The 115343-nt window shown below is 64.0% G+C and carries 99 protein-coding genes and 1 tRNA gene (2 of these 100 cut by a window edge); 44 read left to right on the top strand and 56 right to left on the bottom strand.

Going from position 1 to position 115343, the window contains the following annotated elements:
• From folD to FKM97_RS18820, 7 genes are all read right to left on the bottom strand, one after another.
• Positions 1–267, bottom strand: the beginning of a protein-coding gene (gene folD, locus FKM97_RS18850; RefSeq protein WP_144293971.1) for a bifunctional methylenetetrahydrofolate dehydrogenase/methenyltetrahydrofolate cyclohydrolase FolD. It extends 636 nt beyond the left edge of the window; only the first 267 of its 903 coding nucleotides appear in the window; the start codon lies at positions 265–267; its stop codon lies off the left edge, out of view.
• 165 nt (positions 268–432) lie between these two features.
• On the bottom strand, positions 433–2112 hold the full coding sequence (locus tag FKM97_RS18845) for a formate--tetrahydrofolate ligase (protein WP_144293970.1): 1680 nt from the start codon (positions 2110–2112) through the stop codon (positions 433–435).
• Between the two features lie 138 nt (positions 2113–2250).
• Positions 2251–2460: a hypothetical protein gene (locus FKM97_RS18840; protein WP_144293969.1), complete on the bottom strand. Its 210-nt coding sequence runs from the start codon at positions 2458–2460 to the stop codon at positions 2251–2253.
• A 5-nt stretch (positions 2461–2465) separates the two neighbouring features.
• Positions 2466–3362 carry a formylmethanofuran dehydrogenase subunit C gene (locus tag FKM97_RS18835; RefSeq protein WP_144293968.1) on the bottom strand — a complete coding sequence of 299 codons (897 nt, stop codon included), beginning with the start codon at positions 3360–3362 and terminating at the stop codon, positions 2466–2468.
• Positions 3359–4267, bottom strand: coding sequence for a formylmethanofuran--tetrahydromethanopterin N-formyltransferase (gene fhcD, locus FKM97_RS18830; protein WP_144293967.1), 909 nt, complete (start codon positions 4265–4267; stop codon positions 3359–3361). Before fhcD ends, FKM97_RS18835 begins: the two co-directional genes overlap by 4 nt.
• Complete coding sequence (locus FKM97_RS18825) at positions 4249–5886, bottom strand: formylmethanofuran dehydrogenase subunit A (RefSeq protein ID WP_144293966.1); 1638 nt, start codon at positions 5884–5886, stop codon at positions 4249–4251. The genes fhcD and FKM97_RS18825 overlap by 19 nt, the downstream gene beginning before the upstream one ends.
• Positions 5883–6959, bottom strand: coding sequence for a molybdopterin-binding domain-containing protein (locus tag FKM97_RS18820; protein ID WP_144293965.1), 1077 nt, complete (start codon positions 6957–6959; stop codon positions 5883–5885). The genes FKM97_RS18825 and FKM97_RS18820 overlap by 4 nt, the downstream gene beginning before the upstream one ends.
• A 180-nt stretch (positions 6960–7139) precedes the next feature.
• On the opposite strand from FKM97_RS18820, the gene FKM97_RS18815 reads away from it, so the two are divergent.
• On the top strand, positions 7140–8051 hold the full coding sequence (locus FKM97_RS18815; RefSeq protein ID WP_144293964.1) for a bifunctional 5,10-methylenetetrahydrofolate dehydrogenase/5,10-methenyltetrahydrofolate cyclohydrolase: 912 nt from the start codon (positions 7140–7142) through the stop codon (positions 8049–8051).
• 7 nt (positions 8052–8058) lie between these two features.
• Here the strand turns inward: FKM97_RS18815 and FKM97_RS18810 are convergent, their stop codons facing one another.
• The 9 genes from FKM97_RS18810 to FKM97_RS18770 form a co-directional block, all read right to left on the bottom strand.
• A complete protein-coding gene (locus tag FKM97_RS18810) occupies positions 8059–8481 on the bottom strand; it encodes a DUF3574 domain-containing protein (RefSeq protein ID WP_170241002.1) in 423 nt (140 codons plus the stop codon).
• Between the two features lie 99 nt (positions 8482–8580).
• Positions 8581–9741, bottom strand: coding sequence for an acetyl-CoA acetyltransferase (locus FKM97_RS18805; protein WP_144293962.1), 1161 nt, complete (start codon positions 9739–9741; stop codon positions 8581–8583).
• Positions 9742–9768: 27 nt separating this feature from the next.
• Entirely contained in the window at positions 9769–10569 is an 801-nt protein-coding gene (locus FKM97_RS18800; RefSeq protein WP_144293961.1) for an SDR family NAD(P)-dependent oxidoreductase, read from the bottom strand.
• 120 nt (positions 10570–10689) lie between these two features.
• On the bottom strand, positions 10690–12399 hold the full coding sequence (locus tag FKM97_RS18795) for a DEAD/DEAH box helicase (protein ID WP_144293960.1): 1710 nt from the start codon (positions 12397–12399) through the stop codon (positions 10690–10692).
• A gap of 195 nt (positions 12400–12594) precedes the next feature.
• Entirely contained in the window at positions 12595–13290 is a 696-nt protein-coding gene (locus tag FKM97_RS18790; protein ID WP_170241001.1) for a DUF1007 family protein, read from the bottom strand.
• A gap of 54 nt (positions 13291–13344) precedes the next feature.
• Complete coding sequence (locus FKM97_RS18785) at positions 13345–14529, bottom strand: glycosyltransferase family protein (protein WP_144293958.1); 1185 nt, start codon at positions 14527–14529, stop codon at positions 13345–13347.
• A 52-nt stretch (positions 14530–14581) separates the two neighbouring features.
• Positions 14582–15070 (bottom strand): DUF992 domain-containing protein, encoded by a 489-nt coding sequence (locus tag FKM97_RS18780; RefSeq protein WP_246105158.1) that lies wholly within the window; start codon positions 15068–15070, stop codon positions 14582–14584.
• Positions 15071–15245: 175 nt separating this feature from the next.
• A complete protein-coding gene (locus tag FKM97_RS26380) occupies positions 15246–16100 on the bottom strand; it encodes a metallophosphoesterase family protein (protein WP_170241000.1) in 855 nt (284 codons plus the stop codon).
• A gap of 121 nt (positions 16101–16221) precedes the next feature.
• Positions 16222–16989, bottom strand: coding sequence for a gamma-glutamyl-gamma-aminobutyrate hydrolase family protein (locus FKM97_RS18770; RefSeq protein WP_246105157.1), 768 nt, complete (start codon positions 16987–16989; stop codon positions 16222–16224).
• Positions 16990–17116: 127 nt separating this feature from the next.
• Here FKM97_RS18770 and FKM97_RS18765 point away from each other — a divergent pair, with 127 nt between their 5' ends.
• The 7 genes from FKM97_RS18765 to FKM97_RS18735 all read left to right on the top strand — a co-directional run bounded on the left by FKM97_RS18765 (position 17117) and on the right by FKM97_RS18735 (position 24742).
• Positions 17117–17908: a glucose 1-dehydrogenase gene (locus FKM97_RS18765; RefSeq protein WP_144293957.1), complete on the top strand. Its 792-nt coding sequence runs from the start codon at positions 17117–17119 to the stop codon at positions 17906–17908.
• Positions 17909–17925: 17 nt separating this feature from the next.
• A complete protein-coding gene (locus tag FKM97_RS18760; RefSeq protein ID WP_144294031.1) occupies positions 17926–19131 on the top strand; it encodes an acyl-CoA dehydrogenase family protein in 1206 nt (401 codons plus the stop codon).
• A 48-nt stretch (positions 19132–19179) separates the two neighbouring features.
• A complete protein-coding gene (locus FKM97_RS18755) occupies positions 19180–19914 on the top strand; it encodes a cytochrome c biogenesis CcdA family protein (protein ID WP_144293956.1) in 735 nt (244 codons plus the stop codon).
• Positions 19915–20040: 126 nt separating this feature from the next.
• Complete coding sequence (locus FKM97_RS18750; RefSeq protein WP_144293955.1) at positions 20041–20883, top strand: D-amino-acid transaminase; 843 nt, start codon at positions 20041–20043, stop codon at positions 20881–20883.
• A gap of 70 nt (positions 20884–20953) precedes the next feature.
• Complete coding sequence (locus FKM97_RS18745; RefSeq protein ID WP_170240999.1) at positions 20954–22234, top strand: GNAT family N-acetyltransferase; 1281 nt, start codon at positions 20954–20956, stop codon at positions 22232–22234.
• Positions 22235–22286: 52 nt separating this feature from the next.
• Positions 22287–23402 (top strand): lipid II:glycine glycyltransferase FemX, encoded by a 1116-nt coding sequence (locus FKM97_RS18740; RefSeq protein ID WP_170240998.1) that lies wholly within the window; start codon positions 22287–22289, stop codon positions 23400–23402.
• Positions 23399–24742 (top strand): lipopolysaccharide biosynthesis protein, encoded by a 1344-nt coding sequence (locus FKM97_RS18735; protein ID WP_144293952.1) that lies wholly within the window; start codon positions 23399–23401, stop codon positions 24740–24742. Before FKM97_RS18740 ends, FKM97_RS18735 begins: the two co-directional genes overlap by 4 nt.
• Here the strand turns inward: FKM97_RS18735 and FKM97_RS18730 are convergent.
• On the bottom strand, positions 24739–25620 hold the full coding sequence (locus FKM97_RS18730; protein ID WP_144293951.1) for a MurR/RpiR family transcriptional regulator: 882 nt from the start codon (positions 25618–25620) through the stop codon (positions 24739–24741). The genes FKM97_RS18735 and FKM97_RS18730 overlap by 4 nt on opposite strands.
• Positions 25621–25722: 102 nt before the next feature.
• Here FKM97_RS18730 and FKM97_RS18725 point away from each other — a divergent pair, with 102 nt between their 5' ends.
• Genes FKM97_RS18725 through FKM97_RS18710 form a run of 4 tightly spaced genes read left to right on the top strand, consistent with a single transcriptional unit; the run spans position 25723 to position 30864 of the window.
• Complete coding sequence (locus tag FKM97_RS18725; RefSeq protein ID WP_144293950.1) at positions 25723–26979, top strand: sarcosine oxidase subunit beta family protein; 1257 nt, start codon at positions 25723–25725, stop codon at positions 26977–26979.
• Between the two features lie 15 nt (positions 26980–26994).
• The gene (locus FKM97_RS18720; protein WP_144293949.1) at positions 26995–27285 is read left to right on the top strand and encodes a sarcosine oxidase subunit delta; all 291 of its coding nucleotides are present in this window, start codon (positions 26995–26997) and stop codon (positions 27283–27285) included.
• Positions 27282–30281, top strand: a complete 3000-nt coding sequence (locus tag FKM97_RS18715) for a sarcosine oxidase subunit alpha family protein (protein ID WP_144293948.1) — start codon at positions 27282–27284, stop codon at positions 30279–30281. Before FKM97_RS18720 ends, FKM97_RS18715 begins: the two co-directional genes overlap by 4 nt.
• Positions 30274–30864: a sarcosine oxidase subunit gamma gene (locus FKM97_RS18710; RefSeq protein ID WP_170240997.1), complete on the top strand. Its 591-nt coding sequence runs from the start codon at positions 30274–30276 to the stop codon at positions 30862–30864. Before FKM97_RS18715 ends, FKM97_RS18710 begins: the two co-directional genes overlap by 8 nt.
• On the opposite strand, the gene FKM97_RS18705 is transcribed toward FKM97_RS18710, so the two are convergent.
• From FKM97_RS18705 to FKM97_RS18685, 5 genes are all read right to left on the bottom strand, one after another.
• A complete protein-coding gene (locus tag FKM97_RS18705; RefSeq protein ID WP_144293946.1) occupies positions 30861–32063 on the bottom strand; it encodes a pyridoxal phosphate-dependent aminotransferase in 1203 nt (400 codons plus the stop codon). The genes FKM97_RS18710 and FKM97_RS18705 overlap by 4 nt on opposite strands.
• A gap of 209 nt (positions 32064–32272) precedes the next feature.
• Positions 32273–33337 carry a choline ABC transporter ATP-binding protein gene (gene choV / locus FKM97_RS18700; protein ID WP_144293945.1) on the bottom strand — a complete coding sequence of 355 codons (1065 nt, stop codon included), beginning with the start codon at positions 33335–33337 and terminating at the stop codon, positions 32273–32275.
• Positions 33337–34197, bottom strand: coding sequence for a choline ABC transporter permease subunit (gene choW, locus FKM97_RS18695; RefSeq protein WP_144293944.1), 861 nt, complete (start codon positions 34195–34197; stop codon positions 33337–33339). Before choW ends, choV begins: the two co-directional genes overlap by 1 nt.
• 36 nt (positions 34198–34233) lie before the next feature.
• On the bottom strand, positions 34234–34635 hold the full coding sequence (locus tag FKM97_RS18690) for a GFA family protein (RefSeq protein WP_144293943.1): 402 nt from the start codon (positions 34633–34635) through the stop codon (positions 34234–34236).
• On the bottom strand, positions 34635–35591 hold the full coding sequence (locus tag FKM97_RS18685) for a choline ABC transporter substrate-binding protein (RefSeq protein ID WP_144293942.1): 957 nt from the start codon (positions 35589–35591) through the stop codon (positions 34635–34637). Before FKM97_RS18685 ends, FKM97_RS18690 begins: the two co-directional genes overlap by 1 nt.
• A 209-nt stretch (positions 35592–35800) precedes the next feature.
• Between FKM97_RS18685 and betI the strand changes: the two genes are divergently transcribed.
• From betI to FKM97_RS18670, 3 genes are all read left to right on the top strand, one after another.
• Positions 35801–36409 carry a transcriptional regulator BetI gene (gene betI / locus FKM97_RS18680; protein ID WP_144293941.1) on the top strand — a complete coding sequence of 203 codons (609 nt, stop codon included), beginning with the start codon at positions 35801–35803 and terminating at the stop codon, positions 36407–36409.
• On the top strand, positions 36406–38064 hold the full coding sequence (gene betA / locus FKM97_RS18675; protein WP_144293940.1) for a choline dehydrogenase: 1659 nt from the start codon (positions 36406–36408) through the stop codon (positions 38062–38064). Before betI ends, betA begins: the two co-directional genes overlap by 4 nt.
• Positions 38065–38170: 106 nt before the next feature.
• On the top strand, positions 38171–38488 hold the full coding sequence (locus FKM97_RS18670) for a hypothetical protein (RefSeq protein ID WP_144293939.1): 318 nt from the start codon (positions 38171–38173) through the stop codon (positions 38486–38488).
• A 16-nt stretch (positions 38489–38504) separates the two neighbouring features.
• On the opposite strand, the gene FKM97_RS26375 is transcribed toward FKM97_RS18670, so the two are convergent.
• From FKM97_RS26375 to FKM97_RS18625, 8 genes are all read right to left on the bottom strand, one after another.
• Positions 38505–39140 carry a hypothetical protein gene (locus FKM97_RS26375; RefSeq protein ID WP_170240995.1) on the bottom strand — a complete coding sequence of 212 codons (636 nt, stop codon included), beginning with the start codon at positions 39138–39140 and terminating at the stop codon, positions 38505–38507.
• 514 nt (positions 39141–39654) lie between these two features.
• The gene (locus FKM97_RS18655) at positions 39655–40548 is read right to left on the bottom strand and encodes a MurR/RpiR family transcriptional regulator (RefSeq protein ID WP_144293937.1); all 894 of its coding nucleotides are present in this window, start codon (positions 40546–40548) and stop codon (positions 39655–39657) included.
• Between the two features lie 91 nt (positions 40549–40639).
• Positions 40640–41803, bottom strand: coding sequence for an iron-containing alcohol dehydrogenase (locus FKM97_RS18650; RefSeq protein WP_144293936.1), 1164 nt, complete (start codon positions 41801–41803; stop codon positions 40640–40642).
• Between the two features lie 101 nt (positions 41804–41904).
• Positions 41905–43305 carry an aldehyde dehydrogenase family protein gene (locus FKM97_RS18645; protein WP_144293935.1) on the bottom strand — a complete coding sequence of 467 codons (1401 nt, stop codon included), beginning with the start codon at positions 43303–43305 and terminating at the stop codon, positions 41905–41907.
• Between the two features lie 11 nt (positions 43306–43316).
• A complete protein-coding gene (locus FKM97_RS18640; RefSeq protein ID WP_144293934.1) occupies positions 43317–44687 on the bottom strand; it encodes a glutamine synthetase family protein in 1371 nt (456 codons plus the stop codon).
• Positions 44688–44823: 136 nt separating this feature from the next.
• On the bottom strand, positions 44824–46317 hold the full coding sequence (locus tag FKM97_RS18635; protein ID WP_144293933.1) for an amino acid permease: 1494 nt from the start codon (positions 46315–46317) through the stop codon (positions 44824–44826).
• 53 nt (positions 46318–46370) lie between these two features.
• Positions 46371–47165, bottom strand: a complete 795-nt coding sequence (locus tag FKM97_RS18630; RefSeq protein ID WP_144293932.1) for an N-formylglutamate amidohydrolase — start codon at positions 47163–47165, stop codon at positions 46371–46373.
• 65 nt (positions 47166–47230) lie between these two features.
• Entirely contained in the window at positions 47231–49051 is a 1821-nt protein-coding gene (locus FKM97_RS18625) for a sensor histidine kinase (RefSeq protein ID WP_144293931.1), read from the bottom strand.
• 226 nt (positions 49052–49277) lie between these two features.
• Here FKM97_RS18625 and FKM97_RS18620 point away from each other — a divergent pair, with 226 nt between their 5' ends.
• The gene (locus tag FKM97_RS18620) at positions 49278–49697 is read left to right on the top strand and encodes an NUDIX domain-containing protein (RefSeq protein ID WP_144293930.1); all 420 of its coding nucleotides are present in this window, start codon (positions 49278–49280) and stop codon (positions 49695–49697) included.
• Here the strand turns inward: FKM97_RS18620 and FKM97_RS18615 are convergent, their stop codons facing one another.
• The gene (locus tag FKM97_RS18615) at positions 49698–51854 is read right to left on the bottom strand and encodes a CHASE2 domain-containing protein (RefSeq protein ID WP_170240994.1); all 2157 of its coding nucleotides are present in this window, start codon (positions 51852–51854) and stop codon (positions 49698–49700) included.
• A 215-nt stretch (positions 51855–52069) separates the two neighbouring features.
• On the opposite strand from FKM97_RS18615, the gene FKM97_RS18610 reads away from it, so the two are divergent.
• The 7 genes from FKM97_RS18610 to FKM97_RS18580 all read left to right on the top strand — a co-directional run bounded on the left by FKM97_RS18610 (position 52070) and on the right by FKM97_RS18580 (position 58793).
• Positions 52070–53353: a surface lipoprotein assembly modifier gene (locus FKM97_RS18610; protein WP_170240993.1), complete on the top strand. Its 1284-nt coding sequence runs from the start codon at positions 52070–52072 to the stop codon at positions 53351–53353.
• 13 nt (positions 53354–53366) lie between these two features.
• A complete protein-coding gene (locus tag FKM97_RS18605; protein WP_144293927.1) occupies positions 53367–54512 on the top strand; it encodes a FecR family protein in 1146 nt (381 codons plus the stop codon).
• Between the two features lie 102 nt (positions 54513–54614).
• Positions 54615–55685, top strand: coding sequence for a ferrochelatase (hemH, locus tag FKM97_RS18600; RefSeq protein WP_170241009.1), 1071 nt, complete (start codon positions 54615–54617; stop codon positions 55683–55685).
• 93 nt (positions 55686–55778) lie between these two features.
• Positions 55779–56705, top strand: coding sequence for a DMT family transporter (locus FKM97_RS18595; RefSeq protein WP_205015170.1), 927 nt, complete (start codon positions 55779–55781; stop codon positions 56703–56705).
• Between the two features lie 65 nt (positions 56706–56770).
• A complete protein-coding gene (locus FKM97_RS18590; RefSeq protein ID WP_144293925.1) occupies positions 56771–57781 on the top strand; it encodes an SPFH domain-containing protein in 1011 nt (336 codons plus the stop codon).
• 6 nt (positions 57782–57787) lie between these two features.
• Positions 57788–58243 carry an NfeD family protein gene (locus tag FKM97_RS18585; RefSeq protein WP_144293924.1) on the top strand — a complete coding sequence of 152 codons (456 nt, stop codon included), beginning with the start codon at positions 57788–57790 and terminating at the stop codon, positions 58241–58243.
• Between the two features lie 118 nt (positions 58244–58361).
• On the top strand, positions 58362–58793 hold the full coding sequence (locus FKM97_RS18580) for a hypothetical protein (RefSeq protein WP_144293923.1): 432 nt from the start codon (positions 58362–58364) through the stop codon (positions 58791–58793).
• Between the two features lie 86 nt (positions 58794–58879).
• Here FKM97_RS18580 and FKM97_RS18575 read toward each other — a convergent pair whose 3' ends face one another.
• Positions 58880–59866, bottom strand: coding sequence for a KpsF/GutQ family sugar-phosphate isomerase (locus FKM97_RS18575; RefSeq protein WP_144293922.1), 987 nt, complete (start codon positions 59864–59866; stop codon positions 58880–58882).
• A 177-nt stretch (positions 59867–60043) separates the two neighbouring features.
• Here FKM97_RS18575 and FKM97_RS18570 point away from each other — a divergent pair, with 177 nt between their 5' ends.
• A complete protein-coding gene (locus tag FKM97_RS18570) occupies positions 60044–61315 on the top strand; it encodes an outer membrane beta-barrel protein (RefSeq protein WP_144293921.1) in 1272 nt (423 codons plus the stop codon).
• A 12-nt stretch (positions 61316–61327) separates the two neighbouring features.
• Here the strand turns inward: FKM97_RS18570 and galU are convergent, their stop codons facing one another.
• Positions 61328–62215, bottom strand: a complete 888-nt coding sequence (gene galU / locus FKM97_RS18565) for a UTP--glucose-1-phosphate uridylyltransferase GalU (protein ID WP_144293920.1) — start codon at positions 62213–62215, stop codon at positions 61328–61330.
• A gap of 121 nt (positions 62216–62336) precedes the next feature.
• On the opposite strand from galU, the gene galE reads away from it, so the two are divergent.
• The gene (gene galE, locus FKM97_RS18560; RefSeq protein ID WP_144293919.1) at positions 62337–63329 is read left to right on the top strand and encodes a UDP-glucose 4-epimerase GalE; all 993 of its coding nucleotides are present in this window, start codon (positions 62337–62339) and stop codon (positions 63327–63329) included.
• A 182-nt stretch (positions 63330–63511) separates the two neighbouring features.
• Here galE and FKM97_RS18555 read toward each other — a convergent pair whose 3' ends face one another.
• Together FKM97_RS18555 and FKM97_RS18550 are read right to left on the bottom strand one after the other, a co-directional pair.
• Positions 63512–64534 carry a glycosyltransferase family 4 protein gene (locus FKM97_RS18555; RefSeq protein ID WP_144293918.1) on the bottom strand — a complete coding sequence of 341 codons (1023 nt, stop codon included), beginning with the start codon at positions 64532–64534 and terminating at the stop codon, positions 63512–63514.
• Entirely contained in the window at positions 64491–65312 is an 822-nt protein-coding gene (locus tag FKM97_RS18550; RefSeq protein WP_246105156.1) for a UDP-2,3-diacylglucosamine diphosphatase, read from the bottom strand. The genes FKM97_RS18555 and FKM97_RS18550 overlap by 44 nt, the downstream gene beginning before the upstream one ends.
• A gap of 52 nt (positions 65313–65364) precedes the next feature.
• On the opposite strand from FKM97_RS18550, the gene FKM97_RS18545 reads away from it, so the two are divergent.
• Complete coding sequence (locus FKM97_RS18545) at positions 65365–66990, top strand: phospholipase D-like domain-containing protein (protein ID WP_246105155.1); 1626 nt, start codon at positions 65365–65367, stop codon at positions 66988–66990.
• Here the strand turns inward: FKM97_RS18545 and FKM97_RS18540 are convergent.
• Positions 66966–67943 (bottom strand): lysylphosphatidylglycerol synthase domain-containing protein, encoded by a 978-nt coding sequence (locus FKM97_RS18540; RefSeq protein ID WP_144293917.1) that lies wholly within the window; start codon positions 67941–67943, stop codon positions 66966–66968. The genes FKM97_RS18545 and FKM97_RS18540 overlap by 25 nt on opposite strands.
• 85 nt (positions 67944–68028) lie before the next feature.
• Entirely contained in the window at positions 68029–69126 is a 1098-nt protein-coding gene (locus FKM97_RS18535) for a zinc-binding metallopeptidase family protein (protein WP_144293916.1), read from the bottom strand.
• Between the two features lie 182 nt (positions 69127–69308).
• Here FKM97_RS18535 and FKM97_RS18530 point away from each other — a divergent pair, with 182 nt between their 5' ends.
• On the top strand, positions 69309–70247 hold the full coding sequence (locus FKM97_RS18530) for a transglutaminase family protein (RefSeq protein ID WP_144293915.1): 939 nt from the start codon (positions 69309–69311) through the stop codon (positions 70245–70247).
• A 126-nt stretch (positions 70248–70373) separates the two neighbouring features.
• On the top strand, positions 70374–71180 hold the full coding sequence (locus FKM97_RS18525) for a transglutaminase-like domain-containing protein (protein WP_144293914.1): 807 nt from the start codon (positions 70374–70376) through the stop codon (positions 71178–71180).
• A 55-nt stretch (positions 71181–71235) separates the two neighbouring features.
• Here the strand turns inward: FKM97_RS18525 and hmuQ are convergent, their stop codons facing one another.
• The 4 genes from hmuQ to FKM97_RS18505 are packed head-to-tail and all read right to left on the bottom strand — an operon-like array spanning position 71236 to position 75311.
• Positions 71236–71565: a heme-degrading protein HmuQ gene (gene hmuQ / locus FKM97_RS18520; protein ID WP_144293913.1), complete on the bottom strand. Its 330-nt coding sequence runs from the start codon at positions 71563–71565 to the stop codon at positions 71236–71238.
• 31 nt (positions 71566–71596) lie between these two features.
• A complete protein-coding gene (locus tag FKM97_RS18515) occupies positions 71597–72745 on the bottom strand; it encodes an energy transducer TonB (RefSeq protein WP_144293912.1) in 1149 nt (382 codons plus the stop codon).
• The gene (locus tag FKM97_RS18510; protein WP_144293911.1) at positions 72742–73230 is read right to left on the bottom strand and encodes a hypothetical protein; all 489 of its coding nucleotides are present in this window, start codon (positions 73228–73230) and stop codon (positions 72742–72744) included. Before FKM97_RS18510 ends, FKM97_RS18515 begins: the two co-directional genes overlap by 4 nt.
• An 8-nt stretch (positions 73231–73238) precedes the next feature.
• Positions 73239–75311, bottom strand: coding sequence for a TonB-dependent hemoglobin/transferrin/lactoferrin family receptor (locus FKM97_RS18505; RefSeq protein WP_144293910.1), 2073 nt, complete (start codon positions 75309–75311; stop codon positions 73239–73241).
• Between the two features lie 195 nt (positions 75312–75506).
• Between FKM97_RS18505 and FKM97_RS18500 the strand changes: the two genes are divergently transcribed.
• Genes FKM97_RS18500 through FKM97_RS18485 form a run of 4 tightly spaced genes read left to right on the top strand, consistent with a single transcriptional unit; the run spans position 75507 to position 78584 of the window.
• Positions 75507–75701: a hemin uptake protein HemP gene (locus FKM97_RS18500; RefSeq protein ID WP_144293909.1), complete on the top strand. Its 195-nt coding sequence runs from the start codon at positions 75507–75509 to the stop codon at positions 75699–75701.
• Positions 75702–75733: 32 nt separating this feature from the next.
• The gene (locus FKM97_RS18495) at positions 75734–76678 is read left to right on the top strand and encodes a heme/hemin ABC transporter substrate-binding protein (protein WP_144293908.1); all 945 of its coding nucleotides are present in this window, start codon (positions 75734–75736) and stop codon (positions 76676–76678) included.
• A 24-nt stretch (positions 76679–76702) separates the two neighbouring features.
• Positions 76703–77791 carry a FecCD family ABC transporter permease gene (locus tag FKM97_RS18490; RefSeq protein ID WP_246105154.1) on the top strand — a complete coding sequence of 363 codons (1089 nt, stop codon included), beginning with the start codon at positions 76703–76705 and terminating at the stop codon, positions 77789–77791.
• Position 77792: 1 nt separating this feature from the next.
• A complete protein-coding gene (locus tag FKM97_RS18485) occupies positions 77793–78584 on the top strand; it encodes a heme ABC transporter ATP-binding protein (RefSeq protein ID WP_144293906.1) in 792 nt (263 codons plus the stop codon).
• 30 nt (positions 78585–78614) lie between these two features.
• On the opposite strand, the gene FKM97_RS18480 is transcribed toward FKM97_RS18485, so the two are convergent.
• The 3 genes from FKM97_RS18480 to FKM97_RS18470 form a co-directional block, all read right to left on the bottom strand.
• A complete protein-coding gene (locus FKM97_RS18480; protein ID WP_170240992.1) occupies positions 78615–79139 on the bottom strand; it encodes an RrF2 family transcriptional regulator in 525 nt (174 codons plus the stop codon).
• Between the two features lie 71 nt (positions 79140–79210).
• Positions 79211–79708 carry a class I SAM-dependent methyltransferase gene (locus FKM97_RS18475; protein ID WP_144293904.1) on the bottom strand — a complete coding sequence of 166 codons (498 nt, stop codon included), beginning with the start codon at positions 79706–79708 and terminating at the stop codon, positions 79211–79213.
• A gap of 27 nt (positions 79709–79735) precedes the next feature.
• Entirely contained in the window at positions 79736–80356 is a 621-nt protein-coding gene (locus FKM97_RS18470) for a class I SAM-dependent methyltransferase (protein WP_144293903.1), read from the bottom strand.
• Positions 80357–80481: 125 nt separating this feature from the next.
• On the opposite strand from FKM97_RS18470, the gene FKM97_RS18465 reads away from it, so the two are divergent.
• From FKM97_RS18465 to FKM97_RS18455, 3 genes are all read left to right on the top strand, one after another.
• Positions 80482–81312: an MBL fold metallo-hydrolase gene (locus tag FKM97_RS18465; protein ID WP_144293902.1), complete on the top strand. Its 831-nt coding sequence runs from the start codon at positions 80482–80484 to the stop codon at positions 81310–81312.
• 169 nt (positions 81313–81481) lie between these two features.
• Positions 81482–82705: a lytic murein transglycosylase gene (locus tag FKM97_RS18460; RefSeq protein ID WP_170240991.1), complete on the top strand. Its 1224-nt coding sequence runs from the start codon at positions 81482–81484 to the stop codon at positions 82703–82705.
• Positions 82705–83841: an SGNH/GDSL hydrolase family protein gene (locus FKM97_RS18455; protein WP_144293900.1), complete on the top strand. Its 1137-nt coding sequence runs from the start codon at positions 82705–82707 to the stop codon at positions 83839–83841. The genes FKM97_RS18460 and FKM97_RS18455 overlap by 1 nt, the downstream gene beginning before the upstream one ends.
• 26 nt (positions 83842–83867) lie before the next feature.
• Here FKM97_RS18455 and FKM97_RS18450 read toward each other — a convergent pair whose 3' ends face one another.
• Both FKM97_RS18450 and FKM97_RS18445 read right to left on the bottom strand, forming a co-directional pair.
• Positions 83868–84941: a threonine aldolase family protein gene (locus FKM97_RS18450; protein ID WP_144293899.1), complete on the bottom strand. Its 1074-nt coding sequence runs from the start codon at positions 84939–84941 to the stop codon at positions 83868–83870.
• Complete coding sequence (locus FKM97_RS18445; protein WP_170240990.1) at positions 84938–86896, bottom strand: S9 family peptidase; 1959 nt, start codon at positions 86894–86896, stop codon at positions 84938–84940. Before FKM97_RS18445 ends, FKM97_RS18450 begins: the two co-directional genes overlap by 4 nt.
• Before the next feature lie 550 nt (positions 86897–87446).
• On the opposite strand from FKM97_RS18445, the gene gltB reads away from it, so the two are divergent.
• Entirely contained in the window at positions 87447–92162 is a 4716-nt protein-coding gene (gene gltB, locus FKM97_RS18440; protein ID WP_428977918.1) for a glutamate synthase large subunit, read from the top strand.
• An 8-nt stretch (positions 92163–92170) separates the two neighbouring features.
• Positions 92171–93589, top strand: coding sequence for a glutamate synthase subunit beta (locus FKM97_RS18435; protein ID WP_144293896.1), 1419 nt, complete (start codon positions 92171–92173; stop codon positions 93587–93589).
• 90 nt (positions 93590–93679) lie between these two features.
• Here FKM97_RS18435 and FKM97_RS18430 read toward each other — a convergent pair whose 3' ends face one another.
• Complete coding sequence (locus FKM97_RS18430; RefSeq protein ID WP_246105153.1) at positions 93680–94144, bottom strand: Hsp20 family protein; 465 nt, start codon at positions 94142–94144, stop codon at positions 93680–93682.
• Positions 94145–94373: 229 nt separating this feature from the next.
• Between FKM97_RS18430 and FKM97_RS18425 the strand changes: the two genes are divergently transcribed.
• Positions 94374–95342, top strand: coding sequence for an alpha/beta fold hydrolase (locus FKM97_RS18425; protein ID WP_144293895.1), 969 nt, complete (start codon positions 94374–94376; stop codon positions 95340–95342).
• A gap of 10 nt (positions 95343–95352) precedes the next feature.
• Here FKM97_RS18425 and hisN read toward each other — a convergent pair whose 3' ends face one another.
• Both hisN and FKM97_RS18415 read right to left on the bottom strand, forming a co-directional pair.
• Entirely contained in the window at positions 95353–96150 is a 798-nt protein-coding gene (hisN, locus tag FKM97_RS18420; RefSeq protein WP_144293894.1) for a histidinol-phosphatase, read from the bottom strand.
• Between the two features lie 488 nt (positions 96151–96638).
• On the bottom strand, positions 96639–97541 hold the full coding sequence (locus FKM97_RS18415) for an N-formylglutamate amidohydrolase (protein ID WP_144293893.1): 903 nt from the start codon (positions 97539–97541) through the stop codon (positions 96639–96641).
• A 220-nt stretch (positions 97542–97761) separates the two neighbouring features.
• Between FKM97_RS18415 and cpdR the strand changes: the two genes are divergently transcribed.
• The 6 genes from cpdR to FKM97_RS18385 all read left to right on the top strand — a co-directional run bounded on the left by cpdR (position 97762) and on the right by FKM97_RS18385 (position 109396).
• On the top strand, positions 97762–98121 hold the full coding sequence (gene cpdR, locus FKM97_RS18410; RefSeq protein ID WP_144293892.1) for a cell cycle two-component system response regulator CpdR: 360 nt from the start codon (positions 97762–97764) through the stop codon (positions 98119–98121).
• 226 nt (positions 98122–98347) lie between these two features.
• Complete coding sequence (locus tag FKM97_RS18405; protein ID WP_205015169.1) at positions 98348–98668, top strand: peptidoglycan-binding domain-containing protein; 321 nt, start codon at positions 98348–98350, stop codon at positions 98666–98668.
• 86 nt (positions 98669–98754) lie between these two features.
• Positions 98755–98829 (top strand) — tRNA-Val (locus FKM97_RS18400).
• Between the two features lie 128 nt (positions 98830–98957).
• A complete protein-coding gene (locus FKM97_RS18395; RefSeq protein WP_144293890.1) occupies positions 98958–100073 on the top strand; it encodes an NAD(P)/FAD-dependent oxidoreductase in 1116 nt (371 codons plus the stop codon).
• Positions 100074–100857: 784 nt separating this feature from the next.
• Complete coding sequence (locus FKM97_RS18390) at positions 100858–108681, top strand: autotransporter outer membrane beta-barrel domain-containing protein (protein WP_144293889.1); 7824 nt, start codon at positions 100858–100860, stop codon at positions 108679–108681.
• A gap of 88 nt (positions 108682–108769) precedes the next feature.
• Positions 108770–109396: an invasion associated locus B family protein gene (locus FKM97_RS18385; protein WP_144293888.1), complete on the top strand. Its 627-nt coding sequence runs from the start codon at positions 108770–108772 to the stop codon at positions 109394–109396.
• Between the two features lie 24 nt (positions 109397–109420).
• Here the strand turns inward: FKM97_RS18385 and FKM97_RS18380 are convergent, their stop codons facing one another.
• The 7 genes from FKM97_RS18380 to FKM97_RS18350 all read right to left on the bottom strand — a co-directional run.
• The gene (locus tag FKM97_RS18380; protein ID WP_144293887.1) at positions 109421–109669 is read right to left on the bottom strand and encodes a DUF3072 domain-containing protein; all 249 of its coding nucleotides are present in this window, start codon (positions 109667–109669) and stop codon (positions 109421–109423) included.
• Positions 109670–109763: 94 nt separating this feature from the next.
• Positions 109764–110123 carry a response regulator gene (locus FKM97_RS18375; protein WP_144293886.1) on the bottom strand — a complete coding sequence of 120 codons (360 nt, stop codon included), beginning with the start codon at positions 110121–110123 and terminating at the stop codon, positions 109764–109766.
• 26 nt (positions 110124–110149) lie between these two features.
• Complete coding sequence (locus tag FKM97_RS18370; RefSeq protein WP_144293885.1) at positions 110150–111616, bottom strand: DUF7125 family protein; 1467 nt, start codon at positions 111614–111616, stop codon at positions 110150–110152.
• Entirely contained in the window at positions 111609–112364 is a 756-nt protein-coding gene (locus tag FKM97_RS18365) for a sensor histidine kinase (protein ID WP_170240989.1), read from the bottom strand. Before FKM97_RS18365 ends, FKM97_RS18370 begins: the two co-directional genes overlap by 8 nt.
• A 157-nt stretch (positions 112365–112521) precedes the next feature.
• Positions 112522–113487: an ABC transporter ATP-binding protein gene (locus tag FKM97_RS18360; RefSeq protein WP_144293883.1), complete on the bottom strand. Its 966-nt coding sequence runs from the start codon at positions 113485–113487 to the stop codon at positions 112522–112524.
• Positions 113484–114533 (bottom strand): ABC transporter ATP-binding protein, encoded by a 1050-nt coding sequence (locus tag FKM97_RS18355; protein ID WP_144293882.1) that lies wholly within the window; start codon positions 114531–114533, stop codon positions 113484–113486. The genes FKM97_RS18360 and FKM97_RS18355 overlap by 4 nt, the downstream gene beginning before the upstream one ends.
• Positions 114530–115343: the 3' portion of an ABC transporter permease gene (locus FKM97_RS18350; RefSeq protein WP_144293881.1), read on the bottom strand. Its footprint extends 92 nt past the window's final position; 814 of the gene's 906 nt are visible here — the last part of the coding sequence; its start codon lies beyond the right edge, outside the window; the stop codon is at positions 114530–114532. The genes FKM97_RS18355 and FKM97_RS18350 overlap by 4 nt, the downstream gene beginning before the upstream one ends.

Genomic DNA, 115343 nt, shown 5'->3' with positions numbered 1-115343 from the left:
ATCATTGTTGAGCCCATGGATCAGCGTGAGGAGATCGGCCTCCGACGTCGCGGCATCGAGCCGATGCTCGAAGGAGTTCATCCCCACCTCGACCGTCTGCTTCGCCTTCGAGCGGACATAAACGGCGCTGGCCGGATCCTCCCCAACGAGCACGACGGCGAGTCCCGGCGTGATGCCGTGCAGCGACTTCAGACCCGCGACATGCTCCGCAGTGCGCGCGCGCAGGCGCTCGGCAAAGGCCTTTCCATCGATGAGAACTGCAGACATGGGAGTCTCCGTATTGCCCCTCTCCCCTTGCGGGAGAGGGAGGGGCCCATTGCGGCGGCAATGGGAGGGTGAGGGGAGGCCGCAGGCTCCGAGCTTGGGGCGCCCCCTCACCCGTAGCGCTTGCGCTCCGACCTCTCCCGCAAGGGGAGAGGTGGAGTAAGGCGCTCAAAACAAACCGACGATCTCGCCGGCATCGTTGAGTCCGATCACTTCCGCGGCCGGCTTCTTGGGCAGACCCGGCATGGTCATGATCTCCCCGCAGACGACCACGATGAATTCGGCACCTGCAGACAGCCGCACTTCGCGCACAGGCACCACGTGATTGCTGGGCGCCCCGCGCAGACTCGGATCCGTCGAGAACGAATATTGCGTCTTCGCCATGCAGACCGGGAAGGTGCCGTATCCCGCCTTCTCGAAATCCGCGAACTGCGCGCGCACCGCCTTGTCGGCAATCACATCGTCGGCGCCGTAGATCTCCTTGCAGATGGTCCGCACCTTCTCCCACAGCGGCATCTCGTCGGGATAGAGAGTGCGGAACTGGGCCTGTTCGGCCTCCGCCAACTCGGCGACCTTGCGCGCCAGTGCCTCGATGCCCTCCGAGCCCTTGGCCCAATGTTCGCACAGGATCGCCTCGACACCGAACTCGGCGCAATAGGCCTGGATCGCTTCGATCTCGGCCATCGTGTCGGAACCGAAGCGGTTGATGCCGACCACGGCGGGCACGCCGAACTTGGCGATGTTGCGCAGGTGCCGGCCGAGATTGGCGGCCCCCTTCGTCACCGCCTCGACATTCTCCTTGTTGAGATCCTCCTTGGCGACGCCGCCATGATGCTTCAGCGCCCGCACGGTGGCGACCACGACGGCGGCGGAGGGATGGAGACCGGCCTTGCGGCACTTGATGTCGAAGAACTTCTCCGCCCCAAGGTCCGCGCCGAAACCCGCCTCCGTCACCACGAAATCGGCGAGCTTGAGCGCCGTCTTGGTGGCCACGACCGAGTTGCAGCCATGGGCGATATTCGCGAAGGGTCCGCCATGGATGAAGGCGGGATTGTTCTCCAGCGTCTGCACGAGGTTCGGCTGCATCGCCTGCTGCAGGAGCACGGTCATGGCGCCGGCAGCCTTGATATCCGCGGCCGTGACGGCAGTCTTGTCGCGGCGATAGCCGATGACGATGTTGCCGAGCCGGCGCTCGAGATCATCGAGATCATTCGAGAGGCACAGGATGGCCATGACTTCCGAGGCGACCGTGATGTCGAAGCCGGCCTCACGCGGGAAACCGTTGGAGACGCCGCCGAGCGACGACACGATCTGCCGCAGGGCCCGGTCGTTCATGTCGAGCACGCGGCGGAAGACGACGCGGCGGGTGTCGATATTCTGCTCGTTGCCCCAGTAGATGTGATTGTCGACCATGGCCGCGAGCAGATTATGCGCCGAGGTGATGGCATGGAAATCGCCGGTGAAATGGAGGTTGATGTCCTCCATGGGAATGACCTGGGCATAGCCGCCGCCGGCCGCCCCGCCCTTCATGCCGAAGCAGGGGCCGAGCGAGGGCTCGCGCACGCAGATCGCGGCCTTGCGTCCGATGCGGTTGAGGCCGTCGCCGAGGCCCACGGTGGTCGTCGTCTTGCCTTCCCCTGCCGGCGTCGGGCTGATCGCGGTGACGAGAATCAGATGCCCGTCGGGCCTGTCCTTGAGGGAGGCGATGAAGCGCGCCGAGACCTTCGCCTTGTCGTGCCCGAAGGGGAGCAGTTCCTGAGTGGGGATGCCCAGCTTCGCGCCGATCTCCTGGATCGTCTGAGGGCTCGCAGCTCGCGCAATCTCGATATCGCTTTTGACCTCGGCCATGGAATCCCCTTCCTCTGTGCTGCGCGGTGGAGCCCGCGTTCTCGCATATGTCTGTGACATGTCGAGGGGCAGCCATGCCGCACCCGCGGCGACGTGGCGTCGCCTGGAACCGACAGGGGATGAGAAGCCTCGGAGTGGCTAAAGGGTCTTGCCGTTCGCGCCGGGGATCTCGCAGCGCCATTTCTTGACCTGCCACTGCGGATGCGTGCCGGCCCATCGCGCGATATAGGGCTGTGCCGTCATGGTGCATTGGTTGAGGGAGAACGAGGCCTCGAAGGTGATGTTTTCGTCATGGCAATCGGCGCCCGTCCCGATGGCGCACACGGTCATGACGATGGCAATGAACATGGCTGTCAGCCTTTCTTCCGTGGTTTGGGCCCGATGCCTTGCGGCGGAGCCATCGGTGCCGAAGACACGTCCTTCGTGTCGTGAACGGTGTGAGCCTTGCGCGGCAGGAGCATCTCGCCGCGCCCGAGCATGGCGGTGTCGCCTGCCAGCCGTCGCGTGGACCCTTCCAGGCCGGCGACCGCGAACCCGTCCTGCTCCAGCGACCGCCACAGCAGTCGCAGGAAGACCGGCGCCGCCTCGCCCGTATCCACGAAACTGGGACTGAGCTGCAACGGTTCCCGGCCCAGGATGATGGTCCCGCGCCTCATCAGATAGCCGGGATAGGCGCCGGCCTGGCCGCCGATGATCACGGTGCCGGCGATCATCCGGCTGCCCGCGTAATCGCCGGCATCGCCCTCGATCACCAGCAGGCCGCGACGCATGCGGTCCCCAGCCCGGTCGCCGGCATTTCCCCGGACCTGGATGCTGCCGCCGCGCATGCCGGCCATCTCCCCCGCCAGCGGTCCTCCGGCCCGGTCGCCGGCATGGCCCTTGACCTCGATGCGTCCGGCCTTGAGACCCGAGCCGAGCAGCGGTCCGGCATTGCCGGCCACCACGAGCCGCCCGCCCGCCATCAGCCGCCCCGCCTGCTGGCCCACATCGCCCTCGACCACGATCTCGCCCGCCGCCAGGCCGTGGCCGACCATGTCGAGCCGCTCGTGACCGCCGGCGAAGCGGATCCGCCCGGCCTCGCTCCCGCGCAGCCGAAACATGTCGCCGACCACCACAGGGAGCCTCGTGGTGCCGATGGACAGCCGCTCGATCTCGCGCTGTGAGAGGGCGGCAAGCGTGGCCGGCGTCAACAGCGAAAGGTCGAGCCGCTGCTCGGGCGCGTGCCGCAGGGTGAAGGTGAGCGCGTTCACGCCAGGAGCTCCTTCAGGGGATAGAGGAACTTGCCGAGCTTGCCGCCGTAATTGCCGGCCGTGATGCGGGACGCGCCCCGAACCGGGCCCAGGGAGGCGGCGGCGTGCAACCCGACCCGCATCGCCTCGCGCACGCAAGCATCCTCGAGCCCGTCGATGACGATCTCCGTGACCGAGCCCACCTCGGGCTCCAGCGCGCTGATGGTGATGCCGCGCAAGGTCGGGCAATAGGCATCGTTGGTGGAGGCGACCATGCTCTTGTAGCGGGACCCCACCTTGGACCCGGACCGCACGATGCCGCCGGGGAAGGGCAAGATGGCGCCGCGCACGGTGGCGATGGCATCGACGGCGGCCTGTGCTGCCGCCATGGCCTGATCCCACCCCGACGCGAGGAACAGGAGGTTGCCGCCCCCGACGGCGGCCTTGGTGAGCCCCGTGGTGGCTTCGACCACGAATTCCCCGTCCATCACCGGCACCCGCCAGTAATGCCGACCGGAAAAGCGTTTCGAGATCTGCCAGCCATCGCCGAAATAGCGCAGATTGGCTCCCAGCTTGAGGGTCTCCTCGCCGTCGATGCCGGCATAGCAGGCAGTTCCCGGGCAGGTCAGCACGCATTGCCCGACGCGACCCTCCAGCTGCTTCTGCAATTCGGCCGTGGAGACCGCAAACAGCAGCACCCGGACCCCGGGCCGCCCGTCCGGCGTTTCCGAACGACGCAGAGTCCCATCGATGCCCGCTTCGCAGCCGCAGCCGATGACGGAGGTGGCATAGCCGGTCATGGTGACGGCTGCCTGGCGCGCCCATTTGAGGTTCGGCGCCGTGATCACGATGGCCGTTGCCCGCATCCCGAACGCCTCGGCATAGGTATCGTCAATGGCGACGCCGTTCAGCGAGAGCTTGCGCATGGCACCGTCTCGAAGGGGTTGGCACGGCCGATGGCGGCCTCGGGCACGGAGAAATAACGGGCCGAAAGCCCATAGGTCGCCTGATGGAAGGCCTCCAGCCTGTCCGCCATCTGACGAGGGGCCGGAAGGTCGAGCGTCAGCGCGCGACCGTAAGGTTCGGCAACCACCCGGCCGTCGCGGACGACGAGGGTCCCGGACTTGAACACGAGATCGGCGGCACGGAACATGGCGGCCTTGTCCTTTTGCTCCGTATAGACGGAGATGTCCGCGATGCCGCCCTCTCCGAGATGGCCGCGATCCGTGAGCCCGAGCAGCCGGGCGGGTGCTGCCCGGGTCATGACGGCGATGTCGTTGAGGGTATATTCGCGGGTGATCGACGGCAGCGTCGTGGTCTCCATGGCGGAGGCGGGCAGTCTTGCGATCCACTCCGCCCGCAGGTCCCGGTCCATGAGCAGCGCAAAGATCTCCGGATAGGTGGTGAAGGGCGCGCCATTGGGATGATCGGTGGTGAAGAACACCCGCCACGGATCCTCGATCAGCAGGAAGAGCTCGAGACCGATCGCCCATTGGAGGGCGTTGTGATAGCTCGATGGCTTGTAGAGATAGGGCACGACGCCTCCGCCATCGCCCATCCCGTCCCACAAAGTCCATTTGCGCGGATGAGCCGTGGCCCTCGACTTATATTGCAGGATGACGTCGCAGGAGACGGTCACGGTCTGCCCGAACATGACCTGGCCGATGTCGACCGTGACGGTCTTGCGCGCATTCACGGCCTCGGCGATCCGTCCCGCCGCCGACGAGAACCCGCGGCTGCCCTCGGTTCCATAGGTGTAGAACTGAATATGGGCGAAATGCATCGGCAGGTCGCCGGCGGCCTCCATCGTTGCGAGGGCCACCTCCGCCGCCCCCGGCATGCCGAGATTGTTGCAGTGGACATGCAAGGGATGGGGGATGCCGAGGCGGGCCGTTGCGTCCTGCAGTGCCGTGACGATGGCGCGCGAGGTGAGACCGGTGCCGGGCACCTCGTCGTCGAGCCCGAAGGCGCGGACATTGTCCTTGAACGCGGCGGCACCGCCCGCATTGATGCATTTCACGCCTAAGGACCGGGTCGTCGCCACCATGTGGGCCACATAATCGGCGAGCGCCGCCTTGCCCTGCCGGTCCCGCATGAGCTTCAGCACGAAATCATCATTGCCGAGGACCGTGAGCCCTGCCTTGTCGATGATGGGAATGTCGCTGAGTTCGAGATGGGCGTGCAGGGCATGGCTCGGCACGACGGCCGGCTCAACCACGGTGGTGAACCCCATCTGCGCATAGAGACGGCCGGTGTCCGACGTCGACCACCCCAGCTCCGAAAGCGGCGTGGAGGAGGGGCGGGCAGCATGCGCCTTGTGCTGTTCCGGCAGCATGAGCCGGGCCGTGTTCACATTGCCGCCGGCGATATGCGAATGGATGTCGATCGCCCCCGCCATCACGATCCGGCCGGCGAGGTCATGGGTCTCATGGGCATGGGCGCCGCGCGGCGCGGCGACGATGTGGCCCCCGTCGATCCACACATCGCCGATCTCGTCGCGGGACCGGACCGGGTCGATGATGCGGCCGCCCTTCAATCGGATCATGAGGGGCCTCCCAGCCGATCGAGGAGGGCGGTGAGAATGGCATGCGCCGACGGCTCAGGGCTGGGCCGTGACGCCTCGATGAAAGCCAGGGCCCCGCTGCCGGCACGGAGATCGACGCCGTCATGGTCGATGCCCGGTGTGCCGATATCGATACGAACGGCAGGCGTCTTGCTGAAGAGGGTCCCTGACGGGACCAGGGCAACAGTGGGAATGCGGCTGACCCAGTCCGGGCCCTGTGCGCCATAGGCCTCGACCCACACCGCGGCATCGGCCTCGCCCGATGCGATCAGCCGCTCCGCATCATGTGCCCAGGGATCATGTGCCGGCAGCCCGCTGCCGAAGCTGATCCCCGTGGGAAAGCCGGTGAGCCAGCCGAGGCTCTGCCCGACCCCTGAACCATTCCCGCGCGCGGGAATGGGAATGCCCGAGAAACGGGTCTTTGCATTCAGGTCTTTGACGAGACCGCAGATCATCTCGACCACGGGGCTGGCAAGGCCCGGCGGCCATATGACGACGCCGAAGCGCGCCGCAGTCAGAGCCTCGACCAAGGCGTCCGTCGATGCGGTCGCCTGATCGCCCAGAGAGATCGGGTGTCCGGTATGCCGGGCGCGCAGGGCGGCGACGACGCCCGGCAATGTTTTCTCGCTGGCGGCAAGACGCAGGGGCTCAGGGCCTCGTGAGGCAAGCGCTCCCTCGACGTCCGGTGCGCCCACGGTGATGATCCGGGCGGTCGTGGCGTCGGGCATCAGCTGGTCGATCATCTCGGGCCAGGCCGAGAGCGCTCCGGCACCGATGACCATGAACAGATCGGCACGATGCCGTGCCTCCCCGGGTGAGACGATCATCCAGCCGGTACTGCGCAGCACGTCGAGATTGTTCAGGAGGTCGCCCGAGCCCGCCGGGTCGATGACGCAGGAGAGGCGTCGCGCCAGACTGGCGGCCATGCGCAGACCGGCCGTGTCGGTGCCCAATCCTGTAACGACAGGCAGCTTGGCTCGCTCCAGGAGCGACGCCGCCTGATCCACGGCCTTGGCCAGGCTCACGCGTCGGCCGCCGATGAAGGCTTCGGCCATGAACGATCTTTCGCATCAAGTCTGGCGCCCGATTAGACTTTAGCCGAAGCTCGGCGTCTGTGAAGCCACGAACTGCTGGCGATGGTCGCATCGCAACAAAGTGTCGCTCCATTCCCTTGACGGAATCGATCAGCAGGCGGCACAACTCCAGCCACTTCGATGCGAGGCGACAGGGGCTCCATGACCGACTTTTCCCACAAGCTGCTGGACGGCCGCAAGATCGCGGCTGGGATGCATGATGCGATCGCCAACGACGCCCAGGCGCTGAAGGAGGTCGGCTGGCCGGTGCGTCTCGTCTCCATCGCGGTGGGCGAAAGTGAGCCGGCCGCCCTCTATATCCGCAATCAGGCGCGCGTCGCGGAGAAGCTCGGCATCGCCTTCGAGGATCGTTTCTATCCTGAGACGACGGGGGCCGACGAGCTGACCGGCATCATCCAGGGGCTCAATCTCGATCCGCGCGTGAGCGGCGTGATCATCCAGCGGCCGCTCCCCGCGCACATCCAGGTGCGCACCATGCAGCGTGCGGTGCACCCCTTCAAGGATGTGGAGGGCATGCACCCCTCTTCGATCGGCGACATCGTCTATAACGACCTGGTCATGGGGCCCTGCACGGCCGTGGCCGCGGTGGAGATTCTGAAGACGACGGCGTTGCAGCTCGAAGGCCTCGAAGTTGTGGTGATCGGCCATTCCGACATCGTCGGCAAGCCGATCGCCTTCCTGCTGATGGGGGCAGGGGCGACAGTGTCCGTCTGCCATGCCCTGACGCGGAATCTCGCGGTTCACTCCCGCGCGGCGGATGCCGTCTTCGTGGCGGTGGGCAAGCCGGGTCTCCTCACCGGCAATATGCTGAAGCCGGGAGCGGCGGTGATCGATATCGGCATCAATCAGGTGACCGCGCCCGATGGGAGCGTGAAGGTCGCGGGAGACGCGGATTTCGACTCCTGCGCCGAGGTCGCCGGCTGGATCACGCCAGTTCCTGGCGGGGTTGGTCCGGTGACGGTCGCAACCCTCATGCGCAATGCGGTGAAGGCCGCCAGCCTGCAGCGGTCGGCCTATGAGCGCCATTTCGGCGCCACCGAGATGGTACGCTAGGCTCCGGCTACTTCACGAGCCGGGCTGGGAAATCCACGTGGAACACGGAATCCTGGTTGAAGCGCTTGTTGTATTCGGCCTTGATCGCCTCGATCTTGGCGGCCTCGTCTGCCGTGTTCGGATGGATGAGGATCAAGAGCTTCGTGGTTTCCGAGAACATGATCGGCGCGCCCGTCTTCGGCGTTGAGCGGCCCTGGCCATAGGCGTTGAGTACCGTCAGGCCCTCGGGGAACCGCGGCGTGACCACGTCGAATACGAATTGTGCCCATTCCTGCTCGGACACGCCGGTCCCGTCTGTGGTCCGCAAGCCGAAATAGAGCTGCGTCTGCACGGAACTGGCCTCGGGCCAGCCCATGGTCTGGGCCGATGCGGGACCGAACGACAACAGGGTCGCGACGGCTGCGGCAAGGGCGATGGTGCGGATCGTCATGATGGCTCCCCTAGGGACCTCATCCCCACGGACGAGGTCGGAATGCGATAGCATTCCAACCAAGAGGCGCCAAGGGCTCCGATTGCGCCGGCCGACGCCTTAGCGCAAACGCTCCAGGATCGACACGTAATTGGCGACTGCGGCGCCGCCCATGTTGAAGATGCCGGCCAGCTCCGGATCCTTCACCTGCATGCCGCCGGCCTGGCCCAGCAGCTGCAGCGACGCCATGATATGCATGGACACGCCCGTCGCTCCGATGGGATGACCCTTGGACTTGAGCCCGCCCGACGGATTGACCGGCAGCTTGCCGTCCTTCTGCGTCCAGCCCTCCTTGATCGCCCGAGCGCCCTGGCCGCGCGGCGTCAGGCCCATGGCCTCGTATTCGATCAGCTCGGCGATGGTGAAGCAGTCATGGGTCTCCACGAAGGAGAGATCGGCGAGGCTGGTGCCCGCCTGGGCATGGGCCCGTTCCCAGGCCGCGGTGCAGCCTTCGAAGGCGACGATGTCGCGCTTGGCCATCGGCAGATAGTCCTGCGCATGGCCGACGCCGCGGAAGTGGACGGCCTTCGGCATCTGCGCGGCAGTCTCGTCGTCGGTGAGGATGATGGCCGCGGCGCCGTCGGAGACGAGCGAACAGTCCGTGCGGCGGATCGAGCCCACGACGATGGGGTTCTTTTCGCTGATCGTATTGCAGAAGTCGAAGCCGAAATCCTTGCGCAGCTGGGCGTAGGGGTTCTCGACGCCATTGTGATGGTTCTTGGCGGCGATGCGCGCGGTCGCCTCCGTCTGGTCGCCATAGCGCTGCTGATAGAGATCCTGGATGCGGGCGAAGACGCCGGCAAAGCCTCCCGGCGTATCGGCCTCGGTCTTGCGGTAGGAGGCGTTCAGCAGCGCGTCGCCGATATCGGCGCCGGAGGCGACCGTCATCTTCTCCGCGCCAACAACGAGCACGAAGCGGCTCTTCTTCGCATTGATCTCGTTCAGCGCCTGGTGGACGGCGGCAGAGCCCGTCGCGCAGGCATTCTCGACCCGTGTGGCCGGCTTGAAGCGCAGGCCAGGATCAGCGTCGAGAGCGAAGGCGGCGGGAAAGCTCTGCTTCTCGAAGCCGCCGAAATTGCCCACATAGATCGCATCCACATCAGTGAACTCGATGCCGGCATCCTTGACGGCCTCCTTCGCGATGCGAGGGATCAGGTCCTCGAGCTGCTCGCTTTCGAGCTTGCCGAAAGTGCTGTGTGCCCAACCGACGATGCTGGCCATAACGGATATTCCCTATCTGGATGGTGGTCAGGTGAATTTCGCGGTGATCCCGCCATCGACCACGAGTTCTGTTCCTGTCACATATTTTGCCTCGTCCGAGGCGAGATACAAGGCCGCATAGGCCACATCCCAGGCATCCCCCATATGCCCGGTGGGGCACATGGCGTCGCGCTTGGCCTTGATGACGGCCTGGTCTTCCTGGCTGTCATAGGCGCGCGCGACATCGGCATAGACGAGCGGCGTGTCCATGAGGCCGGGCAGGATGCAGTTTGCCCGCAGGCCGCTGCCCGCATATCGCAGCGCCACCCCCCGCGTGAGCGACAGCATGGCGCCCTTGGTGGCGTAATAGCTGGCGTAATCGATGCCCGTATAGCGGATGGCGGCGATCGACGAGATGTTAATCACCGACCCGCTCTTCCGGGCGAGCATGTGAGGGATGACGTGCTTGCAGGTCAGGAAGACGCTTTTGAGATTGATGGCGTTCGCCCGGTCCCAATCTTCCTCGGAGAGCTCGACCACGCCCCCGAGCCGCACCACGCCGACATTGTTCACGAGGATGTCGATCCGCCCGAAGGCGGCAAGGCAGGCATTCACGGCGCGCTCCACATCATCCGACTTGGAGACGTCGGCGGCGAAGGTGGCGCAGGTGCCGCATTCGTCATCAATGATGGAGCGGGTCTCCTCGGCGGCGGCGGCATTGATGTCGACGGCGAAGACCTGAGCCCCTTCGCGGGCGAAGAGCGTCGACATCGCCTTGCCATTGCCCCAACCGGGCCCGATGGAACCCGCGCCGGTCACCAGGGCGACCTTGCCCAACAGTCTCGACATTCGTCCTCCCCAGCTGATCGTCGAACCCGCGCACTTTAACACGCACTGAGCTGTGCGGGGACCGCCCCCGACGCAAGCGTGCTATGCGCAAGGCGAAGACAAGGCGCTGATGTGGCGATGTCAGCCGGCCTTCTTGGCCACCCGCTTGGCGGCAAACTTCTTGTTGGCACGAACCCGGGGATTGGCGCCATCCCGCGGCTTGTCGAAAGTCTTGCGGGGCTCGCGTGCCCCCGAGGGGGCCTCCGCCATGGGCTCGATGCGCGGCTCGCCCTTCTCAGGCGGTCGCGTGGCGGTCGCGGCAAACCCGTCGGCGGCAGCCGTGGCGATCTCGACGGCGGTCTCATGCTCGAAGATGCGGATGGCGCCGATATCCCGCTTCGTCACGTTGCCGCGTTTGCAGAGCATGGGCAGCAGCCATTTGGGATCGGCATTCTTCGACCGGCCCACGGCGACCCGGAACCATCGGCCGGCCTCTTGCACGAAACCGGTGCTGGCGCGTTGCCGCTTGCCTGGTCCCTCGCCGGGGTCGGTGACCTCCTCCGGCGCGGGCAGCTGCGAGCGATAGAGGCGGATGAAGGCCGACGCCAGCCTCTCCGGCGGATGCTCGGCCAGCAGGGCCTGTCCCAGGGCGATGTCCTCCTCGGCCGGCGGCTCGCGCAGCAGCGGATCCTCCAGCATGCGGGCTTGATCGCGGTCCCTGATGTCCTCGGCGGCGGGCGGGCCTCCCCATTCGGCGGCGATGCGGGCACCGGCGAAGAGACGCTCCGCCTTGTGACGCTGGCTCGTCGGCACGAGCACCACCGAGATGCCCTTGCGTCCCGCGCGCCCGGTCCGTCCCGAGCGGTGCTGAAGACCCTCGGAATCATGCGGCAGCTCGGCATGGATGACGAGGCCCAGACTGGGCAGGTCGATGCCGCGCGCAGCCACGTCGGTCGCGACGCAGACCCGCGCCCGTCCATCGCGCAGCGCCTGGAGCGCCTGGTTGCGCTCGCTCTGCCCCAATTCGCCCGACAGCGCCACGGTCGAGAAGCCGCGCTCCTGCAGGATCGCCTGTAGATGGCGGACGGTTTCGCGGGTATTGCAGAACACGATGGCGCTGCTCACCTCGTGGAACCGCAGCAGGTTGACGACGACGAGCTCCATCTCCTTCGGCGCGATGCGCACCGCCCGATAGTCGATATCGGCATGCCCGCCTTCGGAATTCTTCACCTCGATGCGTAGCGCATCGTTTTGATAGCGCTTGGCGAGTGCGGTGATGGCGCGCGGCAGAGTGGCCGAGAACAGCAGGCTGCGGCGGCTGGACGGTGTGGTCTCGAGGATGAATTCGAGATCCTCGCGAAACCCGAGGTCGAGCATTTCATCGGCCTCGTCGAGAACCAGGGCCTTCAGCGCCGACACGTCCAGCCGTCTGCGCTCCAGATGGTCGCGCAACCGGCCCGGTGTCCCGACCACGATATGCGCACCCTCCGCCAGAGCGCGCTGTTCGCGCCGCGGATCCATTCCGCCGACGCAGGACACGATCTTCGCCTGGGTATAAGAATAGAGCCAGGTAAGCTCGCGATGCACCTGGAGGGCCAATTCCCGCGTTGGCGCCACGATGAGGGCGAGCGGTGCCCCCGCAGGACCGAAAGTCTCCGCGCCCTGCAGCAGGGTCTCGCCGATGGCCAGGCCGAAGGCGACGGTCTTTCCGGACCCGGTCTGCGCCGAGACCAGCAAGTCGCGCCCTTGCGCGTTCGCGGCCAGCACGGCGCTCTGCACCGGTGTTTCGGTGTCATAGTTACGTTCAGATAGTGCCCGGGCAAGAACCGGGCTGGAAGTCGTGAAACCCACGAAACGAACCTTGTTGAAGGCGGCAGCATCGAATGCGCCGCTGCAGGAGCCGATGCCGGACTCCGCGGATTGGCCTCGGACAGATCGAGGAGGAAGCTGTTTCATAGCCGAGCTTGACGCGGAGCGCCACGGGACTTGTGTCGCATTGCGGCAAGGACGCCGCATGGCAGGGGAAACAGGGGGCGTTCGAAGCGATCAGCCGCTCTTTGCAGTCTGGGGAGTGCACTGGATTTGCACCGTCTGTGCAAACAGATTGCCCATCCCCTCATTGGCCTCCTTGTTCCAGAAGTCCTCAGTATACTGAAAATTATCGGCCTCTGCGGCGCTCTTCGTGACCGCCACCTGGCAGGGGGAGGGCAGGGCGCCGATGATCTGGATGGGATCCTTCTCTGCCAAGACGATCGCGATGTAGTAGGAGGGGTCGAACACCGCGAGCTTTGTTTCGCTGATGCGCGGATCGACCGGCGTCGCCAGCGGAACCTGGAAGTAGAAGGTCAACACGCCATTGGAGAATAGATTTCCATATTCCGTGACGTCCCCGAATTTGATCTTCTCGCCTGCGGCCGTCGCGGTGACGAAATAGTCGTATTCCTTCAGCGCCTCGATGTTCTCCTGTGCGAGCGCCTGGGTCTCGGTGGCTTCGTAGATGCCGTCGCCATTTGCATCGAGGCCTTCCACTGCGACCTGGCTGTACATTTCATCGAAACGCCATTCGACATTGATCGCGGTGATTCGCCCCTGATCGTCGAACACGAGATCGGACCGGTTCTCGATCCACACATGAGGATGCGCCGCCGCCGGCTTCTCTGCCGCGAACAACGCCGCAAATGCAGCCGCGACGAGGATCAATCGCCGTGGAACCGTGAAGCCGGAAAGGACTCTGAATGTCATGGACAGCATTCTATAGGAAATGACGGCAGAATAGTGAAGCTGTGCGACGTCTCATCACGACAATCTCACGATCATGTCGGCAATCATTCCGCTCGGCGTCGACGCGAAGTTCGGTGCCTGCGCCCGGGCGAGGGCTTGAGCCCGTGCGTGAAGGGCTGGATCGATATAGCTTTGGGCGACCATCTTCACGAATCGATCCGTGTCGACTTCGTCGATATGGATGGCCTTGGCGACACCTAACCGCGACAGGGCCCGGGCGGTGAGGAATTTCTCTGTGTCCGTATAGATGATGATCTGCGGCAGACCGGATCCCAATGCGAACGAAGCCAGACCCAGGCCGCCATAATTGATCATCAGGCGGAGCCGGGGGGCGTGTGCGCCGAGATCGAGCAAACTGCGTTGAAGGTGCCACGACCGCGCAGCCAGGCGAGCGGCAGCCTCCGCACCGAGGGTTCGGGTGAGCACCCGGCCCGGCAGATCGAGCTGTTCCAGGCCTCGCATCAGCGCCTCATTCCGACCGAAACGGGTGATGGGCGAAAGGAAGATCTCGTCTCCGAGTTCTTCGAGGACCTGCGGCCGATGCGATATGATCGGCGGCAGGGGCGGTTCCAGACGGAAGCTCCGATAGGGGTCGAGCATTGCCAGGGTCTGGTTGGCGCTGACCTCACCCTGCATCAAGGCAGGCAGGCGCGGCAGCCGCGACAGGGATCGCTTGACGAGAACGCCGTCGATGGCCTGGAGCAGCCTGTCCTCGTCGTAATAGAGCGGCCCGTCATGCGGCCAAAGCGGGGGAAAGCGGTCGAGATGGGATGGCGGCACGGTGTAGCCGCTGCCGAAGATGACCAGGGGCAGGCGACCGCGGACAGCCAGGTTGAGCGCCGGAGAGTAGTCGCTGACGATCACGTCCGGTCGTTCGCTAGCGATCAGCGTCTCCCACGCCTGCAACATTCTGTGCAGGCATGCTGGTTCGCCGATGCCAAACAGGCCCATGATCTGGCTGAAACTGACGTCCTTGTAGCCACGCGGTATGGGTGGGAGTCGGGCCTCCGGCGTCCAGTGCGGGGCTTGGCGGATGGCATCCGGTTGGATGCCCGCCGTGAGGGCTGCAGCGGTATTCTGGACGACGTAGACGACGTCGAAGTCGCGGCGTTCGAGGTGATCGCCCAAGGCCTTTAGGGGCACGACATGGCCGAGCCCGCTGCCGAGCTCCCAGCCGAGAAGAACTTTCCGCCGCGTCATGCCGGGATCATAGCGGCTCCGGCAAGACGCGCACGGACTTCATTGAGACGGCTCAGCCGCCAACATATTCCAGGGTCATGGTCGTGATGCCGCCGGCGACATCGAGGCCGGTCTGGGCCTGCACACTCAGAGGCTGCAGCTGGATGGTGTTGGAATTGCCACCGATCAGGGCATTGGCGCCGACGCCCACCCCGACGCTGGCTTCGGCACCGGCTCCGCCATAGGCACCGGCAAGCGCGCCCTTCTTGAAGCCGCCCGTGGGAGCGAAGACGCCCCAGGCAACGACGGCCTTTCCGGTGACGCCAATATCCACGCCGAAGCGGTCGACGCGGCCGACATACATCTCCGGCGCACGGCCGGGAGCGTTGAAGGTGCACTGCATCTTCTTGCTGGATCCGATGATGAAGCCGACGCCGCCTGCGACTTCGCATGTCAGGGTGCCGACCTTCACGCCAGCGGCGGAGGACGGGCTGGTGGCGAATGCGGTCAGAACGCCCACGGCGGCCATTCCGGCCACGGCAATAGATTTAAAGTTAAACATCTCTTTCTCTCCTCAACACTCAACTGGCTGTTCCATAACATCTCGGAGGAACAACACGAAAGTGTTAGACACACTTTGTCTTACTAAATCTTGAGCACGGAGAAATTTATATAAATTTGCCAAGAATGCCATCGATCTCCACTGTCGTTGCCAGGCACCAAGGCATCGGCGGCAGTTAGCGGATCTCCGCGGACTCCGTTGCGAAGGCGAGCGTGTAACCGGGCGGCTGTATCGGCTTTCCCCGTATGGAACGCTCACTTTGTGGCACGTCCTCGAGGCTTGGCCACAGGCCGGTCTCCAGACAGCGGGCGAAATCATCCTCAGGGCTAATCTGCCTAAGCTTGGCAGCCGTGGTCCGATAATCATAGGCGAGGGGCCGATGCTCGAAGCTGATGCCGGCAGGCGTGGCCTTGATCGCCGACAACCAGACACGAGGGGTGCCGTCATTCGCAGGCAGGCCGAGAGCGCCGGAATTGTGCCACAGCTTGCCACGAAGCCCCCGGGTGAAGGGGATGCCGCTGCGCCCGGCGACCACGACGTCGGCTTGCGCCAGCTCGAACTCCTCCAGGAAATCCGGCGCGGCGGACGAGCGGAACAGCAGCTTGTCGATCCGGCTCACGGCTCCATGTGTGACGCGGAACCGCTTGCCGGCCAAGGAAAAGCACAAGCCGTCGGGCAGGCTGTCCATCCACGTCTTGAGCCCTTCAGGCAGGCCTTCGGCAGCCATTCGCTGCCAGCCGAAATCGAGCTCTTCAACGCTCTCCGGTGACAGCCGCGGCGCCGCCTCTTCGAAAGAGCCTCTGATCGTCGGGATGCCCAGCTCTGCAATTCGCTCGCTGCAGGCGATGGAATCGACGCAAAACGGCGCCACGCTGCCGGTGTTGATCAGCCGGGTGAGCGGGATGGCCTCAATGGCAGCCATCGCCAGCAAGGCCTCCAGCGCCTCGAGATTGCCGTTGACGCCGCCGAAGAGGAGAATGGTGCCATCGAGCTCGCCGAGATCCGGGACGGGCGGCGCGTCGGTGTTCATGGTCGGATCCTCAACTCAACAGGTTAGCGGCACCACTACCATGTCATCGGTGCGGCGCTTTTGCGGCGTCCGTCGCACGCTGCACGACCATAACACATCAGGGCCTGGGCCTGTCAGCCGTTCAGGCGGCCGAGGACCTCGCCTGCCGACGCATGGCATAATCCCTTGCGGCCTGTCCGAAAGCCTTGAAAATCTTGACGGAATCGGGATTTGCGGAGGCTTTGAACTCCGGATGCCACTGGACGCCGAGCACGAATCCTCGGGCCTCTTTCATCGACACCGCCTCGATGGTGCCGTCCTCGGCCCGCGCTTCGATCTGCAGCGGGGGCGCCAATCGGTCGATCGCCTGCCGATGCAGCGAATTGACGGTGATTCGCGGTGCCTCGAGGATGCGGGCGAGCAGACCGCCTGGGGTCAGATCGATGGAATGCCGGGGTCCGTAGCGGACGTCCTGGTCCTCGACCTTGGGCGCACGATGGTCGAATCGGCCCTCCTGTCGCTGGATCTCCGTCGCCAGCGTGCCGCCGAGGACGACGTTCAGCTCCTGGAAGCCACGGCAGATGCAGAACACCGGCATGCCCCGCGCGATCGCCCGGCCGATCAGCGGCATCGTCGTGTCGTCGCGGCTTTGGTCATAGGGCTCGTAGTCCGTATGCGCCTCGAGCCCGTAACGGGTCGGGTGAACATTGGACAAAGCGCCGGTCAGAACCACCCCGTCCAGCCGGTCAAGCAGCGCGTCCGTGTCGATCAACGGCGCCAGCGCCGGGATCATCAGCGGCATGGCATCCGCGCATTCCGCGACCGCGCGGACGTATTTGTCGCCGATCGAGTGGAAGACCATGCCTTTGGTATCGGCAGTGTCCGCCGGCAGGCCGATGAGCGGTTTCACGTCTGCAGCTCCATCAAACACACGAAAACAGGCAGCAAATACCACGCCTGTGCCGCCGCGTCACTTGACGGGCGCGCCCGAAATGTCGCTTCTCCTCCTCGGTAACACGGAAGGGAGACGCCAGCGCATGACGGCAGCGATACGGGCAGCGGACATTTTCAATCTCGAAGGGCAGGTTGCCCTGGTCACCGGCGCCTCCAGCGGGCTGGGCTGGCGCTTTGCCAAGACCTTGGCGGCCAATGGCGCGAAAGTGGTGATTGCGGCCCGCCGCCTCGACCGCCTCAAGGCCCTCGAGGAGGAGATCAAGGCCGATGGCGGCGAGGCCCTGGCGGTGGCGCTGGACACTTCCGACGCGGCCAGCATCCCGGCGGCCTTCGATGCGGCGGAAAAGGCTTTCGGCCTTGTCACCATCGTCGTCAACAATGCCGGCTTCTCCGGCATCAAGCCGACCGTTGACGTGACCGCCGAGGACTGGCGCGGCACCATGGCGGTGAACCTGGATGGCGTCTGGTTCGTGGCTCAGGAGGCGATCAAGCGCCTAATCGCCGCCAAGCAGCCGGGCTCGATCATCAACATCGCCTCCATTCTCGGCATGCGCGCGTCCAAGACCCTGGCCGCCTACATCGCCTCCAAGGGCGGCGTGATCCAGCTCACCCGGGCGCTGGCCGTCGAATTCGCCAGGCACAAGATCCGCGTCAACGCGATCGCTCCTGGTTACATCGAGACCGAGATGAACAGCGACTTCTTCAAGACCGACAAGGGCGAATATTTGATGCGGGGCATCCCTCAGCGGCGCATCGGCGACCCCTCGGAGCTCGACGGCGTGCTGCTGCTGTTGGCCGCACCGAAGGCGTCCTCCTTCATCACCGGCTCTGTGATGACCGCCGACGGCGGCCAATCGATCACCCTCGACCACTGACCACGGGAGAACGCATGATGGACTTCACCCTCGATCCCGAGATCGAACGCCTGCGCCTCAAGGTGCGGGAATTCATCGCCGAGGAGGTGATCCCTCTCGAGGCCGACCGCGACAACTACAATGAATATGACAACATCAAGCTGTCGCTGCTCGCGCCCATGCGGGAGAAGGCGAAGCAGGCTGGCCTCTGGGCGCCCCAAATGCCCAAGGCGCGCGGCGGACTGGAGCTGCCGATCACCGGCTGGGCGGCCTTCTACGAGGAGGCGAACCGCTCGATCTTCGGCCCTGTGATCCTGAACTGCCAGGCGCCCGACGACGGCAATATGAGTGTCCTCAACAAGACGCTGAAGACCGAGGCCCTCAAGGACCAGTGGCTGCAGCCGATCATCGACGGCCGGGTGCGCTCCTCCTTCGTCATGACCGAACCGCATCCGGGCTCCGGCTCCGATCCCGGCGGAATGATGCTGACCCGCGCCGAGCGCAAGGGCGACCGCTATGTGATCCATGGCCACAAATGGTTCATCTCCGGCGCGGCCGTGGCCACCCATTTCATTCTCATGGCGCGCACCTCCGACGACGAGCGCAAGGGCCTGACCGCCTTCCTCTTTCACCGCGATGACAAGGGGTGGGAGATCGTCCGCCGCATTGCCAACATGGGCCCCGACGAGCATGGCGGCGTCTGCGAGCTGAAATTCGACGGCCTCGAGATCCCCGTCGAGCACCGCCTGCTCGAAGAGGGTGACGGCCTGAAATTCACCCAGATCCGCTTAGGCCCCGCACGCCTCACCCACTGCATGCGCTGGCTCGGCCTCGCCAAGCGCTCCATGGAGATCGCCCGCGACTATGCCTCCGAGCGCTATGCCTTTGGCTCCAAGCTCTTCGACAAGGAATCGGTCCAGATGATGTTCGGCGACGTGGCCAAGGACATCGCCGTGGGTCGGCTCCTGGTCATGAACGCTGCCTGGAAGCTCGACCAGGGCGACTATGCCAAGAAGGAGGTCTCCATGGCCAAGATCCATGTGGCCGACCTTCTCAACAAGGCCGCCGACATGGCGATCCAGGTGAACGGCGCCCGCGGCTATTCCCGCGACACGATTCTGGAATGGATCTACCGCTATGCCCGCTGCGCCAAGCTGGTGGACGGAGCCTCGGAAGTGCATCAGATGGTTCTCGCCCGCGCCTACGAGAAGGAACAGGATGGCTTCTGGAAATGGGGCGTTTGAGGGAAATGTGATTTCCCTCGGGGCGAGACGGGGGTCTAGCTGGCAACCATGACCGTCTCGCTGTTCGCTGCCATCTTTGCCGGCCTGCTGAGCTTTCTTTCGCCCTGCGTGCTGCCGCTGGTGCCGCCCTATCTCTGCTTCATCGCCGGCACCTCCCTGGAGGAGCTGGCGGCGGAGGATGATTCGACGCCCGATCTCACCGCTCAGGTGATGATGGCGGCTCTCCTGTTCGTCCTCGGCTTCGGCACGGTCTTTGTTACCTTGGGGGCGACGGCCTCCGTCCTGGGTCAGATGGTGCGCGAGCATCTGGCCCTGCTCGCTCAGGTCGCCGGCATCATCATCATCGTGATGGGGCTGCACTTCCTGGGCCTCTTCCGCTTTGCCTTCCTGCAGCGGGAGGCGCGCTATCACCATGAGGCCCGTCCCGCCGGCCTCATCGGCGCCTATTTCGTGGGCGTGGCCTTCGCCTTCGGCTGGACCCCGTGCATCGGACCGGTCCTGGCTGCGATCCTCGCGGTGGCGGCCAGCGAGGACAGCGTCAGCCGCGGTGCCATTCTGCTGGGCTTCTATTCCCTGGGGCTGGGCTTGCCCTTTCTCGCCGCCGCCTTCGCCATGCGCCGCTTCCTTGGCTTCATGACCCATTTCCGCCGCCATATCGGCAGGGTCGAGAAGGTCATGGGCGGGCTCCTGGTCCTGACCGGCATCATGTTCCTGACCGGCACCATGACGACGATGTCGTTCTGGCTTCTGGAGACATTTCCCGGCCTGGCGACCCTGGGCTGACCGCGGAGCCCGCAGTCTCTCCCTCACCCGGCCGCAGACTTCCCGCTCCGCAATCTGACACACGTAGACGCAATCGCCTTTTTCTGCTTCAAGGCCGGGATTATTCCACCCGTTCAAGGAACTTCAATGAGCCGCATCGTCCATCTCAACGGCGCCTTTCTGCCTGAGCAGGAGGCCAAGGTGTCTATCTTCGACCGCGGCTATTATTTCGGTGACGGGGTCTATGAGGTGACCGCTGTGGTCGACGGCAAGCTTGTGGACTACGCGCCCCACATGGAGCGGCTCGATCGGTCCCTGCGCGAGCTGTCGATGCCTTGGCCGTGCACGAAGGATGAACTTCGCGCGGTCCATGAGGAACTCGCAAAGCGCAATGGGATCACCGAGGGCCTGATCTATATGCAGGTCACCCGCGGTGTGGCCGAGCGCGACTTCGCCTTTCCGAAGAATATTCCCTCGACATTGATGGCATTCACCCAGGTCAAGGCCCTGGTCGACAGCCCCAACGCAAAGACCGGCGTGAAGGTGGTGAGCATACCGGACATCCGCTGGAAGCGCCGCGACATCAAGTCGATCGCTCTCTTGGCGCAGTGCATGGGTAAGCAGCAGGCGAGCGAAGCCGGCGCCTTCGAGGGCTGGATGGTGGAAGACGGTTTCGTCACCGAGGGAACCTCGTCGTCCTCCTATATCGTCAAGGAGGGACGGGTGATCACGCGACCGCTGTCCAATGCCATCCTGCCGGGCATCACCCGCAAGTCGCTGATGAAGCTCGCAGCTGACCATGATGTCACCATCGAGGAGCGTCTGTTCAGCGTCGACGAAGCGATCGCCGCCGACGAAGCCTTCCTGACCAGCGCCTCAAGCTTCGTGATGCCCGTGGTCGAGATCGATGGCCACCCGATTGGTTCGGCCAAGCCGGGACCGATCACCACCCGCCTGCGCCAGATCTATCTGGAGTCCGCCCGGGCCTGATCCACTGGCATGCTCCTTGCGCCGAAAGCTGGGGAAATGTGCCAGCACGGCACAGCGCGAGGGGCAGGACATGGTGGCAGCGGATCTTGGCGGAGCGAGGCTGCGGCAGGCGCGAGCCTTCCGGCGTGAATCCCAGATGGAGGTCCACGCCCGTGCCTTCGTGCCCTCGCGGCGCAGTACGGTGGGCCTGCCACAGCCCATAGGCAGGCTGACCCTGGAGGCGCATGAGAGCCTGGCCTCCGCCGAGCGTGACTGGCGGAAATTCGAGAGCGCGGCCGCGGGCCACCCCTTCCAGCGCTATGCCTGGCTCGAGACCTGGCAGGCTCGGATCGGTGCCGACGAAGGAGTAAGGCCCTTCATCGTCATGGTCAGGGACGCCAGCGGCGTTCTGCGTATGCTGCTTCCGCTCGCCATCGACCGTCACCTCGGGATGAACCGTCTCGTTCCCATGGGCGATCCCGTCTGCGACTACCACGCACCCCTGGCGGATGAAAGCTTCGCCGAGATCCTCACCCCCGAAGCCACGGCGACGCTCTGGCGTGCGATCATCGCCCTCTCCGGCGCCGACTACGGGCTTCTGACACGCATACCGCCGCTCCTGGGAAAGGTCGCCAATCCCTTTGCAGCTCTCCGTCTCCATCGCTTCAGCGCCGACGCCCATGGCACGCGCCTGGGTCCCGATTGGGAGGCCTTCTATGCGGCGCGGCGCAGCACCAAGACCCGCCGCCGCTTCCGCGAGAAGGAAAAGGCCCTCTCCAAGCTCGGACCCGTGGTCTTCGCCGAGGTCGAGAAGCCGGAAGCGCGTGCCGAGCTGATCGCCGAGATGATGCCCCTGAAGGCGCGCCAGCTGGAAGCCACCGCAGGCGCCTTCAACACCTTTTCCGAGCCTTCCGTTCAGGCCTTCTACCGGGCGATCGCCGTCGACCCGGAGGCGACGGATGTTTCCCTGTTCAAGCTCACCGCCGGCGACACGCTCGTTGCGGCCGCCCTCGGCGTGGTCCGCGACGGCTCGTTCTATTACGAGGTCCCCGTCTATCCGGATCTTGCCCTGCAGCGATACTCTCCCGGCAACCTGCTGCTGCATCGGATGATGGAATGGGCCATCGGCCGCGGTTGCACGCGCTTCGATTTCACCATCGGCGATGAGAGCTACAAGGCCGACTGGTGCGAGGAGACCTGGGAGCTGGGCTGTGGCGCCTGGCCCCGCACCCTGCTGGGTCGGATCGGGGCGAGCGCGGCCATGGCTTCCATCGCTTTGAAACGGGAAGTGAAGAAGCGGCCGGCCCTGTTTGCTCGCGCCACCGAGTTCCGCACCGCCATCGGCCGGCTCAGATCATGGCATGCTTCTTGAGTTCTCCCCCTGTAGATGTGTTGCGCTGAGACAGCGCCGAGGTATGAGACTGATGTCGTCGCTCGCCATGGAAACCGGCGTTTCACGCACCGATTGGTCGGCCATAAAGGCGCCGTCGGCTCTCAGTGTCAGCGAAGTGCCCCTCGACCGCTGGGACGCCTTCGCGATGGAATTCAGGGATACCGTTCCCGACCAGACGGCAGCCTATGCCACGGCACGCTGGGGCGCCGAGCGCGTTCGCGGCCTGTCGGTCGGGGACGGTAGCCGCAGTCTGGGTGGGGCGTTGGTCATCGATTTCAGCCTTCCCCTCATCGGCCGTGGTCTGTCTGTCGTGAAATTCGGCCCGCTCTGGCGCCGCAAGGGTGAAACGGCCGAGAATCGCGCCCTGGAGCTCGTCGTCTCAGCGTTGCAGCGGCATGTCGCAGGCGAGGGCCATAAGGCCCTGGTGATCCTGCCCTTGCCGGATCCTGCGGCTCCCGACCTATTGGCCTCAACACTGTTGACCGCGGGATTTACGCGGCGTGGCTCTATTCCCAACCCGGAGCGCTATTGCGTCAATCTCGGACTCGACCTCGACGCCCAGCGCGCCAGCCTTCACAGCAAATGGCGCTATAATCTGAAGCAGGCGCAAAAGGCGAAACTCGAGATCGGCCTTGCGACCGGCGAGGCCGGGTTGGCGAGCTTCATGCAGCTTTACGGGGCCATGACCGAGCGCAAGCGCTTTGCCGATCATTCGTCCATCGATTGCCTCGCCGCCATGATGCAGGCCGTCCAGCCGGAAATGCGGCCTGAAATCGTGATTGTGAATCATGAAGGCCGCCCTACCGCGGGCGCTGTGATCAGCAGTTTTGGCGACCGAGCCCTCTATCTCTTCGGCGCGACCGACGACCGCGCCCTGCCGCTGCATGCAGGTTTTGCCCTGCAATGGTGGATCCTCGAGCACCTCACCAATCGAGGGTGCCTCTGGTACGATCTCGGGGGCACCGAGGGGGACGAGGGCCTCGCCCGCTTCAAGCGCCACTTCGTCGGCAATGCGGGCGTCGTGACCGATCGCCTGGATGAATATGCCTATGCCGTCGACCCTGTCAGCCGCGTGATCGCCAGCGGTGTGTTCGCTCTGCGGGGGCTGCAGCGCCGCCGTGCCCAGCCTGTGGCGAGTGCGGCATGAAGCCGATGAGTGGCAAGCGGCTGCTGACGATCTCCGCGTCCCTGATCGGGGCTCGGGTGATTGGCGCCGGACTGACCTTCCTGACCCAGATCCTGATCGCCCGCTGGCTCGGCGCCGACACCCTCGGCCATTATGCCGTGGCGATGTCCTTGGGCGGCGTCCTGGCGGTCGTGGCGTCGGGAGGTTTCCCCTCCATCGCCCAGCGCTTCATCGCCCGCTATCGGGTGGACGAGCGGCCTGACCTGATCGCCGGCTTCACCCGCTCCGGCCGTCGCGCGACTTTGATCGGGTCCCTGGCCCTGATCGCCTTCGTGTGGACGGGTCTGTTCCTGTCCTGGAGCCATTGGGGCTATGATTACGGCCTGGCCTTGGCGATCGGCGCGCTGACCGCTCCGGCCATGGCGCTGATCAACCTGAACGGCTCGATCGCCAATGCCTTCAGGCGGCCCTTCATGGGCTTCCTGCCCGACACGATCCTTCGTCCCGTGCTGTTCATCTCTGCGATCGCCGCGGGCGGATGGCTCTATTCGGGCGCGGCGACCGCCGTCGAGCTGATGGCCATGAATCTCGCCGTCATCATCCTGGCTGCCGTGATCCAGATGATCTGGATGCACCGGGCGAAACTGACCCCCACGCGCGACGTGGCGGCCTCCCGCAACGATCGCGAGTGGCGGCAATCGGCGATTTCTCTCGTCCTGATCGTGCTGTTCACCAACTATTTCATCGACGTCGACATCCTGCTGCTCAGCACCCTGCTGACGCCGGAGCAGATCGCGGTCTTCAACATCTGCGTCCGCTTTACTGCCTTCATCGTCTTCGCCCTTCACTCGGTGAACCAGATCGCCTTGCCGGATCTGGCCGATGCCCATGCCCGTACCGATACGCGCGGCGTGGGTCAGGCTTTGGCCCGGGCCAATCTGACCGGCGTGGGCCTGGCGCTGGCCGCGACCATCGGCCTTGTCGTGTTCGGCAAGCCGATCCTGGCGATGATCGGGCCGGAATTCACCGAAGGCTATGTGCTGCTGCTCCTCCTGTCGGCGGCCCAGGTGCTGCGGGCGGCCTTCGGCTCGGCCTCCGTTCAGCTCCTCACGGTCACCGGCCACCAGACCAAGGCGCTCGCACCGTTCATCACGGGCTTCCTGACGCTCGTCGCGCTGAACTTCCTTCTGGTGCCGCTCTATGGCCTCGAAGGCGCCGGCATCGCCATGATGCTCTCGGTGGTGCTGCTGTCGGTCTGGCTCGCCATCCTGGCCCGCCGGCTCACCGGCTATGACGTGACCATCTGGGCATCGCGGCCGTCGCTGCTGTTCCGCAGGCGCTCCCTGGCCGTCCAGGACTAGGACCGGTCGCGCCAATAGACCCCTTGTTCCGACCGGAACCGGTCGACCGCCTTGATGCGGCTCACCAGCGCCCGGTCGCCGCGCGAGACGATGGCGGCGATGAGGGTCTCCAGCATGGCGACGAGGGCCGTCTGCGAGGGAAAGAACTGCGGGCTGGCGACGGGCACCATCAGGAGATGGCTCGCCCGCTCGACAAGGGGTGAGGTCAGGCTGTCGGTGACGGCGATGAGGCAGGCCTTGCGCGCCACCGCGAGATCGGCGGCCCGCACCGTCTCCTTGGCGTAAGGGTCGACCCCCATGATCACCATGGCGTCCTTTGACGAGAGGGTGGCGAATTCGTCCACCATCGTGCCCATGGCGGGAGCGGCGAGCCGCACATCCCCGAGCATCATCCGCGCCACATAGGCGAAGTAATTGGCAAAGCCGTTGAGCCCGCCGACACCGACGACATGCACGCGGCGGGCGCCGAGCAGGGCATCCGCCGCGGCGGCGATCACGCGCGCATCCAGGGTTCGGAACGCCGTCTCGAGATTGCCGAGGCTTGCCGCCGCCATGCCCCCGACGATGCCGCCGGTATCTCCCTTCGCCGCGAGATCCTGCAGCCATTCCGCCCGATCGGCAAAGCCGCCGCCGCTGCGCAACGCCTCCTGGAACGGTCGCCGAAAGACCTCGTAGGAATCAAATCCTGCCTGTTTCGCCAGCCGGATCATGGTGGTCGGCGCGATGCCGAAGGCGGCGGCGAAACTGCGCATCGACCGCATCGCCACCTCCTCCGGCGCATCCAGCACCGCCTTCGCCGCCTGGCCTAGCTGCGGCGACAGCTGCGGATAGGCCGCCGCCAGCCGGGCCAGGAGCGTCTTGAGGTCGGGAACGGTCACAGGGGCACCGGTGATAAAGAATGATCCATTATCGATTAAGTATGGAACATTTGCGCCGAACTTGCTATAGCCTCATCGACAGAGCGAACAGGACGATGGTTCATGCGCTATTCGGTTGCGAGTGTGATCACCAAGGCCCTGGGGGGCAACAAGGGCTGGGGCCGGGCCTGGCGTGATCCCGCTCCCAAGCCGTCCTATGACGTGATCGTCGTCGGCGGCGGCGGCCATGGCCTGGCGACGGCCTATTACCTGGCCAAGGAGCATGGCATCCGTAACGTGGCGGTGCTCGAGAAGGGATATCTCGGCGGCGGCAATGTCGGCCGCAACACCACGATCATCCGCTCGAATTACATGATCGACGGCAACACCCGGTTCTACGAGCTGTCCATGAAGCTGTGGGAAGGCCTGTCCCACGATTTCAACTACAACGCCATGGTCTCCCATCGCGGCATCTTCAATCTGGCCCACACGCCCGGCCAGTACGACGCCTTCGCCTATCGCGGCAACGTCATGCGCTCCAACGGCATCGACGCGGAGATCCTCGACCGCGAGGAGGTGCGCAAGGAGATCCCGGTCCTCGACTATTCCGAAAAGGCACGCTTTCCCGTCTATGGCGCTCTCGTCCAGCGCCGCGCGGGCACCGCACGCCACGATGCCGTCGCCTGGGGCTATGCCCGCGGCGCCGACATGCACGGCGTCGACATCATCCAGAACTGCGAGGTCACCGGCTTCCTGCGCAAGGGCGACAGCATCATCGGCGTCGAGACGACCCGCGGCGAGATCCGCGCGAAGAAGGTGGCGATGGCGGTGGCGGGCCATACCAGCGTGCTCGCGGCCAAGGCCGGCATGACCCGGCTGCCGCTCGAGAGCCACGTGCTGCAGGCTTTCGTCTCCGAATCCATCAAGCCGCTGGTCGACACGGTCATCACCTTCGGCGCCGGCCATTTCTACGTGAGCCAGTCGGACAAGGGCTCCCTGGTCTTCGGCGGCGATCTCGACGGCTACAATTCCTATGCCCAGCGCGGCAACCTGCCGATCGTCGAGCATGTCATCACCGAGGGCAAGGCGCTCATTCCCTGCACGTCGAGGCTTCGCATGCTGAGGCATTGGGGCGGCGTCATGGACATGTCCATGGACGGCAGCCCGATCATCGACTTCACCCCGACGCCGGGGCTCTATCTCAATACCGGCTGGTGCTATGGCGGCTTCAAGGCGGTGCCGGGATCCGGCTGGGTCTTCGCGCACCTGATCGCCAAGGACGAGACGCATCCATTGGCGGCGAAGTTCAGGCTCGACCGCTTCCGGACGGGACGCCCCATCGATGAGAAGGGCGCCGGTCCCGTGCCCGGACATCACTGAGAGGGACTGAGGACGATGCGGATCAACTGTCCCTATTGCGGCACGCGCGACCACGCCGAGTTCGCCTATGGCGGCGATGCCAGCCTGAAGCGCCCGGATCTTGCGGATCAGGACATGGAGCGCTGGTATGATTACGTCTATCTGCGCGACAATCCTCGCGGGCCCCATCAGGAGTTCTGGCACCACATCTATGGCTGCCGCCAGGTGCTGGTGGTGGAACGCGACACCCTCACCCATGAGATCTCCAGCGTGAAGCCGGCGCGCGAAATGATCGAGCCTGCCGACAGGCGGAGGCAGGAGCCGTGAGCCAGGATTTCCGCACCAAGTCCGGCGGTCGCATCGACCGGTCCCGGACGCTGAGCTTTACTTTCGACGGCAAGGCCTATCAGGGTCATCCCGGCGATACGCTCGCCTCGGCCCTCCTCGCCAATGGCGTGCGGCTCATGGGCCGCAGCTTCAAATATCACCGCCCGCGCGGGCCCGTGACGGCGGGCTCGGCCGAGCCCAATGCGCTGGTCACCCTGCGCGACGGCGGCCGCCGCGAACCCAACATCGCGGCCACCACCGCCGAGCTCTATGACGGCCTGACGGCGATCAGCCAGAACCGCTGGCCCTCCCTCGACTTCGACGTCATGCAGGTCAACGACCTGTTCAAGCCGTTCCTCGGCGCCGGCTTCTACTACAAGACCTTCATGGGTCCGACCGAGAAGGCCTGGATGTGGTTCGAACCCTTCATCCGCCGCGCCGCGGGCCTGGGCGAGGCGGCGCGGGAACCCGATCCCGACACCTACGAGAAACTCAGCATGTTTTGCGACTTGCTGGTCGTCGGCAGTGGGCCAGCGGGCCTGGGTGCCGCCCTGGCAGCCGGTCGCGCCGGCGCCCGCGTCGTCCTAGCCGACGAAGCACCGGAGCTGGGCGGCGCGCTGCTGGATGAGCCCGCAGGCTCGGAAGCCGATCAGTGGCGCCAAGCAACTCTCGACGAGCTCGGCCGCCTCGACACCGTGACCCTGCTGCCGCGCACCACCGCCTTCGGCGCCTATGACCATGGAACCTACGGCCTCGTAGAGCGGGTCTCCGATCACAAGCCGGTGCCCGAAAACTTTGAGCCCCGCCAGCGCTACATCATCCTTCAGTCGAAGGCTGCCGTGATTGCCACCGGTGCCATCGAGCGGATGATCGCCTTTGGCAACAACGATCGGCCCGGAATCATGCTGGCCTCGGCCGTGCGCACCTATGTCAATCGCTATGGCGTAACGCCGGGCAAGAAGGCGGTGGTCTTCACGAACAACGACAGCGCCTATTCCTGCGCTCTCGATCTGGCGCATGCGGGGGTGCCGGTCGTCATCGTCGACGCGAGAGGAACGCCACCGGCACACTTCGCGGAGAGGCTTTCGGCATACCGGGTCGAGGTGCTGACGGGACACGTCCTGACCCAGGTCTTGGGCGCAAAAGGCGTAACCAAGGTGATCGCAGCCCCCTTCGATGCTGCGACGGGCCGCAGCGAGACCGGCTGGCGCGAGATCGGCTGCGATCTCGTGGCGGTGTCCGGCGGCTGGAACCCGGTGGTCCATCTGGCGAGCCAGCGCGGCGTGAAGCCGGTCTTCGATGCTGCAAAGGCTGCCTTCTTGCCCGTGACGTCGCGTGAGGAGCAGCATCTCGCGGGTGCCTGCCATGGGACCTTCGATGCGGTCGGCGCCTTCTCCGAGGGTTTCGCGGAAGGGGCCAAGGCTGCCGAGAGGCTGGGCTTTGCCGCGCCCGCACCGGTGCCGGCCCCGGCGGGCCTGCCGCAGGACGCCTGGGAGCAGCCGATTATCGCTCTCTGGGAGGTGCCTGCCGCACCCGGCATGCGTCAGGCGAAGCGCTTCCTTGATTTTCAGCACGACGTGTCAAGCTCGGACGTCGAGCTTGCCCACCGCGAGGGCTATGTCTCGGTCGAGCACATGAAGCGCTATACGACCCTGGGCATGGCGACCGACCAGGGCAAGCTTGCCAACGTGACCGGTCTCGCGATCCTCGCCGGGCTGCGCGGCGACGCGATCAACGATGTCGGCACCACCACCTTCCGTCCGCCCTATACGCCCGTGTCCTTCGGTGCGATTTCGGGCGCGGAAACGGAGCTGCATCTGAAGCCGGTGCGCCGCACCCCATTTCATCGGGCAAACGAGAAGGCCGGATCCGCCTTCATCGATACCGGCCTGTGGAAGCGGTCCTGGTATTACCCCAAGCCGGGGGAGGGCGTGAACGAGGCCTATAAGCGCGAAGCCGAGGAGACGCGCCGGACGGTGGGCATGGTCGACGTCTCGACCCTGGGCAAGATCGACGTCCAGGGCCCCGATGCGGCGGAATTGCTGAACCGGGTCTATGTGAATGCCTGGTCGAATCTGGAGATCGGCAAGGGCCGCTATGGCGTCATGCTGCGCGACGACGGCGTGGTCTTCGACGACGGCACCACGACGCGCATCGCCGAGCATCATTACTTCATGACCACGACGACTGTCGGTGCGGCCAAGGTCATGACCTATCTCGAGACCATGCTGCAGACCGCCTGGCCCGACCTCAAAGTGTCCGTGACCTCGGTGACCGATCAATGGGCCGGCGTGGCGGTCGCCGGTCCCAACGCCCGCAAGCTGTTGGCGGACGTGATCTCCGATCTCGACATGTCCGACGCGGGCCTCCCTTACATGGGCATGCGTCAAGGCCGCATCGGCGATATCCCGGTGCGCGTGCACCGGCTCTCCTTCTCCGGCGAACTGGCCTTCGAGGTCTATTGCGCCGCCGGCTTCGGCGAGGCGATGTGGAAGGCGATCTCGGCCAAGGGTGCGCCCCACGGGTTGCTGCTCTATGGCGTCGAAGCCTTGGGCACCCTGCGCATCGAAAAGGGACATGTCGCCGGTGGCGAGCTGGATGGACGCACGACCCTCGACGATATCGGGCTCGGCGGGATGGCGAGCAAGAAGAAGCCTTTCGTCGGGCAGGTCTTGTCCCGGCGCGAGGCCTATCTCGACCCCATGCGCGAGAGGTTCGTGGGTCTCGTCCCCGTCGATCCGGCGACCCGGATCAGGCCCGGCAGCATCATTCATGTCCATGACGGCGACCACACGGGTTTCGGCCTGGGCCGGGTGACGGCGACGACCTACTCCCCACAGCTGAAGCAGTACATCGCGCTTGGCTTGGTGGCCGGTGGTCCGGACCGGCATGGCGAGGTGGTGGATGCCTGCTATCCGCTGAAGGGCGACGTCACCGCAGCGAAGATCGTCTCGCCGCATTTCTTTGATCCCAAGGGAGAGCGCCTCCGTGGCTGAGATCCTGTCGGCCCTCCATGGGCATATCTCCGCCGGCCGCCATGGTGCGGCCGTCTCGAGACCGGGTGTGACGCTGTCGGAGGTGCCCGGCCGCATCATCGTCCAGCTGACGGCCTGGCCCGACACCTTTCTGAATGCAGCCGCGAAGGCTGCCGGCATTGCCGGTGCGGCAGTGCCCCTCTCCATGCGCATGGGCGTCAGTGGTGAGACGACGATCCTGCAAGTGGGACCTGAGCGGCTCTGGTTCGTGGTGCCGGGTTCCTCTGATCTGCTGTCGCGATTGTCGGCGAACTTCGCCACCGAGGAGGCTGTGATCACCGATATCGGTCACGCCCGCACGGTGATCCGCATCACCGGTCCTGCCGCCCGCGATCTCTTGGCGAGGCTCGTGCCCATCGACACCCATCCGGGCGAGCTTCCGCAAGGCAGCGTCGCCCAGACGCTCATGCATGGCGTAGGCGTCTTGCTGCATGTCTCAGCCGAAGGCGTCTACGACCTCTATATCCCCCGCAGCTTCGCTCTCTCGCACTGGGAATGGCTGCAGCACGTGGCCGAGCCTTTCGGTGTCGAGATCCTCGCCTAACGAAGGCTGCCGCAGAAGCGCTGAATGCGCTGGCAGGCATCCTCCAGCGCCGAGGTCGCGGTCGCATAAGAGATGCGGAAGAAGGGCGACATGCCGAAGGCCGCGCCCTGCACCACGGCGACGCCCTCCGCCTCCAGCAATTCGCGCACGAAGTCTTCATCCGTGACCAGCAGCGTGCCCTTCGGCGTGGTCTTGCCGATGGTCCCCGCGCACGACGGATAGACGTAGAATGCGCCCTCCGGGGTCGGGCAGCGGATCCCCGACGCCTGGTTCAGCATGGAGACGACGAGGTCGCGCCGTTCCTTGAAGACGACGTTGTGTTCGGCGATGAAGCCCTGTGGCCCGTTCAGCGCCTCGACTGCCGCCCATTGGCTGATCGAGGTCGGGTTCGACGTCGACTGCGACTGCACCTTGGCGATGGCCCCGATGAGCTCCTTGGGTCCGCCGGCATAGCCGATGCGCCAGCCGGTCATGCAGTAGGATTTCGACACCCCGTTCATGGTGAGCGTGCGCTCATAGAGCTCCGGCTCGACCTGGGCCGGCGTGACGAACTGGAAGTCGTCATAGACCAGGTGCTCATACATGTCGTCGGCCAGGATCCACACATGCGGATGGCGCTTGAGCACGTCCGTCAGCGCCTTCAGCTCGTCATGGGAATAGGCGGCCCCTGTCGGGTTCGAGGGCGAATTGAAGATCAGCCACTTGGTGTTGGGCGTGATCGCCTTTTCCAGGATGTCGGGAAGGAGCTTGAAGCCGTCCTTCATCTCGGTTTCGGCGAACACCGGCACGCCGCCCGCGAGCAGCACGATATCGGGATAGCTGACCCAATAGGGCGTGGGAATGACCACCTCGTCGCCTGGGTTCAGCGTCGCCATCATGGCGTTGTAGATGATCTGCTTGCCGCCGGAGCCCACGGTGATCTGCCCGGTCTCGTAGGTGAGACCATTCTCGCGCTTGAACTTGGCGACGATGGCCGACTTGAGCTCCGGGATCCCGTCCACTGCGGTGTATTTCGTCTCGCCCCGGCGGATCGCTTCGATCGCGGCATTCTTGATGTTGTCGGGCGTGTCGAAATCGGGCTCCCCCGCCCCGAGGCCGATGACGTCGCGCCCCTGCGCCTTGAGATCGCGCGCCTTCTGGGTCACAGCGATGGTCGGCGAGGGCTTGATGCGCTTGAGGGTTTCGGAGATCAGCGCCATGGGAGGCATCCTTCGGTCACGCGTATACGGTCGGGGCGGATGTCTAGTCCTGGATTGCGAGCAGGGCAAGAGGGGATGCGGAGCGCGTGCGGTGCTTCGAGACGCAGCCTCCGGCTGCTCCTCAGCATGAGGAGCTTTTTCGTCCGATTCTGGGTCCTCATCCTGAGGTGCGCGGTCGCGAAGCGGCCGGGCCTCGAAGGATCCCTTGTCTAACCCGCGACCTCGGCGCGGCGCAGGATGCCGGCATAGATCTCCTCGTCGCCGACGAGGCCGACCGCGCGCTCCTCCTCCATCAGCACGATGGGGCGGCCGGTCTGGCGGCGGCACTCGATGATCTCGCGCATGGAGCGGGACGCGGGCAGCCGCATCCAGCTGGCCTCGAGGTCGCGACGCTCCGGGGCGAGATCGCCGAGCTTGGTCATGAGGGCATAGCCGTCGAGCACGTTGAGCGGGTTCATATGGGCCACGAACTCGGCCACATATTCGTTTGCCGGGTTGAGCACGATGTCCCGGGGCGGCCCGCATTGGACGATGCGCGCCTCCTCCATGATGGCGATGCGGTTGCCGAGCTTCAGCGCCTCGTCGAGATCGTGGCTGACGAAAAGGATGGTCTTGCGCAACGTCTGTTGCAGCTCCAGGAGCTCGTCCTGCAGATGCGTGCGGATCAGCGGATCGAGCGCCGAGAAGGGCTCGTCCATGAGCAGGATCGGGGCATCCGTGGCGAAGGCCCGCGCCAGCCCGACCCGCTGCTGCATGCCGCCGGAGAGCTCATGCGCATGTTTGCCCGCCCATTTGTCGAGATGCACGAGGGCGAGCTGGCGCTGCACGCGCTCCTGCCGCTCCTTCTGTGGCACGCCGGCGAGTTCGAGGCCGAAGCCGACATTTTCTTCGACGGTGCGCCAGGGAAACAGGGCGAATTGCTGGAACACCATGGCGACCCCATGCATGCGCAGATGCCGAAGCGTGGCCCCATTGCACTGGGTGACGTCGATCATCTTGCTCCCGTCGCGCACATGCACTTCCCCGCGCGCCGGCCGGTTGAGGCCATTCACGGCGCGGATCAGCGTCGACTTGCCGGAGCCCGACAGGCCCATGAGGACGCAGATCTCGCCCTCCGCGACGTCGAGCGTGGCATCCGCGACGCCCAGCACGGTCCCCGTCTGCTCGAGGATTTCGGCGCGCGTGGCACCCTGGTCCAGCATCGACAGGGCTCGTTGCGGATGATCGCCGAACACGATGTCCACATGGCGGAACGAGACGGCGGGGGCCGGCATCACTTGCCTCCCCAGCTGGTGGTCTCGCTGCGGAACATCCGATCGAGGACGATCGCCACGATGACGATGGCGAGCCCCGATTCGAGGCCCATGGGGACGTTGACGCTGTTCAGCGCCCGCACCACCGGCTTGCCGAGGCCGTCTGCCCCCACCAGGGCCGCGATGACCACCATGGACAAAGACAGCATGATGCATTGGGTGAGGCCTGCCATGATCGTCGGCATGGCATGCGGCAGCTCGACCTTCCACAGGAGCTGCTGCTTGGTGGCGCCGAAGGCCTCCCCTGCCTCGATGAGAGTGCGCGGCACCGATGTGACGCCGAGATGGGTCAGGCGGATCGGGGCGGCGATGGCAAAGATGACGGTGGCGATGAGCCCGGGCGCGAGGCCCAGCCCGAACAGGACCAGGGCCGGAATCAGATACACGAAGGTGGGCAGCGTCTGCATGAGGTCGAGGATCGGCCGGATCGCCTGGAACAGCCAGGGACGGTGCGCGGCCGCGATGCCCACGGGAATGCCGATGGCCAGCGACACGAAGGTGGCGCCGAGGACGAGGGCGAGGGTCTGGATCGTCTCGTCCCAGTACCCCTGGTTGATGATGAACAGCAAGCCCAGGGCGACCCCGATGGAAAGCTTCCAGTTGCGATGCAGCAGGAACGAAAGCGCCACGATCAGGGCGACCAGGATCAAGGGCGGGATCCACAGCATGCCGTCGATGACGGCCTCGAGGCTGTTCTCGATGCCGAGCGAGATGCCGTCGAAGAACCAGTAGAGATAGGTCGTGAGCAGGTCGAAGAAGGCCTTACCCCACTGGCCGATGGGAATTTTGTGATCGGTGATCTGGTCGGTCAGCCAGTCCATGGCATCTCTCCGGCGCTCCGAGTCAGGCTTGGGGCCTCACAGATCATAGGGCGGCGACTCCGGATAGCGTTCGAGGGCGTCCTTCGTGTCGAACCACGCAATGCGCGCGCTGAACCAGCCATGCACCGTGGGTGGCACGGCCTCCGGATGATCCAGCGTGCCCGTGTTCACGCCGATTGAGCGGCCCTCTTTGTCGCTCATATAGAGCGGACTGCCGCAGGTCCCGCAGAACCAGCGTTGGTTCTGCGGCGAGGAGGCGAAACCTTTCGCCTCGCCTCGCGTGACGCGGAAACGCTTCGGCTCGACCTGCACCCAGGCGACCACCGGAGCGCCGCTGGCTTTCCGGCATTGGCTGCAATGGCAGTAATCGGCATCGTCGCTGGCGAGGGTTTCCACCTCGTAGCGAACCGCACCGCAGAGGCAGCCGCCGGTCAGCATCACGCCCCCAGCTTTGCCTTGACCACGGCCAGACCGTCCTTGCCGTCGCCGGTCTTGACGTCCTTCAGCCAGGCGTCGAGCACCCCCGGATGAGCTTTCAGCCAGGCCGTCGCCGCGGCATTGGGCTGCTCGCCCTTGTCGAGGATCGCCCCCATGATCTCGTTTTCCATCTCGAGCGAGAAGGTTAGGTTCTTGAGCAGCTGTCCCACATTGGGGCATTCTTCCACATAGCCCTTGCGGACATTGGTGTAGACGGTGGCCCCGCCGTAATTGGGCCCGAAGACATCATCGCCGCCATCGAGATATTTGAGCTCGAAATTGGAATTCATGGGATGCGGTGCCCAGCCGAGGAACACGATGTCCTCGTTGCGCTTCGTCGCACGCTGCACTTGGGACAGCATGCCCTGTTCGGAGCTTTCCACCAGCTGGAAATCCTTGAGGCCGAACTTGTCGGCTTTGATCATGTCGAGGATGAGCCGGTTGCCGTCATTGCCCGGCTCGATCCCGTAGATCTTGGCGTCGAGATCCTGCTTGTGCTTGGCGATGTCGGCGAAGCTCTTGATGCCCTTCTCATAGGTATAGGACGGCACCGCGAGCGTATATTTGGCGCCTTCCAGATTGGCCTTGACGCTTTCCACCGACCCGTCCTCCCGATAGGGCTTCAGGTCGGCCTCCATGGTGGGCATCCAATTGCCCAGAAAAACGTCGATGTCCTTGTTCTTGAGACTGGCATAGGTGACCGGAACCGACAGGATCTCGACCTTGGGCGTATATCCCAGGGCTTCGAGGATGACGGAGGCCGCAGCCGTCGTGGCCGTGATGTCGGTCCAGCCGACATCCGAGAAGCGGACGGTCTTGCAGGAATCCGGTTCCTGCGCAAATCCCTGTCCGGGACCGGCCACGAGCGACAGTCCCAGGACCGCGCCCGCGAGTATGGTTTTCAATCCGAAGCTCATGAAACGCTCTCCCTCCGACCTTAAGGCCCTGTTGCAGCCATCGTCTGCCATCGTTTCGCCGCTGACAAGGCGGAACTTGGGCTGAGCCGTTATTTTTAATTGAATGACCAACCAATGACAATGTAGGAGTCTTCGAGCGTGCCATCCCGCCTCGCGCCGGGAGGGCGTGATGAGCCGGGGACCGATGATGGGAGAGGCTTAGGAGGTTCATGCCCAAGATCGGGATGGCGCCCATCAGGCGACGGCAGCTGATCGATGCGGTGATCGCTTCCATCCATGATTACGGGCTGGCGGATGCCACGGTCGCGCGCATCGCCGCCAAGGCGGGCGTCTCGGCCGGGATCGTGCATCATTATTTCAAGGGCAAGGACGATCTCCTCTTCGAGACTATGCGCTTCCTCCTGGAGGATCTGCGTCGCTCCGCCGTGTCACGGCTGGCTGTCGCCCGCACTCCGCAGCAGCGTGTCTTCGCGATCATCGAAGCCTGCCTCGCCGACGAGCAGTTCGCACCGGAAGTCATGGCCGCCTGGCTGGCGCTGTATGGAGGTGCGCGCCATTCTCCCAGGCTGCGGCGCATCCTGCGGATCTATGCCCGCCGTTTGCGCTCCGATCTCCGCAACGCCTTGAAGCCGCTGCTGCCGGCGGCACGGGTGGCCTCCGTGGCGGAGGGTACGGTCGCCATGATCGATGGCCTCTGGCTGCAATATGCGCTGCATGGCGCGCCGGAGGATCCCGCCGATCCCAGGCGATTGACGCGCGACTATGTCGAGGCGCAGATGACGCTGCATGGACGGGTGTTGACCGAGCGACAGGCATGACGGAGACCTTCGACTACATCATCATCGGCGCCGGGTCCGCAGGCTGCGTCATGGCCAACCGGCTGTCCGAGGATGGGCGCAATTCCGTGCTGGTGCTCGAATATGGGGGCACCGATGCGGGGCCGCTGATCCAGATGCCTTCCGCCTTGTCCTATCCCATGAACATGAAGACCTATGACTGGGGCTTTGCCTCCGAGCCTGAGCCCCATCTCGGTGGCCGGGTCTTGGCGACGCCGCGGGGAAAGGTCATCGGCGGCTCGTCTTCGATCAATGGGATGGTCTATGTTCGCGGTCATGCCCTCGATTATGACGAATGGGAGACCCTCGGCGCCTATGGCTGGGGCTATCGTCATGTCCTGCCCTACTTCAAGCGCATGGAGCATTCCCATGGCGGCGAGGAAGGCTGGCGAGGCACCGGTGGGCCCCTGCATGTGACGCGCGGCCCCCGGAAGAATCCGCTGTACCACGCTTTCGTCGAGGCTGGCCGTCAGGCGGGGTACGAGGTCACCGAGGACTATAACGGGGAGAAGCAGGAAGGCTTCGGTCCCATGGAGATGACCGTCTGGAAGGGCCGGCGGTGGTCGGCGGCGAACGCCTATCTGCGCCCCGCTCTGAAGCGGAGCAACCTCAAGCTGACCAGCCGGGCTTTGGCGCGCCGCATTCTCTTCCAGGGCAAGCGTGCGACCGGTGTCGAGTTCTCGCAAGGGGGCCATGTCCCCACCGCCAAGGCGCGGCGCGAGGTCATTCTTTCCGCTTCCGCCATCATGTCTCCGAAGCTGCTGCTCCAATCCGGCATCGGCAATGGCGAGCACCTGCGAGCCGTGGGCGTGGACACGGTGCATCACCTGCCCGGCGTGGGCGAGAATCTGCATGACCATCTCGAACTCTATCTGCAGATGGAATGTCTTCAGCCGATCACGCTCTACAAGCATCTGAACTTGTTCTCGAAGGGCTGGATCGGGCTGAACTGGCTGTTGTTCAAACGCGGTCTCGGCGCCACGAACCATTTCGAGAGTGCAGCCTTCATTCGGTCCAGGCCGGGTGTGCGTTATCCCGACATCCAGTACCATTTTCTCCCTGCCGCCATCCGCTATGACGGCAAGTCGGCGGCGAAGGCCCATGGCTTCCAGGCGCATGTGGGACCCATGCGCTCGCAATCGCGCGGCCATGTGAGGCTGCGCGACGGCGCGCCCGAGACGGCGCCCCTCATCCGCTTCAACTACATGTCGCATCCGGAGGACTGGGCGGATTTCCGCAACTGCATCCGGCTGACGCGCGAGATCTTCACGCAGGAGGCTTTCGAGGGCTTGGCGGGACGCGAGATCCAGCCGGGCATCGAGCTGCAAAGCGACGGCGAACTGGATGGATTCATCCGCGATCACGTGGAAAGTGCCTATCATCCTTGTGGCACCTGCCGCATGGGAGCGGTCGACGATCCCATGGCGGTCGTCGATCCGCGCTGCAAGGTGATCGGCCTTGACGGGCTGCGTGTGGTCGACAGCTCCATCATCCCGCGCATCACCAACGGCAACCTGAACGGTCCCTCGTTGATGATCGGCGAGAAGGGCGCAGACCACGTCCTGGGACGCGAGCCCCTGGCGCCCTCCAACCAGCAGCCTTGGATCAGCCCCCGTTGGCGGGAGAGCCAGCGCTAGCATCAGCCGGGTTGTGCGGCGGCCATGATTTGACCGCGCTTTTTACCCTGTCGCACCTCACCGCCCAGACATATCCGCCCGATATTTGTCTGGACGGATGATTTTTATGGGACTTTTTTCGAAGGCCAAGAAGGCCTGGAAGAAACTGAAAAAAGAGGCGACCGCATTGGCCGCTGATGTGGAGGCAGCGGCAGAGAACGTTGCCGACTGGGGAGAAGCCAAGGCCAGCGCGCTCGCTCGTAAGATTTCCCAGAAGGTTGAAAATCTGCAGGACGGCGTCGCTCTTCTGGAGCTCGTTAAGGAGGCGGCCAAGTTCGAAGTCTGCGATCTAAGCCGCGACGCTTCGCCGATCGACGATGCGATCTGCGAAGCGAAGGCCTATTGGCGGGCGGCGGACTATCTGTCGCCGCTGATTTGGGACTAGGAGAGGGCGGCTGCAGTCATCCGCAGACCCAGACCCGGTGCCAGCCGAAGAGCTTCGGGCCGTGAAAGTCCCTCAGCTGATAGCAGCCGTCATTGTCATAGGCGCCATAGCCATAGCCGTCATAGAGCCCATAGGTCCCGAGACCGTAATAGGGACCGTAGAAGTGATGGCCGTGATGATGACCGTCGCCATGGCCGTGGTCGCCGCCATAATGTGCCGCGCTGTGGCCGCCGCCGAGATCGCTCCCTGGGGTGGCCAGCGGCTGGCCCGTGGCGATGCTGCCGCCAGGATGGCCGATTTGGCCGCCTGAGGCCAGGCCGCCACCAAAGCCACCAGGGCTGAATCCGCCAGCACCGATGCTGCCGCCACCATGGCTGAAACCGCCTCCACCGAGGCTCCCGCCACCAAAACCTCCGCCGCCATGGCTGAAGCCACCGCCGCCAAGTCCACCCCCGCCCGGCGACCAGCTGCTGCCGCCACCGAAACCGCCGCCGCCGAAATGGCCGCCGCTTATGCCGCCGCCACCGAAGCCGCCGCCCATATGGCCGCCGCCGCCGAATCCACCACCGCCGCCATGCGCCTCTGCGCTACTTGCAGCAAGCCCGCCGGCCACGACAGCAATCGCCACGGCGGAAATCAGGTCTTTGAACATCGGAAACTCCTTGAGCCGATTGATCGGCCTCAGGAGAGCAGGGGTCGGCTGGAGAGAAACATGTCCTGCATGTCTTCGTGAAGCGCCGGTGCTCCCCGGGGTCGACTATCATGTAGGCAGCGGCAGATGCCTTTTCTTGGGGCTTCCCGTCACATGGACACTTTTTAATTCAAGCGGGGTGACGTAGCCGCAATCTGCCCCATCTTCCGTCGGATCACGGACATGACTCGAAGGTATAGGGCCTGCCATAAGGGCTCGGGGCCGAGGCGCAAATCCGGACTGATGGTGGATGGTTTTTCGAGTTTGATAGGGAAGATTTTGATCGGGTTCGACAATTGGCCCGCTGCCGGACGTCCGAGTTCTGGACTGGGGGAAGAATTGGGGCGTGGGGCTCGGCAGCTCCTGGAGGGGGCTGGGGGGCAAGGCGGGATTTGCCCGGCCTGGAGCGGTCTCTGCGACGTCGATCTGCAGCCGTTCAATGAAGGCTTCTGGGGCAACGAGCTGGCCCAATGGCCTATTTCCTGAAGCGGCGGGTCTCCTCATAGAGCTGTTCCAGCACGGCCATGCGCGCCGACGCGGCCGGCCAGATCCGCTCGGCCGTGGCGGCGATCAGCGCCTCCACCAGGATCAGGGGCACGGCGAGGGAATCGGCACTGGAAGGAGCCTCGATGCGCAGCGGCAAGGCATGCCGCGCAACCGCGCTGATCGGTGACATCCATTGATCCGTGAGCAGGACCACGACGACCTCGCGACGTGCGGCGATCTGAGCGAGTTCGACCAGGTCCCGCTCGTAGCGGCGGATGTCGAACACGATCAGGACGTCCCCCGGCGCCATGTGCAGGAGACATTGCGGCCAGCGGCTGGCAGCGCTCGGCAGGGCATGGACGGCGGGGCGTATCCCCTCCAGATGGGTGGCGAGATAGGCTGCGAGCACGCGGGTGAGCCGCCCGCCGGCCACATGAATGGCCCGCGTCTCGTCCGCCAGCAGCGAGACGATGGCATCGAACTCCCGGTGATCGGCAAGCTGCAGCGACCGCTCGAGATTGTCGACCACGGCCACGGCGAAGCGGTTGAGCATATGCGTATCGGGCGCCCCGACGGCCCAGCGCTCATGCTTGGCCAACGGCGTCGACAGCTGCGCCGCGAGCTCGGCGCGCAGCTCTTCCTGGAATTCTGGAAACCCCGCAAATCCGAGCTTCTGGACGGTGCGGATGACCGTGGGAGCGCTCACCCCCGCGGCCCGCGCCACCTCGCTGACATTGGTTAGTCCGGCGACGGGATAATTCGAAAGAAGCGTCGTCGCCAGCAGCCGCTCCGCCCGCGTGAGCCGCTCGAAGGAGAGCCGGATGCGCTCGGCGATGGTGCCGGTATCCTGCGGGGCGGGGGATGACGGAGAGTGCTTCGCCAATGTTGCTACACTCCATTCGAGTTTAAGAGATCGTCATCCTCAGGTCGAGCCCGAGGACGACGACTGAAGAGGCAAGCCTGCCAGAGGCCTCCTACAGCCCCAGATCCCCTTTGATCGCTCTCTCGGCAATGTCCCGATATTCGGCCTGGGTGAAGAGGATGGGATTGCTCCCGGCCGAGGGATCGCGCACCGCCATTTCTGCGACCTGGTCGAGCTTCCCATCGTCGATCCCCATCTCCGCCAGCGTGTTGGGGATGCCGATCTCCGAGCGGAGGGCGACGATCCAGTCGAGGAAACCGCGGAACCCGTCACGCAGCCCGAGATAGCTGGCCGCGCTGTCGATCAGGGCCTCGATCTTCGGCCGGTTGGCCACCAGAACATAAGGCATGAGGACGCCGTTCAGGGTGCCGTGATGGGCGTCGTACAGCCCGCCGAAGGGATGCGACAGCGCATGGATCGCGCCGAGGCCGCGCTGGAAGGCGGTGGCTCCCATGGAGGACGCCGCCAGCATGTTCGCTCGCGCCTCGATATTGGTCCCCTCCGCCGTGGCAACCGGCAGCCAGAGCCGGCACAGGCGCATGCCCTCGACGGCGATGCCGGCGGCCATGGGATGGTAGCCGGGCGCACAATAGGCTTCGAGATTATGGGCGAGCGCATCCATGCCGGTGGCCGCCGTGAGCATTGGCGGCAGCCCGACCGTCAGCTCCGGATCGGCGATGACGATCCGCGGCAGCAGCTTCGGATGGAAGATGATCTTCTTCTCGTGGGTCGCCTCATTGGTGATGACCGTAGCGCGGCCGACTTCTGAGCCGGTGCCGGCCGTGGTCGGAACCGCTACGATGGGCGCGATCGCCTCCGCATTCGCACGCGTCCACCAGTCGCCGATATCCTCAAAATCCCAGAGCGGCCGGGTCTGTCCCTGCATCATGGCGATGGTCTTGGCGACGTCGAGGCCAGAGCCGCCGCCCAGGGCGATGACGCCGTCATGGCCGCCACGGCGATAGGCTTCGACCCCGGCGACCACATTGGCCTCGACCGGGTTGGGCCTGACCTCCGAGAACACGGCGACGTCGAGCCCCTCGGCCTTGAGATTGTCGATGATCGCCTGGACCATCGGCAGGCGGGCGAGCCCGGGATCCGTGCCGAGCAGGGGTTTCGTGATCCCTGCGTCGCGGCAGGCTTTGCCGAGCTCGCTGATGCGCCCGGCGCCGAAGCGGACGGTGGTGGGGTAGTTCCAGTTGGCGGTGAGCGTCATGTGTGCCTCTAGTGTAACTGTTTGTCATCCCGGCCGGAGCAAAGCGCAGAGGCGGGATCCCGCGCGCCCGAGGTCCCGGGTCAAGCCCGGGACGACAATTTTTATGCTGAGCCCGTCTTCATCCGGAGATGGAACGACTTTGGCCGGGTAAGGGCGTCGTAGCCGAGCCGCGACAGGGTGACCCCGCGGCCCGAATCCTTGACGCCCGTCCAGGCCAGCGCGGGATCGAGATAGTCGCAGCGGTTCATGAACACGGTGCCGGTCTCGAGCCTGTCTCCCAGCGCCTCGGCGGCTGCGACGTCGCTCGTCCAGATCGCCGCCGTCAACCCGAACGCGCTGTCGTTCATGAGCGTCACGGCTTCATCGTCGCCGGACACTTTCATGATGCCGACCACGGGGCCGAAGCTTTCCTCCCGCATCACAGACATCTGGTGATTGACGCCGGTGAGGATCTGCGGCGCGAGGTAGGGCGTGCCCGCCTTGCTGGCAGCGAATGCCGCCTCGTCCACATGCGCGGTCGCACCCGAACGCACGGCGGCATCGATCTGACCGCGGACGAAATCCGCCGCACTCGACTTCACCATGGGACCGATGGTCGTGGCCTCCTCCAGCGGATTGCCCAGCACATAGCCGCGCGTCAACGCGACCGCCCCCTCGACGAAGGCGTCATAGACGGCCGCATCCACATAGATCCGCTCGATGCCGCAACAGGATTGGCCCGAGTTGAAGAAGGCACCGTCCACCAGGTTCTCGACGGCATGGGCGATATCGGCGTCGCGGCGGACATAGGCCGGATCCTTGCCGCCGAGCTCCAGGCCGAGCCCCATGAACTGCCCGACCGCCGCCCGCTCCATGGTCCGCCCGCCGGCGACCGAGCCGGTGAAGCAGACCATGTCGGGAAGGCCGCCGGCGATGGCCTTGGCCGTCACATCGTGGCCCATCACCAGAGTGCTGAACAACCCCTCCGGCAGGCCGGCCGCCGTGCAGGCCGAGGCGAAGCGCTCGCCCACCAGCAGGGTCTGCGTCGCGTGCTTCAGCACCACCGCATTGCCGGCCATCAGGGCGGGGATAATCGAATTGACGGCGGTGAGATAAGGATAGTTCCACGGCGCGATGGTGAAGACGACGCCCAGCGGGTCGCGCTTGATGCTGCGCTTGAAGCCCTCCTTCGGCCCGGGATCGAGGGGCGCCAGGGCCTCGGCGGCGATGCCGATCATATGCCGCGCCCGCTCCTCGAAGCCGCGCAATTCACCGGCGCCGTAGCGCACGGGCCGCCCCATCTGCCAGGCGAGTTCGGGGACGATCTCCGCACTCATCGCCAGCATGGCGTCGACCATGGCCGAGCAATAGCGGCCGCGCTCCTCGACACTCAGTCGCTTCCAGTCCTGCTGCGCGGCCCGTGCCGCCTTGAACGCGGCCTCGACCGCGCCGTCGCCGACCGTCGGCCTCTCGGCATAGAGGCTGCCGTCGACCGGCGATATGATCTTCAAAGTCTCGCTCACCGTAGATCCTCTCAGCTTTGTTCGAAACCGCGCTTCAGTTCCCAGTCGGTGACGCGGCGGTCATACTCGAACTGTTCCCACTTCCCCGTATGCACGTAGTGATCGATCACCTCGTCGCCGAACGCCTGCCGCAGCATGGCCGAGCCGTCGAGGAGAGTGATGGCATCGCGCAGGGTCTTGGGAATTTCGCGCAAATTCGCACCCACATAGGCATCCCCCACATAATCCTTCTCGAGCTCGAGCTTCTCGTCGATGCCGGCCTGTCCGGCCGCCAGCATGGCCGCGAAGGCGAGATAGGGGTTGAGGTCTGCGCCACCGATCCGGCATTCGCAGCGGATCGCCTTGGAATGCTCGCCGCAGAGGCGGAAGCCGGCGGTGCGGTTGTCGCGGCTCCAGATCGACCGCGTCGGCGCGAAGGTCCCCGCCTGGAAACGCTTGTAGGAGTTGACATAGGGAGCCAGGAAATAGGTGATGTCGGGCGCATATTTCAGCAGCCCCGCCATGTAGGTCTTCATCAGCGGCGACATGCCGAGCGCATCGTCGTGATCGTAGAACAGCGGCGTCTTGCCGTCCGCGCTCCACAGGGATTGATGGATATGGGCGGACGACCCGGCAAGCGCGAAATCCCATTTCGCCATGAAGGTGACGGCCTTGCCCTGCAGATAGGCGATCTCCTTGATGCCATTCTTGAGGAACACGTGCCGATCGGCCATGGTCAGCGCATCCGCATAGCGGACATTGATCTCTTCCTGCCCCGGACCCCACTCGCCCTTTGAGTTCTCGACGGGGATCCCGGCCGCGTGCAGCCCCTTTCGGATGGCGCGCATGACGCCTTCCTCCTTGGTGGTCTGCAGGATGTGGTAATCCTCGATATAGTAGCCGGCGGTCTGCAGCCCGCGATAGCCCTTGTCATGGGCGCCGCGAAACGTCTCGTCGAAGAGGTAGAATTCGAGCTCCGACGCAGTGAAGGCCTTCATGTCGCGGGCTTCGAGTCGCGCGATCTGCGCCTTCAGGATGGCGCGCGGGCTGTGCGGGACGGGCTCGTGGCTGTGATGGTCGAGCACGTCGCACAAGACCGAGGCCGTACCCTCGAGCCAGGGCACCCGCATCAGGGTGGCGAGGTCGGGCTTCAGCACGAAATCGCCATATCCCTTGTTCCAGTTGGCCGCCTTGTATCCCGGCACCGGCTCCATATCGATGTCGTTGGCCAGCAGATAGTTGCAGGCATGGGTCTCGTCCACGCCGCTTTCCAGGAAAAACTCCGCCTGGAAGCGCTTGCCGATGGGACGGCCCTGCATATCCGCGAAAGTGACCAGCACGGTGTCGATCGAGCCGTCGGCGACGGCTTTCTTGAGTTCGTCCAGGGTGAGCTGTGCAGCCATTATGTCTCCGTCTAGGTAACGCCGTCATCCCGGCCGCGCCCCGGGATCTCGAAGGGCAGGGGGCTGATCCCCTGCGACCCCTGGATCCCGGATCTTCGCTACGCGGCGTCCGGGACGACGATGGTGTTCGATGCGTTCAAACCGCCGCGGCCCGGCGCTTCTCCGCATGCTCGAGCGCGAACTCCTCCTCCGGCGACAGGATGAGCTTATGCCGTCCATGCACTGCGAAATAGATGATGCCGATCAGGAACCAGAGTCCGACCCAGAATACGCCCTTGAAGAAGTTCGGGTCCTGGATCTGGTAGCCGATCGTGACGATCGCGATGAGGATGGTCACGATGGCACCGGGATTACCGAAGGGGCTCCGGAATGGACGTTCGATATCGGGCTGGTTCTTGCGCAGGAGGATGAACGACACCGCCTGCAGGATGTAGGAGCACATGGCGCCGAACACGGCCATGTTCAGAAGGATGGAGCCGATCGCCGCCCCGCCTTCATCCGCACCGAGCGCAAACCAGATGGTCAGCATGATGATGAGACCGACGATCGAGCCCACAATCATGGCGAGATGCGGCGTGTGATACTGATGGTGCGTTTCCGACAGCTTGGTGGGGAAGTATCCGGCGCGGGACAGCGAGTAGATCTGCCGTCCTTGCGCGAACAGGATCGTATGGAAGCTCGAAATCAGGCCGGTGAGGGCCAGGAGTCCGAGCACCACGAGGCCGACATCGCCATAGACGGCTCTGAAGCCGTCAAGCAGCGGCTCGAGCGAGGAGCCGAGTTTGAAGGTTCCCACGCCCGGCACGGACGGGTTCAGGAGCACGATCATGAAGGCCGAGATCATGAGCGTGATCATGCCCAGGATGATGCCGCGCGGCATGTCGTGCTTCGGATCGACCGATTCCTCCGCCGCCAGCGGCAGTTGCTCGATCGCCAGGAAGAGCCACACCGCGAAAGGCAGCGAGGCAAGGATGCCTGAGAGTCCGAAGGGGAAATAGGGTCCGTTGCCCTCAGGAAGCTCGGTGCCGTCGGGCGCCACATTAAGGGCCCAGCGGGTGAAGTCCATGCTGGGAATTGCGCTGATCCAGAAGAACACCAGCACGGCCAGCGACAGCAGCGTCACCACCAGGGTCACCCTGAAGGACAAGGCCACGCCATAGATGTTGAGCACCAGGAAGATGCCGTAGAACACGATCCAGAGGATTGGCGAATAGACGGGATCGAAGCCGAAGATCGAGTTCACATAGGCGGCGATGAAGGTGACGATCACCGCCGGTGTGATGACATATTCGACGTTCTCACAAAGACCGGTGATGAAGCCGCCCCAAGGTCCCATGGCGGTGCGGGCGAAGGAATAGGCAGCCCCCGTATGCGGCAGCGCCGGGGACATCTCGGCGATGCAGAAAACGAGTCCCAGATACATGATGGCGATGATGATACCGGCGACCAGAAGGCCGCCCCATCCGCCGGTGCCGAAGCCGAAATTCCACCCCGAGAAGTGACCCGAAATCACGGCACCCACCCCGAGCGCCCACAGAGACCAGACCCCTGCATAGCGTTGCAGATGGCGCTTCTCGAAATACTCGGCCCCAACCCGTCTATACTCGACTCCACTGTGGTCATGCGACATGTGCAGTCCCCAATCCCTCGAATGTCGGCCCCGCGCCGACGGCGAGCTTCGTCCTAGTCGCCCCCGCCCGTTCTCGGTTCTTTATGGTTCATTCTTGACCGCGCCTCCGTGAGCACTCGACCGAGCTTGTCGGCCCACACCGCCTGCCCCGCGGGATGCGTGATGAGGTCATTACGAACCTCAATCATCGAATGCGCAATGCCTCGCTGCTCTCCATGCACCGGGATTGTGTAATGGGTCGCGTCATTGACCGGATAGGGAACATTGTCGCCGATGACCAGGGTCGGATCCGCCGCGAGCAGAGCGTTGATCGTGTGCGACAGCTCCGGTGCCCGATTGTACTGCGCGCCCACATGCCAGGGCCGCTGAAAGCCTTTGTAGATCGGCGTGAAGGAATGGAGCGTGACGAGAATGCTTTCCCGACCCTGTGCCGCCCTCTCGTCGAGCAGCCGCGCGACCGCATCGTGGAAGGGCGTGAACACGGCGTCGATCCGCGCCCGCCGCTGATCTGCAGTCAGGTCGCGATTGCCGGGAATCGGTGTGAGCTCGCTCACCTCGCACATGGCTTCCGGACTGTCCGGCGGCCGGTTGCAGTCGATCACGAGTCGGGAATAGAGCTGCAGCAGCAGCGGCGCATCCAGCGCCTCCGCCATGAGCCGGGCCATGGGCTCGGCGCCGATGTCCCAGGCGATATGAGCGGAGAGATCGGCGTCGGCGAGGCCGAGACGACCAAGCGCTTTGGGGATGCGGTTGCCGGCATGTTCGCAGACCAGGACGAAGGGCGACGCTCCGTCTCGGTTCACAACCACAACTGGGCCGTCCTCGCCCTCGAGCAGGCTCTCCGCCATTCTGACCTCTGAAATTCCCAATATTGTGAGAATAATTCCAGAGGCCTGTAAGGTTGTCAATATTGTTACAGGATCGTGTCGGGCTCGCTGACCGTCGAGCTGCTTCGGCCTGACGGCAGGACGAGAGTGGCGGTCGAACCCTGGCCGGGCACGCTTTCGAAAACGATGTCGCCGCCATGGGCGCGTGCGAACTGGCGCGCAATGGACAGCCCCAGGCCGACCCCGCCGCGGCGGCGTTGCAATTGATCGTCGAGCTGATGGAAGGGCTCGAAGATGTGCTCGAGATCCTTCGCTGAAACGCCGATGCCTGTGTCCTTCACGGAGAGCAGCAGGCTGCCATTCTCTCCCGCTTTGCATGTCACGGTGATCACCCCGCCAGGGGGTGTGAACTTGATGGCGTTGGAGACCAGGTTCACCAGGATCTGCTTGAGCAGCCGGTAATCCGCCGTCAGGGTGAGGGTCCGGGGGCAGGGGACGATCTCGATCTTGACCCTGCCCGAGGCGGCGGCGGCGTTGAGCAGCCGGGGGATGGCCTCGAGGAGCTGCTGGACGGCGAATTTCTCCTCATCGAGTTGGATGAGGCCGTTCTCGGCCCGGGCCATTTGCAGCACATCGTTGATGATCCCCAGGAGGTGCTGGCTGTTTTCCTGAACATCGCGCGCATATTCGAGATACCGCGGTTCGCCGATCGGGCCGAAGGTCTCCCGGGCGATGAGATCGGAAAATCCGATGATGGCGTTCAGCGGTGTCCTGAGCTCGTGGCTCATGATGGCGAGGAACCGCGACTTCGCCACATAGGCACGCTCCGCCTCCTCCTTCGCAAGCCGCATCTCTTCCGCGCGCCGCAGGGCCGAGACGTCCGTGCCGACGCCGCGATAACCGAAATATTCGCCTTCCTCGCCGAAAGCGGGCCGGGCCGTGAGCGCCCACCACCGCACTTCATTGTCGATCTTCACCGGGACGTTCACGTCGTTGAACGGCTCCAGGGCAGCCATGCGCTCCGCCAGCAGGGTCCAGCCCGGATCCGGAACCCCATTGGCGAGCGAGGCCAAGGGCAGGCCGAGCAGGTTGGCCCGTTCCCGACCCAGCATGGCGGGCAGACGGTCCGAGCAATAATTGAGGCGTCCCGAGACGTCTGTTTCCCACAGCCAGTCATGGGCGTTTCGCTCGAAATCATGGAGGAGCAGCCAGAGGAAATGGTTTTGATGCGCGACAGCCTGATTGTCGATGGCCCGGGACACGGTGAGTCGCGCCTGCGAAAGGATGCTGGCGGTGAAGGCCGTGCCATAGATGAGCGTGATGGCGCCCAGGGCGAAAAGATGCACGGAGGGATGCAGGAGGCACTGCACCATGAGCGGCGCGAGGATGGTGAGGGTGTAGGTGAGCGCCGCGGTGGGGATGGCGGCCAACGCATAGCCGCCGCTGAAGGCCATGCCCGTGGCCAGGGCGGCGATCAACAACTGGATCTCGAGGGGGCTCGATCCGAACATGAAGGTCGCCAGGGCGCCCCAGGGCAGGCCGAGCAGAAAGGCATAGCGGAGTGTCCGGCTCACTGCCGCACGTGAGGCCGTGGCCGGCAGCGCATTGCGCCGTCGTGCCCAGGACCACAGCATGAGCCCCGACATGCCCCAGACCGCGACCAGCCAGAGCAGCAGGGTCTGCTGCGGAAAATATCCCCAGGTGGCGACGACGAAGATGCCGGAGCAAAGCACGTTGGACGCCATGCTCCACGGCGTGAGCCGCGCGATCGCATTGATCTGGTCGCGGCGAATCAGGCCGTGATCGATGACCGGGGCCTTGAGCGGCCTGTTGGCTCGACTGGCTTCCAGCGACGGGTCGTTCTGGTTCGCATTGGGTTCTGCGGGCATATGCGAGCTCAACGTCATACCGTCTGTCCATGCGGAGGCCGCCCTTGCTCCGCTGCCGGAGCCAGGCGAGGACCTTAACGCCTTGCGAATTCAACGTGCGTAAACGCAGCCGAAAGTCGTTCTCGGTGGTTAAGACTTCATTGGCCGGAGCGTGTAAGGCACATCTCCGGTGCGACCGGTCTGTTGACGCAGGATGAGCGTGGGACCGGGCCGCCGTCAATCGAGTTGACCAAGAGGAGAACTGATGAGCAAACCAGTAACACCCTTGCTGACAGCGGACTGTGTGGCCGTGGATGACGATTTGAGAGTGGTTCTGATCCGTCGCGGCACCGATCCCTTCAAGGGCGGATATGCCCTTCCCGGCGGTTTCGTGGACGTCGGCGAGACGGCGGAGGAGGGCTGCCGGCGGGAGCTGAAGGAGGAGACGGGTCTCGAAGCCGGAGAGCTGTCGCTGATCGGGATCTACTCCGATCCCAATCGCGATCCCCGGTTTCATACGGCCAGCGCCGCCTATTTGACCCGCATCGGCAGCCAGCAGCCGAAGGCCGGCGACGACGCCGCCTCCGTTGAACTGATCGCGGACTGGCGCGGATTGACCCTGGCTTTCGATCACGCCCGCATATTGGCGGATGCTTGGGCGATGCTGGACAAGCAGAACCGCTAGCTACTTGCTGTCCATGTCGATCGTGCCGTCCCAGGCGGCCGGCGGATCGACCCGGAACCGGCTGATGCGATCGCGATAGATCTTGATCAGGCTCTGCACGGGCAAGGCGGCGGCGGCCAGCTCCAGCTCGCTCAGGAGCCGGTCGGCCTCCGCCCATCGTCCCGCTCGGAATTCTGCGAGCATCGCCTCATTGGCGGCGAAGGCTTTCCCGAAGCCGGGATCGGCCTTCATCTCCGGCCCGCCCAGCAGGGCGTGGATCCGCACCGGCTCGGTCTTGCCCATGACCCGCACCTGATCGGCCTCGAAGAAGGCGTGATCCGTCGCATCCTGGGCGGTCGATTGACCCACCAGCACCGAAACGCCGTAGCGCTTGGTGAGGCTCTCGATGCGCGAGGCGAGGTTCACGCAGTCGCCGATGGCGGAATAGTTGAAGCGCTGCGCCGAGCCCAGATTGCCGACGCAGCAGACACCGGTATTGAGCCCGATTCCGATGTCAAGCGGCCGGCCGATCTTCGCCCGGACCTCGTCCAGCCGGTCGATCATGCGCAACACGGTGCGGCAGGCATGCGACGCATGCTGATCCGTGGGCAGCGGCGCATTCCAGAAGGCCATGATGGCATCGCCGATATACTTGTCGATCGTGGCGCCCCCCGCCAGCAACTCGTCGCTCATCGGGGTGAGGAAATCATTGATGAGGCTGGTGAGCTCCTGCGGCTTGAGGCCTTCGGACAGGGTGGTGAATCCACGGATGTCGGAAAACATGATGGTGAGCTCGCGGTCCTCGCCGCCAAGCTTCAACTGGTCCGGCTCCTCCGCAAGCCGTTTCACCAGCGCTGGCGCCAGATAGAGGCCGAAGGCGGAGCGGATGCTCTGCCGTTCCTTTTCCGTCGCCAGGAACAAGACACCCGTCGTGGCGATATAGACCGCCACCACGCAGAGGGCCGCATAAACCGGAGACAGCAGCAGATTGTACTGGGAAAAGGCGAGCCAGGACGAGATCATGACCAGGGCGATGGCGGTGGCTCCGATCAACGCGCCCCAGCCCGGCCCGTGCCGTGGCAGGAACAGGATCAGCAGGAGGCCGATGATCAGCGAGATGAATTGCTCCGCCCCCGGCGCCCAGTCGGGCCGCACCAGGAAGGCGCCGTCGAGGATCTGATCGATGATCTCGGCCTGGACGAAGACGCCGGGGACCGAGGCGGAGAGGGGCGTCGCGACGATGTCCAGGAGACCGGCCGCGCTGGTGCCGATGAGCACGATATGACCCTCGATGAGCGACCGCAGGCTCTCCATGTTGACGTCGTTCTGGGCGACCTCCCAGGCGGGGAGAACATTTCGGTCCGGCCCATTGGTGAAATGAATCCACATCTCGCCCTCGGCCGTGGTCGGGACGGTGAACTCGCCGATCTTGACGGCGACGACACCGGCATCATCCCCGATCTGGGTCTCGCCGCTGGCGCCGGTGGACCGGACCTGAATGGTGCTGGCGCCTTGCGCGACCCGCAGCGCCTCGGCGGCGAGGGAGGGATAGAGCTGATCACCCTTGCGTCCGATCAACGGAGCGGTGCGGATCACCCGATCGCGGGTCGGGCGATAATTGACGAAGCCGACGCCGGAAGCGGCATTCTCGAGGGCACCGATATTGGTGATCGCGCCGCTATAGTCGGGCAGATAGCTGGAGGGGTCGCTGCCGGCAAAGGCGAAGCCGGCCTTCGCCACGGGCTCTTTGCTGTTCTTCTGGCCCGACAGGATCATGCCGGCCACGACGGGGCCCTTCGCGAAGGCTGCCTCGAGAATCTGATCATTGTCGGGCAGGGCAGTGGGAAGTGCGATGTCGAGATCGGGCCTTGTCTGCTTCAGGCGCTGCAAAACCCGTTCAGGAGAGGTCCGGTCGGGTTCGGCGAAGACGATATCGAAGACGATGGCCGCAGCCCCGGCTTCGCTAAGCCGTTCCACGATGCTTGCGACCTGGTCCCGGCCCCACGGCCACTGTCCGAGCCGCTGCAGGCTCTCCTCGTCGATGTCGATGATTCTGATAGGAGAATCGAAGTCTCCGCGCGGCTTTAACTGTTGATATGTGTCGAAAAGGTTCCAGGCCAGAGTGTCGATGAGGGCGGGCCGAGTCACGGCCAACAATAGAACAAGCGCAAGTGCCAAGACCCCCGCCAAGCGGGCCCACCGAGTCCTGGATTGTGGCTTTTGTGCCGCCATAGGGAGTGATTAGACATGAGTGTTAGAGGATAATGGTGGCTTACTACTCGATCGCGCACTAGACTGCACGGCGTTTCGGCGTTGAGTTTGGGGGCGCCGTTATGGGGAGAACCCTATAAATGCTTGCTAAAGCTCACCTCGCGAAAGCGACGGGGGTCATAATGGCGTGCGCTGCTGCATTGTGGAGCAATGCGTCAGCCAGCGCCCAGGAGATTTCGTACGAACAGATCCTGAATTCACCAGACAATCTCGAATTGTCCTTTGCCTATGCCAGGCAGGAGGCAGCAAAAGGGAATCTGCAGCAATCCGCGGGCAGCCTTGAGCGACTTCTTCTGCTCGAGCCGGAATGGGACTCGGTCCGCCTGTTCTATGCGATGGTCCTCTATCGCCTCGACGACATGGACGGCGCATTGCGTGAGCTGAACATTCTGCGCATGCGGGAATTGTCCCCATCGCAGCGGAACGAAGTCGAGCGCTACATCAGCCTTGCCGACACGCGCAATGCCATGACCCGGGTCTATGGCGATTTTTCCTTCGGCGCGCGTTATGACAGCAACCCCAACCTGTCGCCGGATAACGGGACGATCCTCAATGAGGACGTGCCGGTGAACAATGACATCAGCAAGGAAGGCGACGGCGCCTTCTACACGACTGGAAAGGTCCGCCTGGAGCAATCGCTGGGCACCGGCAATGGCGACTTCTTGTTCCTCGACACCCGCGGTTGGTTGAACGAGCAGTTCAATGTCGACAAGCAGGACTATATTTCCGGTCGCGTCGAAGCCGGCGGAACCTTCTTCTTTGGTCCGGTCGCCGTGACGCCGAAAGGCATTTACACGGGCCTGACCTTGGACAGCGACCACTATCTCGACGAATATGGCGGCGGCTTGGATGTGACCTTCGCCCTGAACCCGCATTTCACATTTCTGACGTCGGTGGACGCGGTTCAGCAGGACTACCACAAGATTTCGATCTCGAGCGTCGGCAGCGAGCGCGATGGCGCGCGGGTCGATGCGGGCGGCGGCTTCATCTGGCGTCCCGTCCAGTGGAACACGTTCACTCTGGAAGCCTATTACGTCAACAAGGACGCCGAGGATGCGAGCTTCGCCTATGAGGGCGTCTGGGGCCGGGCCTCGAACCTGACGCTGCTCGGGAAGGGCACCTATCTCCTGTCCCAGCTCTACATCTGGAACCTGGACTACGACGCGCCCGATCCACGGTACTCGTCAACCATCACCCGGGAGGATTTCCGCCTCAAGGCGAGGCTGGCCTATGGCACCCCGCTGCAGACGGTCGCCGATCTGTTCACGGCTGAACTGCCGCCCACCCTGGGCGATCTGAATTTCCAGCTTTCGGGATCCTACACCTATCAGGACTCGAACATTCCGAACTTGGACTTCGACAATTGGACGGTCGAAGGCCTGTTCACCAAGCGCTTCGCGTTTTGAGGAGACAGGCAAGATGAACCGTACATTTAGCGCACCAAACGCAGCGGGAACCGCCCTTGCTCTGGGCCTGCTGCTCACCACGGTCTCCGGTCAGGCCATGGATGCCTATGCCCAAACAAATCGTGTGGGTGTCAACGCGGCGGTGAGAGGACAGGTCTATGTGACCGGTGCCGAGGCCGCCAACAAGCGCAAGGCCCAGGTCAAGGAGAACGTCTTCCGCGGCGACGCAGTGCAAACTGAGAAGCAATCCGCCCTGCAGATCCTGCTGCTGGACGAGACGGTCTTCACCGTGGGCCAGAATTGCAACTTGACCATAGACGAGTTCGTCTATGATCCCAATGCCGGCTCCGGCAAGGTGGCGGCATCGATCGCCAAGGGCGCCTTCCGCTTCATGACGGGAAAGATCGGCACGGCCAATCCCTCCTCCGTATCCCTGCGGACGCCGGCCTCCACGATCGGAATCCGCGGCACCATGGGTGAGGTCGCTGTTGGCCCGGACGCCGTGGCGATCTGCAAAGCCTCCGGCGTCGGCAGCGGCCTGCGTTTCGATCCTGCAAGCGCCAGTCTCGTCGCCCTTCGCGGCCCTGGCCGGGGTCGCAACTCCTTCGACAAGCAGGGCCGCATCATCATCACCGGGGGTGGCCGCAGCGTACAGATCTCCGAGCCGGGCTATGCTGTCTGCGTGCCTTATGAGGGGGCGACTCCCTTGGGCCCGTTCCGGCTCGATGCCAACGCCTTGGCTTATTTCGACACCTGGCTGCGCTCCGCACCCCAGGGTCGCGGCATCAACCCCTCTGACGTGACCCAGACGGGTGGTGCGCTGAGCGACCAGAACCTCTTCAACCAGCCGGCACCCGGTACGGACCCGCTGGAGCTCGAGCGTGACGATGCGATCGAGGACAGCAATATTCCCGGCGAGCCCTATGGCGGTGGTGGCGGTGGTGGCGGCGGCGGCGGCGGCGGCGGTGGCGGTGGGCCTTCGGAGCCCGTCTTTGTCGAACGACCGGACTTCGGGCCGTTCGACGGGCCCTTCGTGATCGACAACTTGTTCCCTGATGAACCCTATGGGGGCGGTGGAGATCCTTATGGTGGGGGTGGCGACCCCTATGGCGGCGGCGGCGAGGAGCCTCCGCCGGACTGTCAGCCCTACTGCAATTGAGACGCGGCCGGCTTGCGGGCCGGCGCGGAAAAACGCGACTTTGAGGCGTTCTAGTCTAGAACGCCTCTTGCGTTTGCGGCGGACGCGTCATTAATGCGCCTTATGCTCACCGCCACTGAACCAGCAAACCTCTCCGCGCCCTTGTCTTCCGAAGGGCCCAGGCCGGCCGGCCACCCGAAAGTGGCGGTCGGCAAAATCGGCGTCCTGATCGTCAATCTGGGGACCCCGGAAGCGACCTCCTATTGGCCGATGCGCCGCTATTTGAATGAATTTCTGTCCGATCGCCGCGTCATCGAGGTGAACCCGATCCTCTGGAAAGTGATCCTCAACGCGTTCGTCTTGACGACGCGACCGAGCAAGAGCGGGCATGCCTATGACAAGATCTGGAACCGGGAGCGCAACGAGAGCCCGCTGAAGACCGTCACGCGGGCCCAGGCGGAACGGATCTCGGCTCGGCTGGAGGCTATGCCGGGGGTGGTGGTGGACTGGGCCATGCGATATGGCCTGCCGCCCATCGCCGAGCGCCTGGAGGCGCTGGTCTCCCAGGGCTGCGATCGGGTGCTGATCTTCCCGCTCTACCCGCAATATTCGGCAGCCACGACGGCAACGGTGCAGGACAAGGCCTTCGACGCCTTGAAAACGATGCGCTGGCAACCGGCTGTGCGCACGGTTCCGGCCTATTTCGACCACCCGGCCTATATCGATGCCCTGGCGCGCTCGCTGCAGGGCCATCTCGCCGAGCTCGATTGGAAGCCCGACCGGGTGATCGCCTCCTATCATGGCTTGCCTGAAGACTATCTCACCAAGGGCGACCCCTATCACTGCCATTGCCACAAGACCACGCGCCTGCTGCGCGAGCGTCTGGGCTGGGAGGCGGGCGACCTGCAGCTGACGTTTCAGTCCCGTTTTGGTCGTGCCGAATGGCTGAAGCCCTATACGGCCGATACCATCGAAGCTCTGCCGGGGCAGGGGGTGAAGAACATCGTCGTCATCACGCCGGGCTTTGCCGCCGACTGCGTCGAGACCCTGGAAGAGATCGCGATCGGCGTCGCCGAAATGTTCCATGCCGCCGGCGGCGAGAAATTCTCCGTCGTCCCCTGCCTGAACGACAGCGAGCTGTCCGTCGACATGCTGACCACCATCATCGAGGACGAGCTGCAGGGCTGGCGGTAGGGGCCAATCTTCGCCGGCGCTTTATTTCCCCGAATCGCGATCTGAGACTAACATCGCTCTCCCCGATACGTCCTCAGCCTGAAAGCTTAGACTTTGCGCCTCGAAGGAACCACGCTCGGCGTCACGCTCATTGTCGCCTCGGTCTTCATGCTCTCTTTTGGTGACGCAGTCGTCAAACAGAGCAGTGCGGACTTTTCCTTGTGGCAACTCCTCGCATTGCGAAGTTTGATCGCCGTGCCTGTGCTGATCGGCATTGCCAGATTTGCAAGCCCCGGCTCGTCCCTCTGGCCGAAATCCGTTGGCTGGGTAGTGCTTCGCAGTGTGCTGATCGTGCTGATGTGGATTGCGTTCTACACAGCACTGCCATTCATGAGCCTTTCGGTCGCGGCGACGGCGCTTTATACGATCCCGCTGTTCATTGCCATTTTCTCTGCCGCGCTCATTGGCGAGCCGGTCGGCCTCAAGCGATGGTTGGCGATCCTGGTCGGCTTTGTCGGTGTGCTGGTCATCCTGCGCCCCGCGGCCGACGATTTCTCCCCCGTGGCGCTTCTGCCGGTGCTGGCCGCCGCCTTATACGCGCTGGCCGCCATCGTCACCCGCAGCAAGTGCGCTCATGAAGACTCATTGAGCATTGCCACGGTGCTGAACCTTTGCCTCCTGCTCACCGGGTTCGTCGGCGTGGTGGCTGTCGGCCTCATCCCCGGTGCAGCCGATGCGACCCTTCCGTTCCTGCTGGGACCCTGGGTTGAGTTGAAAGCGGAGACCTGGGCGGTCATTGTGCTGCTTGGCATCTTGATGGTGGCCCAGAGCATCGGCGTGGCCAAGGCCTATCAGATCGCGCCGCCGGCCATCATCGGGACCTTCGACTACAGCTATCTGGTGTTCGCGGGATTCTGGGGTTTCGTCTTTTTTGGCGAGGTCCCCGATGGGCTGACGGTCATCGGCATCGGGTGTATTCTGGCCGCTGGCTGGATGGTGGTCTGGGGAGGGCAGGCGAAGTCCGCGACCGAGCCCCTCTGAGCCTTCGCTAAACCTTAAGCCTTGCGCTACATATGCTAGCGGCTTGGGTCCTGCGGAGCGTTGCCATGTTTCAAGGTGTTTCGATCTTTGTCCTGATCCTGCTGGTCCTCGTGCTCCTGGCGATCTTCCAGGGCATTCGGGTCATTCCGCAGGGCTGGAATTATACCGTCGAGCGGTTTGGCCGCTATACGAAGACCCTCAATCCGGGGCTTAACCTCATCGTCCCCTTCATCGACCGCGTCGGCGCCAAGCTGAACATGATGGAGCAGGTGCTCGACATCCCGAGCCAGGAGGTGATCACCCGCGATAACGCCATGGTGGAGGTGAACGGCGTCGCCTTCTACCAGGTGCTGGACGCGGCCAAGGCGGCCTATGAGATCTCCGGGCTGCAGAATGCCGTCGTCAACCTGACGCTCACGAACATCCGCACCGTCATGGGGTCCATGGACCTGGACGAGCTCCTGTCCAAGCGCGACGAGATCAACCAGCGCCTGATCAATGTGGTGGACCAGGCGACCCATCCCTGGGGCATCAAGGTGACCCGCATCGAGATCCGCGACATCAATCCGCCGCGCGACCTGGTGGATTCCATGGCCCGCCAGATGAAAGCGGAGCGGGAGAAGCGGGCGAGAATTCTGGAGGCCGAGGGTGTGCGCCAGGCAGCCATCCTGGCGGCCGAGGGCCAGAAGCAGTCGGCGGTGCTCGAGGCGGAGGGGCGCAAGGAGGCGGCCTTCCGGGATGCCGAGGCGCGCGAACGCTCCGCCGAGGCCGAAGCCAAGGCGACACAGGTCGTCTCCGAGGCCATTGCCGGCGGCAACATTCAGGCGGTGAACTACTTCGTGGCGACGAAATATGTGGATGCCCTGAAGTCTCTGGCGTCGGCACCGAACCAGAAGGTGCTCATGCTGCCGGTGGACGCGACGTCGATCCTGGGCGCGATCGGCGGCATTGCAGAATTGACCCGCGAGGCCATGGGCGGCGGCGCACCGCCGGCCCGGCCGACGACTCCCACGGGCCTGCGCCGCACGACGGAGACGGTGCCGCAGGTCCCCTTGCGTCCCGCACCGAGCGAATGAACGCTCATGATCCAATGGCTTGACAGTCTGGGCCTGTGGAACTGGTGGATCCTGGCCGGCGTGCTGCTGGTGATCGAACTCCTGCTTCCCGGCTTCTTCTTCATGTGGCTCGGCGCTGCCGCAGCACTGATGGGCTTGACGCTGCTCTTCGTCGACATCCCCTGGCAGGGCCAGATCGCCGGCTTCGCGGTGCTCTCAATGGCGGCTGTGCTGCTGTCGCGTCGCTTCTTCGGCGGACGAGGCGTTCGAAGCGACCAGCCGAACCTGAACCGCCGTCAGGACAGCTTCATCGGCCAGCGCTTCCGGCTGCATGCACCGATCGTCGATGGCCGTGGCCGGCTGCAGATCCACGACACCTCCTGGGTCGTGAAGGGCCCCGATGCCCCTGCGGGAGCTTGGGTAAGGGTCATCGGCACCGACGGGATCGACCTGATGGTGGAGCTGGAAGCAAAGCCGAGCTGACCAGGCGCCCTTAAGCGGTTCACCCCATCCTCACGGCATTGTGACAGATTTGCGGTAAATCTGCGGCTGATTTGCGGTAACATATCGACATTAGAAGAAAGTAAGGAGGAGTAATCTGATGTCTGATGAGAAAACAATGGGTGAAAAATGGGGTGAATATCAGCCGTCAAAAACACTCTGGATGTGGTCTTGTATAGGGTGTGTGATTGCGACAATTGTCGTTGGCTTCTGGTTCGGTGGCTGGGTTACTGGGGGAACGGCCGAGGCCATGGCAAAAAATGCGGCGACAACTTCGCGCGCTGAACTCGCGTCGGCGATTTGTGTGACGCGCTTCACGGCGGCGCCCGACTTCTCGGTCCAACTCGCGGCTCTCAAGAAGGAAAGCTCGTGGCAGCAGGACGACTTCATTGAGAAGGGTGGCTGGACCACGCTTGGTGGCATGACAGAGCCGGTCGAAGACGCAGCCGGCCTGTGCTCGAAGGAGCTGGCATCCATGGAGATCCCAGCCGCAGATGGCCAAGCCGCTGTGACGAACACCGTCGTTCAATAAGAGCGGTGGCACTTGCTGAGATCACGGCGGAAGGGGCGTCATGATCTCGGCGAGGCTTTTGGGCCAGCCGGCAGCGATCCGTGTCGCTACTTCACGCCGATCCGCAGCAGGTCGTGAATATGCAGGATGCCGACCGGGGCGGCGTTCTCGACCACGAACAGCGTGGTGATCTGGCGTTCATTGAGGATCGCCAAGGCGGTTGAAGCCAGGGCCGACGGCTCGATGGTGACGGGCTTTACCGTCATGACCTCGCCGGTCGTCCGGCTGATGAGGTCGGAGCTCATATTGCGACGCAGATCGCCGTCGGTGATGACTCCGGCCAGCGTGCCGTCGCCACGAACCACTCCCACGCAGCCGAAACGCTTCGAAGTCATGACCACCAGCGCCTCGGCCATCAGCGCGTCCACATCGATCAGCGGCAGCTCGGCATCTCCATGCATGACTTCATGCACGAAGGAGAGTTGCGCCCCGAGCTTGCCGCCGGGATGCAGGGCGCGGAAGTCCTCCGGTGAAAATCCCCGATTCTTGAGAAGAGTGACGGCCAGGGCGTCCCCGAGTGCCGCCTGCAGAGTGGTGGACGTGGTCGGCGCGAGCCCATTGGGGCAGGCTTCCTCATGCGCCGGCAGGACCAGCCCCACGTCGCAGGACCGCGCGATGGTGCTGTCGGCGCGGCTGGTAATGGCGATGAGCGGCACCCGCCAACGCTTCACATAGGCGACGAGATCGGCGAGTTCCGGCGTCTCCCCGGAATTGGACAGGACCAGCAGCACGTCCTGCTCGGTGATCATCCCGAGATCGCCATGGCTGGCTTCGCTGGCATGAACGAAGAGCGCGGGCGTTCCTGTCGATGCAAGGGTCGAGGCGATCTTGCGGGCGATGATGCCGCTCTTGCCGATGCCCGACACGATGACCCTGCCGCCCTTGCGCCGGATGCGTTCGATCGTGTCGATCGCATCCAGGAACGGCTGCTCCAGCTCCGTATTCAAGGCATCCGCCAGGGCCGTGAGCCCGCGTGATTCGGTCTCGACCGCGTTGGTGGCGAAGATGACGAGCGGATCCGTGCTGCGGTTCATGAGCGACTCAGGACTGTTCCAGATCCGTCCATGTACCGTCAAGCCGGCTGCTACCGCAACACGCGGGGTCCCGGATGCCAACATGGTTAACGGCCGGCAGCGTTCATAAACACTTTATTAACCTTAACAAAAGATTATCCGCTCGTGCGGCAAGCAGGTGCGAGCAAGGGGAGGATCATGGGTCAAGGCGAGCCGAAATCGGCCTCGCGTCGGCTCATTCCGGCGCTTGCGGCCTTGATCGCAGGAGCGGGGCTGCTCTTCGGTGACGGCGAATCAACGGCCTGGGCTCAGGCTGTGGATGTCACAGAGAGCACCGCCTTCGATCCGCTCGCGTTAACCTATGGCGGCTTTCTCGCCTATCCCTCTCTCGAGATCGGCGCGGCGATCACCGACAACGTGCGTGAGTCGAAAACCAACCGCATTTCCGACGTCGGCCTGCGGCTGAAGCCCGAGCTCGACCTCTACAGCGACTGGGTGCGCCATGCCTTCAGGCTGCACGCGGAGAGCGAGCATGTGCTCTATGCCAAGGAATCCGATCAGAACGAAGATAATGCCGACATCAATGCCGAGCTCCGTCTGGATCTGCGCCGCGATTTCTCGACCACCATCGAGGGCCGCTACATCCTGAGCCAGGAGGGATTGGCCCAGGCAGACATCCCCGTGAACGCGCTCAATCCCCGCAAGGATGAGAATTTCGCCGCTTTCGGTGGGGTGACCTATGATCCCGGTCGCATCTCGGTGACCCTGCGCGGCGGCAGCGCCTGGTATCGCTCCGGCGACGTGAAGCTGTCCGACGGCAGCGTGCAGAACAACTCCGACCTCGCCTATACGGCACCGCTGGCGCAACTTCGCCTCCGGTACCAGGATGCGCCGATCTTCGTTCCCTATGTGGAAGCCTCCTACATTCCCCGAATCTATGACGAGGTGGATGACGTCCTCGGCGTGAAACGCTCATCCGATGGGTTGAAGATCGCGGTCGGGGCGGAATTCGCCCCGAATGCCCTCTGGACCGGCGAGGCGGCGGTCACCTACGAGATGCGGGATTACTATAACCTGGCCCTGAAAGACGTCGATGGCGTGGGCTTTGATGCGAACGTAGTCTGGAGGCCGACGAAGATCAGCGCTGTGAAGCTTGAAGCCAACAGCGGGATCGGTGAGACGAATGTTGCGGGCGCCAGTGCGACCCGCGACTACACCGTCGGCCTCCGCTACGACCATGCATTCCGCTACAACTTCATCGGGGCCCTCCTCGGCCGCTATACGCTCCAGGACTATGTCGGCCTCGATCTGAACGAGCAGACCGTCGCCGCAGGCCTTGACCTGACCTATTGGCTGAACCGCCGCGTTGCGGTGATCGGCGGCTACCGGTTCGTCCATTACACGAGCACAGAGGAATATCGTGACTACGACGAGAACCGCGTCACGATCGGGCTGAGGTTGCAGCCTTGAGGGCGAACGATCTCATCCCTTGTCGGCGGCCAGGATCTCGTTGAGGGCCTTGCGGAAGGCGGGGCCGAGGTCTGCACGGGCGAGGCCATAGGCAACATTGGCGGCGAGGAAGCCGATCTTGTCTCCGCAATCATAGGTCTTGCCCTTGAATTTGAGGGCGTGGAACTCCTGGTCCGTCATGAGCGCGAGCATGGCGTCCGTCAGCTGGATCTCGCCCCCCGAGCCGGGTTTTTGGATCTCCAGCTTGGCGAAAATTTCGGGCTGCAGGATGTAGCGGCCCGAAATGATGAGGTTCGAGGGCGCATCCTCGCGCTTGGGCTTCTCGACCATGCCCTTGATCTTCTGGGCGCCGCTCGCCTGCACCGGACCCACATCCACGACGCCATAGCGATGGACGTCCTCATGCGGGACCTCCTCCACGGCGATGATGTTCCCGCCATGAGAATTATAGGCGTCGATCATCTGGGCGAGGCAGCCGGGCTTGGCATGGATGAGCATGTCCGGCAGCAGCAAGGCGAACGGCTCGTCGCGAACCAGCTCTCGGGCGCACCACACCGCGTGCCCCAGCCCCAGCGGCTCCTGCTGGCGGGTGAAGCTCGTCTGTCCCGCGCTCGGCAGCTCCGAGATGAGCATCTCGAGCTCTTTGGTCTTGCCGCGGGTCTTGAGCGTGGTCTCCAGCTCGAACTGCTTGTCGAAATGATCTTCGATCACCGCCTTGTTGCGCCCTGTGACGAAGACGAAATGCTCGATTCCCGCCTCGCGAGCCTCCTCCACCGCCAGCTGGATGACGGGTCGGTCGACCACCGTCAGCATCTCTTTCGGCACCGCCTTCGTGGCAGGCAGGAAGCGGGTGCCGAGACCGGCAACGGGGAAGACGGCTTTGCGGAGACGTCGCGACATGAATTCCTCTCTCAGTTTGGCCCTGCTTTTGCTAGCCTGTGAAGGACAAAAGCTCAATCGTCCAGGGTTGCAACAGGGTGTGCCTCTCAACGTTCAGGGCGAGTTTTGGTTCGGAGGTCACATGGCTATTCTCGTTACCGGCGGCGCTGGCTACATCGGCAGCCACATGGTTTTGGCGCTCACCGACGCCGGAGAGGATGTGGTCGTCCTCGACAATCTGTCCACCGGTTTTCGCTGGGCGGTGGCGCCGGCCGCGCGCTTCGTCCACGGCGATGTCGGCGATGAACCTCTGCTCGACAGCATCTTCTCTGGGAGCGAGATCGAGGCGGTGGTTCATTTCGCCGGATCCATCGTGGTACCGGACTCCGTCGCCGATCCGCTGGGATATTATTTGAACAACACGGTGAAGACCCGGGGGCTGATTGCCGCCGCGGTAAAAGCGGGCGTGCCCCACTTCATCTTCTCTTCGACCGCTGCCGTCTACGGCATCCAGGACGAGATGCCGGTCACCGAAAAGGCCCGCCTCGATCCGATTTCCCCCTATGGCACATCGAAGCTCATGTCGGAGCTCATGCTGCGCGACACCGCGGCAGCTCACGATCTGTCATACGCCGTGCTGCGCTATTTCAACGTCGCCGGTGCCGATCCGGCAGGGCGCAGCGGCCAGTCGACCCCGCGGGCCACGCATCTCATCAAGGCCGCATCCCAGGCAGCTTTGGGCGACCGTCCCTATCTGGAGATCTTCGGGCGCGATTACCCGACCCCGGACGGCACCTGCATTCGCGACTACATTCACGTGACGGACCTGATTTCCGCCCATATGGCAGCCTTGAAAAATCTTCGTGCCGATGGGCCGAGCGACATCTTCAATTGCGGCTATGGCACCGGCTATTCGGTGCTCGAGGTGATCAAGGCGGTCGAACGGGCGACGAACCGGCCTCTTCCGGTGAAGGATGCGCCCCGCCGGGCGGGCGATGCACCGATGCTCGTGGCCGGTGCCGACAAGGTGCGTGCCCAGCTCGGCTGGGTGCCGCATCACGCGGATCTGAACGAGATTGTGGCGTCCGCCTTCCATTGGGAGGATCGGCTGAAAGACAAGCTGAGCGCCGCCTGAGAGGCGCGTGCCACGTCTGAAACACAATTGAAACACATGAACGTCACATAACACCAGCGTTCAGGAAGCAGACATGTGCGCCGTGCAAATCTCGCAACTGTCAGCCGCTGGTGTCGTCCGCCCCCAAATCTCTCAGCCAGCGGCCGGCGAGGGGGGCCTGCCATCTGGCAGGCTCCCCGACTCTAGTGCCGAATCCCACTCCGGCTCGCATCGGCCACATGGGCGGCAAAAATCTCCGCCGTCCGATCCCAGCTGAACTCGAGAGCCCGCAGCCGCGCATCCGTGCGACGGCAAGTGAGGGCGCGGGTGATGGCCTGTCCGAGATCCTCGTCAAGCGCGCCCGAGACGCCATCCTCAACGATGTCGATGGGTCCCGTCACGGGAAACGCTGCAACCGGCAGGCCTGACGCCATTGCTTCCAGCATCACCAGCCCGAACGTGTCCGTCCGGCTCGGAAAGACGAAGACATCGGCCGAGGCCATGATTTCCGCCAGGGCCTCGCCGCGGCGATAGCCCGTGAACACGGCGTCCGGATGTTGGGCCTTGAGCCGCGCCAGCGCCGGCCCGTCGCCGACCACCATTTTGGTGCCTTTGAAATCAAGCGACAGAAAGGCCTCGATTCCCTTCTCCACGGCCACGCGGCCGACATAGAGGGCGATGGGGCCCGGGAGATCGAGTTGGATGCGTCGCCCCGGGTGGAACAGCGTGTGATCGACCCCTCGTGTCCACAGCCGGACATTGGCGAAGCCATGCGCCTCGAGATCCCGCGCCACGGAGGGTGTTCCCGCCATCACCGCCTGGGCGGGGGCGTGAAACCATCGCATGAAACCGTAGCCTGCGCGCTCGACGCCGGCGAAATTGAGCCGCGCCCGCAGATAATCTGGAAAGCGGGTGTGATAACTGGTGGTGAAACAGCGTTTCCGGCGCACGCAGTGCCGTCTTGCGGCAAGCCCCAGCGGCCCCTCGGTGGCGATGTGAACGGCATCGGGTGCGACCGCCTCGATCATCTTGCCGACCCGGCTTGTGCGGGCGAGCGCCAAGCGGATCTCGGGATAGCTGGGCATGGGCCAGGTGCGGAACTGATCCGGCGTGATCATCGAGACGACATGACCGCGGGCTCTCAGACCCTCGCTGGTTTTGACCAGCGTCTGGACGACGCCGTTAATCTGCGGGAACCAGGCGTCGCTCACGATCAGGATGTGCATTGAAGCTCTCGAAGCGGTTCTCGGGGACGGCTACCCAGTGGATGATCTCCAACTTGCCGGAGAAGCTCTCCACCAGCGCCGTGCAGCTTTCCACCCAGTCGCCGTCATTGCAGTAATGGATGCCGTCGATATCCCGGATCTGCGGTGTGTGGACATGCCCGCAGATGACGCCATCTGCACCGCGCTGCCGGGCCTCGCGGACGAGAGCCGTCTCGAAGCGGGACACGAATTCGACCGCCCGCTTGACCTTGTGCTTCAGATAGGCGGACAGGGACCAGTAGGGCAGGCCGAACAGGCGGCGCACCCTGTTGAAGACGACATTGATGGTGATCGACAGGCCATAGGCATTGTCGCCCAGCAGCGCGAGCCATTTTGCATAGCGCACGACCCCGTCGAACTCATCGCCATGGATCACGAGATACCGCTTGCCGTCGGCCATGATATGCATCGCCTGGCGCTGTACGCTGATCCGTCCGAAGCGCGCATCCACGAAGTCGCGGAAATATTCGTCGTGATTTCCGGGGATGTAGATGACCTTGGTGCCTTTGCGAGCCTTGCGCAGGACCTTCTGGATCACGTCGTTATGGGTCTGGGTCCAGTACCACCGCTTCTTGAGCGCCCAATTGTCGACGACGTCGCCGACAAGATAGAGCGTATCCGACTCCGTATGCCGCAGAAAATTGAGCAGCAGCTCCGTCTGTGCTCGCCGCGTCCCGAGATGCAGGTCCGAGATCCAGATGGTCCGGTAGCGGAAGGAAGCGGTGGGCATCTGATTCATGAGCGTCCGAGCCTCCGTGGCCCCGTTTGCGCAAGCGCCGATGGCATGTCGAATGACTGATTCACATGTCGTGGAGATGACGGAGGCAATTCCGGTTGAACTTAGTGTGAGTGTCGGCGTTTCTGTGGGCAACGCCATGAAACTGGAACCAGAAATGAGACATGACCCCGCCGTGATCGGCACGAACGCCGTCGATCTGCCGTCGGGACTGGTCAAGGCCGCAGGGGCCGGCGCCGTTCTTTCGCCCGGTCGCAATTGCCGTGAGATCGTCCGCGCCAACAATGCGGCCCTGCTCGTCGATGCCCAGAACTACTTTGCGGAGGTCGAGAAGGCGCTGCAGCAGGCCCAGCGCTCCATTCTGATCGTCGGATGGGACTTCGACGCCAGAATCCGGCTGCGGCCAGACGTCGAGGGCAGCGAGAGCCTCGGCACTCTGCTGCGCCGGCTGGTGGAAGAACGCCCGGAGCTGGAGGTGCGCGTCCTCGTCTGGAGTGTCGCGGTCGCTCATGCACCGGGTGCGACCTTCGCCCTGCTGTTCGGCGCCGACTGGGAAGACCACCCCCGCATCCAGGTGCGACTGGACACGGAGCACCCGGTTTACGCCGCCCATCACCAGAAACTGGTCTGCATCGATGATGTCATCGCCTTTGCCGGCGGCATCGACCTGACGGTGGGGCGTTGGGACACCTCCGCGCATACGCCCAAGGATCCGTGGCGCCTGACGCCGGACGGCGCTCCCTACGGTCCCGTGCACGACCTGCAGATGGCGGTGGACGGCGAGGCGGCAGTGGCGATTGCTCGTGTCGCCCGCGAACGCTGGCTTCGGGCGCTCGGCGAAGACCTCCCGGCAATCGAACCGTGCCCGCCGATCTGGCCCGATGATTTGCAAGCCGACTTCCAGGACATTGCCATCGGCGTGTCGCTCACGGTGCCGGCCACCAATTTCAGCCCCGCCGTTGCCCAGGTGGCCGCCCTGACCATCAACGTCCTGGCGGCGGCGCAGCGCTCGATCTATATCGAGGCTCAGTATTTTACCTGTTCCCTGATCCGCAAGGTGCTCGCCTCCCATCTGGCCCGCAGCGACGGGCCCGAAATCATCGCGATCGTCTCCCGCGCCGCCGAAGGTGTGGTGGAGAAACGTGTCATGGGCGAGAACCGTGACAGGCTCATTCGCCGCCTGAAGCGCCACGACCCCTATGATCGCCTCAAGGTGCTCTATCCGGTGGCGACCTGCGACGGCGAAACCGCCGAAGTTCTGATCCACGCCAAGCTGATGATCATCGATGACGATGTGATCCGCGTCGGCTCAGCCAACCTTAACAACCGCTCCATGGGGCTCGACACCGAGCTCGATCTGACCATCGAAGCGAATGGCGATGAACGGATCCGCTCCACCATCAGCCGCATTCGCAACGATCTTCTGGGAGAACACCTTGGCTGCGATGGTCAGCTCGTCGCCAAGGTGATTGCCGAGTCAGGCTCCATGGTGGCGGCCCTCGAGCAGTTGCAGGATGGTCCGCGCTCCCTGCATCCTTTCCCCGCTTTGACGGAGGCTCGCGGCCCCGTCCATCCGACCCTGTGGACTGCGGTTCTGGATCCGATGCGGCCGATCCGCCTGTTCAACTTTTTCCGCAAGATCATCCCCCGGCGGCGTCAGGCGCGCGCCCGTCGCCGGTAGAACAGCTCGCTGGCTCCGAACAGCAGGAGCCCGAGGACGAAGGGCGCCAGGAAATAGGTGAAGCGGAAGACCAGCAGCGCACCGATCAGGGTCTTGCCCTGCACGAGATACATCACCACGCTCTCGATGACGCCGAGCCCGCCGGGGACATGGCTGACAAGGGCGAGCGTATTGGCGATGACATAGACGGCAGCCGTCTGCAGATAGCTTACCTCCGACACGGCCATGAGCACCTGATGGAGACAGGCTGCGACCGCGGCGAAATTGGTTGCTCCGATGATGATCTGACCGATGGCCAACCGGAACGGTGGCAGTGCGATCTCTTCTCCCCGGATGGTGATCTTGCGGCGATAGAAGGCGGCAGCAGCGAGATAGGCCGCAATGGCGATGACGCAGGAGATGCCGATGCCGATGACCAGTGCCCGGCTGACACCGGTCACCTCGGCAGCGAGATCGGGACGGGCGAGCAGGGCGATACCTCCCAGAGTGACGAGGCCGACCCCGACGGTGAGGCCGCAGAACACGATCACCTGGGCGATTTCCGCCAGACTCAGGCCCCAGCGTGAATAGAACCGGTAACGGACTGCACCGCTGCTCAGGGCGGCAAGACCAATCGTGTGTCCGATGGACAGGGCGGTGAAGGAGGTCAGCGCCACCTTGGGATAGGGCAGGGGTTTTTGAACGTAGCGCAGAGCCAGCATGTCGAAGCCGGTAAGGCACAGATAGCTCAACGCCGCGAACAGTGCGGCGAACAGCAGCCTTTCCACGGGAAATCCGGTGACGGCGGCAATCAGCTCCTCGGCGCTGTAATCCTTCAGCGCCCGATAGAGCAGAAAGGCGGCGACGCCCGTGGCGACCACGGCGATGGCCGGGCTCAGCCACCGTTTCAATGGCCGCGGCGAGGCTTTGCTGTCGTGAGGCCGTGTTGCAGCAGGGGAGGTGGGAGAAGCCACGGGAACTCCTGGATGGGGAAATGCGGTCCCGTATCAATGACGCAGCGGGGCCGAACGATCCCTCGCCGCCCGGCCACGGCAGAGATCACGCCCTCAGCGCTATGGGTTCGGAAAAAGCGGCCTGGCTCTGTCGGATCAGGTCGTGGATGAAGCCGAGCTTATGAATGGCCGGTTCCGGCAGGATAAAGGGGTAGAGATCCGGCTGACCCATGCTCCTGTTGAGATTATTTGCGGCGAAGGCGAGCGGGAACCAGGCGGCGACGATTTCCTCGACGGAACTCATCCGATACGGCGAGAAGCTGTCATCCATCTTCACGTGTGGCGCATTCTCCACGAGCGGATCCACACTCAGCCCGAAGGAGGCACCCGTCTCCAGAGTGTCCACGATGTGGAGATAGTGCGCCCAGGTCTCTGCGAAATCCTCCCAAGGGTGTGACGTCGCATAGCTGCTCACGAAATGCTCGCGCCAGTCCGGCGGTGGCCCTTCTGAATAGTGTCGGCGGAGCGCTTGGCCATAATCCTGGCGTTCGTCGCCGAACGTGGCTCTAAACGCCGCGTGCCACGGTCCATCCCTGACCAGTCTCTCCCAATAATGATGTCCGACCTCGTGACGCAGATGCCCGAGCAGGGTGCGATAGGGCTCGTTCATCTCGCTGCGCAACCGCTCCCGGGTGACGTCGTCAGCTTCGATGAGATTGATGGTGACGATGCCGTTCTCGTGGCCCGTCATGACCCGTGGGCTGTCTTCGGTCGGGGCATCTGGGTCGGCCATGAAGTCGAAAGCCAGTCCATGCTCGGGATTGTCGACTTTATTCTGCAGAGGCAGCTCAAGAGCCAGCAATGTGTAGATCAGCCGGTGCTTGGCGATCTCCAATCGTCTCCAGCGCTCCCGGTATTCACCGCGCGAGAGATCAGGAATGGTGCGGTTGTGCCGGCAGGCCGTACAGAAGCGTTCATGCGATTCATCGGGGATCAGCCAGTTGCACGCGTTCTGCTGTGAATTGGCACAGAAGCGGTACAGATGATCCGGGTCTGCGAGCGGCCGCCAAAGGTCGTCGTCGCCTTGCAGGGCGCTGAGATCGGACATCATTGGCAGGTAGCCCAGCCGATGACCACACGCTTCACAGCTCGTGTTCTCGAAATAGACAAGGTTTCCGCAATTCTGGCATTCGAACAGTTTCATGATGTCACATGCTGCAGGACAAAAATTTGATCGATGCTCGTTAATGACTTGGGACACTATAGGTTCCGCTCAAATCGAGGGCCGGTGTCGCAGCCGCTGCCTGTGATAGCGCGCTGCACAAATCGAGCTTTACCTGGGGGAGATGAAGGGCCACACTTAATCGCACACAAACAACGATTCCGATGACGATCCTAAGCGTCCATCACGTAACCAAATATCGGTACCGGCAGCCGGTCCTCTTTGGCCAGCATCGCGTCATGTTTCGGCCGCGCGACAGCTATGATCAGCGTCTGCTCTCGTCCTCCATCGACATCACGCCCGAACCCACCAATCTGCGCTGGATACATGATGTCTTCGGCAACTGCGTCGCCATCGCGACCTTCGCGGGGCGGGCCGATGAGCTGTGCTTCGAGACGCGGATCACCTTGGACCATACGCCGTCCAATGCGCCGCATTTCGAGATGGAGGAGCATGCCAAGACCTACCCCTTCTCCTATGGCGCCGACGAGATGCCGGACCTCACGCGATCCATAGAGCGCCAGTATCTCGACCCCGACCGCGAGGTCGACCGCTGGGCTCGTCAGTTCCTGCGCCAGGGCCGCAAGACGGAAACGGCCTCCTTGCTGATGACCATGACCAACGCGATCCGCGAGGGCTTCTCCTATGAGCGCCGGGTCGAGAGCGGTATCCGCGAGCCGAAGCTGACGCTGAAGCTGCGCCGTGGCTCATGTCGCGACCTGGCCATGCTGATGATCGAGGCGGTCAGGGCTCTCGGGTTTCCGGCGCGCTTCGTCTCCGGCTACATCTATGTTCCAAGCCGCGACGAGCCTGGCCATCTCGGTGGCGGCTCGACCCATGCCTGGTGCCAGGTCTATCTGCCGGGAGCGGGATGGGTGGAGTTCGATCCGACCAACGGGATCATCGGCAATCGCGACCTGATCCGCGTCGCCGTGGTCCGCGATCCGCGCCAGGCAATCCCGGTCTCCGGCACCTGGACGGGCTTCCCGTCCGATTGGATCGACATGGAAGTGATGGTGAAGGTGACGTCCGAGGGGTCGGAGAAGCGCAACAGCGCCGACGAGGCGCGGCCACGGGAACGGCTGCGTGGGTTGGGCGTTTGAGTAGCGAGGTCCGGTGAGGGGACTTGATCTCGTCTTGGCGAGCGTGTTGAGCGTCCACGGCGTTCCGGAAAATGACAACGACCGGGACGGTTTCGTTTTGTGCCGAGTTGCTTGGGTGAGGACGCAATGAAGATACGTGCTGGTTACGAGATTGCCTTCGACTGCGTGCAGCCGACGCCGATGCTGCTCATGCTGAGCGTCCATCCCTCCCGGGAGCCGGACCTGATCTCGCCGGATCAGATCTCGGTGGATCCGCCTGTGCCGCTGACCTCCTATGTCGACACTTTCGGCAACACCTGTACGCGCGTCACGGCGCCGGCCGGTCGGGTCACGTTTCGCAATGACTTCCTCATCAACGACACCGGTCTTCCCGACCGCGCCGTCCCGGAGGCGCGACAGCTTCCGGTCGAGGAATTGCCCGATGACGTCCTGATTTTCCTACTCGGCAGCCGTTACTGCGATACCGACCGGCTGGCAGATCTTGCCTGGGCGACCTTCGGCAATCATCCGAAAGGCTGGCCGCTGGTGCAGGCGATCGTGGCCTATGCTCATGACCGGATCACCTTCGGATACGAGCATGCCTCGGCCACCCGCACCGCCTATGAAGGCCACAGCGAGGGGCGCGGGGTGTGCCGCGATTTTGCACATCTCGCCGTGACCCTGTGCCGCTGCATGAACATTCCGGCACGCTATTGCACGGGTTATCTCGGCGACATCGGCGTCCCGAAGGATCCGGCGCCCATGGATTTCAGCGCCTGGTTCGAGGCCTATCTCGATGGCGAGTGGTATACTTTCGATGCTCGTCACAACAAGCCGCGCATCGGTCGCATCGTCATGGCGCGAGGCCGCGACGCGACGGATGTAGCGATCTCAACGAATTTCGGGCCCACGACCCTGGTTACCTTCGATGTGGTGACGGACGAGGTGGGGTGAGGCCCGCAGCGCGACCATCGTCGGCCGCGGGCTTCGGGAGCGGTCATCCGCGCTTTTAGGCTGCGGCCTTCTCCGAGGAGACCGTCTGGATGACTTCGAAACCCTCGAATTCGGGATGTCCGAGATAGAGCGGCTTGTTTCCGCCGGCCCCTGCATGCGCCTTGCGAAACGCCTCGGATTTCGTCCAACCCTCGAAGGCCGCCTTGTCGCGCCAGATCGTGTGGGAGGAGTAGAGCGTGTGATCCTCCTTGACGGGGCCCTTCAGCAGGTGGAACTCGACGAACCCGGGCACCTCGTTCAGGTGGGTGTCGCGGCTCAGCCAGACATGCTCGAAGGCCTCTTCCGAACCGAGGCCGACCTTGAATCGATTCATCGCAATAAACATGAAGACGTACTCCTATGGGTGATGACAGAGATTACTGCCGCTTGTAGCGCAGCGGAACCGTGAAGGTCATGGCCGTTTGGCCGAGATCCGACGGAATCGGGGGAAACGGCTCCGCTCGGCGCACGGTCGAGAGGGCGGCATCGTCCAGGACCTCGTAGCCTGAACCGCGCCGCAGCTTGACCGAGCGCAAATGGCCATTGGCGGAAATCGCGAAGGTCAGCGTGACCGTTCCCGACATTCGGCTTCGGGCCGCGGCATCGGGAAAATGCTTGTGGCGTTGCAGATGGGCGAGGATCCGGCCGGCATAATTGGATCGATCCGCCTGGCCTGCCTCCGCCTCGCGCACGCCGCGTGTGCCGCGGGCCTGTCCGCTCGCCGCCGCCGCCGACTTGCTGGCGGTACCGGCCGGTGCCTTGTCCGGGCTGGGCTGCTTGGCGCGCGCCGTCTTCGCCTTGGCGGGCTTCGGCGGGGCGGTCTTTCGTTCTTTCTTGGGCTCGATCTTCTTGATCGGCTCCGGCTCGACCTCCACCACGTCGGGCTTCGTCTGAGGGATGGGCACCAATTCCGTGGGCTCCGCTTCCGTCACCGGTGGCGTCACGGGGTCCACCGGCGTCGCGGGATCCACGGCTGCCACCTCGGTGGGTTCAGCCTCGGCGATTTCGGCAGGCTCGACGGCTGCGATCTCCTGCGGCTCGGTGTTCTCTGACGGGGTGGGCTCGACGGCCTGGAGTTCGCCGCCTGCAGCGACCGGGGCCAGGGGAGCAACCTCGCGCGCCTCGACCTCTGCGGGTCTCGGTTCGACGGCGGCGGGCCGCGGAGGCTCGACCTCTTCGATCGGCTTCGGAGTGTCTGTGGGTTGGATCATCTCGGGCGCAACGGCGGCGAGGCGTTGCGTCTCGACCGCATCCGGCTGCTCGGCGCTGTCCGGCTGCTCGGCCGTGTCGGCCTCGTTCGGCTCGGTGACTTCGGCGGTATTCTCCGTGGCGCCCGCGACCGTCTCCACGGTCGCGAGCTCCATCATGATCGTGTTGGACGGTGCGCCCCAGACATCGGCATCCTCACCGGCGGAGCGCTCGGACAGGGCCACGTCCTTGGGCCACGGAACCATGCCGAGCACCGTCGCATGCATGGCGACGGCGCCGGCAAAGCCGATGATCCAGCGGGACGCGTTCCTGTTCATTGATCGACCGAGCTGACCAGTTTGGCCTCCGTCTTGGACGTGAGCGCCAGGCGCCCCAGGCATCCAGACGCATCGAGGCCCTCGCCGTCGCAGACTTTGACGTCATTGACCAGGATCATGCCGAGGTCGGCGCATTTGAGGCCATTGATGTCGAATTGCTGGACCCGGATTTTGTCCTCAGGCAGAGCCTTGGAGGACAGGACGAGGAACCGTTCGACCTTCTCCTCGCGATCGAACAGCACGGTTTCGAGCTGGAGGGCATCGAGCACGGTACCGAGCCGGTTCCTGTAGACGAAGCTGAGGCGGCAGGCCTCAGGCCGCTGTTCCAGGCGGTTGAGCTCGATGTCGATCGTCGCGGCCGACGCCGCCGCGGGAGCCGTCTCCTGAGCCTGGGCGGAGGGGGCGAGCAGGGCAAGCGCGAAGATGATCGCGCCGCCGAGGCTCTTCGGCCCGCGATGACAAGAATGCCGCGAGGATTGCACCATCGTCTCTCCTAAAACTTCATCGTCATGGCGAACTTCGTATTGAAGCCTGGCATGTTGTCCTGGTCGAGGAACGGCCGATAGGTCTCGTCCAGGATGTTGTTGAACCGGACGTCGAAGCGGACGTCGCGATTGAGCTGATAGCCGACGAACAAGTCGACCAGCGTATAGGCTCCCACTTCGAGCTCCGGATCGGTGACCCGGTCCTGCTTGGCGGTGGCCGTGATCTCCGTTCCGACCTCGAGGGCCTCCTCCAGGAAGCGGAACCCGAGAATGCCGGTCAGCTGATCCGGCGGGATCGTATCGACCCATTCGTCAGTCTGCTGATCCTTGCCCCGCATGATCTGGCCGCTCAAGCCGGCGAACATGAAGCCCGCATCATACATGCCTTCGAACTCGAAGCCGCGGATCCGCGCCTCCGCGATGTTCGTATACTGGAAGGTCCCGAACGGAAACGGCAAGGAGGACACCCGCTCTAGCGTGATCATGTCGTCGACGTCGTTCTGGAAGATCGCCGTCTTGATCCGCAGGGCGTCATTGCCGGTGAACAGGGCATTGTATTTGAAGTTGATGCCGGCTTCGAGCGTGTGTCCGACTTCGGGCTTCAGGTCCGGATTAGGCAGGAACGGGAACGGTGCCGGAGGCGGATGGATGCCGGAAATGAGCGTCTCCGTCACGCTCGGGGCACGATAGCCCTCCGCATAGGTGCCATAGAACTGCAGCCCTTCGAGATACTGGTGGAAGGGCTTCACCGCGACCGTCACCTTGGGCGAGATGCGCGTTCCGTCATTGTCGACGTCTTCCCCGGTGGTGACGTTCTTGCCTTCGAGCGCATAGCCGTCGAACCGGCCGGCGCCGATGACCTCAAGCCACGGGAAGAAGGTCAGCTTGTCCTGGATATAGGCGCCATAGGCGTCGCGCTTGCCGCCCGGTGTGAACAGGTCGCCGGTGCTGAGGCTGTCCTTCGTGGTGACGTCGTCATGGAAGAAGTCGCCACCATAGGTGAGCGTGTGCCCGACGAAGCCCGTCTGAAAGATCGACGTGTTGTAGACGTCGGTGCCCGTTGTGACGAGATTGAACTTCCGGTTGGAGTCCACCAACAGCTCATCGACATTCTCCTGGTGGAGGTTGGTCCCCGAGATGTAGCCCGTAGCCGAGAGGTTCCACAGATCGTTGGTGGGATCGTCGAAGGTGTAGCGCACCGTGCCGACATTGTTCGTGAGCCGGCTCTTGCGCGCGGTCCCGAACGTGTCGGTCCATTTATTCTGGTCACCAATATAGCCGACTTTGATCTCGTGACCTTCTGCCGGACGGTAGCTGGCCTTCAACAGGCCGCCGATGACTTCGAAGGCCGATCCGGCGACGGTGTCGCCCTTGCCGTCCTGATAATTCCCGCGATTGCGGTAGGTGATGTTGCCGATCGTGTCGAAGTTGCCGTATTGCAACGCGCCGGTCCCGCTGAGGAAATACCCATCCCCGTTGGTCTCGTAGCCGCCGCGCAGCATGCCCCCGGCAAACTGATCCGGCGCGAGCAGGTCGCGTGCATCCTTGGTTTCAAATGAGACGACGCCGCCGATCGCCCCGGAGCCATAGGTGTTCGCGACGGGACCGCGCACCACCGTGACCTGCTTCAGCAGCTCAGGCTCGATGAAGAGCTGGTTTTCGCCATTATGCTTGGAGACCTGGAAGTTCTGGCGGGCGCCGTCGTAAATGACGGCAACGCGCCCGAAATCCTGCAGACCTCGGATATTGATGGAGCCGCCGGGCTGGTCTTTATCCTGCACTGCGGTAACGCCCGGCATCCCGCGGAAAACATCGCCGAGGGTTTCGGCTTGCCGGAGCTGCAGCTCCTGCTCCGTAACGACGCTGGTCGAGGTCGGTGAATCGATCGCCGCCTCTTCAATCCGGCCGGGCACGACGGTGACTTCGTCGAGCGCGATATAGTCAGCCGGGACGGCCTCACCTTCACCGGGCAACGGCGCCGCATCGGCGTCTACCATCTGGGCATGAGCCCCGGTTGTCAGCGCGGTCATGGCAACCCCCGCCATCATCGCCCGACGCAGCCACACGAGCCGCTTACTCATCGATTACCCCCACTAGTCGAGTTGCACTGAGAACCATCAGGTTCGCTGGCTACTCGACCGGAGAGGTCTTTTGCTCGCTTCAATGGACGGGCCCCCGGCCTCGTCCGCTCCCTCTTGCGTTCTAGAAGAACTCGACTATTAAAGTCAACAATACAGCAGCCACTGAGATGAGGCTGGAGCGGGACTGGGGCAAAAATGCCGGACGACAGAAGCGAGCAGAGAACTCACGGATTGACATCCACTGAGGAGAATTTCGGAACCGGCCGATCCCGACGCGTTATTCGTTCTGACGAGATTTTCGGCGACCAGACCAGCGCGTTGATCGCTCATGGCGACGAGCTCTACACGTTGCGCGTCACCAAGCAAGGCAAGCTCGTACTGAACAAGTGACCGGACAGCCGGTGGAGAGACGGGAATATTCGATGATTCGGAAGCCTTTGATTCATGCTGCCTGCCTCCTCATGGGATGCAGCTTTCTGCTCGGTGCGGCGAGCATACCGGCGACATCCGGCACGATCACCGACGCCTCGGGTCGTTCGGTAAATGTCGAAAATGTCTCGCGGATCGTCTCCGCGGGCGGGTCGGTGACCGAAGTGCTCTATGCCTTGGGCCTCGACAAGGAGATCGTGGCGGTGGACACGACCAGCCTCTATCCGGCCGCGGCCCTGCGCGACCATCCGAATGTCGGCTATCTTCGCGCCTTGTCGGCCGAGGGCCTTTTGGCCGTCGATCCCACCGTCATCCTGGCTGAGGCCGATGCCGGTCCTCCGCCGGTGGTCGACCAATTGAAGGGAGCCTCGATCCCCTTTGTCACCGTTCCAGACGAGACGACGCCCGCGGGGGTCGCCGATAAGATCCGGTTCATCGGCAAGCTTGTGGGCAAGGCGGCCGAAGGGGACCAGATGGCAGCGACCGTCCTGGCCGACTTCAAGGCCCTGGAAGGCAAATTGGCCGCAGTAAAGGACAGCCCTCGCGTGCTCTTCATCCTGAGCGTCGCCAGTGGACGCATGATGGCGTCGGGCAGCGGCACCTCGGCTGACGAGATGATCAAGCTGGCCGGCGCCCGGAACGCCCTCTCCGGCTTCGACGGCTATAAGCCCGTCTCCGCCGAGGCCGTCATCGCTGCGGCTCCCGACGTCGTCCTCATGATGACGCGCGGTGGCAGCGGCCATGGCGCTGGGGACATCCTGAACGATCCCGCGATCTCCCAGACGCCCGCAGGCAAGAACAAGCGGCTGGTGACCATGGACGGGCTGCTTCTGCTGGGCTTTGGCCCCCGCACCGCGCATGCGGCGACGGAATTGGCAAGCCAGCTGCATCCCGAGGCCAAGATCGAGCCGCTGCCGCCCCGAGCCTGGACTGAGTAGCGCTCGGACACGACGATGGCGGTCATGGAACAAAGCAACGACGTTGGGCGCAGCCGGGACGCGGGCGACCGCCGCCACGTGGCGCGCCGGGTCATCGCTCTCTTGGCCGTCGCATCCGTTATTGTCGGCATGCTCTCCTTGAGCGTTGGTGCCACCGGCTTCTCCCCGGGCGCCGCTCTGAACGCCCTTCTGGCCCTCGGGGGAGACCAGACGGCTGCCGAGGCCATTCGTCGCGACGTCATCATCCTGGACATCAGGCTGCCCAGAACCTTGCTGGGTTTTCTCGTCGGCGGAACCCTGGCCGTGTCTGGAGTCATTCTCCAGGGTCTGTTCCGAAATCCCCTCGCTGATCCCGGTCTGATCGGCGTCTCTTCCGGGGCCGGTCTGGCCGCCGTCATCGTTCTGATCGGCGTCCCCATCTTCGCCCCCGGCCTTGGCGAGCGCTTCGGTGCCTTCTTCCTGCCGGTGGCGGCCTTTCTCGGGGCTCTCGTCACCACCATCCTGCTCTATCGCATCGCGACCCGGGCAGGCCGCACCTCGGTCGCCACCATGCTGCTGGCGGGCATCGCCATCGCAGCCCTAGCGGGCGCCCTGACCGGCTTCCTGCTGTTCCGCAGCGATGATCAGCAACTGCGCGACCTGACCTTCTGGAGCCTGGGCAGTCTCGGTGGCGCGACCATGAGCAAGGTGGCGATCGCCGCACCCTTCGTGGCCGCCTCCTTGGCGGCGATCCCCTATCTGGCGGACCGGTTGGACGCCTTGCTCCTGGGCGAGGCGGAGGCGGGTCATCTCGGCGTCGAGGTCCAGATCGTCAAGCGCGTGGCCATCCTGGTGGTGGCCCTGGGCGTCGGCGCGGCGGTCGCGGCCGCCGGTCCCATCGGCTTCATCGGCATCGTGGTGCCGCATCTTCTGCGGCTGGCGATTGGCCCGCGTCATCGCAGCCTCATGATCGCCAGCGCGCTGCTGGGCGGGATTCTCTTGATCGCCGCCGACATGGCCAGCCGCGTCGTCGTGGCCCCCGCGGAATTGCCCATCGGCATCATCACCGCCTTGATTGGTGCGCCCTTCTTCCTCTGGCTGCTGTTGCGCCGCCGCTCCCTGCTGGATCTCTGAGATGATTGAGGCGAAGGCCATCACCGTGCGCCGCGGCGAGTCGGAAATTCTCTCCTCCGTCAGCGTGCAGGTGATGCCGGGAGAGCTGACCATCGTGCTGGGCCCGAATGGCGCCGGCAAATCGACGCTCCTGGCGGCTCTGGTCGGAGATCTACTGCCGGTCTCGGGCAGCATCACATTCGACGGCCGCCCTCTGCACGACTTCCGCAAAGGCGAACTCGCTCTGCGCCGGGCCGTGCTCCCGCAGAAGAGTCATTTGGCCTTTCCCTTCACGGTCCGCGAGGTGGTGGAACTGGGGCTCGTCGCCATCGGCACCGGCCGCGGTCGCAGCCATGCCGAAGTCGTCCGCGAGGCGCTCGCCCGCGTCGGCCTGTCCGACTATGCGGCGCGCTACTACCAGCAACTTTCCGGCGGCGAGCAGCAACGCGTCCACATCGCGCGCATCTGTTGCCAGCTTGCGGCGGCCCGGAGCCTGGACGCGACGCCCTATCTCTTCCTCGACGAACCGGTCTCCAACTTGGACCTCCGCCATCAGCTCGAGACGCTCGACATCGCCCGCGATTTTGCCGATCAAGGCGGAGGGGCCTTCGCGATCTTGCATGACGTGAATCTGGCCAGCCTCTATGCCGATCGTCTGGTGATCATCGACAAAGGCCGCGTCGCGGCGAGCGGAGCTCCGGCGGAGACGCTGACGACGGAGATCATCTCGAGGGTCTTCAACGTTCCGGTGGAGGTCAACCGGATGCCGCGCGGCGAGCGGCCCTTTCTCCTGCCTCACACGGCCCGCGACTGATGCGCGCAGTCGCGCCGTGATACGGCCCGATCAAGCCCGCGGCGAACGCTGATGCAGGGCTTGAGTCGGGAGGGGCGCGCGAGGATCGATGGGGTCCTGAGCCCGGGTCGCCTCCGCCAGCACATCCATCTGCGCGAACAGGGCGGCGCCGGGGCGTGCCCGGATGAATTCTTCCAGCGTATGGCGATCCAGGACCTCGATGAAGGCATCGATGGCGCTGTCGAACACGCGGTTGATCGGCACGGCCTGCCTTATGGCGCAGGCTTCCGCACCATGGCCGAAGCACTCCGCCTGAATGGTGGTCTCTTCCGTTGCGCGCACCACGTCGCCGACGCGGATCTCTGACGGCGTTCTGGCAAGCTTCAGACCGCCCAACGGCCCGCGAATCGTCTCCAGGAGTCCGGCCCGGACGAGAAACTGGACCACCTTCGAGACATTGGCTTCGGTGATCTGGTAGGCGCGGGCAATGTCCGAGGCTTTCACGACCTTCCCAGGCCTCTGGCCGCAATGGATCAATATCCGCAGCGCGTAGCTCGTGAGTTTGGTGAGACGCATGAAGGCTTCCATCATTGTGCGCCGGGCGAGAACCGGCCACTCATCCTCTACCACATTAGAATCGGTTTAGACTACTGGCTCAGTGCCCATCGATACATGTAATACCGGTTCTTCTGGACCCCCTCCGGCAGGGGAAGGCGGACGGCGCCCGGCAGATCGAGCTCGGGATCGCAAAGAATGATGGCTCCTGGCGCCAGCAGGGGCGGGATTGTTTCGGCGATGAAGCGGGCCATCGCGGCATTTTGCTCGAGATCGCCGGTGCCGAGATCGCTGTGGACCAGGCATACGCGGCCGGAAAAGGCTGGCAGCTGGGCGGGCAGCGTCTCGCTGACATTGCCGATGATCAGATGCTCCTCGTCCGGCATGCTGCCTGGATGCGCCGCCGGCAGGCGCTCGAAGACGAAGATCTCGCGGTCGGGAAGCTTCTCGCGGAGATGATGGAAGGTGCGCCCGTTACCGAGCCCGAGCTCGAAGACGACCCCTTTGAGGTCCGCGACTTCCGCGCAGGCGAAGTTCAGGCATTCGCGCTGGGCGATCACCCGGTTGATGAACGAATCAAGCCGCGACATTCAAGCTCCATGGGACAAGACGGGCGCTCAGCGGGTGAACCGGATGATGCCGCTATTGTTGAGGGTGACATCGTCCTGGTCGACGATGGTGAAGCCGTGATCGCGCACCAAAGCTGCCATGCGCGCCGGATCGCAGTCGGGGAAGCTGGGCGTGGCCGCCCCGACCGGTTTCGTTTTGTCTGCATATTGCAGCACCACGTCGCCGCCGGGTCGTAAGATATTTGCAATGCTTGTCAGATACGTCGAGATCATCGGGAGCTCGAAATGGACGAATGTTCCGTAGGAGAAGATAAGATCCGCGGACATGGGAGCCATGCCGGGGAAGTCTGTGCCGGAATTTTGGATGAACACCATATTAGGCACATGAAAATTGCGTTTCAGCTCCTCGAGCAGTTCCGCATACAGATCCACCACATAAAGAGTGCGGCAGGGAACCAGGTAGCGAGTCCAGCGACCGCCACCGGGACCGATCTCCACCGCGATCTTGTCGGGATGGATCAGCGGCCACAGGAAACGGTCGCGCACGGCCACAAGGTCCTTCCGCTCATCGGGATGCCCCCACTGCAGGCCATAAAGGCCGTGCTGATCGATCAATCCGCGTTCCCGCGCCTTGCGAAGCTTATCGAGATGCAGATCGATGTTAGACATTGTCCGAATGTGGCTCTGTGGGTTGGCGGCCCTCCGAACATGCCCAAAACCGATCGATGCGCAACCCAATTCCGTTCTGGCCCAATGCACCGTAAGGTGTCGATGGCGGGGCCACGGGGCTTACTATGAACAATGATCGTTTTCAGGTTAAATTCTGGGGCGTGCGCGGCAGCATCGCGTGTGCCGGCGGCGCCTATGACACCTATGGCGGCAACACGCCTTGCGTGGAAATGCTGCTGGGAGACCACGTGCTCATCTTTGACGCGGGCTCCGGTGCGCGGCAGCTGGGCAGCCAGTTGCTGAAGGAGGGGGTGAAGTCCTTCGACCTCTTTTTCAGTCATTGCCACTATGATCACATTGAGGGGATCCCCTTCTTCGACCCCCTCTACGTGCCCACCGAGCAGATCACGGTCTGGTCCGGCCACCACGTGGATGGCGGCAGCACTCTCGATATGTTGAAGAGCTTCATGCAGGCGCCGTTTTTTCCGGTGGGCCCCGAAGTGTTTCGCGCCAAGCTGGATTACCGCAACTTCAACGCGGGCGAAGTCCTGGAGCCGGCACCAGGGATACGCATCGAGACCACGCGCCTGCGGCACTGCAACGGCTCGATCGGCTTCAGGATCGAATATGCCGGCAAGTCCGTCTGCTATGTGACCGATACGGAGCATCACCAGGATAAGCTGGACACGGACATCGTCTCCCTGATCCAGGATGCCGACATCGTCATTTATGACGCCATGTATACGCCGGAGGAGTATCCGACCTTCAAGGGCTTCGGCCACTCCACTTGGGAGGAGGGCGTCGCCCTCTGCCGGACGGCGAAGGCGAAGAAACTGGTCTTGTTCCATCACAACCCGCGCCACGACGACAAGAAGCTCGCGGAGATCGAAGCCGCAGCGGCAGCGGCTCTCCCCGGAACGATCGCCGCACGGGAGGGGCTGGTCCTGGACGTCTGAGCCTCTGGGCCTCTTTCGGAACCTGTGACTCCCTCCGTGATGCGCCGCCTCACGGATTTGTGCTATGCTCCCGGCGCTGAGGGGCAGTTGTTGCTTGATTGGAAAGCAACCCTTAACCAAAACTCCTCACATTGATGTCTCGCGGAGGAATGCAACAAGCGGAGTGGCTATGAAGCGGTGTCTGACGAGCTGGTTGAGCGCGATGATGGTGGCCTTCGCCACATTTGCCTGCGCGCTCGGACCCATGGCAGCGACACCGGCCACGGCCGATGCCCGCTTCGATCGCTTTGTGCAGAGCCTGTGGCCCCAAGCCCATAAGGCGGGTGTATCGCGGGCGACTTTCGAGGCCGCCTTTCGCGGCGTGACGCCGGATCCCGAAGTGATCGAGCGCGCCGAAAACCAGGCCGAGTTCAAGACGCCGGTCTGGGATTACATCGACCAGCGCGTGTCCGATGCCCGCATCGAGAACGGCCGGGCCATGCTCAGAGAGCACGCGGCACGGGTCGCGGCCATCGAGAAGCGCTATGGCGTGCCCTCCACCGTCCTGCTCGCGGTCTGGGGCATGGAGACGAATTACGGCTCGCATATGGGCGACAAATACGTGATCCGCTCCCTCGCGACCCTGGCCTATACCGGGCGCCGCCAGAAATTCGGCCGCCAGCAGCTGATTGCGGCGCTGAAGATCTTGCAGCGTGGCGACATTCCGCCGTCCCACATGTCCGGCTCCTGGGCGGGCGCCATGGGCTACACCCAATTCATCCCGACCACCTACAACGCCTATGCGGTCGATTGGACCGGTGATGGCAGCCGTGACATCTGGCGCAGCGTGGCCGATGCTCTGGCGTCCACCGGCAACTACCTTCATAAGTCCGGCTGGAAGCCGGGTCTTCCCTGGGGCTGGGAAGTGCAGCTGCCGCGGGGCTTCAACACCAAGTCCGCCGGAGCAAAGGCGACCATCGGCACCTGGGCGAAGCGGGGCCTCAAGCTCGCCGACGGCTCCACCTTCAAACCCGGATCCACCGTCCCCGCGACCCTGTTGATGCCGGCAGGCGCAAGGGGCCCTGCCTTCCTGGTCACCCAGAACTTCCGAGCCATCCTTCGCTACAACAATTCCAATGCCTACGCCTTGGCAGTGGGACATCTCGCCGATCGAATCGCTGGCGGTGGACCCATCATCGGCGCCTGGCCGCGTCCGGCGAACGCCTTGTCGGTGCGTGAGCGCATGGAGCTCCAGGTGCTCCTGACCGCACGCGGCTATGACACCGGCGGCGTCGACGGAAATGTCGGGCCGCAGACCAAGGCGGCGGTCGAGCGTGCCCAGCGCGACGCAGGCTTGACGGCGGACGGCGAGCCGAGCTCTCGTCTGCTCAAACATCTCAAGCAGGATGGCTGATGGGACCCATGCACCGGTGTGTGTCGTTTATTCTCCTGGCAATGCTGGCTGTGGCCGCGCCCGCGATGGCGCAGACTGCAAGCAAGCCGCCTGTAACGGAGACCCAGGCGGCGGCCGACGGAAAACATAAGGCGCCGGGCGCGACCTATATTCCCGAGGCTCACGACCGGTACACGGTGCTCGTCATTGGCGACAATATGGCAGGGGGCCTCTGGGCAGGCATGGGCCGGGTTCTCGCCGGCGAGGAGAAGCTCCAGCTCGAAGGCCGGTATCGCGAAGGCTCGGGCTTTGCCCGCGCCGACCTCTATGACTGGGTCGCGGCCCTGCCGGGGATTCTCGATCGCAACCAGGTGCACACGGCCGTGGTTCTCGTCGGCTCCAATGACGGCCAGGACATGAGGGTGGGTGACAAGCGCATCCCCTTCGGATCGCCGGAATGGCAGACCGCCTATGAGAAAGTCGTGGACGCGTTTCTTACGGAGATGAAGAGACGCAGCATCGCCGTCTATTGGGTCAGCCTCCCGCCCATGGCGCGCGCCGAATATGACAGTGCGATGCAGAAAATCAACGGAGTGGTCAAAGCCCGCGCCGAGAAGCTTGGCGTCAAGTTCATCGACATCCGCAAGGACTTCAGTGATGAAGATGGGCGCTACACGGAGATGGGCGTCACGCCCGACGATGGCGTGATGCGCCGGCTCCGCGACCGCGACGGGGTGAATTTCCTCAAGCGTGGCAACGACAAGATGGCCTCCCTGGTCCTCGACGTGATCCGCGAGGATATCAAGACGGCGGAGGACCCGGCTGTGGCGGCCGCCCAGACCCTGGCGGCCCAGGGAGAGACGGGCGCCACGGATTACGCCAACAACCTTCCGCTCTTCGGTCAGCCGGGCGTCAACGCTCCGATCATGATCCGACCGGAAGTTCCGAAAAATTATCGCCCCAATGCCACCACCATGGATGCGGGCATTGCCATGGTCGTCGACTTGGATGCACCGGGCGGCGAGGAGGGATTGCTGCAGTTGCAGGAGACGGCGGCTCCTGACACGGCCGCAGCGAAGCTCTTCGCCCAAGGCATCCCGCCTGCACCGAAGCCGGGCAGGGCGGATGATTTTGCCTGGCAGAAGAGCGCGCCCTAACCCGCGGCCGCCCCGCGGCCGCGATGCTAAGCGGCTTTGGCCGTGGACAGATCCTGCGCCAGTTTGATGAAGCTTTCGACGTCCTCCTGGCGTGTCGCGAAGGATGTGACCATCCGCGCCATGACTTCGCCGGCCTTCGGGCGATCTGCGGGAGCCACGCCGCCCGGTGACCATTCATAGAAGTTCGCGCCCTGGGCCAGCAGCGCCTCGTGCAGGGGCCGCGGCAGGATCGGAAACAGCTCGTTGGCCTCCACCGCCACCGGAAAACGCACCCCCTTGCAGAGGCTGAGGCCCTCATGGAGCCGTTTCGCCATGGCGTTGGCATGGGTGGCATTGCGCATCCACAGATCCTGATCGAGCATGGCGTCGACCTGCGCCCCGAGAAACCGTCCCTTTGACCAGAGATGGCCGGTGCGCTTGCGCAGATAGGGAAAGTCGACCGCGAGCCCCGTGTCGAACAGGATCACCGCCTCCGCACCCAATGCGCCATTCTTGGTGAAGCCGAAGCTCAGCACATCGACGCCGGCCCGCCAGGTGATGTCGGCGGGACGGGCTTGCAGAGATACTACGGCATTGGCGAAGCGGGCTCCGTCCATGTGCAGCCGGCAGCCATGCCGGCGGCCGACCTCGGCAATGGCTTCGATCTCGGACACCTTGTAGGTGGTGCCATACTCGCTAGCCTGAGTGATGCTGATGGCTGCGGGCTTGACGCTGTGGGGAGGCCGCCCGAAGGCCGCCAGAGCCTCCTCCACGGAGCTGGCGCTCATCTTGCCGCCGGCACCGTCCACGGCGATGAGCTTGGCGCCGCCGGTGAACAGCTCCGGCGCTCCGCATTCATCGATCATGATATGGCTTTCGCGGTGACAGATGACGGAGCCGAAGGGCGGGGTCATCGCGGCGAGGCTCAGGGCATTGGCGCCTGTGCCGGTGGCCACCAGGAACATCGCGATCTCACACTCGAACAACTCGCTCAGCCGCATCTCGGCCCGTTTCGTCCAGCGATCGGACCCGTAGGAGACTTCACTTCCTTCATTGGCGCGCGCAAGCGCGTCGAGGATCTCTGGAGAGACCCCCATCACATTGTCACTGGCGAAGTTCACGTCAGATTTTCCTCGTTGAACAGAGTGAGGCGAGGCAGGCTTTCGGCCGGCCGCAACTTGAACACACGAGCATAGAAGGCGTGCTCCGCCAAGAGGGCTGCGACAATTGCCTTCGCACCTCGGAATCCGTGGCCCTCACCCTCGAATTCCATATACCCCACCGGAACGCCCCGGTCCTTCAGCTGTTCCACCATGCTTCGCGACTGGTCTGGCGGCACGATCTTGTCCTCTGCACCCTGGAAGAACATGACCGGGGCCTTGATCTTATGCGCATGCTGCAGCGGCGACCGAGCCCTGAACACGGCATCGGTGGCGCCGACAGTCGTGCCCGTCAATGCATACAGATAGCCGGACTCGAACTTATGCGTCTCCCGCAGCAGCTGCTCGAGATCGCCGACCCCGTAGGAGGAGACCCCTGCCTGAAAGACGTCGGTGAATGCGAGGGCGCAGAGCACGGTGAAGCCCCCGGCGCTGGAGCCGGTGATCGCCTTGCGCCGTCCGTCCACGAGCCCCTTTTTGACCAGCATCTCCGTCGCCGTGACCACGTCCTCGACGTCGCGGATGCCCCAATGCCCGTTCAAACTGTCACGGTAGCTGCGGCCGTAACCCCAGCTGCCGCGATAATCGACGTCGAGCACGGCGAAGCCGCGGCTGGTCCAATATTGCGTCCGGGGCTTCAGCCCGCGCTCGGCCATGCCCGTGGGCCCGCCATGCGCCGTCACGATCAGCGGTGGCCGCTCCGCATTGCGCGCGCTCTGCGATTTGTTGGTGGGCGGGTAGTAAAGGGCAAAGACCTGATCCTCCTTGGTCCGGGAAAGAGCGATCGGCTGTCCTTGCGAGATGTCGTCGGCCTGGAGCTCGAGCTCCAGGCTGTGGCGATGGACGGAAGGGGCGGGGACATGCTCGCCAATGGGGATCTTCACCAAGGCGCGGGGCATCGTATCGCTGGTTGCATAGGCGAACACTGTCGACAGGGCGAAGCTTGGATTGACGATGTCCTTGAAACCGAGATCGAGCAGGTCGACCGCCCCCGTTGTCACATCGACGATGGCGGCTTTTGAAGCACCGTTCTCGAAGAAGGTGGAAAACAGCCGATTGCCCCCGATGCTCGTATAACTCCGCACGCCCAGCGCCCAGAGGGGAAGGCCGAACTCCGCCTCCCTTGGGGCGATGGCCTGGACTTCCGTTCCGTCCCAGCGGTAGAGATTGCCCCAGCCGCTGCGGTCGTCGACGAAGACGAGGTCTGGGCCGATCCATTCCGGCTGGAACACGGATGTGCCGCTGCCGCCCGCCAGATGCAGCAGGGACGAAATCTCGCCATTGCTGGCAAAGACCCCGACGCTCAGGCGGCTTTCGTCCCAGGGCATGCCGGGCAGGTCCCACTCCACCCAGGCGATCGAGCTCCCGTCGGGGGAGACGCGAGGATTGGCATAGAAATCGGCGCCCTCCGCGAGCGGAGTGATGTAGCCGCGCGCGCGGCCGTCCAGGGGAATGGCCACCAGCATGTTCTTCGGATCGGTGGACTCTTCCGGGCCATGGCGCTCGGCGACGGCGATGAGCCGGCGCCGCATTCGGTCATAGGAGAAGTCTGCGAAGCGGTACCCGCTCACCTCGGTCAGAGCAGTCACCGCCCCCGACGTCGCCATGTAGATGTTCTGGTCTTCGGTGTTCACGAAATAGACAGCGCCGTTGAGAGCCAGGAATTCACCCCCGCCATACTCATGAATGCGGGATCGTGCCGCATAGGGCTGCGACGTCATCTCCCGCGCAGGATGCGGGTAGCGCTGTCGCATGACCGTCATCCGGCCCTGCTCCTGGGGCCGCCCTTCTGTCCAGTAAAGGGTTTCGCCTTCGGTCTGCAGACAGCCAAAGCGCAGGGCTTTGCCCGCCACCATGTCCGCGGTGATGGGCGAGCGCCAGCCGCCATAGGGCGTCTTTGTCTTCGAAGTATCCATGCTTGCCTGTTCCGCGATCATATCTGTGCAACGACCATTTTGAAATCACATCCGGCGGGGATTCGTCCATATCATGATGGTGCCTTGCGCGCATTTCAAAAGGCTGCAATCCAGGGCTGTTGCCACGCTTCTGAGCAGGGTGGAGAAATATTATTGCGCGTTTGTGGAGAGCTTATTTTGAAACTTGCGCGAAGCATTCAAATCTGGCATTTTAGCTTGAATAGGACAGTAATGCTGTCCTATCTGTGAGGGAGCCGCGAGTGCGGCCTTTCGAGGAAGCGTAGACCGATGACAACGGGCACGCCGGTAAAACGGCGCAAAAATACGCCGCGAGGCGGGGCGTTCCGGTAAGCTGCTTCAGCCGCGAGCCGACGCCCTGACGACAGGGCCGGCCGGGCATCTCCAGATACGATCCCGAAGCTCACACGACCAGCCGGCCCGAGATGACCGCCACCCCATGGGCGGTTAACCACAGCCGGATCATGGCTGGCTTGAATGTGTTAGAGTTGCATCCGGCGCGAAGCCGGAGCTGATGAGAGGGACGGAGAGCATGGCCCGGAGCGAGGCGCTTGGAGCCGAAATGGCCGCGGAGGTCAAATTCCCACGGTTCAGACCGGAGGGATTGCCCGAGGCCCATGGCCTTTACGATCCGCGCAATGAACATGACGCCTGCGGCATTGGGCTCATCGCGAATATCCGCAACGAGAAGAGCCACCGCATCATCTCGCAGGGCCTTGAGATCCTCGTCAATTTGGAGCATCGCGGCGCGGTCGGCGCCGACCCGAAGGCGGGCGATGGCTCCGGCGTTTTGATCCAGCTCCCGCACGCCTTTTTCGCCGATGAGGCCGAGCGCCTCGGCTTCGACCTGCCCGAGCCTGGCCATTACGGCGTCGCCCAGCTCTTCATGCCGCGCGAACAGGCGATCCGTCGTCACATCGAGCGGCTGTTCGAGGACACCGCACGCGACGAGGGGTTGGAGATCGTCGGCTGGCGCGACGTGCCGGTCGACCGCTCCGTCCTCGGCGAAAGCGTGAAGCCGACCGAGCCCTTCCACGTGCAGGCCTTCATCAGGCGCGTCAGCGCCATGAGCGAGGAGCAGTTCGAGCGCAAGCTCTATGTGATGCGCAAGGTGATCTCGAACCGTGTCTATGCCATGCCGGAGGACGCGGCGCGCTCCTACTACGTGGTCTCCTGCTCGGCCCGCACCCTGGTGTATAAGGGCTTGGTGCTCGGCCGCTCGCTGGGCCAGTATTATTGCGACCTGCTGGACGAGCGGGTGCGCTCGGGTTTCGCCCTGGTCCACCAGCGCTTTTCCACGAACACATTTCCGTCCTGGCCGCTGGCGCATCCCTACCGCTTCATCTGCCACAATGGCGAGATCAACACGCTGCGCGGCAACTACAACTGGATGGCCGCCCGCCAGGCGAACATGCACTCCGAGATTTTCGGCCACGACATGAACAAGCTCTGGCCGATCTCCTATGAGGGCCAGTCCGACAGCGCCTGCTTCGATAATGCGCTCGAGCTGCTCTATCAGGGCGGCTATCCGTTGGCGCAGGCGGCGATGATGCTGATCCCGGAAGCGTGGGCCGGCAACCCGCTGATGGATGAGAAGCGCCGCGCCTTCTACGAATACCATGCCGCCCTGATGGAGCCCTGGGACGGTCCGGCGGCGATCGCCTTCACCGACGGCAAGATCATCGGCGCCACGTTGGACCGCAACGGTTTGCGGCCGGCCCGCTACATCGTCACCGACGAGGGCGATGTGCTGCTCGCCTCCGAGATGGGCGTGCTCGACATCCCTGAGGAGCGCATCATCCGGAAATGGCGGCTGCAGCCGGGCCGCATGCTGCTGATCGACCTGGAGCAGCAGCGCATCATCTCCGACGAGGAGCTCAAGAACACCCTGGCGACCGCGCATCCTTACCAGGAATGGCTCGACCGCACCCAGATTCTGGTCCGTGACCTGCCCGAAGTGGCGGCCATCCCCTCGCGGCCCAACGTGCCGCTTCTCGATCGCCAGCAATGCTTTGGCTACACCCAGGAAGATCTTAAGTTCCTGATGGCGCCCATGATCACCACCGGCCAGGAGGCGATCGGCTCCATGGGCACCGACACGCCCATCTCGGCGCTCTCCGACAAGCCGAAGCTCCTGCACACCTACTTCAAGCAGAACTTCGCCCAGGTCACCAACCCGCCGATCGATCCGATCCGCGAGGAGCTGGTCATGTCGCTGGTCTCTTTCATCGGGCCGCGGCCGAACCTTCTCGATCGCAAGGGCACCTCACGGCACATGCGCCTCGAAGTGGCCCAGCCGATCCTCACCAATCAGGATCTCGAGAAGATCCGCGCGATCGGGGATATCTCGACCAATCCGTTCCGCACCGTGACGCTGGACATCACCTATGCCGTCGAGATCGGTCCGCGCGGCATGGCGAACGCCATCGCCCATATCTGCTCGCGCGCCGAGGACGCCGTCCGCCACGGCCACAACATCATCATCCTCTCCGACCGGATGGTGAGCGCCGAGCATGTGGCGATCCCCGCGCTCCTGGCGACCTCGGCCGTGCATCACCACCTCATCCGGCGTGGCCTGCGCACATCCGTGGGCCTCGTGATCGAGACCGGGGAAGCCCGCGAGGTGCATCATTTCTGCACCCTGGCCGGCTATGGCGCCGAGGCGATCAACCCGTATCTGGCCTTCGAGACCATAGAGGCCATTCTCCCGGGTCTCGGCGAGACGATTACGCCGAAGGAAGCCTTCAAGCGCTATATCAAGGCGGTGGACAAGGGCCTGCTGAAGGTCATGTCCAAGATGGGCATTTCGACCTACCAGTCCTATTGCGGTGCCCAGATCTTTGATGCGATCGGCCTGAAGTCGGACTTCGTGGAGCGCTATTTCACCGGCACCAAATCCCAGATCGAGGGGGTCGGGCTCGACGAAGTGGCTCAGGAGACCTTCACCCGCCACGCCCAGGCCTTCGAGAACGATCCTTTGTTCGAGGATCGCCTCGACGTCGGCGGGGAATATGCCTTCCGCATTCGCGGCGAGAACCACATCTGGACGCCGGACTCGGTCGCGCATCTCCAGCACGCCGTGCGGGGCAATTCCATCGACGATTACCGCGCCTTCGCCAGCGAGATCAACGAGCAGTCGGAGCGGCTGATGACCCTGCGCGGCCTGTTCAGGGTGCGCCAGGCCGAGGAGATGGGCCAGTCTCCCATCCCGATCGACGAGGTCGAGCCGGCCTCCGAGATCGTCAAGCGCTTCACCACCGGCGCCATGTCCTTCGGTGCGATCAGCCGGGAAGCGCATACGACCCTGGCCCTGGCGATGAACCGGATCGGTGGCAAGTCCAACACCGGGGAAGGCGGCGAGGAGGTCGATCGCTATACGCCGCTGCCCGACGGGAGCTCCATGCGCTCGGCGATCAAGCAGGTGGCGTCCGGCCGCTTCGGCGTCACCGCGGAATATTTGGTCAATGCCGACCGCATCCAGATCAAGATGGCCCAGGGTGCCAAGCCGGGGGAGGGCGGACAGCTGCCCGGCCACAAGGTGGACGCGACCATCGCCAAGGTACGGTTCTCGACTCCCGGCGTCGGCCTCATCTCGCCGCCGCCGCATCATGACATCTATTCGATCGAGGACCTGGCACAGCTGATCTTCGATCTGAAGAATGTGAGCCCCCAGGCCGATATCTCCGTGAAGCTCGTCTCCGAAGTCGGCGTCGGCACGGTGGCCGCGGGCGTCGCCAAGGCCCGCGCCGATCACGTGACCATCGCCGGTTACGAGGGAGGCACTGGCGCGAGCCCCCTGACCTCCATCAAGCATGCGGGCTCCCCCTGGGAGATCGGCCTGGCCGAGACCCAGCAGACCCTCGTCGACAACGGGCTGCGCGGGCGCATCGTGGTGGAATGCGATGGCGGGATCCGCACGGGACGCGACGTGGTGGTGGCCGCATTGTTGGGCGCCGACGAGATGGGCTTCTCCACCGCACCGCTGATTGCCATCGGCTGCATCATGATGCGCAAATGCCACCTGAACACCTGCCCGGTCGGCGTGGCCAGCCAGGATCCGGTGCTGCGCAAGCGCTTCGTCGGCCAGCCCGAGCACGTGATCAACTACTTCTTCATGGTTGCCGAGGAGGTGCGCGAGATCATGGCTTCCCTCGGCGTTCGCAAATTCTCCGAGCTGGTGGGCGCCAGCGAATTCCTCGACAAGCGCGCCGCGATCGACCATTGGAAGGCGCGGGGCCTCGATTTCTCAAAGATCTTCTACAAGGCGCGGCATTCTCCCGATGTCGCCATCCGGCACACGGAGCGGCAGGTTCATCACATCGATGATATCCTTGATCGTCGGCTAATCGCGCAGTCCCTCCCGGCTCTCGACGATGGCGTTGCGGTGCAGATCGACGAGACCATCAACAACACCGACCGCTCTGCCGGCGCCATGCTCTCGGGCGAAGTGGCCAAGCGCCACGGGCACAAGGGTCTGCCGGACGATACGATTTCGGTGCGGCTCAAGGGAACCGCGGGGCAGAGCTTCGGCGCGTTCCTGGCCCATGGCGTGACGCTCGATCTCGAGGGTGATGCCAACGACTATGTCGGCAAGGGCCTGTCGGGGGGGCGCATCGTGGTGCGGCCGCCGCGCGGTTCGCGCATCCTGCCCGAGCAGAGCATCATCGCCGGCAACACCGTGCTCTACGGCGCCATCGCCGGCGAATGCTATCTCCATGGCGTGGCCGGCGAGCGCTTTGCGGTCCGGAACTCGGGCGCCGTCGCCGTGGTCGAAGGCACCGGCGACCACACCTGCGAATATATGACGGGCGGGATCGTGGTCGTGCTCGGCGAGACGGGCCGCAACTTCGCGGCCGGCATGTCCGGCGGCATCGCCTACGTCCTGGACGCCGCGGGCGACTTCGAGCAGCGCTGCAACCTGTCCATGGTCGATCTGGAGCCGATCCAGCACGAGGATGACGCAATCGAACGCCTGCACCATCACGGCGGCGATCTCGAATCCCACGGCCTCGTCGATATCCTGACCGACCTCACCCATCACGACGAGCAGCGGCTGCTGCACCTGATCACCCGCCATGCGCATTACACCAATTCCGGCCGCGCCCGGGAGATCCTGGACAACTGGGACGACTACCGTCCCAAATTCGTGAAGGTGATGCCGGTCGAATACCGGCGGGCACTGCAGGAGATCGAGCGCGCGCAGGAGCAATCCGGCGATATGCGCATCGGCTTGGCAAAGCGGGCTTGAGGCAGACCATGGGAAAGATCACTGGCTTTCTGGAAATCGACAGGCAGACCCAGGCCTATCGCCCGGCCTCTGACCGTATCCGGCACTTCCGCGAATTCACCATCCCCATGGAGGAACGCGAAGTCGAGCGGCAGGCGACCCGGTGTATGGATTGCGGCGTGCCCTACTGCCACACCGGCTGTCCGGTGAATAACCAGATTCCGGACTGGAACGACCTCGTCTACGCGAAGAACTGGGAAGCCGCCTCCCGGGATCTCCACACCACAAACAACTTTCCCGAATTCACCGGCCGGGTCTGCCCGGCACCCTGCGAGGAGGCCTGCACCCTCAATCTCGATGATGCGCCCGTCACCATCAAATCCATCGAAGAGGCGATTGCCGACAAGTCATGGGCGGAGGGTTGGGTCAGGCCGCAGCCCCCGGAGACGCTGACCGGCAAGCGCGTGGCGGTCATCGGCTCGGGTCCTGCCGGCATGGCCGCCGCCCAGCAGCTCGCGCGCGTCGGACATGCGGTGCATCTCTATGAGCGCGAGGCTCATGCGGGCGGCCTTCTCCGCTATGGCATCCCGGACTTCAAGATGGAGAAGCACCACATCGAGCGGCGTGTCGAACAGATGCGTGCTGAGGGCGTGGAGTTTCATTTCAGCGCCAATGTCGGCATCGATATTCCGGTGCAGGAGATCATTGACGGGCACGATGCGGTGCTGCTGACCGGCGGCGCCGAGCGGCCCCGCGATCCCCTTCTTCCCGGTATGGAGCTGGAGGGCGTCCATTACGCCATGCCCTTCCTGGTGCAGCAGAACAAGCGGATCGGCGGCGAGAGCCTTGGCGGCGCGGAACCCCTGGTGGCGACCGGCAAGCGCGTGGTCGTCATCGGCGGCGGCGACACCGCGTCCGATTGCATCGGCACCTCCTTCCGTCAGGGTGCCATTGAGGTCACCCAGCTCGACATCCGTCCCGTGCCCCCCCAGCGCGAGGACAAATTGCTGACATGGCCCTATTGGCCGACCAAGTTCCGCACCTCTTCCTCCCAGGCCGAGGGCGCGGTGCGCGAATTTGCTTGTGCGACCTTGGGCATGGTGGGCCAGGACGGCAGGCTCACCGGTGTCGAGGCGGCGCGTTGCGACGAGAAGCGGCAGCCTGTCCCCGGCACGGAATTCATCATTCCGGCGGACCTGGTGCTGATCGCGATCGGCTTTGCCGGCCCGGGAGAGACGGGTCTGCTGGAGGAGCTTCCGCTCGACCGCGACAACCGCTCGAACGTGCTCGCGAACACCGACGATTATCTCACGTCTCACCCGAAGGTCTTCGCTGCGGGTGATATCCGGAAAGGCCAGTCTCTGGTGGTCTGGGCCATCCGCGAGGGCCGGCAGGCGGCGCGGTCCATCGACCAGTTCCTCATGGGCTCGAGCAAGCTGCCGCGCTAGGCAGGAGCGGCGTTCCGGTCATCCGGCCACAAACAAAAAGGGCGCCCCCTTGCGGAGGCGCCCCAGGCTCTATCGTTTGCCAGTCGCGGCTTACGCGGCCTTCTGCTCGATCGTCTTCGGCTCGGGCGAAGAGGCGGCCTTGTTCTCGATCGCGATCGTCCGGGGCTTCGCGGCCTCCGGGATCTCACGGGTGAGCTCCACATGGAGCAGACCATTCTCGAGGCTGGCGCCAGTCACCTTCACGAAGTCGGCGAGCTGGAAGCGGCGTTCGAAGCTGCGTGAGGCAATGCCCTGATGCAGCACCGACCCGGCCTGTGCGGGCTTCTCGTTTCTGCGGCCACTGATCGTGACGGCGGATTCCTTCACCTCGACATTGAGCTCTTCAGGCTTGAACCCAGCCACCGCCATGGAGATGCGGTACTGATCGGTGCCGAGACGCTCGATGTTGTAAGGGGGATATCCGTTGCCGCCATCCAGATGACCAAGAGACTCGAGAAGCGAGCCGAAGCGGTCGAAGCCGATGGTGGAACGATAGAGAGGGGTAAGGTCGTACATAGCAACATCCTCCTTGAGCAATGCTGAATTCGACAGTCTCCGAACCGGACGAATGTCGATGGTTTCTTCCGTCGAACCCCGTTCGGGCATCCGACGAGACATGAGATAATCACGCCTTTTAAGCTGTCAAGAGGGTCGCGCAACATGGACCGAATCTCGGGCTTCTGCTAAACGGGAAGGTCTGAATGGCCCGAGCGGGGGCCGCCGCAAGAGTGCAGAGGCCGCGGGCATGGACCCGATTTCGCTTACGCTGAACCGTCCGCCCGCCGGGCTGACCCTTGATTATTTCGTCACGCCCTCAGGCGCGCGCCTGCGCTATGGCGTCTGCGGCGCCAAGGAGAAACCCAACCGGGGCACGGTCTGCCTGTTTCAGGGCCGTGGCGAATTCCTCGAAAAATATTACGAGACCATCCGCGACCTCCGACAGCGCCACTTCGCCGTGGCCGCCGTCGATTGGCGCGGCCAGGGGGGCTCCTCCCGGCTGCTGAAGAATTCGCGCAAGGGCCACGTCAGGAGCTTTGCTCAATATGACGAGGATTTGACCTCCTTCATGCGCGAGGTGGTGCTGCCGGATTGTCCACCGCCCTATTTCGGTCTCGCCCATTCGACCGGCGGCAACATCCTGCTGCGCGCTCTCGCCCGCCGCAGCTGGTTTCAGAAAGTTGTCGTCTGCGCGCCCCTGATCGGGATCAAGGCGCCCGGCGTGCCGGAGCGGCTGGCTCGCACCTTGATCCGCCTGGCCTGCGCAATCGGCCTCGGTCGCTGTTACGTGCCTGGAACGGGCGACCGGATGCTTGACCGGGCCGGTCTCGCCAACAGCGTCCTCACCTCCGACCCCGAACGGTTCGACCGCATGATCGAACTCGCGCAGAATTGCCCCGATCTCACCGTGGGAGGGCCAACCCTGCGCTGGCTGAAGGCCTCTCTGGACTCCATGGCGGTGCTGGAGCGCGATCTGCCCGGCCATCACAAGTTTCAATGCCCGGTGCTGATGGTGCTGGCCGGTGCCGATCAGGTGTCGGACAACATCGCGGCGCGCCGGTTCGCGCGGGCGATGCGGAGTGTTGCGGTGGTGGAAATCCCCGGGGCTCGCCATGAACTGCTGATGGAGCAGGATTTCTATCGCGAGCAGTTCTGGGCGGCCTTCGACAGTTTCGTGTTCGACGACAAGCGGTGGCGCTACGACGACGCAGCCTGAACTGCGCAGGTCACGAGTTGAGGACGGCGAGGGCAGCCTCATGCAGAGCAGGGCTGGCTGCGGCAATGATGTTGCCGCCGTCTTTCGCCGCTCCGCCCGACCAGTCCGTCATGACCCCCCCGGCCTGCTGCACGATGGGAATGAGCGCCACCACATCATAGGGGGCAAGGCTGGCCTCGACCACCAGGTCGATATGGCCGGCCGCCAGGAGGCAATAGGCATAGGCGTCGGTGCCGTAGCGAATGGTTCGCGTCTGCCGACGCATGAGCGCGAGGCGTTCGACCTCCCAACTGGTTTTGAAGATCTCCGGGCTGGTGGTCGCCATGGTTGCGGATCTGAGGGTCTCGGCCGGTCGCGTCTTGAGCGGCAAGCAACCGCGAATATTGTCGAGAAAGGCCCCGTTCGGGCTGGCGAAGAACCGTTCCCCCACGAAAGGCTGCTGCATCAGGCCGAGATAGGGCTCCCCGTCCTTCAGCAGGCCGACCAGCGTGGTCCAGGTCGGCATGCCGCAGACGAAGGCGCGCGTTCCATCGATGGGATCGATCACCCAGGTATAGGGCGATGTGCCCGTGGAGAGGCCGAACTCCTCCCCCACCACGCCATGGGTCGGATACTCAGCGGCGATGAGCGATCGGATGGCTTGCTCCGCCTCTCGGTCTGCCTCCGTGACCGGGTCGAACAGGTCGCCGCCCTTGTTGTCGATCACCAGCGGTGCCCGAAAGAGAGGCAATGTGATGGCCGCCGCGGCATCGCCGAGATGGCGCGCGAAGGCCAGCAGTTCGGCGGCATGCGGCTGATCTTTTGTCATGGGAATTTTCCTGGAGACAGCGGGGGTTGGAGCGTCATGGCCGCTTCCCTTCTATCCCGGATCCTGGGGAGGCGGCAACGTGCCTCCAGCCGGGCACGCCATGGCTGTTGCTCATGAATTAATCAGTCTTGTGTGCGCTGCAGCAAAAATCGACGCTTTTTTAGGCTGTGATTCAACCGGGTTTTGACGCCTGCGCTGGCAGGAAGACACATCGGCGGAAACATACTGCAACAATTTCGCTAGGCAAAACAGCTGGATAATGGGAATGGTCTCTGTATCCAGATTTTTGACAGATTGTCGCATCGCGTCAGGCGCCTCTTGCATATTGTGCGATGCAATGTATATTGAGATCACGAGTTGAGGACGTCGTCCTCCTCTCGTAGCCCTTCCTGGGCGTTTCCTCCCTAGACTTGGGCCGTCGCACAACGTGCTGACGGCCCTTTTTTCTTGGACGCCGCCTCCTCAGAGGGGCAGGCGCGGGACACCTGTTACTCCGCAGCGATCCGGCTGGGCCGGAAAAGATCCGGGAGCACCCGGACGAGCGCGGCGGTGATCTCCTGGAAATCCTCAGTCATGCGATAGAAGCCGCCGTGGACGGCAAGCGACTCCTCGTCCATGTAGAGCGCTCGATTGATCTCGATCTGCAACGCATGGCGCTGTTCGTTGGGCCGGCCGTGGATCTGGGTGATATGCCCGCCCGCATAGGGCTTGTTCCGCACCGCCGAATAGCCGCGCCGGAGCAGGGCGGCCTCGAAGAAGTCGGTGATGGCCGGCGCGCAGGTGGATCCATACCTGTCGCCGAGCACGAAATCCGGCCGCGGCAGAGGATCCTGGGAAGAGGCTGGCGTTGCCGTGGACGGCATGGAATGGCAGTCGATCAGCAGCACTTCGCCGAAATCGGCGACCGTCCGGTCGAGCAACCCCTCCAGCGCCCGGTGATAGGGCATGTAGAGCGACTGGATCCGCGCCTTCGCTTCAGCGAAATAGAGCGGCCGCCGATAGATCTCGGCCGTGTCGCAGACCAGCCTCGGGATGGTGCCAAGGCCGCCGGCGACACGGACCGAGGAGCTGTTCACATAGGCCGGCAGGCTGTCGAGGAACATGCCCTGGTCGAGCTCGTAGGGCTCGCGATTGACGTCCAGATAGGCGCGGGGGAAATGCGCCTTCAGAAGCGGCGCGCCGAGGCCGACCACACCGGCGAAGATATCATCCACATAGCAATCCTCCGACCGCCGCAGCCGATGCGAATCGAGCTGCGACAATTTCAGGAATTCGCGCGGATACTGGCGTCCGCTATGCGGCGAGTTGAAGACCGCCGGGTTTGTCTGCACGCTCGGATGCACCACCTCGAAGGGCGGATCGAACAGCTCTGCTGGGGGTCTCTCCGGCATGGATCGATGGTTTTCCCGACTGGCGACAAATCACCAAAGCGCCATATGGCTGCGAGTATGAAATCCACAAGCCTCCTGAGGCAAGTCCTCCCTGGAGAATTCATGTTTCGCTCCTCGCAAATCTTTGGCAACGTGGCCTTCACTTTGCATTTACCGCTGAGACGATAGGGTCGAATCACCTCGACATGTCCAAATTCGGGGCAGGTGCGCACAAGTGAAAATGGCAAAGATACTTCTGGCTGAAGACGACGAGGATCTGCGGAAGTTCCTGGCCCGGGCCTTGGAGCGCGCAGGTCACGAGATCACCTCCTTCGGTGACGGTGCCGGTGCTTATGAGGAGCTGAAGCATGATCATTTTGATCTGCTTCTGACGGATATCGTCATGCCGGAGATGGATGGCATCGAACTCGCACGCCGGGCGGCGGATCTCGACCCCTCGTTGAAGATCATGTTCATCACCGGCTTTGCGGCGGTGGCCCTGCATCCCGACAGCAAGGCGCCCAAGGATGCGAAGGTTCTGTCGAAGCCCTTCCATCTCCGCGACCTTGTCCGGGAGGTGGAGCGGATGATGGCCGCCTGAACCCCTGGCCTTCTGTCTCCGAACCCGTCCGTTCAGCATCCAGCTCTGCCGTCCTGCCGACGGAATAGCCGACGACAGGGAAGCCGACGGCGGGGACGCGTCGGCCTCCCGAGCGCGAAGGAAAACCCCGCTTCGAACGCTGTTTCGCCTCGCTGCCGCCTGGAACCGCCGTGATCCTCGCGGGGTCATGCTCCGGAGCCGGAGCAGTCAGAGACAGGAGGCGGGAATGGTCTATTATAGTGGAAATCGTCGGTCGGATCTGGGTCGCGGCGACCGCGGAAGCGATGTCGCCGACCTGCAGCGGCAATTGGCGGACTTAGGCTACAATCCTGGGCGGGCCGACGGGATTTACGGCTCCAGAACGGCGAACGCCGTAGCGCAGTTCGAACGGAACCATGATCTCCCCCGAGATGGTTTTGCCGACGTGTCCACGCGCTGGAAGCTGTACGACACCTGGCAGCAGGTGGTGGGCAACGGCAACGCGCCTGTGGAGGAGGCCTCTCCTTCTGGCTACGGCTATGAGCCCGACTACGGATTCTACGGCTAGGAACTGCAGGCCCTGCTGGTTTCCCGCCGTGGGGCTTGCATCCCTTGGCCCTTCTCGATATATCGGGGCCTCCGAGCACTCGGGATGGGCGGTTAGCTCAGCGGGAGAGCACTACGTTGACATCGTAGGGGTCACAAGTTCGATCCTTGTACCGCCCACCATTCCCGATCATGGCGCGCTTTTTCATCGAACTGCCGGTTGACGTGAGATGGGCGCATCGCCTTTCGGGCTGGCGATCCGTCCACAGGCGCGCGGCAGCCGTCAACATCGGGTGGGGTGATCCCGAAACATGACAGATCGGGTTGACGCGTGTGTCATCGGTGCCGGGGTCGTCGGTCTGGCCGTTGCCCGTCATTTGGCGCGGGCCGGCCGCGAAGTGATCATCCTCGAGCGGGAGGCCGCCATCGGCGGCGGGGTGAGTTCGCGCAATTCCGAGGTGATCCACGCGGGCATCTATTATCCCCCCGGCTCGGTGAAGGCGGCGCTCTGTGTCCGCGGCCGTGATCTCCTCTATGACTATTGTCGGTCTCACGGCGTACCCTTCCGTCCCACGGGCAAGCTCATCGTCGCGACGTCGGATACGCAGCTCTCGATGCTGGGAGCCATCGCGAGCACCGCGGCCCAGAACGGCGTTCGGAATCTGCAGCCGCTTGATGCCGGGCAGGTCAACAAGCTGGAGCCGGCGTTGCGAAGTTGCGGCGCTCTGCTTTCCCCCTCGACGGGGATCGTCGACAGCCACGCCTTGATGCTGAGCCTGCAGGGCGACGCGGAGGATGCGGGAGCCGTGACGGTCTTTGCCTCGCCCGTATCCGCGGCCCATGTGGGCAGCGGCGGGATCACGGTGGAGGTGGGCGGTCGCGATCCCATGCGGCTCTCCTGCCGGATCCTGGTCAACGCAGCCTCCCTCGACGCGCCCGCTCTGGCGCGGCGGATCGAAGGCCTGGCGGCAGCCGCCGTGCCCAAGGCCTATCTTTGCAAGGGATCCTATTTCAGCCTGAGCGGCAGGGCGCCATTCTCCCGGCTCATCTATCCCGTGGTGCCCGCCGGCCATGCCGGCCTCGGGGTCCATCTCACCTTGGATCTCGCAGGCCGAGCGCGCTTCGGTCCCGATGTCGAGTGGGTCGACAGGGAGGATTATGATGTGGACCCGGCGCGGTCTGCGAGCTTCTACGAGGCGATCCGCACCTACTGGCCGGGCCTGCGCGATGGAGCCCTGGTCCCGGCCTATGCGGGACTACGGCCGAAGATCTCCGCTCCCGGCGCAGTGGCCGCCGACTTCATGATCTCGGGGCCGGAGCACCATGGTGTGGCCGGCCTGGTGAATCTGTTCGGCATCGAGAGCCCCGGATTGACCGCATCGCTGGCGATCGCCGAGGACGTGGAAAGGATGCTGTTGGCGGCGTAAAGGGTGCCGCGGCGATCGGCGATTCGGAAGGCGCAGCAGCTGGAAGGGTGCTGTTCGGCTGACCGAGTGCCGCCACTGTGAGTTGTCGTATTTCGGGGCTCGATAGGGATCATTTCCTCTCTCCACCAGCCCTGTGGCAGAAGCGCAACAATTGCAATCCGTGTTCGCTCGTCCGTCAGGGTTGTGCAAGTCATGCGTTTAGCCGCACACGCAACTGTATGCACCCTTATGCAATTTTACGGACGTGGGAAAAGCCGCAATTTTCCAAGTGTCTAGGCCTCCGCTGCTGCAACATTTGCGTGTGCGTCAGTGATGAATTCGTGGCCACGCTGCCACAATTTTAGGCTCGAACGCCGTTAGCCTTTCAAAATGAAAGCATTTTGGCCCTTGCCTACTTGCTCGGCTGTGTTCCAAATGCGGCGCCATAGTGGCTGTTGATCGGTTGTTCGACGACGTGGGCTGGGGGGTCTGCGTTGTCCGAGGCGCCGTGAAAGCCCGTTCGAAGGCCCGGCTGGGGCAATTTGGGGGATTCGATGAAAAGGCTTTCACGGCGCTGCTTTCCGGGTGTTGCAACACGTCTGGTCAAAAGGCGCCGGCTGCCTCGGCCCGAGGTTCTGAACCAACCCGCTCACGGCTTTTCCCGCAACGCCCTTTATGTCGGCGTGGCACTGGCCGGAATCGGATTTTCGGTTCCGCAGGAGCAACCCGGGTCTGGGCGGCGAACGAGTGCGGCACCGGCGGATTAGTCACCTGCACCACGGCCGGTAATCCCTATGCCGGCGGCGTGTCCTATACGAACCGCAGCAGTGACCTGACTCTGGTCATCAATAATGGTGTGAACATCACCCCGACATCGAACACGGGCGTGAACCTCACCGGCGGTACGAACTTCCTAGGAACGCCGAACGACGTTGACTTCACGGTTCAGGCTGCGGCTGGCAGCACCATTACGACGGTGGGCAATAACGCTGACGGCATCAATGTCAGTTCAACGCGTGGCGACACGAACATTACGTCGGGGACGAACATTACCACCAGCGGCAACAATGCCGAGGGGATGAATGTCACGACCGCCGGTAACATTGTCATCAACAATTCCGGCACCATTGAAACGAGCGGGACTGGATCCGAGGGGATCAATGCCGTCAGTACTTCGTTGGCACTGAACGATCCTACGGGATCGCGCGACGTAACAGTGAACTCCACCGGTGATATCACCACCACCGGCGCGAACTCCACCGGTGTCAACGCGGTCCGCGGTCTCCTTTCGTCATCGGTGCCAGGAAGGGGCAATGTCACAGTCGATGTCGCGAACGTAACAGCGACGGGCACCGGTTCTCTTGGCATCAACGCCACGACCGGCCTTGGCAATGTCTCGGTCTCCGCAGACGACGTCATCAGCAATTCGACAGGCGTCAACGCGACGGTGGCGACGCTCGGCAATGTGACTGTGGACGTCGGCGATGTGACCTCTGCCGCCGGGAACGGGATTAATGCGACGACCCTCGCGGGCAATGTCGACGTCACGGCCGGCGATGTCACTGCCTTGAACGGGTTCGGCGTCAACGCGACGACGGGTGGCGGCAACGTCACCGTTCAGACGGATGACGTGCAAAGCCTCAATACTGCGATCAACGCGACGACCACGGCGGGCAACATCGACATCGATGCCCTGAACGTGACCTCTGCCGCCGGCAACGGCATCAACGCCGTCAACCAGGTCGGCAATGTCGATGTCACCGCGGGCGACGTGACGGCTCTGACCGGCTTCGGCGTCAATGCGACGACGCGGGCCGGCATGGTCAATGTCGATGTGAACGACGTCGAGTCTTCCGGCACCGGCATCAACGCTCAGGTCACGGGCCTCGGTGCGCTGAGCATCGGCACCGTCAACGTCTCGGCGAACAACGTCACCTCCACCAATGGCGCCGGCATCAATGCGACCGTCGGCACCGGCCTGGTGACCGTCGTTGCCAATGACGTCTCCAGCAGCGGCATCGGCGTCAATGCGGTGGCGGACACGGGCGTAGCTTTCGCTGCGGCCCACGATGTCACCACCACCGGCACGGGTGCCTCCCACGGCATGAATGTGAGCGCCGGCGGCATCGCCGTGGCCTTCAGCGACGGTGCGATCTCGACCGTCGGCGACGGCGCCCATGGCGTCAATGTTTCCGCGACCGGCACCACACTGCCCCAGGCCGCTCTTGACCTGCTGCCGCCCGAATTCGCGCCCATCGCCGACATCGCCGTCGGCGGCGCCGCCATCGCGGTCGTCAACGACGTCTCCACCACCGGCGAGGGCGCCTATGGCGTGAACGCCAATGCACCGACCGGCATCGCCGCCGTCGTGGCGCTGGGCACCGTGTCGACCGAGGGCGATGCCTCCCACGGTCTGGTCGCCAATGGCGGCCAGTTCGCAGGCGTGATCGCCAATGAGGTGGTCACCACTGGTGTGGGCTCGCAAGGCATCATCGCGAATTCCACCGACGGCTCGGCCCTGGTCCTCGCGAACACGGTCGACTCGACCGGCGCCGGCATCACCGCCACGGCCGATAACGGCTTCGTCGGCGTCGGCGCGGTCGAAGTGAACACCACGGAAAACAATGCCAAGGGCATCGACGCCTCCATTCGCGAAGGCGACGCCTATGTCATCGCCGGCACGGTGACGACCCAGGGCGACAATTCCGGTGGCATTGAGGCGACGACCCTGGACGGCGACGTCTATGTCGGCGCCGTCTCCGTCTCGACGGTCGGCGACGCCTCGACGGGCGTCTACGCGGACACCGATCTCGGCTCCTCCTATGTCGTGGTCGGCGATGTCGAGACCCAGGGCGACGGCTCGGCCGGCATCATCAACAATGCCAACGGGACATCCTTCACCCTCTTTGGCGACGTCGACACCTACGGCAACAATGCGCCCGGCGTCGTCGGCACCGATCCGCTCAGCGACACGATCGTCGTCGGCTTGAGTTCCCATACCCGCGGCGAGAATTCGATCGGCATCGACGCGTCCTCCGGCGAGGAGGTCTATGTCGGCGTCGGTGAAGTCATCACCGAAGGCAACAATTCCGCCGGCATCCAGGCCGTTGGCGGCACCGGCGCCTATGTGGGTGCGGGCAGCGTGACCACGGGCGGCGACAACTCCAACGGCATCTTCGCCGACACGGCAGCAGGCGACGCCTGGGTGATCGCCGGTGAAGTCACCACTGACGGTGAAGACTCCGACGGCATCATTGCCCGGACCGGTGACGGCACGGCGAATGTGCTGGCCGGCGAGGTCACCACCAACGCCCAGGGCGCCACCGGCATCGTGGCTCTCGGCACCGAAGGCGCCAATGTCGGCGTGTTCGACGTGGACGTGACCGGCGACCAGGCGCGCGGCATCGTGGCGCGCACCACGGGCGGCGATGCCATCGTGGCCGCGGGCTCCGTGTCCACCAATGGCGTCAATGGCGACGGTATCATCGCGCCCTCCAGGGATGGCAATGCCATCGTCGTGGCGGGTGACGTCTCGACCGTCGGCGAGGAAGCCGATGGCATCCGCGCCAGCGGCGGCGAGGGCGCTTTCGTCCTGGCCGGCGAAGTGACCACCGACGGCGATGACGCCGACGGGATCATCGCCAGATCCGTGAACGGCGATGCCATCGTGATTGCAGGCTCGGTCGCAACCTCCGGCGTCGATGCCGACGGCATCATCGCAAGCTCAGCTGCGGCCGGCGCCTATGTGGTCGCGGGGGACGTGACGACTGACGGGAACTTCTCCAACGGCATTCGCGCCACGGGTGAGACCGGCGTTGTGGTCGGTGCGGGCAGCGTCACCACCAATGGTCGCGAATCCGACGGCATTGTCGCCGAGACCGCCTCGGGCGATGCCTGGGTGGTCGCAGGCTCGGTGGATGCAACTGGCGCCAATGCCGATGGCATCATCGCCAAGACCGACGATGGCTCGGCCTATGTCCTTGCCGGCGACGTCTCCACCGACGGCAACCGTGCGACGGGCATCAGCGCCGAAGGCACCGAGGGTGCCTATGTCGGCGCCCTGAGCGTCACCACCGATGGCAATGGCTCGAAGGGCATCGTCGCCGACACCGTGGCCGGGGATGCGGTCGTGGCGGCAGGCTCGGTGGAAACCAGCGGCATCAATGCCGACGGCATCATCGCCCGGACCGACGACGGCACCGCCATCGTGTTCGCCGATGAAGTCTCGACGAATGGCAGCCGCTCGGACGGCATCCGCGCCTTCGGCACCGACGGCGCCTATGTGGTCGCCGGCGACGTGACCACCAATGGCAACTGGTCCGATGGTATTCAGGCTGACACCATCGACGGAACGGCGTTCGTTCTGGCCGGCACGGTGGATGCCACGGGCATCAACAGTGACGGTATTCTCGCCAATTCCGACAATGGCGCAGCCTATGTGATCGCCGATGACGTGACGACCAACGGTGTCCGCTCCAACGGCATCCGCGCGACCGGCGAGACCGGCGTCGGTGTGGCCGTCTCCAGCGTCACCACGGAAGGCGTCGATGGCGCTGGCTTCGAGAGCGACGGCATCGTTGCCGAGACCGAGAGCGGCACGGCCCTGGTCATCGCCGGCACCGTGGACACCTCTGGCCTCGATGCCGACGGCATCATCGCCAAGAATGCCGATGGCTCCACTTACGTCTTCGCCGACAGCGTCACCACCCGCGGCGACGACTCGATCGGCATCTACAACGAGGCCAATGGCACCTCGCTCACCGTCTTTGGCGATGTCGAGACCTTCGGCAACAATTCGCCTGCCGTCGTCGGGACCGATGCTGCCAGTGACACGATCGTCCTCGGCAACAGTGCGACCACCCATGGCGATTTCTCCAACGGCATTGATGCCTATTCGGGCGGCCCTGGCTCGACCTATGTCGGCGTCGGCTCCGTCGTGACCGAGGGCGAATTCTCCAACGGCATCGTAGCCACCAGCGAATTCAACAACGTCTTCGTCGTTGCGGGTTCGGTCGACACGCTTGGCGAGGATGCCGATGGCATCCTGGCGATCGCCGCGAATGGCACCGCCGTGGTGCTGGCCGACGAAGTCGCGACGAATGGCGATGATGCGACGGGCATTCTCGCGCTCGGTGATGAGGGCGCCTTTGTCCTGGCCGGCACGGTCGACACCGAGGGCGAAGACAGCGAAGGCATCGTGGCTCTCGCCAATGGCACTGTTGGCGTGGGCGCCGGCAGCGTCTCGACCAATGGCGAAGACGCCAACGGCATTCGGGCTCAGAGCCGGTTCGGCGACGTCTTCGTGGCCGCGGGCTCCGTCGACACCGAAGGCGAGAACGCCGACGGCATCCTGGCGCTTGCCCGCAACGGCACGGCCATCGTGCTGGCCGACGAGGTCGCCACCAACGGCGACAACGCCACGGGCATCGTGGCCGTCGGCGACGAGGGCGCCTATGTCCTGGCCGGCACGGTCGACACCGAGGGTGAGGACGCCGAGGGCATCGTTGCCCGCGCCAATGGCAATGTCGGCGTCGGCGCCGGCAGCGTCTCCACCAATGGCGACGACGCCAACGGCATCCGCGCCGAGAGCGAAGATGCGAACGTCTTCGTAGCGGCGGGCACCGTCGACACTGAAGGCGAGAATGCCGACGGTATCCTGGCGCTCGCTCGTGAGGGCACGGCCATCGTGCTTGCGGACAGCGTGGCCACCAATGGCGACAATGCGACGGGCATCGTGGCCGTCGGCGACGAGGGCGCCTATGTCCTGGCCGGCACGGTCGACACCGAGGGTGAGGACGCCGAGGGCATCGTCGCCCGCGCCAATGGCAATGTGGGTGTGGCCGTAGAAAGCGTCTCCACCAATGGCGACGACGCCAACGGCATCCGGGCCATCAGCTACGACGCCAATGTCTTTGTGGCCGCGGGTATCGTCGATACCGAAGGCTTCGATGCCGACGGCATCCTGGCCATTGCCACAGATGGCACGGCCATCGTTCTGGCCGACAGCGTTTCCACCAATGGCGACGACGCGACCGGGATCCTCGCGGTCGGCGACTACGGCAGCTATGTCTTCGCCGGATCCGTCGATACCGAGGGCGATGACGCCGACGGCATCGTTGCCCTTGCGGATGATGGTGACGCGGTTGTCGTCGTCGAGACGGTGACGACCTTGGGCGATTATTCCAACGGCATCCTTGCCCTGAGCTTCGAGGAGGACGCCTTCGTCGTGGCCGGAGTGGTCGACACCGAAGGTTATGACAGCGACGGCATCCTGGCCATCGCGCCCAACGGCACTGCGGCGGTGATCGCAGAAAGCGTCTCGACCGATGGCGACGAAGCCAACGGCATCCGCGCCGAAGGGGCCGAGGGCGCCTATGTCGTGGCGGAAACCGTGTCCACCCTTGGCGACGAATCCGACGGCATCGTTGCCGAGACCGATAGCGGCTTTGCAGCCGTCGTGGCCGGAACGGTGACCACGGAAGGTTATGACGCCGACGGCATCATCGCCAAGAACGCCGATGGCTCCGTCTTCGTGCAGGCCGACCAGGTGACGACCCAGGGCGATTTCTCCACCGGTATCCTTGCCGAGGGCTACGGATCCGCGGTGGTGCTGTTCATGGATGTCGAGACCTTCGGCGACAATGCGCCCGGTGTCGTGGCGCTCGATCCGATCAGCAACGTTCTGGTCGGAGGCTCCACGGTCTACACCCATGGCGACTTCTCCGACGGCATCTTCGCCGAGAGCACGACCGGCAATGTCGGCGTCGGTGTCACGGACGTCGTGACCACCGGTGAGGACAGCGACGGCATCGTGGCCCTGACCCGCGACGGTGATGTCGGTGTCTATACGGCGGGCTTGATCTCGACGAGTGGACTGAATTCGACGGCGATCGATGCCCAGAGCACCAATGGCGAGGCTGTCGTCTATGTGACGGAGGACAGCGAAGTCATCGGCGGTACCGGCGACGGTGCGGGCGTCGTCTTCGATGGCGGCGCGGGCTCGACCCTCATCAACCTCGGCTCCATCGCCTCTCTCAACGACCGGGCGATCGTGAATTTCGACTCCAACTCGGTGGTTGAGAATTCCGGTGACGTGACCGGCTACATGACCATGGGCGGCGGCACGGACGTCTTCAACAACTACAACACGGGCGCCGTCTTCGCCCGCGGCGACAGCGATTTCGGCGAGGGCGACGACCGCTTCAACAATGGCGGCCTGCTGACCCTGGCCGAGCGCAATGCGCCAGCGAGCGTGACCTTCTTCAACCTCGAGGTCTTCGACAACAGCCTCGGCGGCGTCATCGACATGCAGGACGACCGCGAAGGCGACCGCATCATCCTGGCCGATAGCGACTATATCGGCGGCGGTGCGCTCGGCGTGGACGCCTTCCTCGGCGGCAAGGGATCGACGGCGGACGTGCTCGAGATCGGCGGCACCGTCTATGCAAGCGGCGAGGGCAGCCCGACCGCCCTCTATGTCAACGACACCAACCCCGGTGCCGGCGGCTACGTGAAGGGCGGCATCGAAGTCGTCGACGTGTCCGAAGGCTATACCCAGGAAGGCGATTTCTTCCTGGTCGGCGGCCCCATCGACAAGGGCTTCTTCACCTATGATCTCGACCTGCGCCCCGATCTCGTCTGGGTTCTGCAGAGCAATCCCGATGACGAGGTCTTCGAAACCGCGAGTGTCGTGACCGCCCAGCAGAATGCCTGGTATGCCACGACCGGTGCCTGGCACGAGCGCACCGTCGACCTTCGTCAGACCTATCAGCGCACGGCGATCTCTCCGGTGGCCGACATGCCGGAGGCCTATCTTCCCGCACCCGCCGTGGTGCCGCGTTCGGTCGGCGGCTTCTGGGGTCGGGCGATCGGCGACTGGGCGAAGTATGATGCCGATCATGGCGTGAAATACAGCCAGGACACTTTCGGCTTCCAGGGCGGTTTCGACTTCGGCTTCGATGTCGGCCAGGGCGTGCTGGTGATGGGTGTCCTCGGTGGCTATCTCCACTCCGACGTCGACTACAAGAACAGCCCCTCCTCGACGAAATATGAGGGTGGAACCGTCGGTGGCTACCTGACCTACCTCCAGGGCCCCTTCTACTTCGATGCGCTGATCAAGGCCGATCTGCTCAAGGTCGATTACAGCGTGCCGAACGTGCCCGATGGAAAGGCCAAGCCTGACGCGACCAACCTCGGCGCCTCGTTCGAAGCGGGCTACCGCTTCGCCCTGTCGCCGGCAAGCTTCCTCGAGCCCGAGGTCCAGCTGACCTACCTGTCCTCCGAGATCGACACGGTGAACATGGGCGGCGTGAAGATCGACTGGAAGAATGGCGAAAGCCTGCGCGGCCGCTTCGGTGCCCGCCTGGGAACGCAGTTCCTGCAGGATGACGGCTCCAGCATCCAGCCTTACATCAAGGCGAGCCTCGTGAACGAGTTCGAAGGCAACAACAAGGTCAATGTCGCAGGCTTCGTGACCGCCGACGACATGTCGGGAACTTGGGGTGAAGCGGGCCTCGGCGTGCAGTTCCTCGGGACCGGCGCACTGTCCGGCTTCATCGACGGCAAGACCTACTTCGGCGGCGATGCCTTCGGCGGAACGATCAATGCGGGCATGCGCTACAGCTTCTAAGGGACGGGTATGAAATCAAGGTGCAGCATGGTCTCCGTGCTGCACCTTTTTCTATGGGTGCCGAGTTCTGCAGTCCGAGAGGGCCGAGATGATGTGCAAGGCTAGAGCGGGCGCCGTTGCGGCGATTCTGTGCATGGGCCTCATGGCCTGGACCACGCTGGCGGCGAGCGCCCAGACCACCCAGGCGCCGAGCGCCCAGACCGGCAAGCCGCCGAGCGGCCAGACCGGCAAACCGCCGAGCGCTCAGACCACAAAGGCGCCCGTGGCGCCAAAGGTCGTCCGCCAGGATTTCGAAGCCTGGGCCTTGCAATGCAACGAACCGGAAAAGCCTGGCCCGCGGCCCCGCGATTGCCTGCTCTTCCAGCGCCTGGCGGACAAGCAATCGAACCGGACCGTCGTGATGTGGACGGTCCAGCCTGGAGAGAAGTCGGCCTTCATATCCGTGATCCAGGCGCCCCAGCCGATCTACCTTCCCGCCGGACTCCGGCTGCTGATCGATGGAAAGGACTCCTACACGGTGCCTTTCCTGAGCTGCGGCGCCGAGCGCTGCGAGGCCAGGTTCCCGATGCAGCCCGAGGTGGTGGACGCTTTGCTGAAGGCCAAGAGCCTCGGCATGGCCTACCGTTCGCTCGACAACCGGGATTTTTCCGTCCCCATCAGCCTCAACGGCTTCGCCCGGGGCTACGCCGCCCTGACTGCCGCCAAGGCGCGATAGCGGGCGCTTCGAGGGCCGCAAGGCTCAGTTGGATTTTGAGCTCTTGGCGAGCTCGCTCTTCAATGCATCGATGAGCTTGGAGGCCTCGGCCTTTGACAGATCGGCCGCGGGCATGGGCTTTCCCGTCTCCTCGCACAGCGTCGTGAGATAGGAGGCTTGGGCGCCCGTCATTGGATCATCGCCCGAGACCCAATTGTCAGGGTCCTTCTCGGTATTGGTGCCGGGATGCGGGTCGAGCTTGGGATTGTGGAGGGTCTCGTCGGCTTTGGTCATCTGCGCCTCGCGTGGATCATTCAACACGCGGTCAACGGACCCGTCGCCAAAAAGTTCCTTATTTGTTCTTACGAGGGGCTGTTGCGCCGTCAGCCTATTTGCCCAGCAGCTTGTCGACCAAAGTGAGGAAGACTGGAATGGGGAAAGGCTTCTGCAGAAACGCTTGGTAGCCGGCAAATCTCTGGCGCAGCGCGCTCTCGGGAACCGAGCTCATCATGATGATGGGGACATCGTCATAGCCCGGTCGGTCACGGATCTCGATTCCCATGGCCGCCCCGTCCATGAGGGGCATCATGAAATCCGAAACGATCAGGTCGGGCTTGGTTTCGTCAAGCCTCTCCAATCCCCGGCGACCATTCGATGCGGAGAACAGCCGGTAGCCCTCGTCCTCCAAGGAAGCGACGAGGACGTCTACAATCCCAAACTCGTCGTCGACGATGAGGATTGTCCTCACGGCTTAAACCTCCGGCCCCTCATCGGTTACTCATCACTGGAGATGGCGTGGGGTTCGCGCCCATAGCCTGAGAGGATCGCTTCAACCCCCGTGAAGGTTCCCCCAACGTGAATACCCTTCTCTGAGATCGTGTATTGCCGGAGATACGGATCGAAATCGCTGTCTCGGAGCTTGGTGATGGAGATCACTCGCGCGACCAGTCCGCCGATCTCGGCGAACCGCATGACGATCAGCCCCTCCAACAGAGATGACATTCCATCGATGGGAAGCTGCATGCGATGGCCCAGGATCTCCCGGCTCTCCATGGACATGATGGTCGTGACCCCCAATCCCCGAAGCTGGTTGGAAAGGGCGGAGATGTAGCGGGTCATGCGTTCCGGATTGATGCTGGCCTGCCGGAAACCGGCAAAGCCATCGATAAAGAGCCGCTTCACTTTCCGTCGACGGACGGCACTGAGGATATCATGGCCAAGCTCATCGAGGATGTGCTCGCCGAGCGGGCGCCAGAGGATCTCCACATCGCCTCGCGCCTCAAGCCCCTCCAAGTCGATCTGCAAGGCAGCAGCCTTGGCGCGCAGCCTCTCGGGGCTTTCGAAGAAGCCAAAGAAGAGTCCAGGCTCGTCCTCGTCGCACATCGAGACGAACTGCAGCCCCAGCGTTGTCTTTCCCGCGCCCGTGGGACCGAACACGCCCGTCGTGGTCGGCGCGGTCAACCCGCCATGTAAGATGGCATCCAGGCTGTCGACGCCCAAGGACATCCGCTGTGGACGCAGCACTGATGCATCGGTGGACGCAACGGAGATCGCCTCCAGGCGTGGGAAGACAACCAGCCCGTCGGTGGTGATCCGGAAAGAGTGGCGGCCCCGAAGGAAGCTGCTTCCTCTGAACTTGGAGACATACAGGGTCCTCTCGGCGCGAGTCTCGCAGAACTCGTCTTCGAGTGCGATGAGCCCGTCCACCATGGTGTATTCGGGAGTCGTGATCCGCTTCGTCCCGTTCGTCAGCAGGATGACGGTACACTCGGCGGCCGCGGCATGGCTCTGGATTTCGTGGATGAACTTCTTGAACTCGCGCTGTGAGGGAGCGGCTTCTTCCGTGATCCCAAAGCCGTCGAGAACCAAAAGATTGGCTTTATGGCCCAGAATTTCTCGGCGCAAGAGATCGACCACACCCTTCAGCCCCTGGTTCTCCAGGATGTCGAACCCGCTGACATAATAGAGCTTGTTGGGAATGGCCGAGAAATCGAAGAACGACATGGATCTCAGGTGCTGGATCATCCGGGTATGGGATTCGGCCAGCAAGGTTATGAACACCGCTTTACCGCCCCGGGAGATGGTGTCGAAACAGATCTGATTGGCCAGGATCGTCTTGCCGGCACCGGGCGCGCCCTGGATGATATAGACGCCTCCCTTGAGGACCCCGCCCTCCAGAATGTCGTCCAGGCCTGGAATGCCGGTCGGCACCCGCGCGAGTTCAAGCGTGTCTTCAGTCATGGTGAATCCTGTGGGCAGAATTTGGCTTGGCCGGCAGCCTAACCGTGAAAGTCGCGCCTTCCCCTGGAACGCTATCCACGCCAATCGAACCATTATGGGCCAGAACCAGGGCATTGACGAGCCACAGCCCGATGCCGAAGCCGCCGCGCGGCGTCCCCGACATGACCTGTTCGAAACGACCGAAGATGCGAGCCTGATCCTCCGCCGCAATCCCCGGGCCCTGATCCTGAACCACGAGTGTGATCTCCTCTCCGGTACCGCTCAGGGAGATGCGCGTCGGCTTGCCATGTCCATACCGGATGGCGTTGGAGACCAGGTTTGAGGCGATTTGCTCGAAGGCCAGGCGGTCGCAACGACAATACAGTGCATTCGGCATCGAGATGCGGAGAGCGCTCTCATTGAAGCTGGCGTCGAGCTCGTAAGACTGCGCGACATGCTCGAGCACCTGGCAGAGGTCGACATCCTCAAATTTGAGCTCCAGCCGTTCGGCGTTGATCCGCGAGACGTCGAGCAGGGTGGTTGCCCTCGAGACGTAGCGTTCCAGGATGACCTGGATGCGCTCGACTCGCTTGATGAGGTCTGCGTCGTCCACTCGATGCGCGGCCTTCAGCGCGCTCTTGACCTGCAGCAGCAGGGCGTGCATCGGATTCCGCAGCTCATGGGCGGCCACCGCGAGGAAATCATCGCGGGCCTGGATGGCTTGCCTGAGCTCCTGGTTGAGCCGCAGCAGGTCGCTGTCAGAACTCAAATTCCTGCCGCTCCAATTCGGAAGACCCATGCGAATGCAGGCACATCGACCGGCTGCCCCTCGAGGGCGAACTGCCCTCTTCCGCAAACTCTCTTACCGGGATGGCTAAGGAAGGTCCATGTCGAAAGGTTCCCGCGAAGGCCAGCCCAAGCAGCGATCAACGGGGAAAATGACAGGAAAAGCGGCGCCCGTTCTCCTGCACCATGGCTGGAGCATCGATGCGGCACTTGTCTTGGACAAAGGGACATCGCGTATGAAACTCGCATCCCGACGGTCGGTTGAGGAGACTGGGGACGTCGCCCTTCAACGTAATCCGATCATGCACGGCATCCGGGTCGGGCTCCGGATTGGCGGAGAGCAGGGCCAGCGTGTAGGGATGTCGCGGGTGGTCGAAGATCTCCTCCGTCGTGCCCTCTTCCACGATCCGGCCGAGATACATGATGCCCATGCGGCCGGCGACATGGCGCACGACATTGAGGTTATGGGTGATGATCAGGATGGTCAGCCCCATCCGGTCCTGCAGGGCATTAAGGAGGTTGAGCACCTCGCCCTGGATGGACACGTCGAGCCCGGCGGTGGGCTCGTCAGCGATCACCATGGCAGGCTCGAGCGCGAGAGCCCGGGCGACCCCGACCCGTCGGGCTTGGCCGCCTGAGAGCTGATGCGGATAGCGTGAGGCAAAGCCGGCGGGCAGTCCCACAAGGCCGAGCAGGCGCTCCGCCTCCGCTTTCAGGTCGCCGCCGCGGCCATGGACCTTGAACGGCTCGGCGAGCAGCGCGCTGACGGTGAGCCGCGGACTGAGCGAGCCGACCGGATCTTGAAACATCATCGCCAGCTCTGACCTGAAGGAGACGAGCTCGGCCGCGGACATCTCGGCGATCTCCCGTCCGCGAAATCGGATCGAGCCGGAATGGATCGGCAGCAGGCCGCCGACGGCCCGCGCCAATGTCGTCTTGCCGGATCCCGATTCACCGACCAGGGCATAGGTTTCGCCCTCGGCAACGGAGAAGCTCACCCCGGCGACGGCCTCGATCCAGCCGGACGTGCCCTCCAGCCAGGCGGTGAGGCGCCCCGAGGCTCGGAAGCGTACGGTAAGGTCCTCGACCGCCAGTGCCGCCGTCAAGCGCGCGTCCTCTCATCCACAAGGAAGCAGGCCGCATCATGCCCAGGGGAGACGGCAAAAAGCCGTGGATGCTCCACCGCGCATCGCTCGAAGGCATGGGGACAGCGCGGTCGAAAGATGCAGCCTGCCGGCAAGTCGATCAGGTTCGGCAAGTCGCCGGGGATGGTCGGCAATACCCGCGTACGGGTTTTGATCTTGGCGGGATCGCATTGGAGCAGCCGCTCGGCATAGGGGTGGCGGACATGGTGGAACAGGTCGCGCACGCTGCCGCGCTCGGCGATTTCACCCGCATACATGACGATGACGTCTTCGCAGAGCTCCGCCACCACGCCCAAATGATGCGAGATGAACAGGATGGAACAGCCGAAATCCTGCTGCAGCTCCTTGAGCAGGTCGATGACCTGGACTTCCAGCGTTGCATCCAGCGCGGTCGTGGGCTCGTCGGCGATCAACAGGTCGGGCTCGGCCATCAGCGCCATGGCGATGCAGATGCGCTGCCGCATGCCGCCGGAAAACTCATGCGGATACTGAGAGAGGCGCTTGCGAGGGTCGGGGATCTTCACCCGGGCGAGCATCTCCGCCGCTCGGTCGAGCTTGGCACGCCGCCCGATCCCGGAGCGATACTGGATGTCCACCATCTGCGTGCCGATCGACATGACCGGATTGAGCGTCGTCATCGGGTCTTGGAACACGACCGAGATGCGGTCGCCGCGCAGGCGCCGCATCCGATCCGGCGACAGTTTCAGAAGATCCTCTCCATCGAACAGAACCTCCCCGCTGACGATGTCGCCATTGGGTGCAAGCAGGCGCATCAAAGTGTTGATGAGCGTGCTCTTTCCACAGCCGCTTTCTCCGACGATCCCCATGATCGAGCCGCGAGCGACATCGAAGCTGACATCCCGAAGCGCGTGCAGGGGGCCGCCTTCGGTGCGGAAGTCCACCGATAGATTGCGGATGCTCAGCACCGGCTTTCCCGGCGCCGGCGACGTCGTCGGACGCAAGGCGGACCCGATGCGGCGCTCGGTCTCTGTGCGAAGGTCGGTCATGCGTCCTTCCTCAGCCGCGGATCGAAGATGTCGCGCAGGGTCTCGCCCAGGAAGGTGAAGCCCAGCGTCGCCACGATGATCGGCAGGCCGCCGGCGATGGCGGGCCAGGGGGATTCGCGGACATAGCCGAAACCGTCATTGAGGATGGCACCCCAGGATGGGGTCGGCGGTCGCACTCCGAGCCCGAGAAAGCTCATGCCCGCCTCGATGGTGATCACGACCGGGATCTCCATGGACGCGAGGATCAGGATCGGCCCGATGACATTGGGCAGGATATGCACGAAGACCAGCCTGATCGGCCCAGCCCCCAGGGACTTGGACGCCAGGATGAATTCGGAGTTCCGCATCGAGATGGTCTGCGTCCGGATGATGCGGCCATAGCCCGGCGCGCTGACGATGACGACTACCAGGATCACCGCCTGCAGGCTGGGCCCCACCAGCGTGACGAGAGCCAGGGCCAGCATGACGGTGGGGAACGATTTCAGCGTATCGAAGACGAGCAGCAGCAGATTGTCCAACCACCGCGGCCCGTAGCCGGCGATGAGCCCCAAGATGACGCCGATGACGAGCGACAGGGCGGTGGCCGTGAGCGCCACCGTGAGCGCGATGCGCCCGCCATAGAGCACCCGGGTGAACAGGTCGCGGCCCAGCTGATCCGTGCCGAGCAGATGCTCGAAGGAGGGCGACATGAACCGGTCGCGCGGTGTCATTTTGATCGGGCTGTAAGGGGTCAGCACGTCGGCGAAGATCGCCGCCAACACGACGAGGACGACGAGGCTGACGCCGAGCAGACCCAGCCTGTCCCGGGCC

The organism is Rhodoligotrophos appendicifer (assembly GCF_007474605.1).
Taxonomy (GTDB): domain Bacteria; phylum Pseudomonadota; class Alphaproteobacteria; order Rhizobiales; family Im1; genus Rhodoligotrophos; species Rhodoligotrophos appendicifer.
Note: the sequence above shows the minus strand (reverse complement) of the source record. Positions and strands in the feature narration are given on the sequence as shown.

Excerpts from the sequence above, each read along its gene's own strand:
- FKM97_RS18845 (WP_144293970.1), bottom strand. The coding sequence starts at position 2,112 with ATGGCCGAGGTCAAAAGCGATATCGAGATTGCGCGAGCTGCGAGCCCT.
- FKM97_RS18840 (WP_144293969.1), bottom strand. The coding sequence starts at position 2,460 with ATGTTCATTGCCATCGTCATGACCGTGTGCGCCATCGGGACGGGCGCC.
- fhcD (WP_144293967.1), bottom strand. The coding sequence starts at position 4,267 with ATGCGCAAGCTCTCGCTGAACGGCGTCGCCATTGACGATACCTATGCC.
- FKM97_RS18825 (WP_144293966.1), bottom strand. The coding sequence starts at position 5,886 with ATGATCCGATTGAAGGGCGGCCGCATCATCGACCCGGTCCGGTCCCGC.
- FKM97_RS18820 (WP_144293965.1), bottom strand. The coding sequence starts at position 6,959 with ATGGCCGAAGCCTTCATCGGCGGCCGACGCGTGAGCCTGGCCAAGGCC.
- FKM97_RS18815 (WP_144293964.1), top strand. The coding sequence starts at position 7,140 with ATGACCGACTTTTCCCACAAGCTGCTGGACGGCCGCAAGATCGCGGCT.
- FKM97_RS18810 (WP_170241002.1), bottom strand. The coding sequence starts at position 8,481 with ATGACGATCCGCACCATCGCCCTTGCCGCAGCCGTCGCGACCCTGTTG.
- FKM97_RS18805 (WP_144293962.1), bottom strand. The coding sequence starts at position 9,741 with ATGGCCAGCATCGTCGGTTGGGCACACAGCACTTTCGGCAAGCTCGAA.
- FKM97_RS18800 (WP_144293961.1), bottom strand. The coding sequence starts at position 10,569 with ATGTCGAGACTGTTGGGCAAGGTCGCCCTGGTGACCGGCGCGGGTTCC.
- FKM97_RS18790 (WP_170241001.1), bottom strand. The coding sequence starts at position 13,290 with ATGACATTCAGAGTCCTTTCCGGCTTCACGGTTCCACGGCGATTGATC.
- FKM97_RS18785 (WP_144293958.1), bottom strand. The coding sequence starts at position 14,529 with ATGACGCGGCGGAAAGTTCTTCTCGGCTGGGAGCTCGGCAGCGGGCTC.
- FKM97_RS18780 (WP_246105158.1), bottom strand. The coding sequence starts at position 15,070 with ATGTTTAACTTTAAATCTATTGCCGTGGCCGGAATGGCCGCCGTGGGC.
- FKM97_RS26380 (WP_170241000.1), bottom strand. The coding sequence starts at position 16,100 with ATGAACACCGACGCGCCGCCCGTCCCGGATCTCGGCGAGCTCGATGGC.
- FKM97_RS18765 (WP_144293957.1), top strand. The coding sequence starts at position 17,117 with ATGACGGCAGCGATACGGGCAGCGGACATTTTCAATCTCGAAGGGCAG.
- FKM97_RS18760 (WP_144294031.1), top strand. The coding sequence starts at position 17,926 with ATGGACTTCACCCTCGATCCCGAGATCGAACGCCTGCGCCTCAAGGTG.
- FKM97_RS18755 (WP_144293956.1), top strand. The coding sequence starts at position 19,180 with ATGACCGTCTCGCTGTTCGCTGCCATCTTTGCCGGCCTGCTGAGCTTT.
- FKM97_RS18750 (WP_144293955.1), top strand. The coding sequence starts at position 20,041 with ATGAGCCGCATCGTCCATCTCAACGGCGCCTTTCTGCCTGAGCAGGAG.
- FKM97_RS18745 (WP_170240999.1), top strand. The coding sequence starts at position 20,954 with ATGGTGGCAGCGGATCTTGGCGGAGCGAGGCTGCGGCAGGCGCGAGCC.
- FKM97_RS18740 (WP_170240998.1), top strand. The coding sequence starts at position 22,287 with ATGTCGTCGCTCGCCATGGAAACCGGCGTTTCACGCACCGATTGGTCG.
- FKM97_RS18735 (WP_144293952.1), top strand. The coding sequence starts at position 23,399 with ATGAAGCCGATGAGTGGCAAGCGGCTGCTGACGATCTCCGCGTCCCTG.
- FKM97_RS18725 (WP_144293950.1), top strand. The coding sequence starts at position 25,723 with ATGCGCTATTCGGTTGCGAGTGTGATCACCAAGGCCCTGGGGGGCAAC.
- FKM97_RS18720 (WP_144293949.1), top strand. The coding sequence starts at position 26,995 with ATGCGGATCAACTGTCCCTATTGCGGCACGCGCGACCACGCCGAGTTC.
- FKM97_RS18705 (WP_144293946.1), bottom strand. The coding sequence starts at position 32,063 with ATGGCGCTGATCTCCGAAACCCTCAAGCGCATCAAGCCCTCGCCGACC.
- choV (WP_144293945.1), bottom strand. The coding sequence starts at position 33,337 with ATGCCGGCCCCCGCCGTCTCGTTCCGCCATGTGGACATCGTGTTCGGC.
- choW (WP_144293944.1), bottom strand. The coding sequence starts at position 34,197 with ATGGACTGGCTGACCGACCAGATCACCGATCACAAAATTCCCATCGGC.
- FKM97_RS18690 (WP_144293943.1), bottom strand. The coding sequence starts at position 34,635 with ATGCTGACCGGCGGCTGCCTCTGCGGTGCGGTTCGCTACGAGGTGGAA.
- FKM97_RS18685 (WP_144293942.1), bottom strand. The coding sequence starts at position 35,591 with ATGAGCTTCGGATTGAAAACCATACTCGCGGGCGCGGTCCTGGGACTG.
- betI (WP_144293941.1), top strand. The coding sequence starts at position 35,801 with ATGCCCAAGATCGGGATGGCGCCCATCAGGCGACGGCAGCTGATCGAT.
- betA (WP_144293940.1), top strand. The coding sequence starts at position 36,406 with ATGACGGAGACCTTCGACTACATCATCATCGGCGCCGGGTCCGCAGGC.
- FKM97_RS18670 (WP_144293939.1), top strand. The coding sequence starts at position 38,171 with ATGGGACTTTTTTCGAAGGCCAAGAAGGCCTGGAAGAAACTGAAAAAA.
- FKM97_RS26375 (WP_170240995.1), bottom strand. The coding sequence starts at position 39,140 with ATGTTCAAAGACCTGATTTCCGCCGTGGCGATTGCTGTCGTGGCCGGC.
- FKM97_RS18650 (WP_144293936.1), bottom strand. The coding sequence starts at position 41,803 with ATGACGCTCACCGCCAACTGGAACTACCCCACCACCGTCCGCTTCGGC.
- FKM97_RS18640 (WP_144293934.1), bottom strand. The coding sequence starts at position 44,687 with ATGGCTGCACAGCTCACCCTGGACGAACTCAAGAAAGCCGTCGCCGAC.
- FKM97_RS18635 (WP_144293933.1), bottom strand. The coding sequence starts at position 46,317 with ATGTCGCATGACCACAGTGGAGTCGAGTATAGACGGGTTGGGGCCGAG.
- FKM97_RS18630 (WP_144293932.1), bottom strand. The coding sequence starts at position 47,165 with ATGGCGGAGAGCCTGCTCGAGGGCGAGGACGGCCCAGTTGTGGTTGTG.
- FKM97_RS18625 (WP_144293931.1), bottom strand. The coding sequence starts at position 49,051 with ATGACGTTGAGCTCGCATATGCCCGCAGAACCCAATGCGAACCAGAAC.
- FKM97_RS18620 (WP_144293930.1), top strand. The coding sequence starts at position 49,278 with ATGAGCAAACCAGTAACACCCTTGCTGACAGCGGACTGTGTGGCCGTG.
- FKM97_RS18610 (WP_170240993.1), top strand. The coding sequence starts at position 52,070 with ATGGCGTGCGCTGCTGCATTGTGGAGCAATGCGTCAGCCAGCGCCCAG.
- FKM97_RS18605 (WP_144293927.1), top strand. The coding sequence starts at position 53,367 with ATGAACCGTACATTTAGCGCACCAAACGCAGCGGGAACCGCCCTTGCT.
- hemH (WP_170241009.1), top strand. The coding sequence starts at position 54,615 with ATGCTCACCGCCACTGAACCAGCAAACCTCTCCGCGCCCTTGTCTTCC.
- FKM97_RS18590 (WP_144293925.1), top strand. The coding sequence starts at position 56,771 with ATGTTTCAAGGTGTTTCGATCTTTGTCCTGATCCTGCTGGTCCTCGTG.
- FKM97_RS18585 (WP_144293924.1), top strand. The coding sequence starts at position 57,788 with ATGATCCAATGGCTTGACAGTCTGGGCCTGTGGAACTGGTGGATCCTG.
- FKM97_RS18580 (WP_144293923.1), top strand. The coding sequence starts at position 58,362 with ATGTCTGATGAGAAAACAATGGGTGAAAAATGGGGTGAATATCAGCCG.
- FKM97_RS18575 (WP_144293922.1), bottom strand. The coding sequence starts at position 59,866 with ATGAACCGCAGCACGGATCCGCTCGTCATCTTCGCCACCAACGCGGTC.
- FKM97_RS18570 (WP_144293921.1), top strand. The coding sequence starts at position 60,044 with ATGGGTCAAGGCGAGCCGAAATCGGCCTCGCGTCGGCTCATTCCGGCG.
- galU (WP_144293920.1), bottom strand. The coding sequence starts at position 62,215 with ATGTCGCGACGTCTCCGCAAAGCCGTCTTCCCCGTTGCCGGTCTCGGC.
- galE (WP_144293919.1), top strand. The coding sequence starts at position 62,337 with ATGGCTATTCTCGTTACCGGCGGCGCTGGCTACATCGGCAGCCACATG.
- FKM97_RS18555 (WP_144293918.1), bottom strand. The coding sequence starts at position 64,534 with ATGCACATCCTGATCGTGAGCGACGCCTGGTTCCCGCAGATTAACGGC.
- FKM97_RS18550 (WP_246105156.1), bottom strand. The coding sequence starts at position 65,312 with ATGAATCAGATGCCCACCGCTTCCTTCCGCTACCGGACCATCTGGATC.
- FKM97_RS18545 (WP_246105155.1), top strand. The coding sequence starts at position 65,365 with ATGACTGATTCACATGTCGTGGAGATGACGGAGGCAATTCCGGTTGAA.
- FKM97_RS18535 (WP_144293916.1), bottom strand. The coding sequence starts at position 69,126 with ATGAAACTGTTCGAATGCCAGAATTGCGGAAACCTTGTCTATTTCGAG.
- FKM97_RS18530 (WP_144293915.1), top strand. The coding sequence starts at position 69,309 with ATGACGATCCTAAGCGTCCATCACGTAACCAAATATCGGTACCGGCAG.
- FKM97_RS18525 (WP_144293914.1), top strand. The coding sequence starts at position 70,374 with ATGAAGATACGTGCTGGTTACGAGATTGCCTTCGACTGCGTGCAGCCG.
- hmuQ (WP_144293913.1), bottom strand. The coding sequence starts at position 71,565 with ATGTTTATTGCGATGAATCGATTCAAGGTCGGCCTCGGTTCGGAAGAG.
- FKM97_RS18515 (WP_144293912.1), bottom strand. The coding sequence starts at position 72,745 with ATGAACAGGAACGCGTCCCGCTGGATCATCGGCTTTGCCGGCGCCGTC.
- FKM97_RS18510 (WP_144293911.1), bottom strand. The coding sequence starts at position 73,230 with ATGGTGCAATCCTCGCGGCATTCTTGTCATCGCGGGCCGAAGAGCCTC.
- FKM97_RS18505 (WP_144293910.1), bottom strand. The coding sequence starts at position 75,311 with ATGAGTAAGCGGCTCGTGTGGCTGCGTCGGGCGATGATGGCGGGGGTT.
- FKM97_RS18500 (WP_144293909.1), top strand. The coding sequence starts at position 75,507 with ATGCCGGACGACAGAAGCGAGCAGAGAACTCACGGATTGACATCCACT.
- FKM97_RS18495 (WP_144293908.1), top strand. The coding sequence starts at position 75,734 with ATGATTCGGAAGCCTTTGATTCATGCTGCCTGCCTCCTCATGGGATGC.
- FKM97_RS18490 (WP_246105154.1), top strand. The coding sequence starts at position 76,703 with ATGGAACAAAGCAACGACGTTGGGCGCAGCCGGGACGCGGGCGACCGC.
- FKM97_RS18485 (WP_144293906.1), top strand. The coding sequence starts at position 77,793 with ATGATTGAGGCGAAGGCCATCACCGTGCGCCGCGGCGAGTCGGAAATT.
- FKM97_RS18480 (WP_170240992.1), bottom strand. The coding sequence starts at position 79,139 with ATGCGTCTCACCAAACTCACGAGCTACGCGCTGCGGATATTGATCCAT.
- FKM97_RS18475 (WP_144293904.1), bottom strand. The coding sequence starts at position 79,708 with ATGTCGCGGCTTGATTCGTTCATCAACCGGGTGATCGCCCAGCGCGAA.
- FKM97_RS18470 (WP_144293903.1), bottom strand. The coding sequence starts at position 80,356 with ATGTCTAACATCGATCTGCATCTCGATAAGCTTCGCAAGGCGCGGGAA.
- FKM97_RS18465 (WP_144293902.1), top strand. The coding sequence starts at position 80,482 with ATGAACAATGATCGTTTTCAGGTTAAATTCTGGGGCGTGCGCGGCAGC.
- FKM97_RS18460 (WP_170240991.1), top strand. The coding sequence starts at position 81,482 with ATGAAGCGGTGTCTGACGAGCTGGTTGAGCGCGATGATGGTGGCCTTC.
- FKM97_RS18455 (WP_144293900.1), top strand. The coding sequence starts at position 82,705 with ATGGGACCCATGCACCGGTGTGTGTCGTTTATTCTCCTGGCAATGCTG.
- FKM97_RS18445 (WP_170240990.1), bottom strand. The coding sequence starts at position 86,896 with ATGGATACTTCGAAGACAAAGACGCCCTATGGCGGCTGGCGCTCGCCC.
- gltB (WP_428977918.1), top strand. The coding sequence starts at position 87,447 with ATGGCCCGGAGCGAGGCGCTTGGAGCCGAAATGGCCGCGGAGGTCAAA.
- FKM97_RS18435 (WP_144293896.1), top strand. The coding sequence starts at position 92,171 with ATGGGAAAGATCACTGGCTTTCTGGAAATCGACAGGCAGACCCAGGCC.
- FKM97_RS18430 (WP_246105153.1), bottom strand. The coding sequence starts at position 94,144 with ATGTACGACCTTACCCCTCTCTATCGTTCCACCATCGGCTTCGACCGC.
- FKM97_RS18425 (WP_144293895.1), top strand. The coding sequence starts at position 94,374 with ATGGACCCGATTTCGCTTACGCTGAACCGTCCGCCCGCCGGGCTGACC.
- hisN (WP_144293894.1), bottom strand. The coding sequence starts at position 96,150 with ATGACAAAAGATCAGCCGCATGCCGCCGAACTGCTGGCCTTCGCGCGC.
- FKM97_RS18415 (WP_144293893.1), bottom strand. The coding sequence starts at position 97,541 with ATGCCGGAGAGACCCCCAGCAGAGCTGTTCGATCCGCCCTTCGAGGTG.
- cpdR (WP_144293892.1), top strand. The coding sequence starts at position 97,762 with ATGGCAAAGATACTTCTGGCTGAAGACGACGAGGATCTGCGGAAGTTC.
- FKM97_RS18405 (WP_205015169.1), top strand. The coding sequence starts at position 98,348 with ATGGTCTATTATAGTGGAAATCGTCGGTCGGATCTGGGTCGCGGCGAC.
- FKM97_RS18395 (WP_144293890.1), top strand. The coding sequence starts at position 98,958 with ATGACAGATCGGGTTGACGCGTGTGTCATCGGTGCCGGGGTCGTCGGT.
- FKM97_RS18385 (WP_144293888.1), top strand. The coding sequence starts at position 108,770 with ATGATGTGCAAGGCTAGAGCGGGCGCCGTTGCGGCGATTCTGTGCATG.
- FKM97_RS18380 (WP_144293887.1), bottom strand. The coding sequence starts at position 109,669 with ATGACCAAAGCCGACGAGACCCTCCACAATCCCAAGCTCGACCCGCAT.
- FKM97_RS18370 (WP_144293885.1), bottom strand. The coding sequence starts at position 111,616 with ATGACTGAAGACACGCTTGAACTCGCGCGGGTGCCGACCGGCATTCCA.
- FKM97_RS18355 (WP_144293882.1), bottom strand. The coding sequence starts at position 114,533 with ATGACCGACCTTCGCACAGAGACCGAGCGCCGCATCGGGTCCGCCTTG.